The following is a 115343-nucleotide window of genomic DNA, read 5'->3' as shown; positions in this document are numbered from 1 at the left end:
CCTCTTACACCATAGAGGATGGCGCGCTTGCCAACGGTGCAGAACTGGAGATTTTTTATGTCCTGAATGAGAAGAATGAGGCCGTTGCGGTACAGATTAACGATACAGACGAGGTTCCGGCCGGCAGTGATGGGCTTCCTGATTTTGATATGGAGGAATCGGTGAGCTACGACGGCGTTGTTCTTTCTGTTTCTTTTGATCCTTCGAACCCCAAAGAAGGTTCGATTGAGATGACGGATTTTGATGGCCAGATGCCCTATGTCTTTCACTTTAATGAGGAGACTACGGTGGAGGGAATCGACCTGAAGGAAATCCAGCCGCAGACCAAGCTGCATATCGAGCACAGCCAGATTTCTACCCGCAGCCTGCCGCCGCAGAGCAATGCGTTTTCGATCTCTCCTTATCAGTCAGACGCACAATAAACCACAGAAATAATAGCCACAGGGGCGGCAGCATTTCGAGCTGTCGCCCCTGTTAATGATCCTGTTTTATTCTAATGATTGCATCGTGCTCCGGTATCGCTGCATTTCCTCTTCTGATACCGTATTGATGATGTTCTGTAATTCCCGGATGATAAAACTGCGTTCTTTTGGCAAATATGCGGCAGTGGGGTAAAAATTAGATTTGGAGTTTGCAAACAGATGGGTTCGTATCTGCAAATTTTGAATCAGTATCTGCAACTCTTGAATACGCTCTTTTTCTTCAGCAGGCGTGAAAAGACCTCGCTGCACCATATCAAAAAATTTTGTTTTTGGGAAGATGGTAAGTGAAGTCACAGAAATAAAGCGTGGATTCAGCTGATTGAACAGCCTTGCGCTGTTTTCCGCACTCCGAAAGCAGGAACCGTTTCCAGCTAATCCGGCCATATATACAAAATAGTATTCAATTTCTGCTTCCTCCAATTTCCTGCATTGCTCTAAAATATCCTGTGCAGTATACCCCTTATTCGCCAGCAGAAGGGTTTCATCGTCTCCACTTTCTACGCCAATACTCAGCCCGTTTACCCCCATGGCCCGCAGTTTCCTCAACTGCCAAGGTTCTTTATTTTTAATATCACGTATGCTGGCAAACATGGCAATCGTCTGGCACTTAATCAAATAGTCGCGGACTGTCAGCAGGTATGGTTTGAGCTGTTCGTACCCCAATGCAAATGGATTGGCACCTGTCAAAAAAATTCTTCGTGCATGGGGCTGATATTTTTTGATTTCCTCGAGATCCGCTTCAAACTCCGACAAAGGGGATAGCCGAAATAGCTCCTGCGCATATAGATTGCAGAAGTGACATTTCTGGTAGGTGCAGCCGGAAGTTAGTTGGATGATGCAGGAACTGGCTTCATAATGCGGTCGCCATGTCCTTTCAGTGAAATGCATCGGCCCACCTCTACAAATGGCGGAGATTTTTGCGGTAATTTCGCAATTCCTCTTCACTCACACGTTCAATAATCTCGTTCAATATGGACAGGATTTCCTGCTTATCCTCTGGCAGCCTGCCTTGAACGGGTATCGGGTTGGAAGCGCCCAACGCGCCGAACCAAACGGGAATGTCCAGATGCTCCACCAATGTTTTTAATTCTTTGTATTTTTCGATTTCGGTTTCTTCCTGCCAGTTCCCTTTTTGCATTTCCGCGTAAAGTTCTGAATCGGGATAAATCGTCAGCATACTTGCCCCAATGATTTGGGGATGCAGTTGGTTGCAGATCCGCGCGGTCGCTTCCGCACCGGCTTCCCCTTGGCCTGAGCCGGAAATCCCCGTGAGATAAAAGAAATGGTAGTGGATCCCCGCGTGGTCCAGCCGCTTACACTCGGTTAGAATATTTTTTGACAGGTAACCCTTGTTCATAAATTCCAATGCGTTGTCATCGCCTGTTTCGACCCCGATTGTCAGATAGTCATATCCGGCATCATGCAGCTCTAAAAGCTCCTTATCGCTTTTTAAGGCAACATCCGTTATCCTCGAGAAACAGCCGATGCTCCTGTTGCCCGGGAAATGGTTCTGGATGCGCTCTGCGATCTCGATGAGCCGTGAGGTTTTCAGCACAAACGGGTTTGCCCCAGTCAAAAAAGTCCGGGTTATCTGCCTGTCTTTCCATAACTGCAACCGTGATTCGGCTTCTTTCAGATCATCCTCTATGACCTCCAGCGGCGACATCCTGAATGAAAACGGCAGATCATCATAGAGTGTGCAAAATTTACACTTGTGATGGGTGCATCCTGCGGTAACTTCCAGAAGCAGGGAGGATGCTTCATATGGCGGACGCCATATCGTTCCAGTATAGTGCATAAAGATCGCTCCTTTTGTTGGTTTTGTGGTTCAGAATCGTCCGGATCAACTCCTGTATCTCAAACATATCTCAACATCCCGCGTATTTCAAGTACGGTCTTTTTTTAGCGATAGTATGATTTTGGATACCGAAGCAGCCGAAACAGCCTGAACAGCCGAAGCCCATAGCTTGATTTGACGTCGGCTTTGGGGTATACTTTTGATGGAAAAAGAGGGGGTTTTTATGGCAGAAAACAAATTCAGCGACGAAAAGACGATCGCGCGCTGTGCTCCTATGAGCAGGCTGCAATCGGTCATAGGCGGCAAATGGAAAATTTTGATCCTGTGGTATGTGGCTTTTTATAGAGTGCAGCGGTTTGGGGAGCTGATGCGGCGCCTGGATGGGATTACACAGTCCACCCTGACGAAGCAGCTGCGGGAATTGGAACAGGATGGATTTCTGCACAGGGAGGTTTACAAGGAGATCCCTCCGAAAGTGGAATACTCCCTGACCGCGTTTGGGGAAAGTTTTATCCCAGTTCTCCAAACGATGATGGAGTGGAGCGAGACCTGGTTATGCCCGGAATATCAAAATCCATATCAGAAAAATCCATAAAAAAGAGCGAAACAACGATTGCCGGTTGTTTCGCTCTTTTTTATCAGATTTCCGGTGGAGGGCACTGCAAATAGGTCTGCGCATCCTGCCGAGCCAGTTCGATAAAATCGTTTAGCGCCCGGTTCAGGCGATAGTTTTTGGGGTAGGCCACCCCGAACTGGAACCTCGGGTAGCCGGGCAGATAAAACCATGCAATGTCCCGGTGATTTGTGACGCGCGACTGTGGCACAATAGAAACGCAGACGCCCAGTGCAGCCAGCTGTTGCAGGAAAGAGTTAAAGCTGGATTCCATCATAATCCGTGGGTGGAACTGTTCCCGTTCAAAAATCGGGTCGATCAGCTCGGTGCGCATCGTGGAGCTTTTCAGAGCAGTGGCGAAGGCTTCATCCTTCAGGAGGGAAAGGTCAATGATATTGCAGGGCTGCTGGTCTGCCGGGCCTGCGAGCTGGGCAACCGGATGGCTGCGCTGCACCCCGAGCAGCAGGTTTTCCGCACTCAGCGGGATATACTCTGCTTCATAGATTTCCGGTCTTCCCCCCAGGACAAAGGCGATGTCCAGCTGACCCGTCAGCAGCATATCCAGCATTTCCGGCACCAGAAGCTGGTGGCATTGGATCGAGATACCGGGGTATTTTTGATGGAACGGCGGGTAGATGCGTGCGAACATATCCGAGCTGTGCTCGAAGGTCAGCCCTACATGGTAGGAGCCGGTATGGCAGTTGGCGAGGTCTTGCAGCTGGGCATAGGTAGCCTGCCGCAGTGCGAGCATCTGCTTTGCGGCATCCAGGTAGACCCGCCCGGCTTCCGTCGGCTCCATATGGCGGCGGCGACGGTTGAAGAGCGGGATGCCCAGGTCTTTTTCCAGCTTGAGCAGCTGCTGGTTCAGCGCCGATGGGGTGATGAACAACCCCACCGCAGCATCGCTCATGGTTCCATATTTTTCAATCGCAACGATATATTCCAACTGCTTTAAATCCATTGCCAATCGCTTCCTTCCAGTTTTGCTATAAAAAAACATTGGTGAAAAGATAGAAAAAATAGAGAAAAGTTTATACTATTTCACAAGCAATCATTCCTGTTTTATCAATTTGACAAATAGGTGACAGACTGATTTATGCAAATTGTGTATGGATTCCAGGTGAAGAATATAACTATTAGAAAAACTTAATGAAAAACTAAATTTAATTAACTTTACTTATTTATATGGGAATTTTATAATAAAACCATGACGCAAGAGGAGAGAAACTGTTCAAAAAGCTTGCAAAGCAAAACGAAAACGGAGGAGGAATTTTTTCATGTCATTTTTGAAATGGCTTGACAAGAACTTCGAATATGTTTGCCTGGCATTCTTCCTGGTAATCATGACGGTTCTGTCGTTTGCGAATGTTATCCTGCGGTATTGTTTTAAAAGTCCGCTGGGCTGGTCGGACGAAATCTGCTGCTATTGCCTTGCACTGAGCGCATTTTTCTGCCTGTCCTGTTCCATCCGGCACCGCAGTGCGATCCGGGTGGACACTTTGACGGTGATGCTGCCCAAAGCAGTGCAAAATGTCCTGAATTATGTCTGCAATGCCATTATGATCGTATTTATGGGCTTTTGCATCAAAGGTGGACTGGAGGTCGCAGCGAACGCGGCAAGCGTCAACCAGAAAAGCCCGGCGCTGCAAATCCCGGTTGCGGGGCTTTATCATGTCATGACCTTCTGTTTTGCCCTCAGTATCTTCCGATTGGTTCAGATCATCATTCTCGATTTTAAGGGTGTAAAGGAGGAAGCATAATGGCAATCGGTTTGTTTCTGCTCCTGCTGGCGGTATTTCTGGTCATTTCTCTGCCGGTAGGCGGTGTGTTTGGACTGCTGGCGATGCTGCCGAACCTGCTTGGCGGCCTCAACTATGGTCCTTCCGACGTTGTGCGCGGCATGTTCTCGGGCATGAACAGCTTCACGCTGCTGGCGGTCCCGCTGTTTATGGTATCCGGCATGATTATGGCGGAAGGTGGCCTTTCCAAGCGTCTGTTCGACTTCTTCGCCTACTTCATCGGCAACAAACGTGCAGGTTTCCCCTGTGCGGTGGTCGTAACCTGCATGTTCTATGCAGCGATTTCAGGTTCCTCCCCTGCGACTGTTTCTGCGGTTGGTGCTATGACCATCCCTTTCCTGGTCGAAATGGGCTATGACCTGGTATTTGCAACTTCGATCGTGACAGTGGCCGGTGGGCTGGGCGTCATTATCCCGCCTTCCATCTCGTATATCGTCTATGCGGCGGCAGCGAATACCTCCCCGTCATCGCTGTTCATCGCGGGCATCATTCCTGGCGTGCTGATCGGCGTTGCTTTGATGGTCTACTGCTACATCTACTGCATCCGCAAGGGTGAGGACCGCGAGAAGCTGATGGCAAACTACCAGTCCATCCGCGCAAAAGGCTTTCTGCCGCTGTTCAAGGAGAGCTTCTGGGCATTGCTGACCCCGGTTGTGATTCTGGGCTGTATCTACTCCGGCATCTGCTCCCCGACCGAAGCGGCGGTGATCTCGGTCATTTATGGTCTGTTGGTCTGTATTTTCGCCTATAAGACATTGCGTGTCAAGGACTTGGGACGGGTATTCGTCTCCGGTGCAAAGACCTATGTAAATATCCTGTTTGTCATCGCGGCGGCAAATGCGTTTGCGCGGGTCATGACCCTGCTGCGCTACCCGCAGACGATCTCCAAAGCTGTGCTCAGTGTGACCGACAACAAAATCGTGATCCTGCTGCTGATGAACATTATCATGCTGGTGTGCGGTATGATTATCGACAACATCCCGAACATCATGATTCTGACTCCGATCCTGCTGCCGATCGCAACCGCTGTCGGTGTGGACCCGGTTCACTTCGGTATCATCATGACGGCAAATCTGGCCATCGGCATGGTCACACCGCCGATGGGGATCAACCTGTTTGTCGCCTCGGGTATGACCAAAATTCCCATGATTAAGCTGGCAAAGGCAACTGTTCCATTCCTGATCGCGTTTATCCTCTGCCTGCTGCTGATTACCTTCTGTCCGCCATTAAGCATGATGCTGGTTTAAGCGCCAGAAAATGCAGGACTCCCTGCGAGATTCAAGCGGGCAATCTTATTCCAAAGGGTGTAAAAGGTCTTTGCCTTTTCTATTATACCAAACAAAAGGAGAAAAAACTATGAAAAAAGTAATTGCTTTGACACTTGCTCTTTCTGCCGCTCTGAGTCTGGCGGCCTGCGGATCGTCCGGCTCCTCCAGCAGTGCGGCGGCTCCGGCAGCTCCGGCTGCATCTTCCTCAGCATCCGCTTCCGATGCTGCTCCTGCGGCCACCGGTGAGGACTACGGAACCTACAACTGGACCGCGGCAATGACGGTTGCGGAAACCACCACCAACTACAAGATGGTTGAAAAATTCAAACAGTTGATCGAGGAAAAATCCGGCGGCAGCATCACTGTGGACATTTATCCCGGCGGGCAGCTTGGCAATACGACCGAGTTCACCGAAGCGGTTGTCGCAGGCTCGATTGACATTGGTACCGGTATGACCACCGACCTGGTGGACTTTGTGCCGGAGATGGGGCTGTTTGACATGCCCAACCTGTTCAGCGATGTACAGCAGATGCGTTCGGTGCTTTCGAGTGACTATGCCGCCAACACGCTGAACAGCTATTGCGAAAATGCGGGTGTGCATATGCTGGGCTACTCGGACGCGGGCTTCCGTCAGCTGAGCACCAATAAGAAGGTAAATTCGCTGGCTGACCTGCGTGGACAGAAAATCCGCACCATGACCAACAACTACCACATTGCTTATTGGAATGCGCTGGGTGCAGCAGCTACTCCGATGCAGTTTACCGAGGTGTTCATGGGCCTGCAGCAGGGCAGCATCGACGGCGAGGAGAACCCTTATATGAACATCGTCGGAAACAACTTCCAGGAAGTCCAGAAGTACATTGTTGAGACCAACCATCTTGGCCACATCATCACCTTCTTCATGAGCAACAGCCTGTACCAGAGCCTGCCTGAGAACACCCGCGCACTGGTAGACGAATGTGCAAATGAAGCGGTTCAGTTTGCCGCAGGCACCGCTGATGAGGAGATCGCGGCCGATAAGCAGGTCTGCATCGATGCCGGCTGCGAGATCCTCACCTTCAGCGACGAGGATATGGCAGCCCTGAAAGAGCAAGCCCAGGTCGTTTATGACATGGTTCGTGAAAATCTGGGGGACGAAAAGGTAGACGGACTGCTGGAAGCGATTGCGGCAGCCTGAAATGGAGCAAAAGGGGCGCGCTGAATCAGCCGCCCCTTTTTACAGTGCAGGATCTCTTTATACAGTCAACATACTTGAAACGGATTCTGGTTTCAAGCAGCGGGCAAATCCCGCAGGCATACTTGTTGACGATGCAATGTAAAACAGAGCGGCCAAAGGGGCTCCCTGCGCGGCTTTTTGGCCACAGGCTTCAAAAGAATATTTTGAAGGGTTTCGTTAGAGCTGGTTTGAAAATAGAGAAATGGACGGGTATTTCGTAAAAAAGTGAGCGGCTGCAAGGGAAAGTGCAGAAATGCCCGCTGTATTTCATGTGCTTTTGACGCGGAAGATACCAATTTTGCAGCAAAAGAGGCTGACTCGATTTTTCAAATGGCCCCCTAGAATGGCTGGACTGGAAAGGAGCATTTCTTTGGACTTTTTAATCAAGAATGGATTGGTCTACGATCCCGCCCAAGCGTGCCTGGAGTGTCGGGATGTGGCGCTGGAAGATGGGAAGATCGCCCGGCCCGATCCGCAGAGAAGCTATCGGCAGGTGGTTGATGCCGCCAACTGCATTGTGACCACCGGGCTGATCGACTACCATGTTCATTATTTCTACCGTGGCACCGAAAATGGGGTGAATCCGGACGCGAGTTCTTTTTGCTGCGGCGTCACAACTGCGGTGGATGGCGGGAGCTGCGGCGCAGGGTCCTACGAACTCTACCGGCGTACGGTGATGGCATCCAGCGATGTGCGAATCCTGAACTGCCTTCTCGTGGCGTCCGGCGGGCAGGCGACCGATCGGTATCCGGAAAACCTCGATCCGGCTTTCTTTGATGAGGCAAAGATATGCCGCCTGTTCCAGCAGTACCCGGACAATCTGGTGGGGCTGAAAATCCGAATGTCCAACGGAATCGTCGCCAGAGGGCAGGCAGAAACTTCCCTGCGGCGGGCTGTCGAGATCGCCGAAAAAGTGGGAACGCGGCTGGTGGTGCATGTGACCAGCCCTGTGATTCCACTGGATCAGCTGGCGGCAATGCTCCGCCCTGGTGACGTGATCTGCCATATCTATCAGAACCGCGGGGAACATACCTGTCTGGATGCGCAGGGCAGAGTGTTGCCCGGCCTGTTGGAAGCACAGAAACGCGGGGTGCTGTTTGATGCATCCAACGGGCGCAGCAACTATGATCTGGAGACCTGCCGGAAAGCGGTGGAACAGGGATTTGTGCCGGATATTATCAGCAGCGATGTCAACGCATCCAGTTGCTTTTTGCAGCCGCTGCACAGCCTGCCGCGCATCCTGTCCAAGTTTTTGGATTTTGGCATGGGCCTGCCCCAGGTGCTTGATGCGGCGACCGCCGCACCCGCTAGGCTGATCGGCCGGCTTTCTCTGGCGAGCATGGCGGAAGGGACTGAGGCGGATGTGTGTATTCTGCGGCTGAAAGAAAAAAAGGTGCCATATGAGGATATCAATGGGAACCGCTTCGAAGGCAGCCGGGTTTTGGTGCCGATGATGACCTTCAAAGGCGGAGAATGCAAATTCTGTCAGGCCGATTTTTGTTGAAAACAGATTCCTGTTCAAGTGGCGCCGATGAAACCTTCTGATAAGCCTGTAGAAAAAACACAAGAATACATAGAAACAGAAAAAGGCGGTATGGCCCTTGCATCAGCAGGGCTATACCGCTTCATCTGAAAATACGCTTTTTCTTGACCATAAGCACTTGTTTGCGAAATCTTTTGCCCTGAAGTACATACCATTGCAGGAGAATGCAAAAAATCCTGCATTTTTCATCCGCTTTTACCGATTTCCTCTTGCGTTTTGCAGGAAATTATGCTATTATGAACCTATATGTTTTGAAAAAATGGCCAAGATGATCCTGAAAATCTGTTTCACATCTCAGGGGAAGGAAAACAGGATTGGAAAGAACAGGAAGGGGCTTCTATGAACAGAGATTTATTAACCATTATCAGCCAGATGTCCCCTCAGTTTTCCAAGGGACAGCGGCTGATTGCCAACTATATCGTCAATCATTTTGATAAAGCTGCATTCATGACCGCTTTTAAGCTGGGGACGACCGTGGGCGTGAGTGAATCCACGGTGGTTAGGTTTGCCTCCGAGGTGGGGTTTTCGGGGTATCCGGAGCTGCAAAAGGCGCTTCAGGAGCTGATCCGCAACAAGCTGACCACTGTACAGCGGATGGATGTGACCAGCGATCAGCTGGAGAATGGGAATGTGCTCGCGCGGGTGCTCGGGAAGGATATTGAGAAGATCCGCCGCACCCTTGAGGAAACCAGTGAGCGGGATTTTGCGGGCGCAGTTGACGCGATCTGCTCTGCCAAAACAATTTATATCATTGGCGTGCGTTCCTCCTCGGCGCTGGCAACCTTCCTGAGCTTCTATTTCAACCACATTTTTTCGGATGTGCGGCTGATCAACACCAACAGCCGCAGCGAAATGTTCGAACATATCATGCGGATCGGGGAGGGGGATGTGTTCATCGGTTTCAGCTTCCCGCGCTATTCCAAACGGACGGTGCAGGCGGCGCATTATGCCCGCGCAAATGGCGCAAAGGTTATCGCGCTGACCGACACCGGGAAAGCCCCGATTGCCGATGCCGCCCATTTCCTTTTGATGGCGCGCAGTGATATGATCTCGTTTGTCGATTCGCTTGTTGCGCCGCTCTCAATGGTCAATGCACTGATCGTGGCGGTCGGGCTGAAAAAGCGGGAGGAAGTTTCCCGTACCTACGAGCTGTTGGAACGGATATGGGGAGAATACGAGGTCTTTGAGACCCGCGGGGAGGATCAGGGTGGTCAGTAAAACGGTTATCATAGGGGCAGGAGCGGCCGGGATGGCCTGCGCAGGATTTGCACTGCGGCGGGGCGCAGAGGTCACGCTGCTCGATAAAAACGCTCGTCCGGGGCGTAAACTTCAGATCACCGGAAAGGGCCGGTGCAATGTCACCAACAACTGCTCCCCCGAAGAGCTGATCCGGCATGTGCACACCAATCCGCGGTTTCTCTACAGCGCTTTCCATGCGTTTTCAGCACAGGATACCATGGAGTTGTTCGAATCGCTGGGAGTGCCGCTCAAAACCGAGCGGGGGAACCGGGTATTTCCGGTTTCGGACCAGGCGGTGGATATTGTCAAAGCGCTCAAACGGTTCTGCGGCGACGCACAGTTTTTGCAGAAGGTCCGCGCGATAGAGGTTTTGCAGCAGGATGGCGCGGTCTGCGGGGTGCGGCTGGAGGGCGGAGAATGTCTTCCGGCAGATGCAGTGGTGATCGCTACCGGCGGGATGAGCTATCCGCTGACCGGCTCGGACGGGGATGGCTACCGGCTTGCTGGGCAGCTTGGGCATACGGTGGTGCCTGTACGCGCATCACTGGTGCCGGTCATTACCCGGGAAAACTGGTGCGCGGAACTGATGGGTTTGTCCCTGCGCAATGTGACGCTTACCCTGAAAAATGCAAAGGGGAAAACGGTGTTCAGCGAGCTGGGCGAGATGCTGTTCACCCATTTTGGTGTTTCCGGGCCACTGGTGCTCTCGGCGTCGGCATATATGGACGGGAACCCGTCCGATTACCGCATGGAGATCGATCTCAAGCCAGGACTGGAAGAACAGCAGCTGGACACGCGCCTGCTCCGGGATTTTGAGGAGGCCCGCAACAGGGACTTTTCCAATGCGCTCGATCATCTGCTGCCCCGTAAGCTGATCCCGGTCGCGGTGCGGCTTTCGGGAATCCCGGCAGATACCAAGGTGCATTCGGTGACAAAGGAACAGCGGCGCTCGTTTGTCCGGCTGCTCAAGGCGCTGCCGGTCACTCCGGCGGGATTCCGGCCGGTCGATGAGGCGATTATCACCGCGGGTGGGATTTCGGTCCGGGAGATCAACCCCAAAACGATGGAATCCAAACGGGTGCGCGGGCTGTTTTTCGCTGGAGAGGTCATCGACGTCGATGGCTTTACCGGCGGATTTAATCTGCAAATTGCTTACGCCACTGCATATCTGGCGGCACAAAGCCTATAATGGAAGCACTTGAAAAGAATTGCGTTGATTCTTTTCAAGCCTGCGGCAAGATTTCTGTAAGAGGCTGATTCCGGCAGCCTTGCTTCAGATTACATAGCCATCAAGCACACGAAACATGCCGGCGGACTGTTGTCTGCCGCTTCAAAACGAGCAGCCTGTTTTTTAATGTGCTGGCTATAGCAATAAAATGACAGTCAGATGGGGGAATGGATATGATCGCAATCGCGATTGATGGGCCGGCGGGAGCCGGAAAAAGCACAGTTGCACGCAAGCTGGCGCACGAATTGGGTTATCTTTATGTCGACACAGGGGCGCTCTACCGGGCAATCGCACTTTATATGACTGCGCACGAAGTGGACATTGATTCGGAAGCATCGGTGGAGCCAATGTTGGGCGGGGTCAAGCTGGAGCTGCGTTATCTCCAGGGGGAGCAGAGGGTATTCCTGAACGGGTACGATGTCTCGGAAGACATTCGGCGTCCGGAAATCTCTTCGGCAGCCAGCCATGTGAGCGCACTTCCGGCAGTCCGCACCTTTCTGTTTGCGCTCCAGCAAAATATGGCGGTGGAGCATGACGTGGTAATGGATGGACGCGACATCGGGACAGTGGTGCTTCCCAAGGCACAGGTCAAGATTTTCCTGACCGCCTCCGCCGAAGAACGGGCACGCCGCCGCTGTGCCGAGCTGACTGCCAGGGGGATGGCCTCGGACTATGCACAGGTGCTCCGCGAGATTCAGGAACGGGATGACAGCGACCGCAACCGTCCGATTGCACCGCTGAGGCAGGCGGCGGATGCAGTTCTGCTCGATACCACCGAACTGACGCTCGAACAGGTGGTCGCGCGTGCGCAGGATGAGGTGCGCGCGGCACTTGAAAAGGAGGCGTGCGCGAAGAATGCTTTATAAGATCGGCTGGGCCGTCTGTGAAATTTTAATCCGGATACTCTTCCATGTGGAGATATATGGGCGGGAAAATATTCCAAAGGCAGGCGGCTATATGCTGGTGGCCAACCATCGGACCAACTTTGACCCCCTGTTTGTTGTAGCCGGAGTCAAACGCAATCAGGTCTGTTTTATGGCCAAGGCGGAGCTGTTCAGCAACGGGTTCCAGCGTTGGCTGTTCAAACACCTAGGCGCTTTTCCGGTTGAACGCGGCAAGGGGGATTCCGGTGCGCTCGACTGGGCCCAAACGGTCGTGCGGGAGGGAAAGATACTTGGAATGTTCCCCGAGGGCACCCGTTCGAAGGACGGTAAACCGCTCCGTCCAAAGTCGGGCGCTGCGATGATCGCGATGCAGACGGGGACCGATGTGCTGCCCTGTGCGGTTTGCTTCGGGCCAGAGCTGAAATTCCGCACAAGGGTGGTCATCCGGTATGGCAAGCTGCTCCAAAACAGTGAGCTGGGGTTCACGCCGGGGGCAAATTCTCCGCGTGAGATCAAGGATGTAAGCCGCCGGATCATGGATCAGGTTGTGCAGCTTCTGGAGGAGGGCTAATTTGAGGATCACAGTTGCAAAAACCGCCGGCTTCTGCCCTGGGGTGGAGCGGGCGGTTGAGAAGGTCAAAAAACAGGCGGAGCTGGGGGAACCGACCTATACGCTGGGGGAACTCATTAACAACCGGCAGATGGTCGACTATTTTGCCGGACTGGGGATTCCGCCGATCCAGTCCCCTGCGGAAAACCGGGACGGGAGGTGTGTGGTGATCCGCTCCCATGGGGTGCCGCGGCGGGTCTATGAGGAGCTGGAGGCATGCGGGTGCAAGGTGGTCGACGCCACCTGCCCGTTTGTGAAAAAAATCCATCACATTGTGGAAGAGCATTCCCGGGATCGTGTAGTCCTGATCGCGGGGGACAGCAGCCATCCCGAGGTGCAGGGGATTATTGGGTTTTGCGATGGCCCTTATATTGCCTTTTCGGATGAAAAAGATCTGGAAACAAAGCTCCCAGAGATTGAAAAAGGTCGCCAAAATGCCTACATATTGGTTGCTCAGACCACCTTTTCCACCGTATCGTGGGAAAAATCTGTAGAAAAACTAAAAAAGGTGTGTACAAAGCTCGAAATATTTGATACAATATGTATTGCTACTGAAAAACGTCAAGCAGAGGCAAAGGAACTTGCTGCCGTCAGTGATGCGATGGTGGTTGTAGGGGGCAGGCACAGCTCGAACACCCGCAAACTCGCGCAGATCTGTGAATCGTATTGCGATACGTTTCTGGTCGAGGACGCCGGCGAGTTGCGAGGGAAGAATCTGGGCGGTTACTCCCGTGTTGGCGTTACAGCCGGGGCTTCTACACCGGCTGGTATAATTAAGGAGGTACATAAAACAATGAGTGAGATTCTAAAAGACCAGGATGAACTTTCTTTTGAGGAGATGCTGGAGCAGTCCTTCAAAACGATATATAACAGGGAGAAGGTAACCGCCGTTGTTACGGGTCTCGCGCCCAACGAGATCTCGGTGGACATCGGTACCAAGCACGCAGGATACGTGCCGCTTGCGGAGCTGACCGACGACCCGAACGCCAAAGTTGAAGACCTGGTTAAGGTTGGGGACGAGCTGGAACTTCTGGTTGTCCGTGTCAACGATGTGGAAGGAACTGTGATGCTCTCCAAAAAGCGGCTCGATGCGATTGCTGGCTTTGAGAAGGTTATGAATGCGGTCGATACCGGCGAGATTCTGGAAGGCACTGTCGTGGAAGTCATCAAGGGCGGCGTCCTCGCGCTGACCAATGGGGTAAAGGTCTTTATTCCGGCTTCGCAGGCCACCATGTCCAGAAACGACAGCCTTGAGGATCTGCTGAAAAAGAAGGTCGAGTTCAAAATCCTCGAAGTCAACCGCCAGCGCAAACGTGCGGTCGGTTCGATTCGTGCGGTTCTGCGCGAGCAGCGTAAGGAGCTGGAGGAGAAGTTCTGGCAGTCGGTCGAAGTCGGACAGAAATTCACCGGTATGGTTAAATCGCTTACCAGCTATGGTGCATTTGTCAACCTGGGCGGCGTGGACGGTATGGTCCATATCTCCGAACTGAGCTGGAACCGGATCAAACATCCGTCTGAGGTAGTCAATGTCGGTGATACGGTTGATGTTTATATCAAGGACATCGACTCTGAAAACAAGAAGATTTCGCTCGGTTATAAGAAGAGCGAGGACAACCCGTGGGAGATCATGAAGAAGGATTACGATGTCGGTACGGTCTGCAACGTCAAGGTCGTTTCGATGACTCCGTTTGGCGCATTCGCGCAGATCATCCCGGGTGTTGATGGCCTGATCCATATCAGCCAGATTTCCAACGAGCGGATCAACAAGCCTTCCGATGTGCTTGAGATCGGTCAGGAAGTCCAGGTCAAGATCACCGAGCTGGACACCGAGAAGAAACGCGTCAGCCTTTCGATTCGTGCACTGCTTGAAGCCTCGGATGAGGAGTCCGCTCCCGCTGAACAGGCAGATTCGGATGTGGTCTATGAGGCAGGCCCTTCTGAAGAATAAAAAATACTTTTGTTGCTAATAAAACGCGCTGCAAGATGTTTTGATACATCTTGCAGCGCGTTTGAGGTAAATACGGTTTTGTATGGATTTGACATTATTGGCATAGCATGATTTTTGCACATTTATAGACATCCCCGCATCCGAGGGTGATCACCAGGTCCCCCTCCTGTGCATGTTCCATGACATACGCCGCGATCTCCGGGAAGGCGGGGAACCAGACCGAGCCGGGGATTTTTTCAGCAAGCTGACCGGTATGGACGCCATAGGTATTTTTCTCCCGCGCCCCCATAATCTCGCTCATCACAACCTGGTCAGCAATTGAAAGTGCAGCCGCGAAATCGTCCATCAGAAGCTGGGTGCGGGAGTAGGTGAACGGCTGGAACACTGCCCAGACCCTACGGAAATCCAGCTCTTTGGCTGCCTTGAGCGTGGCTGCGATTTCAGCGGGATGGTGCGCATAGTCATCCGCAATGGTGACCCCACGCACTTTGCCGAGCACCTCGAACCGCCGGCCTGCGCCGTGGAAATGCCCGAGGAATTCCGCCAGTGCAGTCACTGGGACGCCCGCATGGATCGCCGCAGCACAGGCAGCAACCGCATTAAGGATGTTGTGTCTGCCGGGGATATTGAGGGTCAGGCGGGTGAGGGTACGCCCATGACAGCGAAGGTCGAATGAGCTGACCACCCCGCCTTCATGCCGCAGGTTGGCAGGCGCGTAGTCGCAGGCTTCTTCCCATCCAAAGGTGATGACCTCTTTGCCGGGAATCCCCTCAATGGCCTGCATCGTGTTTGGGTCGCTGCCGTTGACAATCAGCGTCCGGGATGTCATCTCTGCAAACCGGTGGAACGAATGGATGATGTTTTCCAGAGAGCCGAAATACTCCAGATGGTCGGCATCCACATTTAGGATCACCGCCACATCGGGGGAGAGCTGGAGAAAATGGTCGGCAAACTCGCACGCCTCGCAGACCATCAGATCGCTTTTTCCGGAACGTCCGTTTCCGCCAATCAGCGGGAGTTTTCCGCCGATCACCGCAGTGGGGTCCAGTCCGGACTCAAGGAGCATCTGGGTGAGCATCGCAGTAACAGTGGTTTTCCCGTGGGTGCCGCAGACACAGATGCAGTTCGCATACTGCGCGGTCAGATAGCCGAGCACCTCCGCCCGCTCCACAGTCGGGATGCCGCTTTGGCGGGCAGCAAGCAGCTCGGGGTTATCGTCCATAATGGCTGCGGTGTAGACAATTAAGTCAGCGCCGGCGATGTTTTCGGCGCGTTGTCCCAGCGGAAGAACGTGGACTCCCATGGCCCGCTCGAGCGCGAGGGTGTCGCTCTCGTTATTGTCCGAACCGGAAATCTGAAAGCCCTGTGCCAGGAGGATTTCCACGATCGGGAACATGCCCGATCCCCCAACGCCGATAAAGTGGATATGTTTTGCATCTTTCAGTAAGGCTCCATCAAACATACGGATTCAACTCCAAAATTTCTCTATAATCTCTTGGTCTACTGGTATGTAGTATAAGACGATTTTGTGAAAAAAGCAAGCCTGCACCGGCGGATATGTATAAGATTTGCAGAAATGCCGAATACTATACCATAACGAATCCACAAAAAGTAAGACCATTTCATCATGAGGAGGAACAACATGAATATCACCGATATTAAAATCCGCCGTACCTATCAGGATACCCGACTGAGGGCACTTGTTTCGCTGACGATTGATGGTGAACTGGCAGTTCACGACATCAAAGTGATCGAAGGCCCGGAGCGGCTTTTTGTTGCGATGCCCAGCCGCAGGGATGATAACGGTGTTTTCCGGGACATCACCCATCCGATCACAACTGCGGCGCGCCGCTTGATCGAAGACAGCATTCTTGAAGCCTATCATGAGCACATCTCCCGCCAGCAGGAGCAGCCTGAATCCTCGCCGGATGCCTAGAGGGCTGTTTGAAAATCGGAGCCAGGAGGGGCGGCGCCATCGTGTGCACAGGAACTGCCCTGACAGGTGGGCTGTTCTCCAAGCTGGTTTTCTGATCTTTGGCGTGATGCTTTCTGCGGGAGCAAAAATTTCAGGGGAATTTTAACGTTTTTTTTACAACCATTTTTTTACGATCTGGTATAATATATCATACCAGAGTTGTGGTCAGAACGATGTGCAGGCAGAGCCTGCCCCCCGCCCTGGTGGTCCATTCAGCCGCATCGTTTTGCGATTGTGGCTGAATCGTTAAAAAATGGTTGTTATCATGTTAGAGCGCACCGAGGTTATAGCGAGGGAGGAGGCTTGTGTGGAGAAAGCAGCAGTTTCTTTTTTGACAGCACTCATACTGCTTGTTTCCCTTTCTATGCAGCCGGTTTTGGCCAGTACGATTCAGGTGTTTGGGGAGGAGGAACCCGGCTCCGGAATTGATCGGACAGCTTCCCAGGGGAACGATCATTCCTCTAATTCTGCGCAGAAGGCCGGTGCACCGGCATCCAGAGGGCAGCGTCTTCAGCCGCCGGAGCTTTATGCAGAAGCGGCGATCCTGATGGACATGGACACCGGACAGGTGATCTATGGAAAAAATCCCCATCAGAGGATGTACCCGGCCAGTTTGACCAAGGTGATTACCTGTCTGCTGGCGATCGAGGAGGGCAATTTTTCAGATAAGGTGACCATCACAGCGGAGATGATTGACACGGTCCCTCGCAGCTCCACCCACATTGCGCTGACTTATGGGGAGGAGCTTACGTTGGGACAGCTTGTCAACGCGATGATGGTGGAATCGGCCAACGATGCGGCCAATGCGGTGGCGGTGCATCTGGGTGGATCGCTGCCCGGCTTTGTAGAGATGATGAACCGCAAGGCGGATGAACTCGGCGCGGACGGTACGCATTTCTCCAATCCAAACGGACTGCCGGAGGACGACCACTATACAACCGCATACGACCTCGCGCTCTTTACCCGGGAGGCACTGGCCCATGAGGAGTTCCGGACACTGGCAGGAACGCAGCATTACGAGATTCCGCCGACCAACCTACAGCCGCAGACCCGGCGGATGAACAACAGGCAGTATATGTTTTGTCTGAACGATACCTATCCGGGTGCATTTGCCGGGAAAACAGGCTGGACTGAGGAAGCGGGAAACACCCTGATTACGATTGCCGAGCGGGATAACGTAACGCTGACCAGTGTGGTGCTCAAGTCTAACGGTGTGGCGGACGCCGAATTTATCGACTCAACCAACCTGCTCGACTACGGATATGACAATTTCCATCGGGTATTCGTCCCCAAAGATGGGGTGGAGGACCGGAAAGTTGATGGCGGTACGCTGGTCGCACAGGAGATGCCGGTTCTGCTCCCCGACCTGCTTTCTGTCGATCAGCTCAATTTGCAGGTGAATACCGAATCTCCCGGACAGGAAGCGGTTACCGTTCTGGCACCCAAATCGGTGTCCGCATTTATGGAACCGCAGGTGGGCTATTTTCCGTTCCTTCTGGTACCGGATGATCTCCCGGTATCGGCCGAAGGTTCAGACCCGGAATCGCAGAGGGCGGCAGTATGGAGCCATATCAAGTGGGAGCGTCTTGTGCGGAGCCCCGTCGCATGGATTGCTGGTGGGGTACTGTTCTTCCTGCTGGCAGTGGCCCTGCTGGTACGCGGCATCTCGCGGATGCGTTACCGCAGGCGTCAGCGCAGAATGCGGGATCAGCGGATACGCGGCCCCATACAGGAACCTCCCACCGGGACAGTCCGGGTCTACCGGCCAAAGGAGCGGATGGGCGGTCCTAAAAAAAGAAGATAAACGCGGCTGAGGGCGGTTGATCGGATGTCCGATCAATCACCCCAAACGCACAACCCTCATAGGATGGAGCATACTGATTTTGTATCAATCCTATGGGGGTTATTTTATGATACCATATAAAACCTATGCCGTTGTAGGCGGGGACCTGCGTCAGGCTCACATTGCGAATCTGCTCGCTGCCCAGGGCAAGACGGTCTGCGCTCTGCTGCTCGAACAGAATACGACGGTCGATCCTGCCCTGTTTCGGACCGGGCCTGTGGAAGCCATCCTCCACGACTGTGATGTGGTGATCTTTCCGCTGCCGCTTTCGACCGATGAAAAAACGGTTCATGCACCATTCTCCAATCAGAAGCTCTTGCTGGAAGACTGTTTTTCTGCCCTCAGGCCAGATGCACAGGTATTTGCGGGAAAGATCAGCAGTGCGGCGTCAGAGCTGGCGGACCGACACGGAATAACACTCTGCGATTACCTAGAACGGGAAGAACTGGCGGTCAAAAATGCGGTCATTACCGCGGAGGGTGCGCTTGCGATCGCGCTGGAAGAGCTGCCGGTTTCGATATCGGGGCTGAACTGCCTGATTACAGGGCATGGGCGGATTGCGCGGGCGCTGATCCGGATTCTTCGGGGGATGGGCGCACAGGTAACGGCTGCGGCGCGAAAGCAGGGGGACATTGCGGAAATCGAGGCGGAAGGGTGTCGGGCGGTACATATCAACGCGCTTCCCCGTGAGATCGGAAAGTCTGGACTGATTTTGAACACTGTCCCGGCGCATATTCTCGGGCGGGAGGCGCTTGCCAATATGAAGCCGGATGCCCTGTTGATCGACCTTGCTTCAAAGCCGGGCGGGGCTGGCTTCGGATAGGGGCGGATTCCGTCGGATTTTATGGATTGTGCAGGAAGGAAATTTATGCTATCATGAAGCTTGTAGCGAGGAGATGCAGCCGGCTACAACCAGCAGACCTGCATGGTTATGAATCAGGTAAAGCGTGCTTGTATGCTTTTGTCCGCCGTTCAAAAACAACTGTTTGATGTATACAGGAGGTGGTTCAATGGATCAGGCATATCTGGATTTGAAAGCATGGTTGGAGCAGACCAGGGACGAGCCTCTGGAAGGGATGGACACATTTTTTGACCTGCGTATCGACGAATACGAGGCGCATATGTCTCCGTGGCAGGCACACTACCAGTGGATGGCGGAACTGCTGCCGGACGGGATCGGAACACTGCTCGATATTGGCTGTGGAAGCGGCTTGGAATTGGACACGGTCTTTCAGCGGTTCCCGTCTCTACAAGTGACGGGCATTGACCTTTCGGAAAAGATGCTCGACAGACTTGTCCAGAAGCATGGCGGGCGGGCACTGACCGTCATTCAGGAGGATTATTTTCTCCATCCGTTTGAAAGCGCGTATTTTGATGCAGCAGTTTCTTTCCAGACGCTGCATCATTTCTCCGCAGAGAAAAAGACCCGGCTTTTTTCCAAACTGTATGGCAGTTTGAAGCCCGGCGGGGTCTATCTGGAGTGTGATTACGTCGCAAAAACGCAGGAGATCGAGACGCTGTGCGCTTCGGAGTGCGAAAGGCGGCGGCTGCGCGACGGGATTACATCCGACAGGTTTATACATTTTGACACACCCCTCACGCTCGAACATGAGATACAGTCGATGAAAGCCGCCGGTTTTGGACAGGTTGAGGTAGTGGGGTACCTGCCCGGGGATGACCATACACCAATGATCCGGGCGTTAAAATAAGAAGGGTTAAAATGGTTCTGCTCGTGGTTGACACACAGGAAATGCTTGCAACAGAAAAGATGTACCGGTGCAAAACATTTTTGGAACGTGTCAAAAAACTGATTTCCACTGCGCGGGAACAGGGGAGCGAGGTCATTTATGTCCGGCATGATGATGGGATAGAGCTGACAAGAGGTGTCCCTGGTTTTGAAATCTCGAAAGAGGCCGCACCCATGCAGGGGGAGAAAATTTTTGACAAACGGGTCAACAGCGCCTTTAAAGACAGTGGGTTGTTGGAATATCTGAGGGAGAAACAGGAAAACAGCGTTATGATCGTGGGGCAACAGACCGATTACTGTATTGACGCGACGGTCAAATGTGGCTTTGAGCATGGGTTTGAGATGATCGTCCCGGCAGGCTGCAATACGACCGAGGATAATGCGTTTCTGGCCGCAGAAAAGACCTATCGATATTATAATGAAATGATGTGGAACCGGCGCTATGCACGTTGCGTGGAGCTTGGTGAGGCGGTGAAGCTTTTAGAATCCGGACGGCAGGAGCACTGAACTCCTTCTGGAATACCCCCTCCCCCTCCAAAAACCGGCGGTATCCACGGGAATCTGTAAATGCGGCAGTAAGCATGTCTGCGAATGGAAGGAAGATTCCATAGATCAGGCGGATTGTCCTGCATATATTTTGAAAATATAAAAAATAGATAGTTTTTATAAACTGAGTTGAATTTTTATATAAAAATAATACAATAAAAATGACAATCTGGTAACAAAAACCTCTTGAAAAATCGCTTTGCCTCGGATATACTGAGACACGTTCCAAGCGGCCCCGACGATGGGCGCTGCGGATCGAAACTTTTCTTTCAGGAGGCACCTAAACCATGAAAAAAGCGATTGCGATGCTGCTTGCAGTTTCTTCTATGATGTCGATGAGCGTGGCTGCTTTTGCCGAGGATCTGTCCGATGAGTCCAGCAGCTCTTCGATTGTAAGCTCTTCCGAGACTTCTTCGGATGAGAGTTCGTCGGACGTTTCGTCTGACAGTTCGTCCGAGGACACCTCTTCGGATGATTCCTCCAGTTCCGAGGATGAGACCCCTGCGGTAGAGCCTTCCGCATTTGTATTCAAGGCGGATGACGAAGGCAACCTGCTCAGTGAGACGATCCTTGAGCCGGGTAAAGAGTACCGGTTCCCGGCCTATGTCGAGGTAGGCGGAAAACAGGTGGCGATCAGCGACGAGCTGCTCAAAGACTATAAGTTTACCTACACCCGGGTAAGTGCGTCGGGCGTTAAAACCTTCAAGATCGAGGAATACAAAGGCAATTACTACCTCTTTGTTGAGGTGAAGGACACCACTCCGGCAAAACCGGTCGACGTAAAATACAACGTCAAGCTGGTGCGCAAATCCAACAATCTTTCGGTGTTCAGCCAGGAGGTTAAGTTCTCCTACGGCTACGACGAGAGCAATGACGACTATATCAACGACCTGGACAAGGGCGACATTGTGGAGATCGACAACGACCGCCCGGTCATCACCAAGGAGCAGTTCAACAAAATTGCGAAACTCAACGACTATAAGAACGTCACCCTGGCGGGCGCCGGCTGGCAGTTCACTGTCAATGTGACCGACGAGCCGACCAAAAATATGGTGTTCTCGAACGCGGGCATCAAGGAAATCCTCTCCAAGCTGCCGGACCAGGACTTCAAGTTCTTCCGGTTTGCGGGCAAGCCGTCCTTCCAAGCAACCGGCAAGGTATCCCTGGATGTTTCAGACGTTGCGGATGATTTCGCCAAGCTGTACACCTACCGCTATGCAGATGGAAAGATGTACCGGATCAACGCGACCTTCAACGCGGAGGACAACACCCTCAATTTCCGCACCAACAAGCTGGACACCTTTGTCGTGACCGATCAGCCGATCAAAGATGGGTTCGCTGTTTCAGATGCACAGGAGAACACCTCAAGTGATTCCACCAATGCTGACAAGGAGAACCCGGGCACAGGTGCAGGCGATATGATTCATGCGGCTGTTATGGCGGGGATCGCATCCCTCGCGGCTGCGGGCGCATTGGCCGCCAAAAAGAACAGAAAATAACAGCTTGTCCGATTTTAGCGGACTGGCAGATCGGGGAGGCCCGGGACAGTTTCGTCCCGGACCTTCTGCTTTTTTCAGCAAGGACATCCTTCCCTGCCGCATATAGTGGTGTAAAGCCGCAATGCGCCGATTTCTGCGGAATGTTTTCCGCAGGAGAGAAACATCTTGGATGACAGGGGAGGAAAAGCAGCGTGGATCAAAGAGGAACAGCGCTCTATCTAAGGCTTTCGCGGGAGGATGGCGAACGGCAGATGGAATCGCAGAGTATCGCCAACCAGAGGGCATATCTGCTTCGCTATGCACAGGAGCATGGTTTCATGGTTACGGGAATTTTTGTGGACGATGGATGGAGCGGCACCAGTTTTGAGCGGCCTGCATTTCAGCAGATGGTGCAGGAAATCGAAGCAGGGCGGGTTGGTACAGTGATTACCAAGGACCTCTCCCGCCTGGGAAGGGACTATATCCAGACCGGGCATTTTCTCGAGCGATACTTTCCAGAACATGGGGTACGGTATATTGCGGTCAATGACCGGATCGACACCGGAGAACAGGAGGGGAACGACCTTGCACCGTTCCTTTCGGTTGTCAACGATATGTATGCGAGAGACATTTCCAAAAAGGTACGGGCAGCGCTCTCAGTTCGAAAAGAGACGGGACAGTTCATTGGTTCTGTGCCGCCGTTTGGCTACCAGAAAGACCCGGAGCAGCGCGGGAGGCTCCGGATTGATCCGCAGGCAGCACCGGTGGTGCGGATGATCTATCGAGCTTATCTGCGGACAGGGCAGATCAGCCAGGTGGTACGAGCGCTCAACGCCAGGCAGATTCCTCCGCCATCCGGAAGAAAAAAGGACTCATCCGTAGGATGGAACGATGTGACGGTGAGGCGTATTTTAAGCAATCCAACCTATGCTGGTCATCTCACCCAGAACCGCACGCGGAAGATCAGCCACAAGGTGGGAAAAAAGGTCTGCCTGCCACCAGAGGAATGGGTGACAGTTCCAAACACACATGCGCCGATCGTACCGCAGGAGCTGTTTGACCAGGTGCAGGCCATATTGAAAATGCATGGGAGGTCTCGTAAGGAAAGAAGTCAACAGTTGCCACAGGGTCAGCCAGTAGAGGTCCAATTTCATTCTTGTACACCACTCCCGCCAACAATATTCGAAGCCACGGGGGGTGGATCTCGAAGCTGCGGCGGAACTTCAGAGAAAGACCATCTGGGCGCTTTCTCTACCAGGAAAAACAGCGCCGATTTCCGCAGGGGAGATCATCCTGTCGACGATTGACAACTGCCTGAACGAAAGGAGCGGTGTATGATGGGGAAAAAACGGCTCGGGTTTGCAATGACGGGTTCCTTTTGTACATGGTCATCGGTGATTCCGCAGATGGAGAAGTTGACTGAATTTTATGAGATTTATCCGATTTTTTCTCCGATCTCCTATTGCTCGGACAACCGCTTCGGTAAGGCTGCTGATTGGATCGAACGGGTAGAGGAAATCTGTGGAAGAAAAATATGGCACACTATTGAGGAAGTAGAACCAATAGGGCCTAAAAATCTGCTTGATTTGCTGTTAATTGCGCCCTGTACAGGCAACACATTGGGGAAGCTTGCCAATGGAATCAACGATACACCAGTAACGATGGCTGCGAAATCGAGTTTACGCAATGGGAATCCGCTTATCTTGGCAGTTTCAACCAATGATGCGCTTGGAGGTTCAGCACAGAACATCGGACGGCTGATGAATGTCAAGCAGGTTTATTTTGTTCCGATGGCACAGGACGACCCGAAGAACAAGCCCACTTCGGCTGTGGCTTTTTTTGACCTGATTGCCCCCACACTTTTATCAGCTGCATCTGGCGAACAGATACAGCCGGTGTGGAGACAGCGCTTGTAGTCGTCATAGATAACATAACATAGCCTTGAAAGCAAAACTGTTTTCAAGGCTTTTTCTTATTCTTCCAAAGAGTTGTAAAGGATTGAGAATTAGAAAGATCCATGGTATAATAACCTATTATACCAGGTTATGGTCAGGACGATATGTGAATGACAGGGAAGGCCGCGCCCGTCCCGATGGCCGGTATATAAAACAGACATGCTATGGGCCACTGCGTGGGAGCCATTTGAGCATGGAAAAGGCAGGTGGCGGATTTTGAAAAAAACAGTAATTGTGGATGCGCCAGGAAAGATCAACCTTTCGCTGGATATTACAGGTGTGCGCGAGGATGGCTATCACGAGATTGACACCATTATGCAGGCGGTTGACCTGCGGGATACAGTGACAATCACCCGTATGTCCGGGAAGGGAATCTTCATCTCCTGTGACCGGCCGCGCGTCCCGAGCGATGATACCAATTATGCTCATATTGCCGCGCGTCTTTTCTTTGACCGGTTCGGACTGGATGCATCTGCAATCTCGATTGATATTCAGAAGCGTCTGCCGATGCAGGCGGGCATGGGCGGAGGAAGTGCAGATGCGGCGGGCGTTCTGGTGGGAATGAATGCGCTGTTCGAGGTCGGTGCGGACATGGAGACGCTTTGCCGGCTGGGCAGGGAGATTGGTGCGGATGTGCCGTTCTGCATTATGGGCGGGATTCAGCGGGCCCGCGGGATTGGGGAACAGTTGACCCGGCTGCCAGACCTGCCAAAGTGTCATATTGTTATCGCCAAACCGACGGCGGGCGTTTCGACTAAGGAGAGCTACCGCCGATATGACCAGCAGGGTGCGGTACGGCGTCCCGATACCGAACTGCTGCTCAGAAAGCTGAAAGAGGGAGATTTGCATGGCCTGGCTAAAGGGATGTATAATGTATTAGAGGAAGTTGCGGGTCTTGATGAGGTGTGCAAGCTGCATGAAAGGCTGCTTTCGGGCGGTGCCGCTGGTGCGATGATGAGCGGAAGCGGATCGGCGGTATTTGGGCTGTTTGAGAAGCGGTCGCACGCGCGGCATTGTATGCGCAGGCTCTACGATCAGGCCGGCATGGTTTTTCTGACCCATCCGGTTGGCTGCGGAGCCGTCGTTGTGGATCTGTTTTAAACAAAATGCGTCTTTGTTCCAGTTCTGTGTGGAGGAGATCAGGACTTTTGGACCATTCTATTGTGTTTTATTGAAAAAAGTGTTAAAATAGTCCCAATTCGACGATGAACTTCTGAAAGTTCGATTTGTTCCAGGGGATACATAAGGAATCTGGATTACAGGGCAAATGTAAATTGAGAGCTACGGAGGAATCGGTGTGCCCATCAAACATTGGAGTTTCAAAAAGTCAGATGAATCCACTGCCACTCGCCTTGCGGAAGGGCTGAAACTGCCGCTTCTGGTGGCGCGGGTGCTGGCGGCAAGAGGCTATGACACAATAGAAAAAGCAGGCGCGTTTCTTTCAGGGAGCAGTCTCACCGACCCAATGTCGCTGAAGGATATGGACAAAGCGGTCGCGCGCATCCGGCAGGCTGCGAAAGATGGCGAACGGGTGGCGGTCTACGGAGACTACGATTGCGACGGTATCATGTCGACGGTGCTCCTTTACAGCTATCTCGAGTCGATGGGTGTGGATGTCTGCTACTACATCCCCGATCGGGATCGCGAGGGCTATGGCATGAATAAAAATGCACTCAAACAGATCCACGATTACGGAGTTTCACTGGTTGTGACGGTCGATAATGGGGTGACCGCGCTCGAGGAGGTTGACTATGCGGTTTCGATCGGTCTGGATGTGGTCGTTACCGACCATCATAAGCCGCGCGATGTTCTGCCCCGGGCGGTTGCGGTCGTCGACCCGCACCGGCTGGACGATGAAAGCGGGTGCGAGTATCTGGCAGGAGTGGGCGTAGCCTTCAAGCTGGCTTGCGCACTCGAAGGCTCGGACGATGAGATGATGCTTGACCAATATGGGGACCTGGTAACAGTCGCTACGATTGCGGACATTGTGCCTCTGTCGGGAGAGAACCGGCTGATTGTCCAGCGGGGGATGGAGCTGCTGCAAAATACCGGGAACGAAGGGCTTGCCGCGCTGATTCGGGTTTGCGGGATGGCAGACAAAGCCCTCACATGCGAAAATATCGCCTATGGGATTGTGCCAAGGATCAACTCTGCCGGGCGGTTCGATCAGGCGGACCAGGCGATTGAGCTGTTTGCGGGCGGTGCAGATGAACCGGATACCCTCGCCGGCGGGATCAATGCGCTCAACGAGAAGCGGCGGGAGATCGAGGATCAGATCGTCGCGCAGATCATGGAGCGGATCAACGCAGACGAACAGCTGCTCCGCCACCGGGTCATTGTGATCTGCGGGGAAAACTGGCATCATGGAATCGTTGGGATTGTGGCATCCCGGATGGTCGAGCGGTTTGGAAAACCCTGCATTGTTCTTTCAATCGAGGGGGAGACCTCCCGCGGGTCGGGGCGGAGTATCGAGGGGTTCTCGATCATTGACGCGATCAATGCCTGTTCCGAACATCTGACCCGCTATGGCGGGCATAACCAGGCAGCGGGATTGACTGTCAGGACCGACAGGATTTCAGATTTCATCGAGGCAATCAACAGGTGGGCGGAGGCGCACCACCCGCAGATGCCCCAGCAGACCCTCCGGATCGACTGTACGATTTCCCCGCGTGTTCTCACAGTCGAGGGGGTACAGCCGCTTTCGATGCTGGAACCGTTTGGTTCGGGCAACGAGACGCCGGTATTTGTCGTGAAAAACTGCACCCTTCAGGGAATCTACCCGATTGGCGACGGAAAGCATCTGCGCCTGCGGTTTTCGGGAGACGGTGTCGTATTTTATGCGGTCTATTTCGGGATGACCCAGCAGAGCTTTCCCTACGCGGCCGGGGACGCGGTTGACCTCGCGGTGACAGCCGATGTAGGGGAATGGAATGGGGAACTGCGCGTCTCGGTCAAGATCAGGGACATCCATCTGGCGGGAATTGATTACGACCAGATTCACCATTCCGAGCAGCTCTATCAGCAGATTGCCCGTAGGGAGACGCTCGAAAAACCAGTGCGTGTGCAGGTATGTCCCAACCGGGATGAGATTGCGGTGGTCTACCGTTACCTGCGTTCCAGAGGAGAGTTGGAGGCGTCCGACGAGCTGCTCTATGCCCGGCTTTGTGAAAGCATCTCCAGCCTGTGCAAACTCAAGATTGCGCTGGATGTTCTTGACGAGATGCGGCTGATCACCTGCCGCCCCAGCAGCTGCGGGAAAAGCCTATCGGTGGTGCGCAATCCGGAAAAGGTGGACATCTCCAGTTCAAAAATTCTGCGCGCATTGCAGGCGTAATGCGGGAATTTGGAAACCCGTCGTAGGAGTGATAGCAATGAAATATTACGAGATACAGGACCTGCTCGATCTTCTGGACAGGAGCGGCAAGCCCCATGACAAAAACAGCATCATCAATGCATACGATCTGGCCAACGCTGCCCACAAAGGGCAGTGCCGGGTTTCGGGGGAACCGTATATCTCCCATCCAATCGCGGTGGCAATGATTCTGGCGGATCTGGGGATGGATGACGAATGCATTCAGGCGGCGCTTCTCCATGACGTGGTGGAGGATACCGAAATCCCGCTTGAGCAGATTTCACGGCAGTTTGGCAGCGATGTCGCCCTGTTGGTGAACGGCGTGACCAAGTTGGGGCAGATCAGCTATCAGACCTCGCGTGAGGAGCGGCAGGCGGAGAACGTCCGAAAGATGCTGCTGGCTATGGCGCAGGATGTGCGGGTCATCATCATCAAGCTGGCCGACCGGCTGCACAATATGCGCACGATCGAGGTCATGCCCGAGCAGAAACGCCGTGACAAGGCACTTGAGACGATGGAAGTCTATGCGCCGCTTGCACACCGGCTGGGTATCCGCGCGGTCAAGGAGGAGCTGGAGGACCGCTCGCTGCGGTACCTCGACCCAGTTGCCTACCGCGAGATCGAACGGATGCTCGCGCTCAAGCAGGTGGACCGCCAGAACTTCCTTGAGAAGATCAAACAGAAAATCCGGGAGCGGCTTTCGTCCGAATACAGCGAAATCCACATCGACGGGCGGGTCAAGAGCGTCTATGGCATCTACCGGAAGATGTATATGCAGGGCAGGGCGTTTGAGGAGATCTTTGATATCTATGCGGTGCGGATCATTGTCGATTCGGTGATGGACTGCTATAATGTTCTGGGGATTATCCACGACCTGTTCCAGCCGATCCCCAACCGGTTCAAGGACTATATCTCCACCCCGAAACCCAATATGTACCAGAGCCTGCATACCACTGTTATTGATAAGGAAGCGATTCCGTTCGAGGTGCAGATCCGCACCTGGGATATGCACCATACGGCGGAATACGGCATTGCGGCGCACTGGAAGTATAAGGCGGGCATCTCGGGCAAGGATAAGCTGGAAGAACGGCTCGCATGGATTCGGCAGCTCATTGAAAACCAGAAAGAGGCGGACGACGTCGAGGATATCGTCCACTCGATCAAGAGCGACCTTGCCCCGGAAGAGGTCTATGTGTTCACCCCGAAGGGGCGGGTCATCAGCCTGCCTGTAGGCTCGACAGTGATCGACTTTGCCTATGCAATCCATACCGAGGTCGGCAACCGGATGGTGGGCGCGAAGGTGGACGGCCGGATGGTCGCGCTCGACACCAAGGTGCACACCGGGCAGATCATCGAGATCATCACGACCAACTCGAAGGACCACACCCCCAGCCGTGACTGGCTCAAGATTGCCAAGACTTCACAGGCGCGCAATAAGATCCGCAACTGGTACAAGAAGGAGCGCCGGGAGGAGAATATTGAGCAGGGACGCAACGAGCTGGAGCGGGAGTTCCGGCGGAATATGATCTCCCTGCCTGACGGGAAACTGAAGGAGTTTTTGCTGGGGATTGCCAGACGCCAGCATTTTGAAGCGGTGGAGGACTTCCTCGCGGCAGTCGGATATGGAGGCGTGCTGCTTTCCAAAATCATGCCGCGGATCAAGGATGATTTTACCCGTCAATACCGCTCCAACCTGCCTGAGGACCCCACCGAGCGGGTTCTGGCGACAAAAGTACCGCCCCGCAAGAACAGACGGGCCTCGAGCGGCGTGATCGTCGAGGGGCTGGACAGCTGCTTGGTCAAATTTGCGCGGTGCTGCAATCCGCTCCCGGGGGATGAGATCATCGGGTTTGTTACCCGGGGCTATGGAGTTTCGATCCACAAGAAGGACTGCCAGAATGTCGTCAATTCGCTCAATGACCCCAACAATGCCGAACGGTGGGTGCACTCCGAATGGGCGATGGAGTCGGCCAAAAAGGAGAGCTTCAAGAGCACAATCGAGATTCTCACCGATGGCAGGATTGGATCGCTTGCGGATATTTCGGTCGCGCTTTCCAGTATGCGGATTTCGATTTCCACGCTGGTCGCGCGGGAGGCCAAGCAGGGAGAGAACATTGTCACTGTGACCTTTACGGTCAGCGACATCGAACAGCTCCAGTTTATCATCAATAACCTGTCTAAAATCCCGGGCGTGGAAAGCGTCTCGCGGTCGGTGCAGTAGAACGGAGTTTTTATGAAAGCAGTGTTGCAAAGGGTCTCGTCCGCGAAGGTCGAGACCGGCGGAAGGATTGCCGGCGAGATCGGGCAGGGGCTTTTAATCCTGCTCGGCGTGACCGGGAAGGATGGGGTTGATGAGGCCGACTTCCTTGCGGAAAAGTCGGCCAATCTGCGGATTTTTGAGGATGAAAACGGTAAGCTCAACCGTTCTCTGCTCGATGTGGGCGGCGGGATGCTGATCGTCTCCAACTTTACCCTCTGTGCCGATGCGCGGCATGGGCGGCGCCCGTCGTTCACCAATGCAGCTGGGCTGGAAGCGGCCAATTCACTCTATGAACGGTTTGTCGCAGCGGCGAAGGACACCGGAATCGCGACAGTTCAGACCGGTGTTTTTCGGGCGGATATGCAGATTTCGCTGGTCAACGACGGTCCGGTCACCATCCTGCTGGATACGGATGAGATCATGAAAAAATAAGGGAGGCGCGGGAAGATGGAAATTTACATCAAGCCGGTTGGCCCGATCGGGACCAACTGTTATATCATTTCAGAAGAGGGCGGCGGCTGTGCGATGGTCGATCCGGGCGCACAGCCGGAAAAATTGATCGGCTTTCTCGACGCCAAAGGGCTGAAGCCGGAATATATCCTGCTGACCCACGGGCATTATGACCACATTGGCGGAGTCAAGGCGATTGCACAGAAGTATGGGGCGAAAATCGTCATCAGTGAGCAGGACGCCGAGCAGCTCACCGACCGGAGCAAAAGCCTCGCGTCCGCGCGGTTCCCGGCAGGGGAGGACCCCTATCTGATGGAGGCTGATCTGATGCTGAAGGATGGCGATACCGTCCGGACCGGAGATCTGGAGTTTACCGCTATCCTGACCCCCGGCCATACCAAAGGGGACATCACCTATCGCTGCGGGGGAGTGCTGTTCACCGGGGACACCCTCTTTGCCGGGGATTGTGGACGGTGCGACCTCTATGGCGGCAGCTACCAGACAATGCTCAAATCCCTGAAAAAGCTCGCCGCATTGCCGGGGGACTACCGGGTTCTGCCGGGACATGGGCCGGAGAGCACGCTGGAGCAGGAGCGCAGGTATAACCAGTATGTGAGGATGTCGCCGGATGACCTTCTATATTAAGGGCCACCGGTTTGGCTACGAACTGCAGCGGCTTGCACAAACCTTTTTCTTCGGAGAAAAGATCGAGGTGATCGAGGGTGCGCCTGACGATGGGGTGGAAAGGGAATACCTTTACGCCCTGCTCGACGGGCAGCGCCTGCTTTTGCGTGCGCGCCTGCGTGCCCGTGTGCAGAGCGGGCTGTTTGCTGATGCAGCGGGCTGGGAGGACAAAAAACCGGTGGTGATCCTTCTGGAGGACCGCGCTGGACCGGGGGATCCTCCCAAACAGCTCGAACACAAATTTGCAGCCCTGCTCTATGGATTGCTTTCCCAGTTGACCGGCCTGACGCCCCAATGGGGGGTATTGACCGGTATTCGCCCGGTCAGGCTGTTTCTCACCCAGATGGAAAACGGCCTGGATGAACCCGCCCTGCGCCGGCATTTCATCGGGGAGCGGCAGGTAAGCGAGGAGCGGTTCCAGCTCGCACTTGACACCGCGCGGATCGAACGACCGCTGCTTTCCCGGCTTTCCGAGCGGGATTTTTCGCTCTATGTGTCGATACCGTTCTGCCCGACCCGGTGTGCATACTGCTCGTTTGTCTCACATTCGATAGGTCGGGCGGCAAAGCTGATCCCCGCCTATCTCGACCGGCTCTGTGAGGAACTGGCCGATCTTGCGCGGATTGTTTCCGAACTGGGGCTGCGGCTGCGGACGGTCTATTTTGGCGGCGGCACCCCGACCACCCTCACAGCCGAGCAGCTCGCGCGGCTGATGGATACGATCTCTGATTCGTTTGATCTGAGCGGCCTTTGGGAATATACCGTGGAGGCGGGGCGTCCGGACACCGTTACCGCGGAAAAACTGCGGACGATCCGGTCCCACGGTGCGCACCGCATCAGCATCAATCCGCAGACGCTCGAAGAGGGGGTACTTAGGGAGATTGGGCGCAGGCACACATCGGCGCAGCTGCTGGAGGCATATCAGATGGCGCGGAGCGAAGGGTTTGACAGCATCAATATGGACCTGATCGCCGGGCTTCCGACCGATACCCGCGAAGGGTTTTCCCGGACGCTTGATGGGGTTCTGCGGCTCGCTCCGGAAAATATCACCGTACATACCCTTACGGTCAAGCGGGCGGCAGACCTGACCTTCCCGCAGGCACGCGCGGAGCTGGATCTGGTGTGCGGCATGGTGGATGAGGCGCGCCAGCGGATCACCAGTGCGGGCCTGAACCCCTACTACCTTTATCGGCAGGCGGGGAGCCTTTCAAGTTTGGAGAATGTGGGGTATGCGAAGCCCGGTACCGAGGGGCTTTACAATATCTATATCATGGACGATTCCCACACCGTTCTGGCGGTCGGCGCGGGAGGAGCGACCAAGCTCTGCCGCCGCTCAGACGGCCGGATCGAGCGGGTTTTCAATTATAAATATCCGTATGAGTACATCGAACGGTTTGATACCGTCCGGGCGCGCAAGGAGAAAATCCGGCAGTTCTACGGGCGGGGATGAAAATTGAGCCTGTTCCCAAAAACCTACTTGTAACAACTGTTTCTTTGCGCTATAATAAAAGAGGATTTTCAAAACAAAGACGAAACAGACGATGCGTCCGCAAATTTTTCTTCGCAGCGGAAACGCATGGTAAAGGATGAAACAGCCGGGGCGAAGCGGCGGAATGGAGTGTTTATGGGAAAACTGGATGAAGTCCTTGCAAAGGCGAAAGACCTGGCGAAGGTAGCGGGAAACAAAACCGAGGAGGTCGTTGAGCTGACCCGCCTCAAGATACAGGCTTCGCAGCTTCGCGGGGATATTGATGCGAACTACCTCAAGCTGGGTGAGATCATTTACGAGCTGAACAAGGCGGGGACCGAGAACGAAGAGTTGATTAGCATGTGCATCGCTGAGATTGAGTCTCAGAGGACAGAGCTTGCCGAGCTGACCAACCGGATCGACGAGATGAAAAATGTCGTGAAATGCAGCGAGTGCTTGGCGGCGAACCCCGTAGGTGCGCTTTACTGTGCGCGGTGCGGCGCCCGTCTGGAGAAAAAGCAGGAGCAAGAGGCACCAACGGAGCAGGAGACGGAATCGGCCCAGGCAGAGGAAGCGGATGCGGCCAAGGTACCCGCCCAGCTTGAGGGTGCAGAAAAAGCGGAGGATGCGCAGGCGTAGCCTTCAAAATTGTGTGCGCTTGGTCCGATATAAGGCTCGGCCCGGCAGGGGATGCCTTGTGCGAATTCACAAAAATGGGCATATGATCCTATAAGGATTGGACCAACCCGCCAATCTTTTGAATGTTTACAGTTTTCTAATTGAAATTATCGGTGTTTTCATGTAGAATCTAAAAAAGAGGATCCAAAAGGGAGGCGTCAGGATGATGTGGCAGGCAGCGGGATATGGCGGTTTGCACCGCTATAGCTGCATCTTCGGACGCATTTTCGCAGTTTGTCCGGGAATCCGGAGATAGTTGCGGGATTTTTGCAGGTTGCGGGCCAAACCGCAGCCTGTTTTCATTTTTTTGCAGAAAAGGATGTGTCAAAATGGCTGAAAAAAAAGTGGCGGTCATCATGGGCAGTGACAGCGACCTGCCTGTGGTAAAAAGCGCGATAGACATTCTAAAGGAGCTTGGGATTCCGACCGAAGTGCATGTGATGAGTGCTCACCGCACCCCGGCGATCGCCTGCCAGTTCGCAGCCAATGCGCGCGAAAAGGGATTTGCTGTGCTCATTGCGGCAGCGGGCAAGGCTGCCCATCTCGCGGGGGTTCTCGCCGCACACACCACCCTGCCGGTTATCGGGATCCCGGTCAAGTCCTCCACCTTGGACGGGTTGGACGCACTGCTTGCGACCGTTCAGATGCCTGCCGGCATCCCGGTTGCGACCGTTGCGATCGACGGTGCAAAGAATGCCGGCCTGCTCGCTGCCCAGATCATTGGGGTGTTTGACGCAGAGGTTGCCTACCGGCTCACTGTGCGCAAAGACCAGATGGAACAGGAAGTCCTTGAAAAAGATGCAAAGATACAGGAACAATTTCAGTCCTGATAGATTGATGGATAGAGAAGGAGACGATAATTATGAAAAAACTGGAACAGCTTTATGAAGGAAAAGCGAAAAAGGTGTTTAAAACCGATGATCCCAATGCCTACATCGTTGATTACAAGGACGACGCGACCGCGTTTAACGGTCTGAAAAAAGGCACGATCGCCGAAAAGGGGATGATCAACAACAAGGTTTCCAACCACCTGATGCGCCTGCTTGAGAAAAATGGCATCCCGACCCACCTGATCGAGGAGCTTTCCGACCGTGAAACCCTTGTGAAAAAGGTCACGATCGTCCCGCTGGAGGTCATTGTCCGCAACATTGCGGCCGGTTCGCTCTCCAAACGGCTCGGGCTGCCCGAGGGCAAAAAACTTGCCAAAACCGTCCTTGAGTACAGCTATAAGGACGATGAGCTGGGCGACCCGATGATTAACGACTATCATGTGTTTGCAATGGAGCTTGCCACCCCGGAGGAGCTTCAGACAATCGCCAATTATGCGTTCAAGGTGAACGAAATCCTGACCGCCTATCTGAAAGACCTTGGGATCGAGCTGATCGACTTCAAGCTCGAGTTCGGCAGAACCAGCGACGGGACGATCATCCTCGCGGACGAGATTTCGCCTGACACCTGCCGGTTCTGGGACAGCAAGACCGGTGAAAAACTGGACAAGGACCGGTTCCGCCGGGATCTTGGCGGCGTGGAGGATGCCTACCACGAGGTTATGAAACGGCTGATGGGGGAATAATCCTGGTGGAAACATCCGCCCGGGAACCTGATTTTATAGGAGTGAAAGCATGTTCGATACAATCCATGAGGAATGCGGCGTATTCGGTATCTACGAGAAAGAGCAGTCGGATGTCGCGAGCAGCGCTTATTATGCGCTCTATGCGCTTCAGCACCGCGGGCAGGAAAGCTGCGGGATCGCGGTCAACGATGATGGGCTGATCGTCTGCCATAAGGACGTGGGGCTGGTACCTGACGTATTCAGCCGCGACAATCTGGAAAAACTCGGATGGGGGACCATGGCAGTCGGGCACTGCCGCTATTCAACTACCGGCAACAGCAGTGCGGTCAACGCCCAGCCGCTGGTGGTGCGTCACTGCAAGGGTGCAATGGCGCTGGCTCATAACGGCAATCTGGTCAATGCGCCCGAGCTGCGCCGTCAGCTGGAGCTGAACGGCGCGATCTTCCACACCACTAATGATTCGGAGGTCATCAGCTATATCATCACCCGTGAGCGGCTGCTCTCCCCCAGCATTGAGGACGCGATTGCAAAGGCGATGTACTCGATTAAGGGTGCCTATTCGCTGATCGTTATGTCCCCGAAAAAGTTGATCGCGGTGCGCGACCCCAACGGGTTCCGCCCGCTCTGCATTGGCGAGACAGCGAGCGGCGGCGTGGTGTTTGCGTCCGAAACCTGCGCGCTCGACAGCATCGGCGCGAAGTTTGTGCGGGACGTTGAGCCGGGCGAGATCGTGATCGCCGATGAGAACGGCCTGCATAGCCTGCACTCCCATTGCGGCGGCGAATCGAGTTTCTGTGTCTTTGAGTATGTCTATTTCGCGCGCCCCGACTCGGTGATACAGGGAGTCAGCGTCCATGAGGCGCGGCAGCGTGCCGGACGCATCCTCTATCGGGAAAATCCGGTGGAGGCGGATGTGGTGGTCGGCGTGCCGGATTCGGGTCTGGATGCTGCGCTTGGCTATTCCCAGGAGAGCGGTATCCCGTATGGGGTCGGGTTCATCAAAAACCGCTATATCGGCCGTACCTTCATCCAGCCCACCCAGGGCCAGCGGGAGGATTCGGTGCGGATCAAGCTGAACGTGATTGCTGAAACCGTCCGGGACAAGCGGGTGGTATTGATCGACGATTCGATCGTCCGCGGAACCACCTGTGCGCGGATCGTCCGTCTGCTGCGTGATGCAGGTGCGCGCGAGGTGCATTTTGCGGTTACAGCGCCGCCGTTTAAAAATCCCTGTTATTTCGGCACCGACATCGACAGCCGGGACAAGCTGATCGCCTGCCGGATGACCGTCCCCGAGATCGCCAAACAGATCGGGGTGGATTCGCTGACCTATCTCAGCATTGATGGGGTCAAGGAGATTGCCCAGGGCGCCAACTGCGGGTTCTGCGTGGGCTGTTTCTCAGGGGAATACCCGATTGCGGTGCCTGATAAGATGCAGAAAAACAAGTTTGAAAAAAAGATCAGCGCAGCGAAGCAGGAGGAAGAGACAGATGCAGAATAGTTATTCCGACGCCTATAAAGCGGCAGGCGTCGATGTGACCGCCGGATACAAGGCTGTGGAGCTGATGAAAGCGCATGTTGCACGAACGATGACCAGCGGGGTACTCGGCGGGATCGGTGGATTCGGCGGCCTGTTTGAGATGGATCTCACAGGGATGCCGCATCCGGTTCTCTGTGCGGGCACCGACGGAGTCGGCACCAAGCTCAAGCTGGCATTCCTGATGGATAAACACGATACTGTTGGGATCGACTGTGTTGCGATGTGCGTCAATGACATCGTCTGCTGCGGCGCGAAGCCGCTCCTCTTCCTGGACTATATCGCCTGCGGGAAGAATGTCCCGGAAAAGATCGCGACCATCGTTTCGGGCGTGGCCGAAGGCTGTGTGCAGGCAGGCTGCGCGCTGACCGGCGGCGAAACTGCCGAGATGCCTGGGTTTTACCCGGAGGAGGAATACGACCTTGCGGGGTTCTCGGTCGGGGCGGTCGACCGCTCCAAAATTCTCGACCCTGGCCGGGTCGAAGCGGGGGACGCGCTGGTTGCGATCGCCTCCAGCGGGGTGCATTCCAACGGATTCTCCCTCGTGCGCAAGGTATTTGATGTCGAGAAGGGCGGGCTGTCCCAACATCACGACGAACTGGGCATGACCCTTGGCGAAGCGCTGCTCACCCCGACTAAAATCTATGTCAAACCGGTGTTGGCGGTGATGGAGGAGCTGACAGTCAAATCGGTCTCCCACATCACGGGAGGCGGCTTCTATGAGAACATTCCGCGCGCTCTGCCCAATGGGAAGCGCGCCAAAATAGAACGTGCGGCAGTCGAGGTTCTGCCAATCTTCGACCTGATTCAGAAGACAGGCGGTATTCCGGAACATGATATGTTCAACACCTTCAATATGGGGGTCGGGATGATCCTGGCAGTTGGCGGGGAGGACGCGGACCGCGCGGTCGCGATCTTGAACGCGCATGGCGAGCGGGCGAAGGTTATCGGACAGATTGAGAACGGCGAAAAGGGGATCGAATTATGTTAAAACGGATTGTGGTACTGGTTTCGGGCGGCGGCACCAACCTTCAGGCGCTGATCGACGCGCAGGCCCGTGACGAGCTGGGTGCGGGTGAGATCGTTCAGGTGATCAGCTCGAATCCGGATGCTTACGCCATCAAACGGGCGGAAAAAGCGGGGATTCCCTGTGAGGTCATCCCCCGCAGCTTTTATAAGGCGCGTGAGGACTACGATGCGGCAATCCTTGCGGCGCTCCAGCGCGCTGATGCGGATCTGGTTGTGCTGGCCGGATTCCTGCACATCCTTGGGAGCGAGATCGTGAGCAACTACACACGCAGGATCATCAATGTGCATCCTTCTCTGGTCCCTGCGTTCTGTGGGGACGGGTATTATGGTATCCGGGTACATCGGGCGGCGCTGACCTATGGGGTCAAGGTGACCGGCGCAACGGTACATTTTGTCAACGAGGTGACCGACGGTGGGCAGATTATCCTGCAAAAGGCGGTGGAGGTGCTGCCGAGCGACACCCCTGAGACATTGCAGCGGCGGGTGATGGAGCAAGCCGAATGGGAACTGCTGCCCCGCGCGGTCGCGCTGGTCTGCAACGCGAAATCCAACTGAGACGGAGGATGGAGATGTCAAACAGACAAAATCTGGAACAGCTTCTGCAAAACAACAGCTATCCCGGGCGCGGTATCGTGATTGGAAAACATGCCGACGGCCAACATGCGGTAATCGCCTATTTCATCATGGGGCGCAGCGAGAACAGCCGCAACCGCGTCTTTGTGGAGGACGGGGAGGGAATCCGTACCCAGGCGTTCGATCCCGCCAAACTGACCGACCCCAGCCTGATTATCTATCATCCGGTGCGGGTGTTCCGGTCGTTGGAATCGGGAACCGGGGACGGGCCAATCGCTTTTATCCGCGCGGGGGAGCAGCCCCCCGTTGTGCAGGGCGCAGGGTCAGCCCCGATGCGGGGATACTCTGACGGCGTTGTGACCGTCGTGACCAACGGCGACCAGACGGATACCGTCTATGAAGCGTTCCAGCAGGGCAGGACCTTCGAAGAGGCGCTCCGTACCCGCACTTTTGAGCCGGACCCGCCTAACTTCACGCCGCGCATCTCGGGTGCGCTTGAGGGATTCCGGTATCAGCTCTCGATTCTCAAGAGTGCGAACGGCAACCCGGACAGTGTCCAGCGGTTTTTCTATGAATATATGGAACCGGTTGCAGGAGAGGGGCATTTTATCCACACCTACCGGTGCGACGGCAACCCGATCCCGTCGTTTGAGGGGGAACCGGCCTGCGTCGGGATCGACGGTGGGATCGACGCATTTACCGACGCGGTCTGGAATGCGCTCAACCCGGATAACAAGGTTTCGCTTTTTGTGCGGTATATCGACGTGGAAGCGGGCACCTGCGAAACACGAATTGTGAATCAAAACCAGTGAGGAGGAACAGCATGGCAAACCAGCTCGAACTCAAATACGGCTGCAACCCCAACCAGAAACCAGCCAGAATCTTTATGCAGGCGGGGGAACTTCCGGTTGAGGTACTGAACGGCAAACCCGGCTATATCAACTTTCTCGACGCGTTCAACAGTTGGCAGCTTGTCCGGGAACTCAAAGCGGCAACTGGCCTGCCGAGTGCAGCTTCATTTAAACATGTCAGTCCGGCAGGGGCGGCGGTTGGATTGCCGTTGACCGAGACCGAAAAGAAGATTTATTTCGTGGATGACCTCGCGCTTTCACCAGTCGCCTGTGCCTATGCGCGCGCGCGCGGCGCCGACCGGATGAGCAGCTACGGCGACTGGGCCGCGCTTTCGGATATCTGCGACGCGGAAACCGCTACCCTGCTCGCGCGGGAGGTCTCGGACGGGATCATTGCGCCCGGTTATACCGAGGAAGCGCTCGCGATCCTGAAAACCAAGCGTAAGGGCGGATACAACGTCGTGAAGATCGACCCGGACTATTGTCCCGCGCCGGTTGAGCATAAGGACGTGTTTGGGATCACCTTTGAGCAGGGCAGAAATGAGCTGGAGATCAGCGGGGCGCTGCTGGAAAATCTGGTCACCGACGAAAAAGAGATGACCGAGGACGCAAAACGTGACCTTATCATCGCGCTGATTACCCTGAAATACACTCAGTCCAATTCGGTCTGTTATGCCAAAGGCGGGCAGGCGATCGGCGTGGGGGCAGGCCAGCAGAGCCGGATCCACTGTACCCGTCTGGCGGGCAATAAGGCGGACATCTGGTATCTGCGCCAGCATGAAAAGGTGCTGAACCTGCCGTTTAAAGCGGGCATCCGCCGCCCCGACCGGGATAACACGATCGACGTTTATATCTCGGACGATTACATGGATGTGCTCGCCGACGGAGCGTGGCAGCAGTTTTTCACCGAATGTCCCGCACCTCTCACCCGCGAGGAAAAACGCGCATGGCTCGACACGCTGGATGGCGTATCACTCGGTTCGGACGCATTTTTCCCGTTCGGAGACAACATAGAGCGTGCACATCGGAGCGGGGTGCGGTATATCGCGCAGCCGGGAGGCTCAATTCGTGACGATCATGTCATCGAAACCTGTAACAAATATGGCATTGCGATGGCGTTTACCGGCATCCGGCTGTTCCATCATTGAAAAATCTCTGCGGGGATGCGTTCTGCGCATCCCCGCAAGCTGTATGGAGGGAAAATGAATGAAACTATTGGTGGTGGGTTCAGGGGGCCGCGAACACGCGGTGATCCGGAAACTCAAAGAGAATCCGAAGGCAGAAAAAATCTACTGCGCGCCCGGTAACGGCGGTATCTCGGCGGATGCGGAATGTGTGCCGGTCAAGGCGACCGACATCGAAGGAATGGTGTCGTTTGCCAAGGGGCAGGGCGTCGATTTTGTGGTGGTCACGCCGGACGACCCGCTGGTGCTCGGGATGGTCGATGCGCTGCATGCGGCGGGTATCCGGACGTTCGGCCCAGATAAGGCGGCTGCACAGATCGAGGGAAGCAAGGTGTTTTCCAAAAATTTGATGAAAAAATACGGCATCCCGACTGCGGCTTACGAGGTCTTTTCCGACCCGAAAGCGGCGATTGCGTATATCGAGCAGCGGGGGGAATATCCGGTTGTCATCAAAGCAGATGGGCTTGCGCTCGGCAAAGGGGTCATTATCGCCCAGAATCAAACAGAAGCGGTGGATGCCCTGCACAGCATCATGGAGGACCGGGTGTTCGGCGCGTCGGGCAGCCAGGTGGTGGTTGAGGAGTTCCTGACCGGACCGGAAGTCAGCGTATTGGCGTTCTGCGACGGAGAGACGGTCGTACCGATGGTTTCGTCGATGGATCACAAGCGCGCGCTGGACGGCGACCAGGGGTTGAATACCGGCGGGATGGGCACCGTTGCCCCTAACATCCATTATACGCCAGAGGTAGCGCAGACCTGCATGGATCGAATTTTCCGCCCGACTCTCAATGCGATGAAGGCGGAAGGCCGGCCGTTTTCCGGCTGCCTCTATTTTGGGCTGATGCTCACCCCGAAAGGCCCGTATGTGATCGAATACAACTGCCGCTTTGGCGATCCCGAGACACAGGTGGTGCTTCCTCTGCTCGAAACCGACCTGCTCGAGATCATGCTGGCGATTTCGGAAAAACGGCTGGCGGAAACCGAGGTCCGTTTTTCGAAGGACAGCGCTGCCTGCGTGATCCTCGCAAGCGGGGGGTATCCGGTGAAATACGAAACCGGCAAGCAGATCTCCGGCTTGGATGCGGAAGGGCAAGTCCCCGGTGCGACGGTTTATCACGCAGGTACCAAGCGGGATGGAGATTCCTATCTGACCGCAGGCGGCAGAGTGCTGGGCGTGACCTGTACCGCGCCGGACGGGGAACAGGCGGTCAGGGCGGCTTATGCTGCCGCAGAGAATATCTCCTTTGAGGGGATGCATCTGCGCCGGGACATCGGCGCGAAAAACCGCTGATCTTCAAAAGCTGGTTGACGGGCCCGGTAAATTATGCTAGAATGCAAAAGGCCCGGAGGGGTCTAAAAACAAAAAATGGCTTTGTTGCGCAACCGATGAAATGGCAGGGAACCACAGGACGCGGGACGAAACCTGTATCCGGATCAGGGGAGCCGCGTACGCGCGGCACCCGGTCGGGTATGCAGGGTTTGCCTCGGCAAACTGCCAGAGTAAGAAAGGGTTGTATGCAATGGATCTGGTCAAAAAGTTTTTCAAACGTTACCTGATCGACGCGATGAGCGCTATGGCACTCGGGCTGTTCTCTTCGCTCATCATCGGTCTGGTGATCTCTCAGCTTGCCAAGCTGCCGGGATTGGGTTTCCTGTCGGTGCTCACCGAGGTGTTGTCCGCTTCCTCGCCGGTGGTCGGCGCGGCGATCGGTACCGCGGTGGCCTGGGGGCTTGGCTCCAAACCGCTGGTCACCTTCTCCTGTGTGGCCTGTGGTGCGATTGGTTACGCGGCAGGCGGGCCGGTTGGCGCGTACATAGCGGCGGTGGCTGGGAGTGAAATCGGTTCGCTGGTCGCCGGGAAAACCGGGGTGGATATCATCCTCACTCCGATTGTCACGATCGTTTCAGGTGGCCTGATCGGTGATTTTACAGGTGCGTATGTCCAGGATTTCATGAGTTTTCTCGGCGGGATCATCAATACCGCGACCGAGCTGTCTCCGATCCCTATGGGAATTATCGTTTCAGTGGTGGTCGGCATGGCGCTCACTGCGCCGATCTCCTCGGCTGCTCTCTGCATCATGCTTGATCTGAGCGGGATTGCTGCCGGTGCGGCGACTGTTGGCTGCTGCGCACAGATGGTCGGCTTTGCGGTGATGGGCTTCAAAGAAAATGGCTGGGGTGGGCTTGTGAGCGTCGGAGTCGGCACCTCGATGCTTCAGTTCTCAAACATCATGCGCCGTCCGATGCTGTGGGTCCCTCCAACGCTGGCAGGCGCAATCCTCGGCCCTATCTCGACCCGAGTGCTCGGGATGACCAACACCGCTTCAGGCGCAGGAATGGGCACTAGCGGGCTGGTTGGACAGTTTGGAACGGTCGCTGCGATGGGTGCAGACACGGCATTTCCGATCCTGTTGGCGGAAATGGCGGTCATGCAGGTGATCCTGCCTGCGGTTTTGACGATGGTGTTCTACCATTTCTTCCTCCGGATGGGCTGGATCAAAAGCGGTGATCTTAAAATGAAGGTTGGCTAAAAGGATCCTCTCTGCATAAACTGTGTGGGGAGGTGGTGCATATGGAGACAGGCTCGGCAGGCGTGGTAGGGGCGGCGGGTGCAGGAGCGCTCGACAGCACGAGCGCGACAGGAACCGCGAGTACGGTAGGAAGTCTCGGCCCGATTAAGGGGCAGAAGGGCGCAGCCGCAACGGCAAGAGGGCTTTCCAACGAGGCTCCGCAGCCGAAAAGCGGGCAGGGAGCGCAGTTTATTTATGTCGCTGCGACAGTAGCAAATATCCTCTGCGATAACCTGACCCAGACGCAGATCAACCTGCTTGCGAACTTTCTTTCGGTGGTGACCACCTGTGTCTACGCAATTCTGACAGTGGAAAATCCGACCGATATTATAGAAGCATAGGCAAACGGAACATAGTGTGTTATACTGAATGTGCCGGTGGGGACTGCCGGCACATTTTTCGTTTTTGAAAGCGCTGTTATGTGCAGCGCTCCCTTGATTATAAAAATTTTACAAATGTGCAGTAAAAGGGAGCCAGCGGGCCACTATATAAGTGAACCGCTTGGCAGGAGAATGGTGGTATAAGATGGTTGTTGACATAAATGCGGTGAGGCAGGCGCGCCTTGGGGATAAGGACAGCTTTGCAAAGGTCTACCAGCAGATTGCGGAGGACCTCTATCGCGTTGCGCTCTATTCGCTGGGCAATTCCCATGATGCACAGGATGTGGTAAGCGAAACATTCATCGAAGCATATAAGGGGATTAGAAAGCTGCGGGACGAGAACAGCTTTAAACCATGGATTATGCGAATCCTGTCGATCCGGTGCAAGCGGAAGATTGGGCAGTACATAAACGGGCGCAATCAGCTGGACATTGACGATTTCCTCGACCTTTCAGAAGAGGGGGACGGGGTGGAAGCGCAGTCTACCCAGAAGATCGCGCTCCTGCATGCGCTGGAAACCCTCAATGCACAGGAACGGCAGATTGTCGCGCTTGCGGTGGTGCAGGGATATACCGTACGGGAAACCGCCCAAATCCTCGGTGCGCCTCAGGGAACGGTTAGCTCCAAGCTGCACCGCACTTTGAAGAAGCTGCGCGCCCAGTTGGAAAGCTAGGCAGGACAGAAAGGAGTGAATGCGTGTGAATGTGGCAAAAGAAAAAGAATTGCAGGAAAATCTGGAATTTTTGCGCGGGCGGTTTGATGCCCTCAACCAGGATATCAAGCTCCCCCATTCGCTTCAGCCGGACAGGATGCGCTATCAACTGGAATATCTCGATCTGAAAGAGGAAAAACCGCGGAGATACCGGTATTGGAGAGCGCTTGTCGGGGTTGCTGCCTGTTTTGTAGTGGTTCTGGGGTCGGTCAGAGTGATGAATGGTATGGAAAAAAGTTCGGAGGCACTGATCGGGCAGGAGGAGAAGGCTAGTTTGCAGAACGCTGCGGTAGCTTTTCCTGAGGATATGCCTGAACCTTTAGACGCTGGGTTTGGAGGAGTGCCAGAGGCGCAGTCGTTTTCCATCGGGGATGATACCCTGACAGAGTTGAAAGAGGATGCGCCCGCAGGGGGGGCCAACCTGGTGATAGAACCATCGGCCGGTATACCAGCCAGCTATGAACCGGAGCCAAAGATGGGACGGTCGCTGGAAGGGAGTGCGGAGGGCGACATAGGAGAGAACACGGGTGAGGACTATGCCCCCAAGATGGCAGCTCCCGATTACCGGCCGCTGGAATCGTTGGAACAGGCGCGGGAGCAGCTGCCTTGGGGGAACTGGCTACCCAAATCCGCACCGGAGGGGACCTACTATTCGGGCGGCGGCATAGATACCTATACGCTTTCAGTCAGTTTTTTCAGTCAGGATTACACAAAAGAACTGCGGGTTTCGGTCCAGGATTATACCGAGGAACGGTCGGCCTATCTTGCAGATCCTGACAAGCCGGAGACATTCGACCTGCGGCTGTATGAAATCCCGTATGCGGACTCAATCCCAGAGGCGTATTTCTATACAACGAACAACCCAATTTTCCGGGCGGAAGAGGTTACCCAGCAGATATTAGAGGCGCGGCTGCTCCCGTCCGATGAGCCGGGGGATGAAAAGCAGTATCATGGAAACGTGGGTATCCTCTATCAGGATGGTTTTGTGGTTGAGTATGGCTCGATCAATGTTTCCCCGGAGGAGCTTTACCAGATCATTATTGAAACGATGACATCTGCTCAGACAGCATCGCCTGTTGGCGGTTGACCTGTAGAGAGCAGTCTTTTGAAATCACTTACAAAAAATACAGAGACGGACAGCCATTATCGGCTGTCCGTCTCTGTTTATGTTGGCACTTTGGCTCTCTTTCTGCCGTTCGGTTCCACAGCATTTTTTAGGTTTTTTAGCAAAATTCCTTATTGACTTTTTTCGAAAAAGGATTATAATAAACACATGAACAATCATTCATATGAAAGGATGTGAATATGATATGTCGGAAACCAGCAGTGCGGAACGATGTGAACTGATGCACGTGCACCAGGAGATTGTGGATAAGGTCAATCAGCAGATGCCCGAGGACGAGATTTTGTTTGATCTGGCCGAGCTGTTCAAAATTTTCGGGGATTCCACCCGGATCAAGATTCTCTATCTGTTGTTTGAATCGGAGATGTGCGTCTGTGATATCGCTCAACTGCTCAATATGACACAGTCAGCGATCTCTCACCAGCTTCAGGTGCTCAAAAAGAGCAAACTGGTTAAATACCGGCGGGACGGCAAGACCGTGTTCTACTCTCTGGCGGATGGGCATGTACGCACGATCATCGACCAGGGGATGGAGCATGTTGCAGAATAAGGAAAAAAATAATTCAATTATTATGGAGGGGTATTCTGATGAAAAAGCATTTTAAAATGGTGGATCTCGACTGTGCAAACTGCGCCGCCAAGATGGAGGCTGCGATCAAAAAAATCAACGGCGTAAACGATGCAGCTGTCAGCTTTATGGCACAGAAGCTCACTGTTGATGCGGACGACAGCCGCTTTGACGAGATCATGCAGGAGATTGTGCGGGTCTGCAAACGGGTAGAACCCGATTGTGCCATCAAATTGTAACCGGTATCCGGTTAGGAAGGGGATATACCGATGAGCAGGAAGCAAAAAAAGATGCTGACGCGGATTCTGGCCAGCGCGGTTCTGTTCGCGCTTTCGTTTCTGCTCCCGTTGAGCGGGGTACTCCGGCTGTTCTATTTTATTACGGTTTATGCAGTGGTTGGCTGGGATGTTCTTTGGAGAGCAGCGCGCAACATCGCACATGGACAGGTCTTTGACGAGAATTTTCTGATGGCGCTTGCTACGATCGGTGCATTTGTGCTCGGCGAGTTTCCCGAAGCGGTGGAGGTCATGCTCTTCTACCAGATCGGCGAGCTTTTCCAGAGCTATGCGGTCGGGAAATCCCGCCAGTCGATCACCGCATTGATGGACATCCGGCCCGACTACGCCAACATCGAGCGAGGCGGTGCACTCGAACAGGTCGATCCGGATGAAGTTGCGGTGGGGGACGTCATTGTCATTAAGGCGGGGGAGAAAATCCCGCTTGATGGCGTGATCATCGAAGGCAGTTCCTCACTGGATACGGCGGCGCTGACTGGAGAATCCCTTCCACGCGAGGTCGCTGCGGGGGATGATGTAATCAGCGGCTGTATCAATCAGAGCGGTTTGCTGCGGGTGCGTGTCAGCAAGGAATTCGGGGAGTCTACCGTATCAAAAATTCTCGATCTGGTAGAAAATTCGAGCAGCAAAAAAGCCCGCGCCGAGAACTTTATTACCAAGTTCGCCCGCTATTATACCCCTGTCGTCGTAATTGGTGCGGTTCTGCTCGCCCTGCTTCCTCCGCTTCTGCTCGGCGGTTCCTGGAATACCTGGATTGAACGTGCACTAATCTTCCTTGTCATCTCCTGCCCCTGTGCACTGGTGATCTCGATCCCACTCAGCTTTTTCGGCGGAATCGGAGGCGCTTCCAAAGCTGGGATTCTGGTTAAAGGCAGCAATTATCTGGAAGCGCTCTCTGAAACCGAAATTGTCGTTTTTGACAAGACCGGGACCCTTACCAAAGGGGTATTCCAAGTTACAGCTGTGCACCCTGATACGCTGCCAGAGAGCCGGCTGCTGGAGCTTGCGGCGCTTGCCGAGAGCTTTTCCGACCATCCGATCTCGCGTTCTTTGCGTCAGGCGTACGGCAAACCGATCGACAGCAGCCGGGTCTCTGATGTGGAGGAACTTTCGGGGCATGGGGTGCAAGCGCGGGTTGATGGGCTTCTGATCTGTGCCGGAAACGGGAAACTGATGGACCGAACCGGTGTGCAGTGGCATGACTGCCATCTGACCGGTACAGTGGTGCACATTGCGGTAGATGGCTGCTATGGTGGACATATCGTGATTTCCGATACGGTCAAGCCTGATGCGGCCGGAGCGATCGCTGCACTGAAACAAATGGGAATCCGTCAGACAGTCATGCTGACCGGTGATGCAAGGGCGGTCGCCGAGCAGACCGCCGGACAACTCGGACTTGATTCGTTCCATGCCGGCCTGCTTCCCGCAGATAAGGTAGCGCGGGTGGAGGAACTGCTGGAACAGAAGTCTGCCAAGGGAAAGCTGGCGTTTGTTGGTGATGGGATCAATGATGCCCCAGTCCTTTCCCGGGCAGATATCGGGATCGCGATGGGGGGATTGGGGTCTGATGCCGCAATCGAGGCTGCCGACATTGTTTTAATGGATGACCAGCCCTCCAAGATCGCCTCTGCAATGCGGATTTCTAAAAAGACCCTGCGAATTGTCAAGCAGAACATCGTCTTTTCGCTGGGCGTCAAGGGATTGATCCTCCTGCTCGGTGCAGTGGGTCTTGCCAGTATGCAGGCGGCGATCTTTGCGGATGTAGGTGTTATGATACTCGCGGTACTCAATGCCTCTCGTGCTTTAAAAACAGAGGCCGCATGATTCGAAGTTGCGCTTGCAATCAGTTCTTAGCGTAAATCACAGATAGAAAGGGCATCCGCAGAAAGCGGATGCCCTTTTAACTCTTTGAAGAGACGGAGAAATTAGTACCATGTACGACAGTGGCCGCCATGGTGCCCGCTGTAATAGGGGGCTGCGGACGTTGACGGTACCCCAAAATAAGTGCCGCAATGGGTACAGGAACCATTTTCCTGGTTGTGATGACAGTAGGAGGCACCATTATGGGTGTGGACACCCGACAGAGCGCAACCTTCCACGGCGCATAGTTGTGCACCGCAATCATTGCCGCAGTAGTCACAAATACCGCTTTGCTGGCTGTGACGGCAACAGGAGATACCATCATGTGTGTGGATGCCGGACAGGGTGCAGTCTGCAACCGCGCAGGTGGGATAGACCGTCCGCTGCTGTACTGCAACAGCGCGGCGATGCCCATGCGCCGAAGCGGGTACAGTGACGGCAGAGAGCACAAGGACACTCGCAAGACCTGTTAAAAGACATTTTTTCAGGCTCATAAAAAAACTCCTTCCTGAAAATAAGACCGCTTTGATTTCCGAACCTGCAAAAAAATCATGCAAAGCCTAAAAAACCTTACATGATTTTTATGGTGGACCCGAAGGGGATCGAACCCTCGACCTTACGGATGCGAACCGTACGCGCTCCCAGCTGCGCTACGGGCCCATATTTTGGTGATCCATCGGAGACTCGAACTCCGGACACCCTGATTAAAAGTCAGGTGCTCTGCCAGCTGAGCTAATGGATCATGCTGACGAAGTGATTCACAACGCTTGATTATTATAGCAAAGAAAGATGGAGTTGTCAACCTAAAAAGGGAAAAAATTTATGAAATTTGTAAAATAATTTGAGAAGCAGGATTTTCGTGGAAGAACACCCATACGCACTCCTTTTTCAGATGGATGCCGCAGCTCTTTGCTCCCCTTTAAAAATGCATCAGAATATCGGAATCTCCCCCTCATAGTTTTGCGCTTTCTCCAAAAGGGGACCTTTTACGCCCATTGTGAAAGCAATGTCGCTGCTTCGGATGGACAGGAGAGCGTTTCCTGGCGCCAGTTCCAGAAAATCCATCATGTTTTTGGACAGGGCGATTTTTCCATCGTTTGTAATGGTGGTCCAGCAGTAGGAACGCCCTTTGTATCTCAAGAATACGCCGGGTGCCGCAGTATAATGCAGCAGATCCGGGTTCTCGGTCAAAATGTGGCCGAGCTTGGACGGCTCCAACAGTCCTTTCCGGGTGACGCAGAATCCGCCTGTGACCTTGCTTCCCGTAAACAGATACACCCTGCCTTCCGTCGTGATTTGATATTCCTGAATGGCTTGGGCAGGGATTTGGACGGCACCATCCGGTTGTATGACTGACTTTCCAAAAATAAATTTACCGCCCTTGTTCATCTGCGGCATATCAATCACCTCGTTATTCAGTATATTCCAGATCGGAGGGGGTGTCCTTCAGGCGGAGGGTGGCCAGCAGAGGGTAATGGTCGGACGGATACAACCCGTTGATCGGATCGGTTACAATCTGGGAATCAATAATCTCGAATTCATCGGAAACAAAGATATAATCGATCGGGCAGGCGCCTTTCCGAATTTTTCCACTGAAATTGTGCAGCGTATTCGAAAGGCAGGACGGATCAAACCGGGTGTACACATCAGTAAGGTGCAAGCCGCTCCGATCAGCAGCGTAGTTGCGCAGGAACTGAACCGGTTTGCTGCTGGGCTTGCAGTTGAAATCCCCCATCAGGATGGTCGGCAGAGGGCACTGCTGCTGGTATTTCTCCATATAGTCGAGGATGACCTGCACCCCAAGCAGCCGCGCGATCCCGCAGATATGGTCGAGATGGGTATTAAACACCCGGATCGACCGATCGAGTCGTTTAATGTAAACTTCCGCGACCGTACAGATCCGCGGGAATACTGCATAGTAAGCGCGGCTGAGTTTTTCAGGGCTTTTGGAAAGCCAGAAGGTTTTAATCAGGCTGACTTTGGCTTCCTGATTTTTAATGATAATATCGCTGTGCTCGTCGTCTTTGGGCTTGAGGCCGCGGAACCGCCCAAACCCGAGGATGCTGTAATCGACATCCAGCAGGCGGCCGACATCCTCGCGCATATTGGGCAGAAGCTCCTGCACGCCGACGATTGTTGCGCCGCTTTCCCGGATAAACTGCGCCGCGAGTGCGCGGCGTTCCCTCCATTTGTGGGTGTGGTTGAGCGGGATGCCGAAATCCCGCTTGAGGTTGAAGGAGATCACCCGGATCAGATCGCGGTCACTCATGCAGATCACCCGTACTTCTTTGATAGTCCTGCTTGATCAGGCCGATTGTTCTGCCGCCAATCCCGATGTTCTGGTCAGGAAGTTCCTCAATTACAGCCATGAAAAATTCAGGCGGAACCTCCATTATTTCGGAAGCCACCTGCGTGAGACGTTTGATGAGCAGTTCCTTCTGCTCTGCGGTTAAACTGCCACTGGTCACTTTGATATACGGCATGACGCCTCCTCCTTTTTTCAAACAATCTCTAGTATACGAAACAGATTCTTAAAGAAAGGACCTTTGCTTATCCCGATTCTTTTCAAGTGTTTCAATTATAGCACTGGTTGGATGAATTTTCAACGATTCAGCGGGTAAAAAGACGGATTGGAAGACAGGATTGCAAACCGGCGCAGAAGATGGTACAATAAATTACCAGCATATCATGATTCATCAGGGTTCAGACAAAACCAGCAAAGATAGAGGATGGGGGTTACAGATGAGAATTTTTGACAGTCATGTGCATTCCAGCAATTCACCCGATGCGGAAAGCTCGGTGATGCTCCTGTGTGAACAGGCCGTAGCGGCAGGGCTTTCCGGATTCTGCGTCACCGATCACTGCGAGCTGGAGGAGTACGAATCCGGGCAGTTCGCAGAGCGGATTTCACAGTCAATCTTCGATGTGGGCAAGGCGGCCAAGGTATTTCAGGGCCGTCTGACATTGCATACCGGGGTCGAGATTTCGGGGGTGCATCACCGTCCCGAGCTTGCGCGTCAGGTGGCAGGCCGCCCGTTCGATATGATCCTGCTTTCGGTCCACAATGATGAGGGCGGGACGGACATCTTTTACCATCCGTTCGACCGATGGACACCGCAGGAGATCGACCGCTATCTGACCTATTATTTCACATCACTGCTCCGGTCGATGCAGCTGGGAGAATTTGACGTAGTGGCGCATTTGACCTATCCAATCCGATACATCACCGGCAGGCATAAGATCCCGGTCGATCTCGGGCGGTACAGTGACCTGACGGATGCAATCCTTCGGCTTGCCGCACAGGAGGGCAAAGGGCTGGAGATCAATACTTCCGGTCTCTCCGGGCCGCTTGCGGATACAATGCCGCCAGCGCCGTATATCCGGCGGTTTCGGGAACTGGGCGGGGAGTTTGTGACGATTGGCTCGGACTCCCACCAGATACATACGCTGGGCGCCGGGTTTGACCAGGCCAGACAGATTCTGGCGGATGCGGGCTTTGGGAGTTATACCTTCTACCGGGAGCGCCATCCGCTGTTGATCCAGATTGAGGAAAAAGGAGTTGTGAACGTATGAAAGAGATTGATATCATCAAATTGTTAAAGCTAGTTGCGGATGATGCGCAGCTTTCCCATGAGCAGCTTGCAGTGATGCTTGGCGTCACTGTGCGGGAAATTTCCGACACGATCGCCGGACTGGAGCAGAAGGGGATCATCCGGGGCTACAAAGCGCTGATCGACTGGGATAAGACCGGACATAATCTCGTTTCTGCGCGGATCGAGATCAAGGTGACTCCGAAGGCAACGATGGGGTTTGAGGAGATCGCCTACACCATCTCGCAGTTTCCCGAGGTCGAGACCTGCTACCTGATGAGCGGCGGCTATGACCTTGCGCTGACGATCAGCGGCAAAACGTTCAAGGACATTGCCCTGTTTGTGGCGCACCGGCTGGCTCCGTTGGATGCAGTACAGTCGACCAGTACCCATTTTATCCTGAAAAAATACAAGGAGCGCGGCCTGCTGATGGCAGACGCCCCTCGGGATGAACGGGAGGTAACTTCCCAGTGATGGATTATGATAAGCTGTTGAGCAGATCGGCCGCCGCCCTCAAACCATCTGGTATCCGCAGATTTTTCGACATCGCGGCGGAGATGGATGATGTGATCTCCCTTGGCGTTGGGGAGCCGGATTTTAAAACCCCGTGGGAGATCCGCCGTGCAGGGATCGAGAGCCTGGAGAAGGGGCACACCTTTTACACCGCAAACGCGGGCTTGATCACGCTGCGTACAGAGATCTGCAACTATCTCAAACGCCGTTTTACCCTTTCCTATGACCCCAAAACCGATGTCTTTGCCACCGTCGGCGGGAGCGAGGCGATCGACCTGTGCATCCGGGCTACGATCAATCCCGGCGAAGGGGAAGAGGTGCTGATTCCCGAACCATGCTTTGTCTGTTATGACCCGCTTACCCGGATGGCAGGCGGGGTCCCGGTGCCGATCGCGACCCGTGTTGAGGATGATTTCCGTCTGACCGCTGCACAGCTTCGGGAGCATTTAACCCCCAAAACCAAACTGCTGATCCTGCCGTTCCCCAACAATCCGACCGGCGCGGTCATGCGGCGGAACCATCTGGAGGAGATCGCGGAGGTACTGCGCGGAACCGATGTCCTCGTGCTTTCGGATGAGATTTATGCCGAGCTGACCTATGGATCGGAACGGCACGTCTCGATTGCCGAGCTGGACGGGATGCGGGAACGTACCATTCTGGTCAACGGTTTTTCCAAAGCTTACGCCATGACCGGTTGGCGTCTTGGCTATGCAGCCGGCCCTGCGCCGATCATCCGGCAGATGATCAAGCTGCATCAGTTTGCGATCATGTGCTCCCCGACAACCAGCCAGTATGCAGCGGTCGAGGCATTGAAGAACTGCGATGAAGCGATCGAGGCGATGCGCAGCGAGTATGATATGCGCCGGCGTCTGGTGGTTGACGGGTTCAACCGGATCGGGTTGAGCTGTTTTGAGCCGGAGGGTGCATTCTACGTCTTTCCAAGCATCCGGTCGACCGGCATGACCAGCAACGAATTCTGCATGAAGCTGCTCGAAAAGGAACGGGTAGCGGTCGTTCCAGGGGATGCGCTCGGCGCAAGCGGTGAAGGTCATGTCCGTGTGTCCTATTCCTATTCGATCAAGCACCTGCTCGAGGCCCTGAAACGGATCGAGCGATTTGTCAAAAACCTGCCGTCCGCGTAAATCTGCCTTTTTCCGCGGCTCTCTTATGCTATCCTTATTTAAGGCTTGTTTTTTGAAAAAATCACAGGCCCTCTATGGACATACCTTACAGGCCAAGGCGTCATTTCCCGGCAAGGCAAACGGTCCGGCCCGTTCGTTTCAACCGATCTGCCGGGGAATGAAAACTTGTTTTGTATTTCATCAAAAGTTTCGTCCACCATTTCAAAGGTGGCGGGGTTGAGGGGCAGACCCCCTTCCGTTTGCCGCACCGAGAGCTACAGCGGACCTCCTTGGCACTCTACAGGGCGGCAGGAGGAGACTTTTTGCAGGGGAAAAGCCCTTTTTTATCCAAAAGACAGAATGGGGGGATGTTATGCTGATTGTAACAGCGGAGCAGATGAAAACCATTGAAGCCAACTCGACAGAATATGCCCTGAGCATGGAACGCCTGATGGAAAACGCAGGCAGTGCGGCGGCAATCGCGATCCGGCAGATAACCGACGTGGAGGGAAGGTTTGTTACCATCTTCTGCGGACGGGGAAACAACGGTGGGGATGGCTTTGTAGTGGCCCGCCGGCTGCATGAGGCGGGCGCGAATGTGGCGGTTGTGCTCACCGACGGACAGCCCCGCACCGAACAGGCGCAGGCGATGTTTTCAATCCTCAGCGGGATGGAGATCGCTGTGGTGGAATTCGAAGCGGACCCGGTGTACCTGGCGGAGCGGCTGGCCGAAACCGATCTGTTGGTTGATGCCATCTATGGGACAGGCTTCTATGGGGAGCTGGACGAAAAACATCGGGACATCTGCCGGCTGATGAACGGGGTGGGGGTGCAGACGGTTTCGCTGGATATCCCGACCGGCGTAGCGGCGGATACCGGTGCCGCGGACGATTTCGCGGTCTGTGCGGATGTGACCATCGTGTTTGACAGCGACAAGCCCGCGACCGTCCTCCCCGGAGCAGCGGCCTGGTGCGGCGAGGTGGTTGTGGTGGACATCGGGATCCCGCCCAAGGCGCGGGAGGGAATCGAGCCGCTTTATACTGTGGTGGATGAGGAATTTGTATTCGGCATCCTGCTGCCTCGCCGCCGCGAGACCCATAAAGGGAGCTACGGAAGGCTGCTGAATATCGCGGGCTGTCAACGGTATATGGGAGCCGCGATGCTTTCGTCGCTTGCGGCGCTGCGCACCGGTGCGGGATATGTCACCCTGGCCTCTACCAAGGAGGTCTGCCGGACTGCGCTGCCCAACCTGACTGAAGCGGTGATGATGCCGCTGCGCCAGAATGCGGACGGCTCGATTTCGTACGATTCGATCGACACAATCCTACAGGAAGCGGAGCGGTCGTCCGCGATCCTGCTGGGGAACGGCCTCGGGACCGGGAGTGATGCCTGTCACATCGTCTACGACCTGATTCAGACGGTAAAATGCCCGCTGATTATCGACGCAGATGGCATAAATGCGGTCGCTAAGAATATAGATATAATCAGACAGGCGCAGGCACCGGTGGTGTTCACACCGCATCTGATGGAGCTTTCCCGCCTGACTACCCTGCCGCCTGAACAGATCCGGAGGGATCTTCTTTCGATTGGGAAACGGTTCGCGGAGGGGTATGGGGTGACGGTTGTGCTCAAAGACGCCTACACCAACACGATCGCAGCAGATGGGCAGGTCTACATCAACACCACCGGCAACGCTGGGCTGGCCAAGGCGGGCAGCGGCGACGTGCTGGCAGGGGTGATCGGGGCACTTGCCGCGCAGGGGCATGAACCTGCGGTTGCGGCGGCGTGCGGTGTCTGGCTGCATGGGATGGCGGGTGATTACGCGGCGAATGAGTTTTCCCAGTATGGGATGCTGCCGCGGGATGTCATCAGAATGCTGCCGCGGGTGTTTGCCGACCACGGACGTTGAAGAAAGGAAACCAGCCGCCGTTTTTCGGAGGAAGGCGTTTCCGAATCTGGCCGAACGGGGTGGGGCTATGTGGAAAAAGACGATTCTGGCGGTTCTAGCCGCTCTGATGGTATTCTGTGGCTGTCATGCGGCGGAGCGGCAGGACCCAGCAAAGATGGCGGAGCAGGCGCGCGAAACGCTGGCAAAGCCGTTCCAGACAACTGCAAAGGTGCGGTATCAGGGGATGGAAACGACCATGACCATCTATAAAAAGCCGATGAACTGCGCGGTTGTGACATTTGATGCCCCAGACACCCTCAAAGAGATGAAGATGACTTTTTATACCGATCGGGTGACCCTCAGTTACGGGGAGATGAAGTTCGATTTTGAGCCGGACAGTGTTCCGGGGCAGGCGGCATCCAAACTGATCCTCTCCGCGCTCAATGCCGCGCTGAACGACCAGGGAATGAACATCCGGCAGGAGGGGGAGGGGGTCCGGTTTGAGGGCAGTATGGAGCAGGGAACCTTCTCCCTCCTGCTCGACCGGGAGAGCGGAAACCTGCTGCAACTTTCGCTTCCGGAACATGATCTGGAGATGGAAGTCCTCAATTTCTCGATTCTTCAGGACTGACCCTGTTTTTTGGATTCGCCCGCGCCGCATGGTGCGGGCTTTTTGATTGTCAAAAACCGGGCCTGCCCCATATCATGAAAAGGGTGCGGAAACTTTTTTCACTCCGGATGTTTAAATGACGTGCCCCACGCCCAAACTAGAATCGAACTGCTTCAGGGATGCAGGGACGTCAGATGCAAAATGAATATCCACGGAGAGTGATAGGAATGACTGTGAAAAGAGGAGAAATCTATTATGCGGATTTGAGCCCGGTGGTCGGTTCGGAGCAGGGAGGGGTGCGGCCGGTGCTGATCGTGCAGAATGATGTCGGGAACCGGTATAGCCCGACTGTGATTGCCGCAGCGATCACCAGCCAGAAGGAAAAATCCAAGCTGCCTACCCACATCGAGATCAATTCACAGGTCTGCGGGCTTTCCCGGGACTCTGTGGTATTGCTTGAGCAGATCCGCACACTCGACAAAAAACGCCTCAAGGAGAAGATGGGGCGGCTGGACGACGGCTCGATGGGCCAGATCAACCAGGCGCTTTCGATCAGTTTCGGATTGGGCGAGAATACTGGACGGAACCCGTCTACATAACCATGCAGACGGGTTTTGAAGGGGTAGTTGAACAGGCTCCCGCGGGATTTACCGCGGGAGCCTGCTGCATATCTGAGGGGTGGCCTTCTTCCGTAATTGACAGATGGAAAACAGGGGTATATAATTCCGATATACCCGCTTGAACAATAGCTTTCTGTCCGCAGAAGATTGCGCATCTGTATTGTTATTTTTTATGTTTGGAGGACCGGTCATGAGCAAGATTTATACTTCTGTCGATCAGCTGATTGGAAAAACCCCGCTGTTGGAACTGACCCGCATAGAACAGCTGGAAAATCTGGAAGCCCGGATTCTGGCAAAGCTGGAGTATCTGAACCCCGCGGGATCGGCCAAGGACCGCATTGCAAAGGCGATGATTGACGATGCAGAGCAAAAAGGGCTGTTGAAGCCCGGTTCGGTCATCATTGAGCCGACCTCTGGCAATACCGGCATCGGACTTGCCAGTGTAGCCGCTGCCCGCGGTTATCGAATTATTATCGTCATGCCGGAAACCATGAGCGTTGAACGCCGCAAGCTGATGAAAGCCTATGGTGCGGAGCTGGTGCTTACCGAAGGCACAAAAGGCATGGCGGGCGCTATTGACAGGGCGGAGGAACTTGCCCGGGAGATTCCCGGCAGTTTCATTCCCGGACAGTTTGTGAACCCGGCAAACCCCTTTGCGCATCAGACTACCACTGGCCCGGAGATCTGGGAAGATACGGACGGTAAGGTGGACCTGTTTGTGGCTGGTGTAGGGACTGGAGGCACCATCACCGGTGTGGGCTCCTACCTGAAAATGCAGAATCCTGCGGTCAGGGTTGTTGCGGTGGAACCGGCCTCTTCGCCGGTGTTGAGTAAGGGTACCGCAGGCCCCCACGGAATTCAGGGGATCGGTGCGGGATTTGTCCCCGAAGCGCTGGACTGTTCCATTTACGATGAGATTATCCCGGTAGCGGATGAGGACGCTTTTTCTGTTGGCCGGCAGGTCGGCCAGGCAGAAGGGATTCTGGTGGGCATCTCTTCGGGTGCTGCCTTGTGGGCCGCCATTCAGTTGGCAAAACGTCCCGAGAACAAGGGCAGAAATATCGTCGTATTGCTGCCGGACACCGGTGACCGCTATCTTTCCACAGCGCTGTTTCAGGACTGACATCTGAATATAGCCCGTTTCTGTGCCGCTGCCGGATCGGTCACCAGCCGGTCCGGCTCTATTCATCTGACGAAGCAGCATTCCACCAGCCGGCTCTGTGCCGATAGCCCTGACCAGCATTGTGATGCCCGCAGCCCTTGCCGCTGTCCGCCTGTGCCACCCGTTCGTCAGCAGGTGATAACGCATTGATCCGGCTGCGGATCTCTCTCATGCTCATGTCTTGAATTTCTTCGGGCGTCATATCGGGGGCGAGTGACTGCAACTCTAAAAATGCGGAGTATTTTCCATAGGAAAGCCCCATTTCATGGGCGGCAGCAACCTCATCTGAATGGGTCAGATAGCAGCAATAGGTATTTTCCTGACCAGCAGTGCAGGACTTAATATTGGAAAGCATCTTCGCACACCGCGCTTCGTCTGACCCAACGACGGCGATCGTCACCATTTCATCATTGGACAACAGAGTGATAATTTTTTGGCTTTCCAGCGTCCGATGGATTGCCTCGGTGTAATTTGTAAACCGCAGGTGCAATGAACTCGCCAGTTCCTTCCCATCGTCGTTGCGGCCGCGTGCGGAAATCACCTGATCGAACCGGTTAATGCCCAGTTCGATAGAGGGATTGATATCTATACTGATTTCTGCTGTCGGGACAAAATAGAGCCAGTAACTACCTGCCAGCAGACATAGGAAACAGGCTGCGGTAGCGGCTAGACGCTGGACATTTGGCACACGGTATTCTGTATAGTTGTTTGTTTTCTTGGCAAGAAAAGCTCTGGTACGGGCCTTCAGTTCGTCCTCTGCGTTAATTTTATCGAACGCTTCCTTTATTCCGGGAATCATACGCATCACCTCCCAACTTCTCTCGGAGCATCTGTTTGGAACGGGTCAGGAGCGTATAAATGGTATTGACGTTTTTGCCAATAATCCGGCTGATCTGAGGAGCGGTGTAGCCTTCATAGTAATGAAGGTATACAACATCCTTGTACTTTTTTGGAAGAGAAAGCACCGCCTCAAGAACCTCCCTGTTGTCCGGCGGCAGCAGGGCAGGCTGTTCCATGACTTCATCCAGAGATACTGTGTGGCTGCGAAAAAAGCTCCTGATCAGGTCTTTACAGGCATTGATCGTGACGCGAATCAGCCAGGCTTTCTCGTGCTCTTCGCTTTCAAAAGAAACGGAACTAAGGACATACTTCAAAAACACGGTTTGAAATATGTCCTCGGTATCAGCCTCATTTTTCAGATGTATCATGCAAAGCCGTCGAACGGTATTTGAATACCGTTCGATAGCTCTGTTTACTTCTTGTTCGCTCCGCATGGCCCTTTCATCCGTTATCTGAAACGTCCTCTATGGCAGCCATTTCCCCATCCTGCGCCGCCCTGCGGTCGGACTCCATTGCTATTTCCATCAGCATTTCTGTAAGGGCAGGCGGTTCCGGCGTAATCACAAACGCCGTCCCCATCGGCATCCACAAAATTTTTGCTGCATCCGGTTCCTGCATAGTCGCAGACCCCGTCCCCGTCAGCATCCACAAAGTGCCCGCCGCATCCAGTTCCGGCATAATCACAAATGCCGTCTCCATTAGCGTCTACGAAATAGGGGCCTTGTCCAAGCCCAGCCGCAAAGGCGCTGGTGGTTCCGATGGACAACAGAAGTGCGGCGGCCAGAACGCTGGGTAATACTTTTTTAAGCATAGCTATTTCCTCCATTGCTGTTAATCAGGAATTCCCATTTCAATTATAATACGATTCAAAGAGAACAATCCGTTCAAATTTTTTAGAAAATTTGAACGGATTGTTTTTCATATCTGTTTCCTATATGGAAAACAGAGTGTTATGCATTCTTGTGTGTCCGATGATATCTAAAACTAGGTAGTCGAGGATAAAACAGAGCTCATCAAGGGTTTACAAGGGAATGTTCTGCCCGCGTTTTAATAGAAAAAACATCCCCGTATCCGTCGGCAATATCGGCGGATATTTTTGCCATCCCCAGAAAACCCTTGCTTTTTACAAGATGAACAAGTATAATAAGGATATAAAAGTGGTGAGAAGTGGTTAAAAGTGGAGTACATGGTATGAAAATTGCAGGGGGGAGGGGCGATGGTATGCTGACAGGTCAGTACAGCCACAACCTCGACCCCAAGGGCAGGATCAGCTTTCCGGCGCGTCTGCGTGAGGAGCTGGGAGAGCGTTTTATGGTTACCAGAGGGCTGGATAACTGCCTGTTTGTCTACTCGATGGAGGAATGGGAGCTGCTCGCCGCAAAGCTGCGGGAACTTCCAATCTCCAAGTCCGCTCCGCTCAACCGCTTTTTCTTTTCAGGTGCGGCGGAGGTTGAGCCGGATAAGCAGGGCCGGGTGCTTTTGCCCGCGCATCTGCGGGAATATGCCGGTCTTGAGAAGGATGTCACGATTGCCGGAGTATTCAACCGGGCTGAAATCTGGGACACCGCCCGCTGGGAACAGAACAATGCGCTGCTTACGTCCGAATCGATTGCAGCAGCGATGGATGAGTTGGGATTTTAGGATGGAAACACAGAATTTCAGGCATATATCGGTCCTGCTGAACGAATGCATGGAAGGGCTGGCGATCAGGCCGGACGGAATCTATGTGGATGGGACAGCGGGCGGAGCAGGCCACTCGAGCGAGATCGCAAAACGGCTGACAACCGGTCGGCTGATCGCATTGGACAAGGACCCGGATGCGGTTGCAGTTGCGTCTGAACGGCTGGCGCAGTATCCCTGCGCACAGGTGGTGCAGACCGACTTTTCCAGGATGTGCGAGACACTCGACCGGCTGGGAATCGACTCGGTTGACGGCATCCTGCTCGATCTGGGGGTATCCTCGTTTCAGCTCGATACACCCGAACGCGGTTTTTCCTATATGCATGATGCCCCATTGGACATGCGGATGAGCAGGACAGGTCTTTCCGCATATGATGTGGTCAACACCTATGATTTTCAGGCCCTCTGCCGGGTTATGCGGGAGTACGGGGAAGAGAGATATACCCCGGCTGTTGCAAAAGGCATCCTGCGCAGACGGGAACAGCACCCCATTGAGACGACCGGTGAACTGGTCGAAGTGATCCGCAGTTCCCTCCCGGCCAAAGCGCGCCGGGAGGGCGGCGGACATCCTGCGAAACGGGTTTTTCAGGCGATCCGGATTGAGGTGAACGGAGAGCTGGACAGCCTGTCGCAGTTTTTGTCAGAAGCGTTCGAACGCCTCAAACCGGGCGGACGGATGGCGATTATTACATTTCACTCGCTTGAGGACCGGATGGTCAAGCAGCGGTTTGCGGAGCTTTGCAGGGGCTGCACCTGCCCGCCGGACTTTCCGGTCTGTGTCTGTGGGAAACAACCGCTTGGTCGGCTGGTCAACCGCAAACCGATCGAAGCGGCGCAGGAGGAACAGCAGGCGAACTCCCGGAGTAAAAGTGCGAGATTGAGGGTGATTGAGAAGCGGCAATCTTGATAGAACCTGTATGGATAAACAGGAAGTCTGGTAAACGGGTGATTTTTTCGCCTGTAAGGCGAAAAAGGGCCCGATCAGAAGGAGCCAGATGGCTGTGAATACGGGGTCTTAGGAAGGGGAGGACGAAAGGCTTTGCAGAGGCAGTATTCCAACGGCAGTGCCGCTTATGATCTGGACAATTTCCGCACAAGGACGCCGCGGGCGAGGTCAAAAAAGCCTACCCTCACAGTGACGAGGCCAAACCGGTCCGTACGGGCCAGGCGGCGTCTCGCAACCGCAATGAAGGTCGCGGCAGTTATCGCGATTGGGGTGGCGGTTGTGGTAATGATGCTCTACTATCGCGCGGTGTTGACCGAATTAACCCTTCAGATCAGCAGCGAGCGGACAAAACTGAACGAGGAGATCAGCGAGGGGACGCGCCTGGCAGCAGAGCTGGAATCCAAGGTTTCGCTGCGAAACGTGGAGGAATATGCCACGCAAAAACTGGGGATGGCTCCATTGGATAAAAGCCAGATCACCTATATCAACCTGAACGAGGGGGACAGGGTAGAACTGACGAGCGAGTCCCCGCGGCAGACGATTGCTGATCGAATTCAGCTTGCAATCAGCAACGTTCAGGAATACCTGAAAGATAAATGAAATACATATGGAAAGCGGACAGAAATTTGCAGACATAGGCGGGAAGAAAAGCAAGAGGGATGAAAGGGACAGCAATGCCCGTAGGTCTTTCTTGCTTTCCTCTCTTTTCAGGGAGAACACGACAAGATTTTACATTTTTCACAAAGGAAAAGGGAAACGCTATGGCAAAAACACCAACCTATCAGATGAAAGGCCGGATGATGGTCGTGCTGGCGGGCATGATTATCCTAGGGTTCGGCATCGTACTGCACCAGTTGTTCAGCATCCAGATCCTTCAGGGGGAGGAATATCAGCAGATCGCACTGGATCAGCAGATGCGCAGTACCCGGATCGGCGCCAAGCGCGGCACCATCTACGACACAAACGGGAAAGCTCTGGCAACCAGCGCGGATGTTTCTTCGGTCTGTGTGGCGCCGGGCATGATCGACGACGACGAGGAACGCAAAAATGTAACCGCGATGCTGGTCAAGATGCTGGGCGTGGACGAAGCGCTGGTTGCTAAAAAGCTCGACAAAAAAAACAGCCTGTACGAGGTGGTCAAGACCAAGGTGGAAAAGCCGGTGACCGATGAGCTGATGCAGCAGGTGCTTGAAAACGGCTTGCAGGGGCGGATCTTCCTCGAGGGAGATACCCGGCGGTACTACCCATACGGCAACTTTGCAGCAACGGTGCTTGGGTTCACCAATGCGGACAACGACGGCGCCTATGGGCTGGAATCCTACTATAACAAGACGCTTGCAGGCACGCCGGGCCGGACCCTTGCGATCCGGGATTCAAAGGGCCAGCCGATGAGCCTCCAATATGAGGAAACCCAGCCCGCACAGGACGGAAATTCGCTTGTGCTCACGATCGACGAGACGATCCAGCATTATCTGGAAAAAAATCTGGAAACAGCGGTGGATGAGCATAAAGTCGGGGATCGGACGGTGGGAATTGTGATGGACGTCGAAACAGGCGCGATTCTGGCGATGTCCACCAAGCCCGATTTCGACCCGAACAATCCCACAGAAATCATCGACAAAAACCTGCTTCAGGCGCTGGAGGAAGCCAAACCGGTCATCACAGCGATCGCGGCAGGGCAGCTCTGGTACGACTATAACGCGGCCACCGACCGTAAATTTTTGAGCGGTCCGGCGTATGATACGCTGATTAAGAATGCAAAATACCTCAACAAGGTGATGGGCCTGAACACGATCTACGCGCTGATCGACCAGAAGAACGAGGAAGGCGGCCTGACGCAGGAGGCGCAGGAGGCGGCCTATCGGAAGGCACTGCAAAATGCCCAGTATGCCCAGTGGCGCAACAAGGCGGTTTCCGACCCGTATGAACCGGGATCGGTCTTTAAGATCATCACCGCGGCGGGTGCGCTCGAAAGCCATGCGGTCACCGAGAACAGCACCTTCAACTGCATTGGTTATATCGAGGTAGCGGATAAGACCCAGCACTGCCATATCTGGAGCAGCCAGCATCAGGGGCATGGGGTGCAGACACTGGAAGATGCGGTCCGCAACTCCTGTAACCCGGCGTTCATTCAGATTGGACAGCTGATGGGGTCACGCCTGTTCTCAGAATACTTCTCCAATTTTGGTCTGACCGAGCTGACTGGGATCGACATGCCTGGTGAGGCGAGCGGTCTTTACCACAAGGTGGAAAACATGGGGATTGCTGAGCTGTCGTCCTCCTCGTTCGGGCAGACGTTCACGATCACCCCGTTACAGATGATTACGGCAGCCAATGCGGCGGTCAACGGCGGCAAGCTGATGCAGCCGTACATCGTCAAGCAGGTGGTCGACAAGGACGGAAATGTGGTTTCCGCCACCCAGCCGGTGGTCAAGCGGCAGGTGATCTCAAAGGACATCTCCGACAAGATGCAGCTGATGCTCGAACAGGTTGTCGCAAACGGTTCCGGGCGTCAGGCGCAGATCCCGGGCTACCGGGTCGGCGGCAAGACCGGAACCTCTGAAAAGATCGGTACCAGAAACCTCGACGGAAGCGAGAACACCAAAAATATCCTCTCGTTCTATGGATTTGCGCCGATCGACAACCCGAAGGTGGCATGTCTGGTCGTGCTCGATGAGCCGGATCTGATCAACGCCTATGGATCGACCGTTGCCGCGCCGGTGGTCGGCTCGATCCTCGCGGACGTTCTGCCGTATATGGGGATCGAGCCTCAGTATACACAGGAGCAGCTGGAGGAGACTACCACATCCACCCCGAACGTGACCGACAAGGACATCCACGACGCGCAGTCGATCCTGCGGATCGCGGGACTGAAATACCGCCAGGTGGGCAGCGGGACCACGGTGCTGCGGCAGGTGCCGGGCTACCAGGAGCCGATCCCCAAGGATGCGACCGTTGTGCTCTATACCGAGGAGAATGTAGTGGATGGAAAGGTGCTTGTCCCGAATGTGGTCGGTATGACCGCCGGGCAGGCGAACAAGGAGATCACCAACGCGGGCCTCAACTATGCGATGATGGGTTCGGGAATCGAGGGGACCAGCTCACCGGTCATCGCCCAGAATCCGCTTGCAGGAATTGAGGTGGAAAAGGGCACCATTGTGACAGTAGAATTTGCGGAAAGCGCGCCGGCGGAGTGATACCGTCGGCAGACAGGGGGCAGATTGCATGCGGTTATACCAACTGATAGAGGGACTTGGACTGACAGGACAGGTGGCGGACTGCGAGATCACCGGGGTTACCAACGATTCCCGGCAGGTTGAGCCGGGGATGGTGTTTGTCTGCATCAAAGGAGGGCGGTTCGACGGTCATGACCGCGCCAGACAGGCGCTGGAGGACGGTGCCGCGGCGGTTGTCTGTCAGCATGACCTCGGGCTGGAGCGTCAGCTTCTGCACCCGGATACCCGCTATGTTTATGGACTGCTCTGCGGAAGCTGGCATGGCAATCCGTCGCGCAGGCTCAAAATGGTGGGGGTCACCGGCACCAACGGCAAGACGACGATCACCTACATGATGAAGCACATTCTGGAATCGGCAGGGAAAAAGGTGGGGCTGATCGGAACCATCCACAACGAGATCGACGATATCCTGCTCCCCGCCAAGCACACCACCCCCGACCCGATGGTCCTACACAGTATGCTTGCGCGAATGGAGAAGGCCGGGTGCGAATATGTGGTGATGGAGTGTTCCTCCCATGCACTCGATCAGCACCGGGTAGCGGGGGTGACCTTCCAGACAGCGATCTTTACCAATCTGACACAGGACCATCTTGACTATCACCAGACGATGGAAAACTATTTTCAGGCAAAAAAGCGGCTGTTTTCGATGTGCGGGACAGCGGTGCTCAATTTGGATGACGCGTATGGACGCCGGTTACAGGAGGAGGTCTCCTGCAAGGCGCTGACCTTCTCGACAGACAATGACCTCGCCGATTACACCGCCAAAAACATCCAGTCCGCGCCCGATTCGAGCAGGTTCCTCTTTGTGGGAAAAAATCAGATCGCGCGGGTCAGGCTGCCGATCCCCGGGGATTTTTCGGTCTCAAACGCGATGGCTGCGGGGGTCGCCTGTCTTACCCTTGGATTCCCGGTCGAGCAGGTTGCCGAAGGGCTTTCGACCTGCGAAGGAGTGGTCGGACGCATCGAGGTGCTGCCGACCGGCACCGATTTTGTTGTGATCCGGGACTATGCCCACAGCCCCGACGGCCTGGAAAAGATCCTCACAACCATGCAGAAGTTCGCCAAAGGGAAGGTTTACCTCCTGTTCGGGCCGGCAGGGGACCGCGACCGGTCCAAGCGGAAATTGATGGGGGAGATCGTCTCCCGGCTGGCGGATTTCGTGATCCTCACCTCGGATAATCCCCGGGAAGAGGATGAGATGCAGATTATCAACGATACCCTTCCAGGCATCGAGATGCATCCCGAGACCCCCTGCAAGGTGATCCCCGACCGGTACGAAGCAATTGAATGGGCGCTCACCACCTGTCAGAAGGACGATGTGCTGATCCTAGCGGGCAAGGGGCATGAGGATTATCAGGTATTGCGGGGCGGGACGATCTGTTTTGACGAACGTCGGATCGTGTCGGATATTTTGACCCGTCTGCGCGGGGGCCCCGCCGGACAGTATTGAGGGGATACAGCTATGGAACGTATGACAATACAGGAGATTGCGGAAGCGATTGGGAGTACAGAACGGTTTGAGGGAGCGGTGGAGCAGGTCTCCACCGACTCCCGCGCACTCCCGGAAGGCTGCCTCTTTCTGGCGCTGGCGGGGGAACGGTTCAACGGGCACGACTACCTCGCCGCTGCCCTGCAAAACGGCGCGGCTTTTGCGGTTGCGCAGGAACGCAGGGCGGATTATGCCGCGCAAAATGGGCGCATACTCTATGTGCAGGATACCGGGCGCGCGCTGCTGGAACTTGGACGCGCCTACCGCGAAAAATTTTCGATCCATTGCGTGGGGGTAACCGGCAGCGTCGGCAAAACCACCACCAAAGAGATGATTGCGCAGGTGGTTTCGGCGGGTTATAAGACGCTCAAAACCGAGGGAAACCTGAACAATGAGATTGGCCTTCCCAAAACCCTGTTCGGGCTTGACCGCAGCCATCAGGCGGCGGTGATCGAGATGGGGATGGAGGGTCTTGGCGAGATCGCTACGCTTGCAGCGGTCGCGCAGCCGCAGATCGGGGTCATCACCAACGTGGGGGTAAGCCATATCGAGCGGCTTGGCTCGCGTGAAAACATCCTGAAGGCCAAGATGGAGCTTGCGGATGCCCTGCCGGATGGAGCACCGCTTCTGCTCTGCGGGGATAATGACCTGTTGTCCGGGGTACAGATGCCACGCCTGCGGGTAACCTTTTTCGGGATCGAGAACCCCGGCTGCGCAGTTCTGGCCGAAGAAATCTTCGAACAGGCAGGGGAGACCCGGTTCACCCTCCGGCATCCGGATGGGCGGATTCCAGTGCACCTGCCATGCATGGGACGCCATAATGTTTTGAATGCGCTGGCGGCATTTGCGGTCGGTCGGGAACTTGGCATCTCACCAGAGGATTGCGCACAGGCGCTGGCAGGCTACCGCCCTTCCGGGATGCGTCAGAAGGTAGTTGACTGGAACGGCGTAACCGTTGTGGAGGATTGCTATAACGCCTCCCCCGATTCGATGCGGGCCGCACTTTCGACTCTCGGCAGATGGGAGGGTGCATCCAGACGGATTGCAGTTCTCGCGGATATGCTCGAACTGGGGGAGATCAGCCGGATGTCTCACATCGAGGCAGGACAGTGCGCGGCGGAGCAGGGGATTGACCTGCTGCTCGCCTATGGGGAACAGGGGCGGTATTATGTAGAGGGTGCTTTCGGGGTCGACGCCCGTTGGTTCGAAACCAAGGATGCGCTTTGTAAGGCACTGGAGCAGGAGTCGATTCCGGGCAGCGTGATCTGGGTTAAGGCCAGCCGGGGTATGAAGCTGGAAGAGGTGCTCGAGCAGTTCTATAGCCGGACATCGAACCCATGATGGTGCCAGCCATCCCAAATTGGGATGAGAAATTTTCCAGGCTTTGATGGGCCGCGGGATCGCTGCCTGTAGGCTCTGCCCCGGCAGACATGAAACAGACCTAAGGGAGAGACAAAAGAGATGAACACAACAACAATGATCCTGACTGTACTGGTTGCATTTGCGGTTTCCGCCTTGCTGGGGTTCCCGCTGATCCCTTACCTGCGCAGGCTGAAATTTGGCCAGACGATTCTCGATATTGGCCCCACATGGCATAAGAAAAAACAGGGCACCCCGACGATGGGTGGCATTATGTTTGTAGCCGGTATCACCTTGGCGGTGGCGGTGGGGTATCTCACAGCGCTGACCATGGATCCGACACTTGCTTCTGATTCGACCGGCAGGCTCAGGCTGTTCGGCGGGATGGTGATGGCGCTGGCATTTGGTGCAGTGGGCTTTCTGGACGATGACATCAAAGTAATAAAAAAACAGAACCTCGGTCTGACCGCCCGCCAGAAGTACCTGATGCAGCTGATTATCGCGGTATTTTATCTGGTTACCCTATACCTTGCGGGCGACCGTCCGACCGTGGTGGTGCTCCCGTTCCTGGGACAGTTCGAGCTGGGGTTCCTCTACTACCCGCTTGCAGTTATCATCATCACCGGTTTTGTCAATGCAGTCAACCTTACCGACGGCATCGATGGGCTGGCTTCCTCGGTCACCTTTGTCTATGCGCTGGTCATGCTGGTGATTTCCGGTATCCTGCGTTTTGAACAGGCCGGCCTGGTTTCCTGTGCGCTCGCGGGCGGTACTCTCGGATTCCTGGTCTGGAATTTCTACCCGGCCAAGGTCTTTATGGGTGACACCGGTTCGCTCTTCCTCGGGGGGCTGGTGGTCGCGCTCGCGTTTGAGGTTGGGCTGCCGCTGCTGCTTGTATTCACCGGCGTTATCTACTGGTGCGAAGCGTTTTCGGTCATTTTGCAGGTCAGCTATTTCAAGGCGACCGGTGGCAAACGGATTTTCAAGATGAGCCCGATCCACCATCATTTTGAGATGTCGGGATGGAGCGAGGTTAAAATTGTGACGGTATTTTCATTGGTCACCGCGGTTGGTGGCCTGTTGGCAATCTGGTCAGTATTCCGTCTGTGAGCAGTTCCAAAGGAGGTATGCGGATGCAGTATGCACAAAGCGCAAGATCGGCTGGTGCGCCCCGACGCAAAAAACGGGTGAAGTCCAAACCGGCAGAGCGAGGGAGCATGGACCTGATCTTTCTGATTCTGGTCCTGACCCTTTTGGGAATCGGCTTGATTATGCTTTTTTCGGCGAGCTACGCTTACGCCTACTACTACGATGGAAACAGCTTCCATTATATCACCCGCCAGCTTGCGTTCGCAGTGGTCGGGGTAGTGGCACTGTTGGTTGTTTCGCAGATCGACTATCATATCCTGCGCAGATTCGCGTTGCTCCTGCTCGGCGGGACACTGTTTCTGTTGGTGCTGGTGCTCTTTTACCACACACAGGCAACGGCCAAACGATGGATACCGATTGTTGGCACATTCACCTTCCAGCCCTCCGAGCTGGCAAAGTTTACGATTGTTGTGGTGTTCGCACACTTGATTTCATTGAACTACGACCGGATGTCCGACCCTCGGTATGGGCTGTGGCCGTTCCTCTCGATCATGGGTATCATTGCACTTCTGATGGTTTTGCAGCCCCACCTTTCAGGCACTATTCTGATCCTGAGCATCGGTGTTGTTATGATGTTCATTGGAGGGACCAACCTGAAATGGTTTGCACTGGGCGGTCTGTTCCTGGTCGGTGCGGTTGTCGTTATCATCTTTATCCCTGATGCGGTTCCCTACGCGATGAGCCGGCTGGAACACTGGATCAACCCTGCATCTGATCCGACTGGAGCCGGTTACCAGACACTGCAGTCCCTCTACGCGATCGGGTCAGGCGGGCTGCTCGGTGTCGGAATCGGAAACTCCCGGCAGAAGCACCTGTATCTGCCGGAACCGCAAAATGACTTTGTGTTTTCGGTCGTCTGTGAGGAACTGGGATTTGTCGGTGCAACGATTATCCTGCTGCTGTTTGTCCTGCTGGTCTGGCGCGGATTCGCCATCGCGATGCGCTGCCGCGACCGGTTTGGCTCGATGCTTGCGGTCGGATTGACAACACAGGTGGGTGTTCAGACCATTCTCAATATCGCGGTGGTCAGCAACACGATCCCCAACACCGGAATCAGTCTGCCATTTTTCTCGTACGGAGGAACAGCGCTCTGTATGCTTCTGGCGCAGATGGGGGTTGTCCTGTCAGTATCCAGATACAGCACAGTTGAAAAGGAGTAACAGGAAGTAGGGGACGGAAGGTATGAGAATCTTATTTGCCTGCGGCGGTACCGCAGGGCATATCAATCCCGCGATTGCGGCGGCGGGATATCTAAAGGCGAGGCATCCGGAGGCGGAAATTTTGTTTGCGGGCAATCCCAAGGGAATGGAGGCGCGGCTGGTTCCAAACGCGGGGTTCGCGTTTGCGCCGATCGAGATCATGGGATTCCAGCGTCAGCTCAACTGGTTCAATATCCGCTATAACATCCGGTCAATCGGTTGTCTTGCGCTCTCGTGGGGACGCTCACGCAGGCTGATCCGATCGTTTGCGCCGGATGTGATCGTCGGCACAGGAGGGTATGTCAGCGGGCCGATCCTGCGGGAAGGGGCGAAGCTGGGAATCCGGACTCTGACCCACGAATCCAACGCCTTTCCTGGCGTGACAACCAAGCTGCTCGCACGTACCGCCGACAAAGTGCTGATTTCTGTCGAGGAAGCCAAGCGGTTTCTGCCGCAGGGCAGGGAATATATTGTTACCGGCAACCCGGTGCGGGAACAGATTCTGTTTGCCAGCCGGGAAAAGGCCCGCGCGAAACTGGGGATTGGGCCAGAGAAAATCTGTGTGGTGTCGTTTGGGGGAAGCCTCGGCGCCCGACGGATCAACGAAGCGATCGCTGGATTGATGGCGTGGGAACAGAAGCGCGGCGATATCTACCACATTCATGCAACCGGCTCCTATGAGAAGGATCGGTTTCCTGGTCTGCTGGAGGCCGAAGGCGTGAAACCCTCCGATGATCTGGATGTGAGGGAGTACATCAACGATATGCCAGACTGCCTCGCGGCGGCTGACCTGGTGATTTCCCGTTCGGGGGCTATGACCCTTTCGGAGTTGGAGGCAAGCGGAACCGCCTCGATCCTGATTCCATCCCCAAATGTGGCGGAGAACCATCAGTACCATAATGCGATGGTGCTCGCGGAGCATGATGCAGCGGTTGTGATCGAGGAAAAGGACCTGACCCCCGCCCTTCTGCGGGAGACAGCGCAAAAGCTCTGTGCAGATTCAGAAACGCTCAAACGCCTGGGGCGAAATGCGCAGGCGATGGCGATTATCGACGCAAATGAACGGATTTATCAGGAAATTTTGAGCCTGACCCGTTGAGAATCTGCTTGATGTATTAAAAATGGGAAAAATCACGGACTGAAAAATCCCTCCTGGTGCCGGATGATCGACACCAGGAGGGATTTCTAATCTGATCTTGTTATTGTGCAGTGACTGGCAGTTTCTGATTTCCCGAAAAAACCTCAATTGCAGTATAGGAACCAGGTGCTTTGCAACGGAGAACCGTCGGTCCTTTGCCTTGGAAAGAGGTGCTGTCGAGCAGGTTAAACCGGATCGAGTTACCCTGCGCTTCGATTGTCCAACCGAGCCGTTTCTCGCTGTTGCAACAAATCCAGAAATCGGCGCTCCCGTCCTCCAGAACAGTCCGTTTTACAAAGACCGCACCAGAATCAGGCTTTCCAGAGAGCCAGTCGGTCAGTTCCTGCGGGCGCTGCTCCGCCGGATCGAGCAGGTCGGTGGAGGTAATTCCACCGGCAATGGTTGTAGTTGCATCAAAGGTGATATACTTTACGTCGTCTCCATTCGCGGGTACAAAAGAGGGAGCCTTTTCTGTATCAGACGCATATTGCAGGTCATCATTGGTATACACATCATAGAGATCCGCTTTTAATGCATCAGGCATCGGTGCGATCCCCACAACCTTTCCGCCTTCCCCCTTGACTGTCACCAAAAAGAGCGCGTTGTCATCCAAGCTTTTGTCAAAATAGCCAATATTAAACGCATTTGGTTCGCCATTGCTATGGAAATCTACAAATGCCTTGACCGGCTGTCCATTGTAGAGAACTTGATCAAGCTGAGAATCGTAGATAACCCCATAGACACGGAATTGTTCAAACTGTTCAGACAGGCTGCGCTGACGTGAAGCAGGGTGTGGACTGGAAGCGGCTATCCCCGGAATTGATGGACCTCTTACAGCTGCAACCCCATCTGAAACAGGTACGGCATACACAGACACCCCGACAGCAAAAGACAGAGAGACCGAAACAAGCAGAGGAACCATCCGTCCGATTTTTTTCATTGTTGAAATCATCCTTTCCAAATATTTGATGGGATCACCTGATCCGAATTATCCAAGGTAGCAGATGGTATTATAGATACAGATGCCGATGATGACAACCATCAGCCCGATAAACAGACGATCGACCGCTTTGGCATCAATCCTGCGGTTGATCCTGCCGCCACAGATGCCGCCTGCAAAGCCGCCCGCGACCATCAAAAGCAGGAGGAACAGGCTGAATTGTGGGAGCTGGCCGGTCAGAAGCGTACTGGCGAGACTTGTGAGTTGAGAAAAGAGGATCACATAAAGCGAGTTTTGCGCAGCAGTTTTGGTATCCATTGAGAAAAAGTAGGAGAGAACCACCAAATTGATCGGACCGCCGCCAATCCCCAGAAACGAGGACATGACTCCCAGAACAAGGCCGATCGCCGTACAGATGATGGTTCCATCCATTTGATGGGTGGAGATGTTGTTTTTATACAGGGTATAAATCAAGGTGCCGACAGTGATCACCAACAGACAGATCGACTGCACCGCCCCAACTTTGTTGGGGTCAGGGAATAGCCCGGCAACCTGCTGAAACAGCTCTTTGCCGAGGATTCCACCGATTGCCGCACCGATTGCGAGCGGAGTACCTGTCCGAAGATCAATCAGCGATTTCTGCCCACCATGCTTAGAGCGGAAAACCGAGATCGCTGACATCGAAAGAACAGTGCATCCGGACAAGAAGCTGATTGCCGCTACATCGAGAAGCTGGAATGCGTCGAGTGCGGGCTTGATAATCACCCCGCCGCCAATCCCGCATATAGCGCCTATAATCGAGGCTCCAAAGCTAATCAGAAAAAATAAAAACTGCAATTTCCGCTGTCCTCCAAGTTCCTACGATTGTAGACGGTCGTTCACTTATAAAAATGCGGAAAACAGAACAGCCGTTACCGGGCTGTTCTGCCCCGGTTCAAAACTGTGCCTGGAACAGTTCCTCTACTTTTGAAGTGTCATCAGCCATCACGAGGATGACATAGCTGCCGTTGGTGTAGACTGCCGCATTGTTGATCTTGGCCATCTCGGCAGGGACGTAATTTTCATACGCGATCTTTTGATCTTCGATCCGCTCGTTGATGGCATCCTGTACCATACCGACGTCAGCAGCATCCTTGACTTTAAAGACGCTGACCTCCTCGGCGGTAGCTCGGGTTGCACTTGTCCGCACAGTTTTTTCCGCGAGCTTTTCCTCATCGAGGTTATAAATATTTGCAACCATCTTGTCCTCAAGGGTCATCAATTCATCCTTGAAGGTGAGCTGGGAAGCTACCGCCTCCACCACATCGGCGGTAGCAGGCTGTTTTCCGCTCTGATCGGAGGATTTTCCGCCGCAGGCGGCCAGCGAAAGGCAGGTGATAATAGCAAGGGCAATAACGAACAGTTTTTTCATCTTTTTTCTGACTCCTTAATTCTGTGATTCTGCGCCGCTGTTCTCCGGTTCGGATGCGGAAACGTTCGTAGTGGAAGCGGCTGCTGGCCCACCTGGAACGGAAACAGTGTGCTGCTTGAGATAATCGAACCATTTATTATAGTATTCCGGACCAAAATGCATCCCGTCGGCAGGAGAAGCCGCATCCGGGAGCATCCCATTTTCGTCCTTCATACATTCCGCTACATTCAAATAGTAGACCTGTTTTTCCCCGCAGAGGGTGAGCAGTGCCTGATTAAATTCGTCGATCCGGTTGTTATCCATATTATAATTATTGTTCCGGGTCACCGGCAGAATCGACTGCACATAGATCAGCGCATCCGGCTGAAGCTCCCTCACATCATCGAGAAAACTGGAATACCGCTCGATAAAACGGGACTTCTCAACATCGCGCACCTCGTTTCCGCCAAGCAGGATGTAAACCTTGCGGAATTGTGCCTGTTTGAGCCCATCCATAATCGCAATGCGGGAACCATCCTCCTGCTTGACATACGGCTCGGTATAGATGCTGCTGAGGTTGGCCCCTGTACCGGCGAGTACGGTAGTTCCATCCATTACACCGTAAAGCTCGATTCCAGTGCTGATCGAATCCCCAACAAAAACTGCATCATTAAAGTAGTTGCTGGATACCCAGTCGGACGCAGGGACAGCCCCCTCAAAAACCGGGATTTCCGGCTCGGGTTCCGGTTTCGGCGCTGAGGCGGGTTCCGGTTCGTCGTCACTGGATTCCTCTTTCTCCTCCGGTTCCGACGAGGAGGAGCGCAGACGCTGACGGGATGCGTCGGAAGATGCGTTCTCGCCTTGCGCACCGGCCGAGATCTGCCAGACACCGGCGATCAGAAGGGAAAGGAGCAACGCAAAGACAAGCATAATCAGAACCGGAATCAGGTTGCTTTTTTTCCTCCGGCTCACTTTCATCGGTTTATTCATAGCCATAATCTTCATCTTCTCCTGAGGCAAGCAAATGCCTAAAAGCGTTTACATAGAATCGCTTTTGTATGTGTTAATTTCACCATACAAAAATTTCAGCAAAAATATTATACAATTTTCCTGTAGAAATGTAAAGTAAAAGATCAAGCAACGGGAAAAAAAGACATATACAAACAGTTATAAACACTTTCCACTGAGTTTTCCACAATAGAATCCCCGCAAAAGACGGGAATTCCACCAGTTTCCCAGTATCCTTTTCACCGTTTATCCACATAAAAAATGGATGTTTATGGATTAAAATTTACAATGATTTCTATTTCCTGGAGTTGTTTTAAGAATTTATACGCTGGGTGATTGTTTTAGGCAAGCAGACAGATAAAAAAGCGATATTCCCTGCCAAAGGGAATATCGCTGTCTATTTATAGCGTAAGTGGTTCACAGAGGGCATACCACTGACATCCGCTGCAAACTTCCGGAAACTGGCCAGCCTGTATGATCCGCTCTTCGACCAGCTGGGAAAACGTTTTCCAAGTAAGCGAGCTCCCGTCTGCAAGACCGCAGAAAGAGAGTACAGCTGCATCGTAGGCTGCGACCTTCTCTTCTGAGACACAGCCAGCTCCCCGGCGGTGCGGGCAGGCGGCGCAAAGAAAGTCCGCACGAGAATGGAGGATCACCGGCTGTTCCGGAGATTCCTGAAGTTCACTGACCAAGCCGGTCATCCGCCGGGTGAACGCTTCGCTGTATCCATGCCCGCTGAAATGCCGCAGGCAAAGCCCGTGATGCGGCCGCAGCGGGATTCGATCAGTTCTCAAGGTTCCACCCCGAAGCGGCAAGCGGTTTGCGCAGCCCCTGCACCAACCATGCAGCGCCGAGAATCTTCAGCGCGTCGCCGGGCAGAAACGGCAGCACGCACATCCCGAGCGCAGCAACCAGCCCTTTTCCGGTCAGCATCATGAACCATACGGTTCCAAACGCATAGCAGGCGGCCACGCCGATCACCATAGCGATACACAGCTTACGGAAACTGCGTCCCCAGCGCTCGCAGATCAGCCCAACCAGAAATGCTGCGACCAGATAGCCAACGATGTAACCACCGGTTGGCCCGGTGATGATGCCCATGCCACCGCTGAATCCCTGAAAGACCGGCAGGCCGAATGCGCCGAGCAGGACAAAGGCAAGCTGGCTGAACAGCCCGAACTTTGCGCCAAGCAGTGCTCCCGAGAGATGGACTGCAAAGAGCGCAAGATTGATCGGAATGGGAGGAATTGGAATGGCGATCTGGGAACAGATTGCGGTGAGTGCGGCTAACATGGCACAAACCGCAATTTTTTTTGTGCTGATGGCAGTTGACATGGTGGACACCTCCTGAATTGTAAACCAATACTTCAAAATTTGGTTTACATTCAGGATAACCAGTTTTTCGCCAAATGTCAAGTAAAATTTTAGGAACATATGTTTGCAAATCTGCTTGCTTTTTTAGATGTGATCCTGTATAATGGGTTCTGTAAAATCAACCATACGGCAGATTTGTGGGACTGCTGTTTTTTCAACAGATGAAAAACAAACTATCCGGGTAATGGAGGAGAGACACAATGGCAGAAAAAAAGGCAGCACCGGTTACAGAACGCAGGAGCAATGTTTCGGCGGAGGAGAAGGCGAAAGCTCTGGAGACCGCCCTCAGCCAGATCGAAAAGCAGTTCGGCAAGGGCGCGGTAATGAAGCTCGGGCAGGACAGCACTCTGAACGTGGAGGCGATCTCGACCGGTTCATTGTCGCTCGACATCGCGCTCGGAATCGGAGGCGTGCCCAAAGGCCGCATCATTGAAATCTACGGTCCGGAAAGCTCGGGCAAAACGACAGTGGCGCTCCATGTTGCGGCACAGGCGCAGAAGGCGGGCGGCGCGGCGGTCTTTATTGACGTGGAGCACGCGCTTGATCCGGTCTATGCGCAGGCGCTCGGCGTGGATATCGACTCTCTGCTTGTCTCCCAGCCGGACACCGGTGAGCAGGCGCTCGAGATCGCCGAGGCGCTCGTTCGATCCGGCGCGGTCGATGTCGTGGTGGTCGACTCGGTCGCCGCGATGGTCACCAAGGCTGAGATCGAAGGGGAGATGGGGGACAGCCATGTCGGTGTGCAGGCCCGCCTGATGTCGCAGGCGCTGCGTAAGCTCACCGGCGCGATCGGCAAATCCAACTGCATCGTGATCTTCATCAACCAGCTCCGTGAAAAGATCGGCGTGATGTACGGTAACCCCGAGACGACCCCCGGCGGTCGGGCGCTCAAATTTTATGCGTCGGTGCGCCTGGACGTGCGCCGGACCGAAACCCTCAAATCCGGTACCGAGATGATCGGCAGCCGTACCCGGGTGAAGGTGGTTAAAAACAAGGTGTCGCCACCGTTCAAGGAGGCAGAATTCGACATCATGTATGGCACCGGCATCTCGAAAGAGGGGGAGATCCTCGATCTGGGCGCCAAGCTCGAGATCGTTGACAAGAGCGGTTCCTGGTTCAACTATGGGGACGTCCGGCTCGGTCAGGGGCGCGACAATGCAAAAGAGTTCCTCAAAGCCAATCCGGAGGTCGCTGCGGAGATCGAAGCACAGGTGCGCGCCAATGCGGACAAACTGCTCAAATCCAACCGGACAGCGGGCAAAAAGCCGGTGAAGGTCGGCGCAAAGGTGGCGACCGAGGAACCGGTGGAGGCTGATGCCTCGGCGGAGCCGGCAAAATCGTCTGCCAAGAAAGTCAACATTGATGTGGAGACCGATTAAGCGATGCGGATTACAGATGTGAGGACGACCAAACGCGGGCGGGTTGCCCTTTATGTTGAAGGGGAGTTCCTGTTGAGTATGCACCCGGATGTGTTTGCAGTGTCGGGACTGTCGGTCGGTTCAGAGGTGGATACAGAATCCCTAGAGACGCTCTCCGCCGAAGCCGAACTGAAAAAAGCGAAGGAGAAGGCGCTCAATCTGCTGTCCTACAAAGAATATACCACGAAACAGCTCACCGACCGCCTTAAACGCCACACTGACGAAGAATCAGCAGAACAGGCGGTCGCGCGGATGGAGGAGCTGGGACTGCTGGACGATGACGATTATGCCGAGCGGTTTGCCCGCGACCTTTCGGAACGGAAAAAGTTCGGGATTCTGCGGATTCGGCAGGAGATGCGGCAGCGTGGCCTGACCAGCGAGCAGATCGAATATGCCACCTCGCTGCTTCGGTCCGACCCGGAGGAGAAGATGCGGGAGATCATCGCGCGTAAATATCCGCTTGCCTATGAGGACGAAAAGGTTCGGCGGAGGGCGTTCTCCGCGTTGATGCGGATGGGGTATCCAGCGGCAGAGGTGCGCCGTGTGCTCACCGTAAGTGAGTATGATTGATTCCAGGAAAAGGAGGTTCTCTCTGAATGAAGCGGTGGATGGCAGTGGTATGCTGCCTGTTGATACTGGCCTGCGCCGGCTGCGGCAAAACGCAGCAGACGCAGAAGATGTACCTGCAAACAGCGGAGCTGACCGAGCAGGAAACAGCAATTTTACAGCTTGCAGGCGCGGACCTCAACGAGAAGATTTACGATTTCCGGGCGGATGCGTCCCTGCAGTCGGTCAGGCTGTGCCTCTATCGCTTGCAGGACAGGAGATGGGAACAGGTCAGTGACGGGGTAAGGGCGTTTCAGCAGGATGGCGGACGGATTGCAATATCGTTCGATGATCTTGGAGCGGGGCATCGGTTCGCACTTCAGGGGAAGGATGCCTTTTCCGCAACCGCCCATCGGTCGAATGCGCCGCCCGACCGTACGGGGACACAGATGGTTACGTCATGGCTGAGCGGATGTCAGGAGCTGCGCTATGAAGAGGAAATTCCGCTGGTCCTCCAGGTCTGCACAGCAAAGGATGAGGTGCGTTCTTACGATACTTCCTGCTTTTTTCAGCCAGAAGTATTTGAGGACTATGAGTTTGTCTATGCAGTGACAGCGATGTTCAGCCGGCAGACGGTCGAGGAGAACGGCCAGGAACGAGAAGGTCTTGCCGGTTGATCGAATCAAGAGAAAGTGAAGGTGCCTATGGCAGTCAAGATTGGAATGGTGTCGCTCGGATGCTCGAAAAATCAGGTGGATGCGGAACTTCTGCTCGCCCTGATCGTCGAGGGTGGTTACGAGATCAGCGCAGATGCGTCCGAATGCGATGTGGTGATTATCAACACCTGTGGGTTTATCGAGGAGGCAAAACGGGAAAGTATCGAAACGATTCTGGAGTTCTGCCAGATGAAGGAAGAAGGGCAGGTTAAGGCGGTTGTGGTGACCGGCTGTCTCGCTGAACGGTATCGTGAGGAGGTCTCGGTCGAGATCCCCGAGGCGGATGTGGTGCTCGGGATCGGCAAAAACAAAGAGATTTTGCAGGCGATCCGCGATGCGCTCGACGGCAAAAAGACGGTCGCGTTTGGGGATAAGTATGCCTTGCCGCTTGAGGGGCCGCGTATCCTTGCGAACGCCCCGTATTTTGCCTATCTCAAGGTTGCGGACGGGTGCGACAACCGCTGCTCTTATTGTGCAATCCCTCTGATCCGCGGCGGATTCCGCTCGCGTCCGGTTGAGAAAGTGGTCGAAGAGGCGAAACGTCTCGCGGATGCCGGAGTCACCGAACTGAACGTTGTCGCGCAGGATACCACCCGTTATGGCGAGGACCTCTATGGCAGGCCCGCTCTGCCGGAACTGCTTGAGCAGCTTTGCAGGGTCGACGGAATCCGCTGGGTCCGCATCCTCTACTGCTATCCCGATCGGATCACCGACCAGCTGCTCGAGGTGATGGCGCGGGAGGAAAAAATCGTCAAATATATGGACATACCGATCCAGCATGTCAGCGGGCGGCTGCTCAAGCTGATGAACCGCCGCGGGGATGCGGGTTCGCTCACCGCGCTGATGCGGAAAATCCGGGAACGGGTGCCTGGGGTAGTCCTGCGCACCACCCTGATTACTGGATTCCCGACCGAAAGCGAGGTAGATTTTTCCGAGCTTTGCACCTTCATCCGCGAGGTAAAGTTCGAGCGGCTCGGCTGTTTCCCCTATTCGGCGGAGGAGGATACTCCCGCAGCCGAGATGGACGGGCAGATCGACGAGGAGAAAAAGCGCCACCGCGCAGAGGTTGTGATGGAGGAGCAATATCGGGTGCTTGAGGCGTTTAACGCTTCACAGATCGGCAGGCGGTTGACTGTACTGGTCGAGGGGCGTGCCCGGGACGGGCTGTGGTACGGCCGCAGCTATATGGATGCGCCCGACATCGACACAAAGGTATTTTTCACCGGCCCGGCAGACTGCCCGTCCGGCAGTTACGTTGCTGTGGAGATCACCGGGACCGAGGAATATGACCTGCTGGGCAGGATGCTGGAGGTGGAAGCATGAATCTGCCGAACAGGCTCACAGTGATGCGCATGGCGCTGATCCCTTTTTTCCTGATTTTTATGCTTTGTGATGGGATTCCCCACCGATATCTGATCGCTGCCGCAATTTTTGGGGCGGCGTCGTTTACCGACTATCTGGACGGCCATATTGCCCGGCGGGACGGGCTGGTTACCAACTTTGGCAAGCTGATGGACCCGCTTGCCGACAAGCTGCTGGTCTTTTCCGCATTGATCTGTTTTCTGGAAACCGGGCGCGCCTCGACGCTCGGGACGTTCATCATCCTTGCGCGGGAGTTTCTGGTCACTTCGGTACGGCTGATCGCTGCCGAACAGGGCAGGGTGATCGCTGCCGATCGGTACGGCAAGCTCAAAACAGTCATGCAGATTGTCTGGGTGCTCTACGCGCTCCTTTCGATGTGGGTGGTTTTTGATCTGCTGCCGCCCTCGCCCGCTTCCTATTCACCGGCATTCTTTTTTGGGGATGTTGTTTTACAGCTGATCGTGGTCATTCTGACGGTATTTTCAGGATGGAATTATGTCTGGAAGAACCGGGACCTGCTTTCCGATCTGAAATAAATGCTTGCATCCGGGGCACAAATATGGTATCCTGTGCATAGACTTAGATGGAACAAATGCATAGAACGGGAGAAGTACCCGCAGGATTTCCGCAGCAGAGAGGACGCGTCACCGGCTGAAAGCGTGTCCGGCGGGATTGCGGCGAAATGCACCCGCGAGCAGGCCGTCCCAACGGGATTCCCCAAGTATGGCGGCACGTTTCCCGCGTTAAGGGTAAAGGGCTGAATCTGCGTCTGAAAAGGCCGGAAGCAGGCCCTGAGTAATAAATCGGAGTGGAACCGCGGAAACCTAACCGCCTTCGTCTGGATCAATGCCGGACGAAGGCTTTTTTGTGCCGTGTTCCACAGACGAAAACAGGAGGTCTGTTTGATGTTTCAATCGCTTAAAAAGGATATTGCCGCAGTCAAGGAGCGCGATCCAGCCGCCCGCAGCAGCCTGGAAACACTGCTGATTTCGAGCGGCCTGCATGCGATCATGCTGCATCGACCGGCGCACTGGCTTTATCAGCATGAATGCTATCTCTCCGCGCGGATGATTAGCCAGTTCGCCCGATTTCTGACTGGCATTGAGATCCATCCCGGCGCAAAGATAGGCAGAGGTGTGCTGATTGACCACGGTTCGGGCGTGGTGATCGGAGAGACTGCCGAGGTCGGTGATGGCTGTACAATCTATCAGGGGGTTACGCTCGGCGGAACCGGCAAGGAGAAGGGAAAACGGCATCCGACATTGGGAAAAAATGTTACCGTCGGCAGCGGTGCCAAAATCCTCGGACCGTTCAAGGTAGGTGACGGCGCAAAGGTCGCGTCCAACGCAGTGGTACTTGAGTCTCTCCCGCCACAGGCTACAGCGGTCGGCGTGCCTGCGCGGGTGGTGCGGATCGGTGGCCGCAGGCCGACCGGGCAGCTTGATCATGTGCATATCCCGGACCCGGTTGCGCAGGAAATCTGTAAGCTGAATATCCAGATCAGTCGGATGGAAAAGCGTCTGCGCGAGCTGGAAAAGACGCAGGAACCATCCGGATCGGGGCCTTTTTCCCAGTCTGCCCGCGAGCCGGCTTAGAGGCTGTTTGCTATTGAACTTACCGCATCCGAGGCTATTCTAAATCGGAGAATTTTTGCAGTCTTCTACAACCAATCCCGCACAAGCTGTAACCTATTTTACAAAATAAAGGAGCAATCTGCATGAAAATTTACAACACCCTCACCAGACAGAAAGAGGAGTTCGTCCCTATCGAGCCGGGCAAGGTCAAAATGTACGCCTGCGGCCCGACCGTCTATAACTTTATCCATATTGGCAACGCCCGCCCGATTTGCGTGTTTGATACCCTGCGCCGGTACCTTGAATATCGCGGCTATGACGTGACTTTTGTCCAGAACTTCACCGACATCGACGACAAGCTCATCAACAAAGCCAACGAAGAAGGGATCACCGTTAAGGAGGTTGCGGAGCGGTATATTGGGGAATATCTGACCGACACGGAAGGGCTGGGGATCCGCCCCGCGAATATCCATCCCCGCGCGACCGAAAACATCGACACCATCATCGAGATGGTGCGCATCCTTGAGGAGAAGGGTTATGCCTATGCGCACGAGGGAAGCGTTTATTTCCGTTCCCGCCGGTTCTCCGGATATGGGAAGCTGTCCCACCAGCCGCTGGAAGAACTGGAATCGGGCGCGCGGATCGATGTCAGCGAAGCCAAGGAGGACCCGCTCGATTTTGTCCTTTGGAAAGCCGCAAAGCCGGGCGAGCCGAGCTGGGCCTCCCCGTGGGGGGAGGGTCGTCCGGGCTGGCATATCGAGTGCAGCGCCATGATCCGAAAACATCTCGGGGAGACCATCGACATCCACTGCGGCGGTCAGGACCTGATCTTCCCACATCATGAAAACGAGATTGCTCAAAGCGAGTGCTGCACCGGGGTTGAGTATGTCCATTACTGGATGCACAACGGCTATATCAATGTTGACAACCGGAAGATGAGCAAATCCCTCGGAAACTTTTTCACCACCCGGGAGGTTGCGAACAAATTCGGTTATGAGCCGATCAAATTCATGATGCTTCAGGCGCATTATCGCAGCCCGATCAACTACAGTCTGGAAGTGATCGAACAGTGTAAATCCGCGCTTGAGCGGCTGCACAACTGCCGGAACAATCTGGACTTTGCGCTGAAAAATGCGTTGGATGGGCCCACAGAAGGGGAGGGCGCCTTTCAGGAGCAGCTCGAACGCCGGATTGCCCAGTTTATTGAGGCGATGGACGACGACCTCAATACCGCCGACGGGATCGCTGCACTGTTCGAGATGGCGCGGGACATCAATTCGTTCCTGACAGAACCGCGCTCCAAACAGGCGGTCTCCTGCGCGATTTCCAAATTTGACGAGCTGTGCGGGGTGCTTGGGCTGCTCTATCAACGCGGGTCGGACGATCTGGACAGTGAAGTAGAAGCCCTGATCGAGCAACGGCAGGCGGCACGCAAGGCAAAGAATTTTGCAGAGGCCGACCGCATCCGTGACCAGCTTAACGAGATGGGGATTCTTTTGAAAGATACTCCGCAGGGGGTACAGTGGTCACGCAGATAAGAAAAAGGAGCCTTGAAACGAACAGGAGCCGCAGGGGAGTTATCCTCTGCGGCTGTTGGCTAGTCTGGCCCGGTTACGATATTCGGTCGGCGCAGAGCCTTTCAGCTCACGGAAGGTTCGGGCAAAATAGCTCATATCCTGAAATCCGCATTGTGTGGCGATCTCCGCGATTTTCCAGTCGGTCGTTGCGAGCAGCTCGGCCGCTTTCTGGATGCGGAACTGTTTGAGATATTGGATTGGTGGGACACCAATGGTGTTACGGAAGCAACGCAGGCACTCACTCACGCTTACCCGGGCGCTGGCTGCGATTTGTGCTGTGTCCAGCTCTTCGGGATAATGTTCCTGTATAAACTGAAGCATAGTCTTGATTCGTTCGGCCTCCCGCAGAGACCGCTCGGAAGGAGGGACGGACACTGTCGGGCGGTTGCTGGAGAGCAGAAAAACCAGTTCAGACAGTGCGGTACGGACTGAGAACTCGTATCCGGACGGTTCCTCCATACAAAACTTCCATGCGTTTTCAATAGAGATGACCCCGTTTCGATGCCACTGCGCAGAGCCGTCAAGCAGGACACTCTTGCAGGATAGATTTTCCAGCAAAGGCTGAAGATAGTCCTGCCAGAAGACGCTGTCGATGCTGCCGCCGACCAGCCGGGGATGAAACACCACCGAATGCAGCAGACAACTGGCGTGCCCGGCATTCCACGCCGCGTGCAGCACCCCGGTATTGCAGAAAAAGCCTTCCCCCTGCCGGACTGTAAAACTCTCTGTACCTGCTGTCACAGCCGCCGTTCCCTCAACAACAATGAGCGCCTCCAGTTCATCGTGCCAATGCCATGGGACCGATTCGGTTGTCAGGTCGTCATAATAGCAGGCTACCGGAAACAGAGCAGTCCCATGCAGTTTTAACTCTCTGCCCTGTGGGCTGGTTCTGATATTACATGCTGTCAATGCCATGTGATCCTCCTGTTTGGCGGTTTTCTCCTATAAAACCGGCTGTTTTGTTCTATCTGTCCGCAAATTTTGCTGATATAATGATAGCAAACAGCGAGGAGGAATGCAAGTATGATACATCTGCTTTTAGTGGTGATCTATCTGTCTTTTATCAGTCTTGGCCTGCCGGATGCCCTGCTGGGTTCGGCATGGCCGTCGATGTATGCCGGCTTTGACGTGCCAATCTCTTATGCGGGTGTGATCTCAATGATTATTGCGCTTGGCACCGTTGTGTCCAGCCTGCAAAGCGACCGCCTTTCCCGCAGTCTTGGTACTGGAAAGGTCACAGCGTTCAGTGTGGCGCTCACTGCGGCTGCACTCTTCGGATTTTCGGTCAGCCGATCGTTCTGGATGCTCTGCTTTTGGGCAATACCCTATGGGGTCGGAGCGGGAAGTGTGGACGCTTCCCTCAACAACTATGTTGCCCTGCACTATGCGAGCCGCCATATGAGCTGGCTGCACTGTATGTGGGGGATCGGGGCATCGATCGGGCCGTATATCATGGGATACGCCCTGACTGGCGGGCAGGGCTGGCCTGCTGGATATCGAAGCATAGCAGTACTTCAGGTCGTTCTGACTGCGATTCTGCTGGTCAGCCTGCCGCTTTGGAAAGGGCAGAGGACCGATGCAGGCGCAGGGGAAGCCCCCGACAAGCCGCTCACCCTGCGGGAGATTTTCAGAATCCCTGGCGCGAAAGAGGTGATGATTGCTTTTTTCTGCTACAGCGCGGTAGAACAGACCACTTCACTCTGGGCGAGCAGTTATCTGGCATTGCATGCGGGATTTTCCACAGAACAGGCAGCGGGTTTTGCCAGCCTGTTCTTTATAGGGATTACTGTTGGCCGGGCGTTCAGCGGCTTCCTGACAATCAGGATGGATGATCCGCAGATAATTCGTCTGGGACAGGGAGTGATCGCTGTCGGAATCATCGCTCTGTTGCTCCCGCTGGGGGAATTTTTCACCTTGGTAGGCCTGATTTTGATTGGCCTGGGCTGTGCACCGGTTTTTCCCTGTATCATCCATTCTACACCAGCTCATTTCGGAGCCGATCGTTCACAGGCGGTGATCGGCGTGCAAATGGCGAGCGCATATATTGGAACCTGCGTAATGCCGCCGCTTTTTGGACTGATTGCCAACCACATCAATGTGGCATGGTTTCCGGTTTATCTGATTCTTTCTCTGGCGGTGATGGTGTGGATGCATGAAATGCTGCTGAAAAAGAGCGGACAGAGGCTATCCTGACTGGAATATTCACAATTTGCCGCTTGATTGCCGGAAGGGAATGGAATATACTAGACAGCAGTCAACTGCGAAAAGAGGGGAATTATGGAGCAATATCAAACAGATGGACAGCGGGTCGGGCTGAACGCATGGCAGCTGAAACTGATCGCGATTGTGGCAATGGTGATCGACCATCTTGCTTTCTCGTTTGTTCCGGATGGGACGTTTCTGGCGGTTGCGATGCATTTCATCGGGCGGATCACCGGGCCAACCATGTTTTATTTTGCCGTTGAGGGATACCACCATACCCGTGATCTGAAACGATACATCCTGCGTCTAGTGATTTTCGCAGGAATCAGCTATTTTCCCTTTCTGCTTTTCCATGCAGGCGGCGATGTCGGGAGCCTCAACCCCTTGCGGCTCAATGTTATTTATACCATCCTGTTGGGCGTCCTTGCGGTCACTGTACGCCATCATGTGAAGAATTCTGTGTTGAAATTACTGCTGATTCTGCTGCTGTTCACACTGGGGATGCTGGGGGATTGGGCGATCTATGGTATTATCATCATCCTTGTGTTCGATTTCTATCGAGGCGATTTCCGCAATCAGGCAGTTGGCTACGCGCTGATAACCCTCCTGGGCGTGGGTGTGCTCCGTATTTGGACAAGCCCATTCCAGTCGCTGATCTATTTGGGGGAGTTCAGCCTGAATTTGGAAACCTTCCTGTACTACCTTTCGGATAGCGGTATGTTCCTTGCGCTGTTTCTGCTCAGTCGCTATAACGGCGAGCGCGGCCCGTCGGGCGGATGGCGCAGATGGCTCTTTTATTGGTTCTATCCGGCGCATCTGCTGCTGATTGGCGGAATCCAGTTTCTGATGCTGCGGACGGGATGAGGGATTGTAAAAAGATCTGTAAACTTATCAGGACAGCCAGCAGAAAGAAGAATATTTTCGCTGTGATCCTGTGACGCGGGGGCTGTAAACCGATATTTTTTGCACACAACCAGAGCAGACACAATTAAAAACAAACCGGCGAGCATTTTCCGCCGGTTTGTTTTTAATATGGCAGTATGATGGTCTTAAATGAAAGGAGGTGAAAAATTGTGCGAATCGAGCGAAAAGAGCTTGGGGAAAGTGCAGTAGTCGTAATGGGGTCTGACAAGATTCTACTGTCAGATGCACAATCGGCGGTTGACCTGATTATGTCGGTCCGGTATGAGACTGGATGCAGCCGGATCGCAGTTCCGAAACCGGCGGTCGAGGAGGATTTTTTCCGGTTAAGCAGTGGGATTGCAGGGGAAATCCTGCAAAAATTTATCAACTACCATGCGAAACTGGCGATCATCGGGGATTTTTCCGGGTACACCAGCAAGCCGCTCAAGGATTTCATCTATGAAAGCAACAACGGCAAAGATGTATTTTTTGTCGGGAGCGAGCAGGAGGCGGTAGAACGTCTCACACAGGCAGGATAACAGAGCCTCTCTGCGGAATTTTTCGCAGAGGGGTCTTTTTTAAGGTTCGGGGAAAAGGACCGGCTGATTTATAACTTTCAGAACCAGGCGGAGCAGGATAAGTGCCATTCCTAACATGCAGAAGAGATGCTTCTTTATGGAAAGTGTCCCTTCTGTATTTTTGATAGCAGGATTTTCGGTTCTAAAAAGCTGGACGTGCCAATAGACTGAGAACAGAGAAAAAAAGGACGTGATCGAAATGAAACAGGACGAGCGTTTTGGACATGCGGCAGGGATGCTTGGAGAGCGGGTACGTCAGGTATTGGAACGGATTCCATCGGGGATCGGCGGGACGGTGAGTGAAATTCGCCTGCGGGTCGGCCAACCGCTGGGATTGACTGCATCAGCACACCCTCTGTTTGTGGACGAGCGGGGAGGGGTGTTTTCACAGCCTCCGGCGGATGGCTTTCGAATACGCAGGCAGGATCTTCAGGACTGCTTGGTTAGCCTGTGCGGCTGGGCGGTACATAGCCATCAGCGGGAGATGGCGTCCGGATACATCTCGGTGAAGGGCGGGCATCGTGCGGGCGTTGCGGCAACTGCGGTGGTCGAGGAAGGAAAACTGACAGCGGTCCGGGATGTCACCTCTATCAACCTGAGGGTAGCGCGGGAAATCTTTGGTGCGGCCGATCCAATTATAAAAAAGGGACTTGCCGATCCATTTGGCGGGATTTTGCTGGTCGGGGCACCGGCCAGCGGTAAAACAACCTTACTGCGGGACCTCGCCCGGCAGCTTTCCGAAGGGGAAACTGGCAGATATGTCAAAGTCTGCGTGGTGGACGAAAGCGGTGAGATTGGCGGCGCATCGGGTGGGGAGGTTGGCAACCGGCTTGGACCCTGCTGTGACCTGCTTTCAGGCTATCCAAAGGCGGAAGGGATGCGGACAGCGATCCGGTATCTCTCTCCGCAAGTGATTATCTGCGATGAAGTATCTGCCGCAGATGAAGTGCTTGCGGTTGCGGAGGCGGTGAACAGCGGCGTATCAGTGGTGACTTCGATCCACGCGGGAAGTTTTGAGGAACTGTTTCGTAAGCCGAACTATCGGCGGCTTGCACACACAGGTGCGTTCCGGCAGGCGGTTCTGCTGGAAGGGGCGGACAAACCTTGTCATATTCGGGAAGTCAGGAGGATGGAAAGATGATGCAGACTCTGTTGAAAGCAGGCGGGATGGTTTTGATCCTGTTCTGCACCACATCGATCGGGATGGCGCTGGCGCGTGAACTTTCGCGCCGGGTGGAACAGCTGGAAACAGCGGTGACCATGCTGGATGCATTTGAAGGGGAGCTTTCCTATAGCCTCTCTCCGCCGGACGAGATTGCCGGACGGCTGGAACAGCGGGATTCCCTGTCAGATGCGGCATATCTGCCGCTCTGTTCCTCTCTTTGCAGGCAGGGCGTCCCATTTCCGGAAGCTTGGAAACAGGCGGTGACACACCAACCGGGAAGTCTTTCCGGAGAGGACGCAGGCATCCTGGCGGAGCTTTCGGACACCCTTGGACAGTTTGATCTCGAAACCCAGCTCTCCCAGATTCGGAATATCCGGTCACGGCTCCAGCTCCAGCTGGACGGGGCACGCGTCCGCTGCCAGGGATATGCAAGGCTCTACCGAACGATGGGCCTGCTTTCCGGGGCATTCCTCGTGATCATTCTGATTTAGGGAGGCGGACAGGATGGATGTAGATCTGATCTTTAAAATCGCAGCGATCGGGATTATTGTAGCGGTGCTCAACCAGGTGCTGATCCGGTCGGGACGGGAGGAGCAGGCGATGATGACCACGTTGGCGGGGCTGATCGTTGTACTGATGATGGTGATTGTGCAGATCAATACCCTGTTCGAGACGGTCAAAAACGTATTCGGGCTGTACTGATGGATATGCTGAAAATCACCGGCTTGGCGGTTGTGGCGGTCTCACTGTCGGTGCTGCTGCGTCAAAAGAATCCGGAATATTCCCTGATGCTCTCACTTGCGTCGGGAATCCTCATCATCTCCATGCTGATCAGCTCCGCGTCTCCGCTCTTTGAACGGATCGGGGGCCTGTTGGAAGCGAGCGGGGCGCAGGCAGAGTATGTGCAGATTCTGTTCAAGTCACTGGGGCTTTGCTTTGTGACCCAGATCGCCTGTGACGGATGCCGCGACCTGGGGGAAACGGCGATTGCATCGAAGGTGGAGACAGCAGGAAAGATATCGGTACTGCTGGTCAGCCTGCCGCTGTTCGAACAGGTGCTCTCGATCGTCAATAGTCTGATCGGATAGGGAGGGGTAGAATGAAACGCACGTTTTTTTGTCTGCTGCTCTCGATGGTTCTGGTCTGCTTTTGTGGGATTACACTTTCCGCACAGCAAGCCCCCGAACAGGAGGATGAGGTTTACCGGCAGCAGATGGAAGCATCGGGTGCGGATGAGCTGCTGGACCATGCACCGGAACAGGCGAAGAGCCTGCTGGAAAGGGTAGGGATCGAGGCAGTGGATTATAGAAAGCTGCTTACGCTCTCGCCATCCGATTTTTTCAAGGAGATATGGGGGGCTGTGCGGGAGCGGGTACGGATGCCGCTGACCGTCTTTGGCTCGGTGCTGGGAATCATCCTGCTCTGCTCTCTGCTCGACTGCCTCAGAATTTCCCTGTGGGATGGAACGCTGAACACGGTGTTTACGGCAGTTTCGGTGGTCTGCATTGCGGCGGCGATTGCATCCCCGATCATCGACTGCATCACAACGACCGCTCGTGCGATCGAGGACTGTTCGACCTTCCTTCTATCGTTTATCCCAGTGTTTTCCTCGGTCGTGACGGTGAGCGGACAGCCGGTGACTGCGACCACCTATACGGCATTCCTTTTTATGGCCTGCCAGATTGTTTCACAGATCGTTTCCGGAACGTTGGTTCCGCTCATGGGAATCTATTTGGCGTTTTGCATCACCGGGAGCCTTGCGCCGGGGTTGGACGTTGCTGCGGTTTCCCGCGTCATCAAATCAACCGTGAGCTGGGCGTTGGGGCTTCTGCTGACCCTGTTTGTTGGGCTGCTTTCACTCCAGACAATGGTTGCATCCGGGAGCGATACGGTGGTTTCCAAGACGGCCAAGTTCCTGATCGGAAGTTTCGTTCCAGTGATTGGAGGCGCACTTTCGGATGCGTTCGCAATGACACAGGGGTATATGCGTCTGCTGCGGACGACGGTAGGGGCCTTTGGAATCCTGATCGCCCTGCTGACTTTCCTGCCGGTTTTTCTACAGACAACGGCCTGGTATCTGGCGGTCAACCTGACATCCGCGGTCAGTGAGATGCTGGGGATTAAGCCGATTGCGGAAATTCTGAAAAGCTCTTCCGCAACACTGGGCGTACTGGTTGCGGTGATCCTCTGTTTTACGCTTCTGGTGATTATCTCAACCTCGCTGGTTCTAATGACGTCGATGGGGGTATAAACTGATATGGAGGAGATTCGGCAATGGGCCTTTGGCATCTGCGCTGCTGCGGTCGCCTGCGGGCTGACACAGATGATCCTGCCAAAATCGAGTATGCAGCGGGTGTTTGGGATTACATCGAGTGTCTTTTTTCTGGTATGCCTGCTTTCACCGGTTGCGCTCGTGCCGCTGACCCTCGACATTACCACACAGGAGGAATTTCAGCAGGAGGCGGACCGGCGTGCGGACCGTCTGCGGCTGATGGTAGAGGAACAGCAGAAGGATGCCATATCCGAAAGCGTGCGGCTGGCAGCAGCGGATCTTCTGGAAGATATGGGGGTCGAATATCGGAAAATTTACATAAATGTACATGAGGACGGGGAAGGCGGCATATCTATTAGTGAGTGCGAAGTGGAACTGGATGAAAGCTGGTTTCCGCGCCATCAGGAGATTCGGGAGGCCCTGCTCGACCGTTTGGGGGTAAACGTGCTCATAGGATATAAAAAGGAGTGACCGCATGGATGGGAACAGCAAGTCTGCAGTCTTGCAGAAAAAAGTTACCGCATTTTTCAGAGGAAGAAAACATCAGGCCGTTCTTTTCCTCGGGATAGCGGGGATGCTGATGATCCTGCTTTCTTCCGTACTCCCTAAAAAGCAGTCTGAGCCGATGCAGTCAGGCGGAGAGCTGGACACACAGGTTTACATAGGGCAGTTGGAGGATCGGTTGACCAGGCTGATCGGAAAGATCGAGGGGGTGGGAAGATGCGAGGTGATGATTACCGCTGCCAATGGTGTGGAATATATCTATGCGATCGAAGAGTCACAGAATTCCAACGAAACCAACAGCTACGAGGGGGATGAGATGAAAAAACAGACACAGCAGCAGAACACCGAACAAAAGTATATCGTAATGGATGCGGGCAGCGGAAAAAAAGAAGCGCTGCTGAAAACATGGAAGCAGCCAGCGATTCAGGGGGTGGTGGTGGTCTGCGAGGGCGCGAAGAGCGTTGTTGTGCAGGAGCGGGTGACACAGGCGGTTACTACTGCGCTCGGCATCCCTTACAATAAAGTATGCGTGACAAAAATCAGTTAATAAAGTGAGGAGGAACCCCGTATGAATATGATTATTGGCAAAAAACAGATTATCTTGGCATCGCTCGTGGTAGGGCTTGGACTGGCGGTCTATGTCAACTACCAGTTTGCGCAGGCAGACGGCATGCTCACAGCGACTTCTGCTGTTGAGGAAAGCGATAAAAACTATGGGGACGCACAGCTGGTAGATTCTAAGGACCCATCGGTTGATAGCGACGGGGAAGCCTATTTTGCAGAGGCGAAGGTCACCCGCCAGCGCTCGAGGGACGAATCGGTCGAGACGCTCAAAAATATGATGCAGGATGCCCAGATTGACGCGGATCTGAAGGCGGAGATGGCCCTAAAAGCGACCGAGGTGGCAAAGTCGATCGAAACCGAAGGGAAGATCGAAAATCTGATTAAAGCGAAAGGGTTCGATGACTGCATGGTCTATTATGACACCGAGGGTGTGGATGTTGTGGTCAAGACCGACGGTTTGGAAGCAGCGCAGGTTGCACAGATGAAGGACATCATCCTCAAGGAAACGAGTATTCCCGTGGAGAATATCTCGATCGTCGAGATCAATTAGGGATGTCCCAGAATCAGTTCACAAAAAAGCCCGCTTGAAAAGCGGGCTTTTTCTCTGTGTTTCAGAGCGGAAGCATTGGAAAATCAAATACACAGACGACAGATACACTCTGGATACAGACGGGAGGTTGCACACGGCTTATTCTTTTTCAGAGTGCTGACCGGAAAGCGGCTCAACTTCCAGATAGGCTTTCAGATAGTCGATGCGTTCACCACCCTCTTTCGCAGTGAGCAGGTAACGGGCCAGCAGACAGCCGGTTTGATAGCGGGTCTGGAGCTTGGTCAGCGTCTGGATTACGTCACTTTCATAGTCCCGGTCCACTTTTTCCCGGATCAGGAAGGTGATAAAATGGGTTCCAGGACATTTTTTCCAAATCAGATTTTGTCCACTGTATGACGAGGAAACGATGATGCTGCGGACTTCGGTAGACATATCCTTTGTATTGAAATACCGCACATAGCAGGACGGGTCCTGAACGTACTGAATGAGCTTATCCTGTTCGAAATAGTCGAAAGTAGCCACCGCATCGAAGGGGACTTCTTCCTCAGAGGTACCGAGCAGCATCAGCTGCTGAACCGCTTCCAGATGCTGGAGCTGGTTTTGGGTGCGGCGGTACATCTGCCCATAACTTCGGATTTTCTGTTTCAGATGGAGCTGGACCTCCTCTATCTGCCGGGTGTACTGCTCAAGCGTACACTCCTCCATCTCATGTACATTGGAAACCGGAATGCCCAGATTTCTGAAAAAGATCACGTTGGCAATCCGCATCAGGTCCCGAACGGTATATTGGCGGTATCGGTTGGCCCCTTTCTTCACCGAAAAGAGCCCCTTTTCTTCCCAAAATCGAAGGGTGGGAGCTGGGACATTGAGAAGTTGTGCAATTTCACGAATGGAAAACAATTTATTCATGCGATTCACCGAAAAGTTTTTCTCCATTATACCAGTTTCTGCATTGACATTCAAGCTACTTGAATGTGTATAATTTGTTAAGAAGCGCGCTGTAACCATAAAAAATCTTTAGAGAAATGAGGAGAAGGTATGGAAACTGCCAAGAAAAAACGCTTTCAATTTAAGATGCCCCATAACTATGTCATTCTGATTTCAATCATGTTCCTGATGCTCATTTTGACCCATCTTATCCCTGCGGGCGAGTACCAGCGGGTGGAGGACCCGGTGTCGGGCAAAATGATTGTTGTACCTGGTTCCTACACGACGATTGAGGCAGATGCCCCGGGGCTTTTTGACCTGTTCCTGGCTCTTGAGCAGGGATATGTGGAAGCTGCCGATATCATGTTCCTTATCATCTTCGCATATGGCTTTGTCTATGTGCTGACCAAAAATGGCACGATGGACGCCGCGCTGGGTACAATGGTAAAGAAGGTGGGAAATCAGGTGCAGATTCTGATTCCCATTACGATGCTCATTCTGGGCATTCTAGCTTCCACAATGGGTATCTATGAAGAGGTGTATGGCCTGTTCCCGGTGTTTGTAGGTATCTTTTTAGCATTGGGCTACGACTCGCTGGTGGGTGGAGCCACCATCTTCCTGGGCGTGTCGATTGGTTATGCCGCCGGTACTACCAACCCATACAACGTGGCTGTAGCACAGGATGTAGCCGGCGTGGACCTGTACTCTGGCATGTGGATGCGCTGGCTGGTATTTTTCGTGTTCGAGGCGGTTACCATTGTCTATCTGATGCGCTATGCCCGTAAGGTCAAGGCCGACCCCACCAAGTCGGTTCTGTACGGCTTGGATATGGATCAGGTGGAGCGTAAGAATCTGGAAGACCTGAACGAAGTCAAGATGACTGGACGTCAGAAACTGTGCCTGCTGCTTTTCTTCGGCACCATCGCATTTCTGCTGTATGCGGTACTGGAGCTGGGCTGGTATGTGGATGAGATTTCTGCGCTGTTCCTTATGTCCATGGTAGCAGCCGGTATCATCAGCGGCTATTCCGCCACTGAAATCTGTAAAACATTTATTGAATCTACCAAATCGATGGTATCCTCCATGCTGGTGGTCGGTTTTACCAGAGGTATTACCATTCTAATGAAACAGGGCTGCATCACCGATACCATCGTCTACGGTCTGGTCAGCCTGCTGGAAGGCGGCAGCAAGTACATAGCTGCTTATGGTATGCTGATTGTGCAGAATCTGATTAAATTCTTCATCAACGGTTCTACCAGCCAGGCAACCATCACCATGCCGATCATGGCGCCTACTGCGGAACTGGTTGGCCTCAGCAAGCAGATCGCGGTTATGGCTTATCAGTTCGGCAACGGCTTCGCAGATTTCTTCTGGCCCACTGGCTGCGCACTTTGCTGCGGATTGATGGGAGTGCCCCTCAACAAGTGGTACAAGTTTGCAACCCCGCTTTTCCTGATCTTTGTTGTGCTGGAGTTTGCATTCCTGACTTTTGCGGTAGCGATCGGCTATTGTTGATCCCGAAAGCTGTTTCGCCCTTCCCGAAAGGACTGCCAGAGCGGCGGTTTCGGATGCGGGGCAGTTTTTCACGCGCATATCAAAAATAGAGGGCAAAAAGGATATGGGATACCCGTATCCTTTTTGCAGCGTCTCACGGAAGAAAGGAGAATCTGAAATGCTGATTCAAAAAGGAAATGTTCTTCTCTTTGAGGAGAATGGATTTGCAGTACGGGACATTCGGATGGAAGAAGGAAAGATTGTGGAGATTGCCCCTTCGATTTCCCCTCGGGAGGGAGAAACCTGCTATGATGCGTCCGGAAAATACGTAACTCCCGGACTGATTGACGCCCACAGCCACATCTGTATCAGTGAGGAAGGAATGGGCGATGTGGGGGACGACTGCTGCGATTACTCCGGATCGTTGACCCCTGAGCTGGAAGTGCTGGATGGCCTGTATCCTTTTGACCGGGCAGTTGCGGAGTCGGTGCGTTCCGGCGTCACCTGTGCCTGCGTGTGCCCGGGCAGCGATGGCGTAGTGGGCGGCGTATCTTCAGTGATCCGGCTGGCTGGTTCGGTGGCGGACAGGATGCTGGTGCGCCGGTATGCAGCTATGAAGTGCAGCCTGGGGGAGAACCCCAAGTGTGCCAAACACGGCTTTGCTTCCCGTATGGGCGTGGCATGGCAATTCCGCAAATGCCTGGAGGATGCGCTGGACTATCGTCACAGCAAAGAGGAAGCCCAGGCATCGGGCAGCTATTTTAAAACAGACAGAGGCATGGAGCATATGCTTTTGATGCTGGATAAAAAAATGCCGATCCATGTCCATGCCCATCGTTCGGACGATATCTGCACTGCAGTCCGTCTGGCGCAAGAGTATGATCTGGACATGGTGCTGGTCCATGGGACCGATGCGATTCCTGTGGCAGATTATCTGGCAGAATTCTCCTATCCGGTGATTGTGGGTCCCGGCATGACTCCCCGTTCCAAACATGAGACCTGGGACAAAACCTATGAAACCGCCGGCATACTGCATAAGGCAGGCATTAAGGTGTGCATTACGGCCGATCATGATGTGACGCCCTTGTATTTCCTGTCTGTTTATGCGGGACTGGCTGTACGTCATGGCCTGGATGAGATAGAGGGGCTGAAGGCAGTTACGCTCAATCCTGCTCAGGTTCTGGGGATTGATGACCGGAAAGGCCAGCTGAAAGCTGGGCTGGATGCCGATATTGTAATCTGGTCGGAGCATCCTTTCGCCTGCAAGGCAAAGCCGGAGCAGGTATTTTTGGAGGGTACCGCGGTTTGATCGTCCAAAAATCGGCTGCGTTGTAGGTTCTCTGAAAGAATGCGGAACTGAGGACTGCATGGTTTCCCCGCATAAGGCTGTTGCCAGTGGCCTTATGCGGGTTCCATACAGAAGGAAGTGTGCTCTTTGCACATTTAAAGACCTGTCACTGCAAAGTAACCTGTTATTTTGCAGTGCTTTGACTATAGTAGCTGTGAAACCTTTCCATCCCTTTGTTTGCAAACAAGTCCAAAGTTTTACCCGTTTTTTCACTGCCGCTGTAGCGGTGTACAAAGGCCAACCGGCGCAGGAACGGCGCTTTTTAGGCCAGAGTAAAAAACGCGGGGCCGGGGACAGCACCCCGCCGCCGTACGCACTGCAAGCCGCAGCGTTTTGAGCGCTATTGTCGAAGGCGGCTATCAGTGCTAGGTGTGGAGGAACGCGTTTCCTGAGAACCGCTTTTTTGGGGGTGAATTACCGCCCTCTGGGCGGTAAAAAGAGGGGGCTTAAAGCCCCCTCTGCTAAAGAAAAGGAATAGGTTCTGACAGGATCCCCGGTTATGACGAAGGAGTGTATCCGCTTGGATAATCTGAAAAATAAGCTGTTACGCATCAAAATGCCGCATACCTATGTCCTGCTGACGATGATATTGCTGTCAGTTGTTGTATTGACCTATCTGATCCCTGCCGGCGAATACGACCGGGTACTGGACGAGATGAGCGGGAAGATGGTGGTACTGCCAGAGTCGTTCCACTATGTGGAAGGGATTCGGCCCGGTTTTTTTGATATTTTTTTGGCGCTTCAGCATGGTTATGTCAGTGCGGCAAATATCCTGTTCCTGATCGTGTTTGCCTATTCCTATGTCTATCTTCTTACTGAAAACGGAACGCTGAATCGAGCAATTCAGGTGTTGGTGCGGTGTCTGGGCAGTCGCACCTACCTTCTGATCCCAGTGTGTATGCTTCTGTTTGGCCTGCTGGGGGCGACTTTGGGTATCTTTGAGGAGACCTATGGTTTGGTCCCGGTGTTTATCGGCATTATGACTGCATTGGGCTATGATCCTCTGGTGGGGGGAGCGATGGTTTATGTCGGAGTCGCGACCGGTTTTGCCGCAGCGCTGACCAATCCCTTCTCGGTAGGGATTGCGCAGAGCATCGCGGAAGTGCCAATCAATTCCGGTCTTTGGTATCGAGGAGTCATCTTTGTGGTGTTCCAGATGGTGGCCATTTGGTATGTGATGCGGTATGCACGTCGGGTCAAGGCTGATCCAACCAGATCTGTCCTGTATGGTGAGCCTTATGAGGTGCAGATTCCCGCTCCAAAGGATGGGGAAGAGGATGTATTTACCCTGCGGCAGAAACTATGTCTGGCATTGTTCTTTTTGACCATTGGCATTTTATTGTATGGTACCACCCAGCTGGGTTGGTACATTGATGAGATTGCCGCCATGTTTCTGATGATGATGGTGATTACTGGTGTGGTAGGAGGATACTCTGCGACGCAGATCTGCCAGAGCTTTATAGCATCTACCAAAAGTGTAGTGCCTTCCATTCTGGTGATCGGCTTTACGCGGGGCATTTTGCTCACGATGCAGAATGCCATGATTTCCGATACGATCGTCTATGGCCTTGCGCGCATGTTGAGCTATTCCAATCGGGTCTTTTCCGCAGTAGGAATGCTGGTTTTGCAGAATGTCATCAACTTTTTCATTACAGGCTCTTCCAGTCAGGCTACCATCACCATGCCCATTATGGCGCCCGTGGCGGATATTGTGGGGATCAGCCGGCAGACGGCGGTGCTCTGTTACTGCTTTGGAGACGGGTTTTCTGATATGTTCTGGCCAACTGCCTGTTCTCTGGAATGTGGTTTGATGGGGGTGTCCCTGAATAAATGGTATAAATTTATGGCGCCTTTGTTCGCTATTATGGTGGTATTGCAGGTGGTCTTTATCGGTATCTCGGTTTATGTGTATTGATCGTTAACCGTTAACCGTGTGGATGGGGAGGATGAGGTCAGACGTTTCTGAATGGGCCGGAAAGGCTTTGTGAAAGGTTTATTTACGATTGCAGAAGTTCGCCGAGGGCCGGAAAGCTTTCGGCGATTTTTTTCTCCTCAAAACCTGAAGTGGAGAAGTTCGCGCTCAGTCTGATGGAAATAGATGTTTCACTTCTCTTTATTTCTTGTTTCTCAGAATATCCTGTTTTTTCGCGCATAACGATACAGCTTAAGGTGTTGTTATCTCAACAGATTTGTGGTATAATAGCTGCAAAACAGCTATTATACCCGAGTTATGGCCAGGACGATGCGCAGGCAGAGCCTGCTCCCGTCCCGATGGCCAATTATACCATATCGCTCCGCGATTATGGTAATAGCTGCAAAACAGTTATTATGCCATAGTTATGGCCAGTATAGCTAGGATAGCTAGGATGATGCGCAGGCAGAATCTGCTCCCGCCCCTACGCCAGTTATATCAGAACGATTGCAAAGCTAGGCTGTAATCATCGCAGCTTCTATTTTAAGCAGAGAAATAAAAGGAGGATGGATATGCACAACCATCATGAGAGCAATCAGACAGCAGGAAATCTGAAGATTTCCCGTGAAGTTATCGCAACTATTGCGCGTTATGCGGCGCTTGAAATCGAGGGGATCGATTCGTTAGCTTCGTTTACCTCCAACATCAAAGGATGGCTGCTGAAAAAACAGTCGGCCCGCCCTATCTTAATCGAGTTGAATGACGATCTTGCAATTATTGACATTCATGTCAATGTAAAAGCAGGCGTCAATATTCCGGAAGTCTCGGAAAAAGTGCAGGCAACGGTAAAGGAAGCGGTACAGAATATGACCGGGATCGCGGTTTCACGGGTCAACATCAACATTGCCGGCATCATCTTCGATGAACCGCCTCTGCTTTTTTCCTCAGCAGAGCAGGAATAAAACGATTAGATGCCCTCCACAAGGGAGGGCGTTGTATTGTGTATTGCTATAGGTTGGAAACAGATGCACTGGCTTGTATCGTGGGAAGAACCTCCTTTGGCAATGAAATCCGAAAAGAGTCCGCATTTGAAACTGCCTGGCTGGGAAGCAGGAGTTAGGAGAAACGATATGAAACGCAGCGAATCCCGTGAGATTGCCTTTACCCTGATCTTTGAACGTTCGTTTAAGGATGAGACGATCGACGAGATCATTGAACAGGCGGTGGTTGGGCGCAACATTGAGGTGGATGATTATGCATATCATCTTGCGAAGGATGTTTCCGATCACATGCCGTGGCTGGATGCCTCGATCGCAAAATATTCAAAAAAATGGAAGCTCAACCGGATGTCACGGGTTGCGCTTTCGATTCTTCGGATGAGTCTTTGGGAGATTGACCACGAGGACACAGTGCCAGTAGGCGCTTCCATCAACGAAGCGGTGGAACTGGCAAAAAGATACGGAAACGATGATGACTTTTCCTTTGTCAATGGGGTGCTTGGTGCTTATGTGCGCGAGGAAGGGAAAGAGTCTCCTGAGCTGACTCCAGGGCAACAGGACGCCGGACAGGTACTTTCTGATGCGGCGGAGGCCGTCGTTTCCGGAGTCGAAGAGTAAAGCGATGGCATACTATCTTGGGCTGGATACCAGCAACTATACCAGTTCCGTGGCCCTTTATAACAGTCAGACACGTCAGGTCATACAGCAGAAAAAGCTGCTCCCAGTAAAACAGGGCACGCTTGGACTTCGCCAAAGTGATGCGGTTTTTGCACATGTGAAACAGCTTGGCGCGCTGGTCAGAGAATTGATGGCACAGGAATCTGTCCGGCTGGACGGTGTGGGGGTATCAGTGCGTCCGCGGGATCAGGAAGGCTCCTATATGCCTTGTTTTCTGGTGGGAGAGCTGGTAGCCGAGTCGATCGCTTCGGTCTGCGGAATACAGATTTCCAGGTTTTCTCACCAGGCAGGGCACATTGCTGCTGCGCTTTTTTCCGCGGGACAGCTTGGTCTCCTGGGTCAAAGATTCGCGGCATTCCACCTATCGGGTGGGACGACTGAATGCCTGCTGGTACAACCTGATCCGCAGTGGATTTTTTCGGTGGAGCTGGCTGCGCAATCACTCGATCTGAAAGCGGGACAGGCGGTCGATCGGGTCGGCAGGATGCTCGGCTTGCCATTCCCGGCAGGCCGGCAGTTGGAAGCGTTGGCACTGCAATCGGAGCGGAGATTCCGGATCCGTCCAGCAATGAAGGGCCGCGATTGTTCGCTTTCCGGTATCCAGAACCAGTGTGAAAGGATGCAAAAGGCTGGAGAACCCGCATGCGATATCGCCCTCTTCTGTATCGAAAGCATCCTTGCGGTGGTAGATCGCATGACCGAACAGATACGGGAATCGGAGGGAAACTTGCCGGTGATCTATTCGGGCGGGGTGATGTCCAATCGGATCATTCGCGAGCGGATCACGGGGAAATATGGCGGTTTTTTTGCGGAGCCGCAGTTCTCCTCTGACAATGCAGCGGGAATCTCAATTTTGGCGATGCTCGCACAGACGGGCGGTGCACCAAAATGAACCAGCCGATGGTGGTGAGCGTCTCCCAACTTAACCAATATGTCAAGTCGATCCTGCAATCAGACCATCTGCTTAATGGCCTGATGGTGCGGGGGGAGATTTCTAATTTTACCCGGCATTATAAGTCAGGGCATCTGTATTTTACGCTGAAAGATGACAACGCTGCCATCAAAGGGGTGATGTTCCGCAGTTATGCGGCGCAGCTTCCGTTTTCCCCCGAAAATGGAATGGCAGTTGTGGTCAGCGGATCGGTCTCGCTCTATGAGCGGGATGGAAGTTACCAGTTTTATGTGACAGACATGCAGCCGGACGGGATCGGCGCGCTCCATCTCGCATTCGAGCAGCTCAAGGAGAAGCTGTCTCAGGAGGGCCTGTTCGATCAGATGCGCAAACGCCCGTTGCCGCCTTATCCCGAGCGGATCGGAATTGTGACCAGCGAAGGGGCCGCTGCACTTCAGGACATGCTGAATATCCTTTCCCGTCGGTATCCGGTGGCAAGGGTGGTGCTTGTGCCGGTACAGGTGCAGGGAAACGGTGCAGCTCAGACGATTATTGAGGGAATCCGTCTGCTCAATCGGAAGAATGCGTGCGATGTTATGATCGTCGGGCGGGGTGGTGGCTCGATAGAAGACCTGTGGCCGTTTAACGATGAGCAGCTCGCGCGTACGATTGCTGCAAGTGCGATACCGGTAGTTTCGGCGGTCGGGCACGAAACCGATTTCACGATTGCCGACTTTGCAGCGGACCTGCGCGCGCCGACTCCTTCCGCAGCTGCCGAATTGGTCGCGCCCAATCTGCCCGATCTGCAATATTATCTGCTGGAGCTGGGTCGGAAATGTGAGGAGCTGATGGTCGGTAGGATCGCGTTTTTTCAACACCGCTTAGATACAGCCAAAAGCCGGCTTTTGGCCCCGGATCATCTCCTGAACCAATATGTACAAAAGTTGTCTTTTTTACAGGATGCGATTTGGAAATCCACCTGTCGGAAGCTGTCCGATGCGGAAACTGGCCTGCGGCATCTGGCAGAGCTGCTCGAAGCGCGCAGCCCGGTGAAGCTGCTGGAACGAGGGTACAGTCTCACAGCGGTTGAGGGCAAGACTGTATTATCGGTTGCGCAGGTGCAGGTGGGAAATCAGATGGTCACCCGTCTGACGGACGGTGAGGTCTATTCGACAGTGAGTGGGATAAAGGAGAAAAAACAATGAGCAAATCCATAACACTGGAAGGAGCCGTTGGACGGCTGGAAGAGATTCTGGCGCGGATGAACGGTGAAATTTCGATAGATGAGTCGATCAAGCTCTACGGAGAAGCGGTAAAGCTGATTGATTTTGCGAACGGGAAGCTGGAGACGGCCAGATTAAAGGTGGAAAAACTGACAGCACCAAAGGAGGCAGGGGATGAACCGGTTTGAACAACAGCTGAGAGACGACGCGCAGAGGACGAATCAGGCGTTGTATGCCTGCCTGAAAACCAGCGGAAGAGACCCGCAGGAGGCAGTCTTTCAGGCGATGCGATACAGCCTGCTCGATGCTGGAAAACGCCTGCGCGCTGCTTTGGTTCTCGAATTTGGGCGGATGTCGGATGCAGATCCAGAAGGTGCAATGTCTCTTGCCTGTGCGGTGGAGATGGTACACGCTTATTCATTGATTCATGACGACCTTCCCTGTATGGATAACGACGATTTCCGGCGCGGAAAGCCCTCCTGCCACAAGGCATTCGGGGAGGCCAATGCTCTGCTCGCTGGGGATGGACTGCTGACGTTGGCATTTGAAACGGCAGCATCTGCAAAGCTGCCGGAATCTGCGCGGCTGGAAGCGGTGCGGATTCTCTCGCAGGCAGCAGGCGTCGCTGGGATGATCGGCGGGCAGGTGATCGACCTGGAAAGCGAAGGCAGGCAGATCAGCACAGAACTGCTGGACACCCTGTATGCACTGAAAACAGGTGCATTGCTGCGCGCGGCGGCAGCGCTCGGCTGTATCGCCGGAAATGCGCCGCAGGCTATCCACAGCGCCGCAGAAGCTTATGCCACTGCTTACGGACTTGCATTCCAGATCACAGACGACATCCTGGATGTAGTGGGCGATGCTGAAAAGCTGGGAAAGCCGGTCGGGAGCGACGGAGAAAACAGAAAGACCACTTATGTAACCCTGTTTGGGATAGATGGAGCGCGTCAGCGAGCTGCGGAGCAGATTCAGAGAGCGATGCGGAGTGTGGAACAGCTCCCGGATAATGGATTTCTGCTCTGGCTGGCAGAGTTGGTCCTGACGCGGGACCACTGATGGTACGGACAATCTAGGAGGCGTTTGGATGGATTTTCTGAGAAGTTTAACGGGAAATTATATCATCAATATTGGGTTCCTCTCTTGGTTTGCCGCCCAGTTTATCAAGACTTTGCTGGCCTACCTTCCGTCCAGGAAGGTCAGCTGGGAGCGGATGGTCGGCTCCGGCGGGATGCCAAGTTCCCACTCGTCCCTTGTATGCTCGGTAGCGGTCGGGATGGCGCGCAAAACGGGTTTTACTTCCCCGGAGTTTGCACTTGCTGTCGTGCTGGCGGGGATCGTGATGTATGATGCGATGGGTGTGCGTCGTGCGGCGGGCGAGCAGGCCAAGGTGTTGAACAGGATGGCGGTGGACTTTCGAGAGGTGTTCCAGATGCTTCGGGAGGAACTGGATGCGCTGACACGGGGAGAGTCCGACCGTCCGGCCGAGCAACCCAAAACTCTGAAGGAGTTTATTGGACATACACCGCTGGAGGTGCTCTGTGGGGCGGTTTTGGGAATTGTGATTGCACTGGTCGTGCCGGTCTTTTGAGCCGAAAGAGGTGTTTGATTTGGCAAATTTTAACCTGTTGCATACCTTAAAGTTTCCGCAGGACCTGCGGAAACTAAACGAAGAACAGCAGAAAAACCTCTGTTGGGAGATTCGCCAGCGGCTGATCCGTACGCTTTCGAGTACAGGAGGGCATCTCGCCTCAAATTTGGGGGCGGTGGAGCTTACAGTCGCTCTGCATACTGTTTTTGACCTGCCGCAGGATCAGATTGTCTGGGATGTTGGCCATCAGAGCTATACCCATAAGCTCCTGACCGGTCGGCTGAAGAATTTCTCGAAAATCCGCCAGGAAGGCGGCATTTCGGGATTCCCGCGTCCGAGCGAAAGCGAGTATGACGCATTCATCGGGGGACATGCAAGTACATCGGTTTCTGCGGCGTATGGACTTGCGAAGGCAAAAACCCTGACAGGGGACAGGCACCATGTGATTGCGGTCGTGGGAGATGGTGCGTTCACCGGCGGGATGGTCTATGAAGCGCTTAACAACGCGGGCCGAAGCGGGGACCGCCTGATTGTGGTGCTCAATGACAATCATATGTCGATTTCCGAGAGTGTGGGCAGTTTGGCGCGGTATCTTGCGGAAAAACGCACCACTCAAGGGTACGCCCAGCTCAAGGATACGGTGGAACAGGCGCTGCTCAAAATCCCGCTGGTCGGAAATACGGCCCGCGATATGATCTATAATTCGAAGGCCCTGCTGCGCCAGACCATCTATCACAGCAACATGTTCGAGGACTTTGGCTTTGACTATCTCGGTCCGGTGGACGGGCATGACATCCCACTCCTGGTCCAGACCTTCCGTCGTGCAAAAGCGCTGGAAAAGCCGGTTCTGGTCCATATCAATACGATCAAGGGGAAAGGCTACCCCTATGCGGAAAAAAATCCATCGACCTTCCATGGCGTCGGGAAATTTGATTACGAGAGCGGAGAATTGAAGCCCTCTTCGGAAAATTTTTCTTCGGTATTTGGGCAGGAACTGGTGCGGCTGGCACAGGAGGATGACCGGATTTGCGCAATCACCGCAGCGATGCAGGGAGGAACCGGTCTGGATGGCTTTGCGAAGCAGTTTGAGCCGAAAAACCGGTTTTTTGATGTGGGGATTGCGGAGGAGCATGCGGTCACTTTTGCCTGTGGTCTGGCGGCAGGGGGGATGCTACCGGTATTTGCGGTTTACTCGACCTTTTTGCAGCGGGGATTCGACCAGTTAATCCACGATGCTGCGATTGAGCAGCAGCATGTTCTGCTTGCGGTAGACCGCGCGGGGCTGGTCGGCGATGACGGGGAAACCCATCAGGGAATGTTTGATGCGGCATTCCTGAGTCAAATCCCTGGAACGACAGTTTATTCCCCGGCGACCTTTGCCGATCTCCGCTATGCGATGCAAAAGGCACTGTACGAAACCGATGGGCTTGTGGCAGTGCGGTATCCACGTGGCGGCGAACCGACGTTTTCACCCAAACTGCCGGAAGAACCCGCGGAATGGCTACATCTGAAATACGGGGGGGAGACGCTGGTAATTTCCTACGGACGGGAGTTCGGGGAGGTCTATCGTGCGGCGCAGAGTCTCGCAGAGCGGGGGAAACCGGTCGATCTGCTCAAGCTCCACCGGATCGCACCACTTCCGGAAGCGTGTATCGCATTGGCGAAAAGATACCGGACCATCCTTTTTGTGGAGGAGGGAATCCGCAGCGGCGGCATCGGGGAACATTTTCTGTCCCGGCTCTCGGATGCGGGCTATATCGGCCGTATGACCATCCAAGCGGTGGAGAATCCGTTTCTGCCCCAGATGTCGGTCGCATCTGCGCTGCACCGGTGTGGCCTGGATTCAGACACACTCGAAGAGCAGATTGCAGCGCTCTATTTCTGAAAAATGGGGGCCGATTCTGAATGAAAAAAAGGCTGGATGTTCTTTTGGTGGAGCGCGGACTGTTTCCGAGCAGAGAAAAGGCAAAAGCGGTTATCATGGCGGGACAGGTCTATGTGAACAACCAGAAGGCTGATAAACCTGGAGCCGACTTACCGGAGGATGCTGCGATTGAGGTGCGCGGAGAAACATTGGCTTATGTCAGTCGGGGTGGTCTCAAGCTGGAAAAGGCGATGCAGGTATTTCCGATCGGCCTGAACGGAAAGTGCTGCATGGACATCGGCGCTTCAACCGGTGGGTTTACTGACTGTATGCTGCAAAATGGTGCCGCGAAAGTCTATGCGGTGGATGTGGGGTATGGTCAGCTTGCGTGGAAACTGCGAACCGATGAACGGGTGGTCAACCTCGAGCGTACCAATATCCGATATGTGACCGAAGAGCAGGTTCCGGAACCGATAGATTTTCTGAGTATTGATGTTTCGTTTATCTCACTCAAACTGGTGCTCCCGGTTGCGGGGCGCCTTCTCTCCGAAACAGGGCAGGCGGTCTGCCTTGTCAAGCCGCAGTTCGAAGCAGGGCGAGAAAAGGTGGGGAAAAATGGGGTAGTGCGTGAGAGCAAAACCCATATGGAAGTAGCGGAAAACGCTTGTGGATATGCACGAGAAAATGGATTTGCGGTCTGCGGACTGGATTTCTCCCCGGTGAAAGGCCCAGAGGGAAATATTGAATATCTGATGTATCTGAAAAAAGGTGGGGAGGATCAGGTCAACGCGGAGGAGATCGAACGGGTTGTGCGTCAGTCGCACGAAAAGCTCGACCATCCGCAGAGTGGGGACAGATGATGCAGAAAAAGGTTTTATTGCTGCCGAATCTTACAAAACACAATACAGCGGAACTTGTCCCCAAGATTATCCGTCAGCTCATCCTTTGTGGCTGTCAGCCGCTGGCGTTGACGGAATATGAGGGACGGTTCGGTGGCCTGCAAACCGGGGGCCTGGAGTCGCTTCTTGCGGAATGCGATCTTGTTCTGACAGTCGGCGGGGATGGGACAATTCTGCATGGGGCGAAGCACGCGATGCGGTATGATAAACCTCTGCTCGGCATCAACACAGGGCGGCTTGGATACCTCGCACAGATCGAGCCGAATGAACTCGATTTTCTGGGCAGGCTTGCGGAGGAGGATTATACGATTCAGCAGCGGATGTTGCTCGAAGTGCAGGTCGATGGGAAAGGCCCGACCCTGTATGCGCTGAACGATGCGGTGATTACCAGAGGAGATACGGCGCGTCTGCTCGACCTTGTGATTTCGAGTAAGGGAGGGGTGATCGCCACCTGCCGCGCGGATGGGTTGATCTTTGCGACACCGACTGGCTCAACCGCTTATTCGCTCTCTGCTGGCGGGCCGGTGGTCGCTCCCGGGATTGCGACTATCCTAATGACACCAATCTGTCCGCACTCTCTGAATGACCGTTCGATCCTGTTTCCGCCCGATGTAGAACTGCGGATCTGCTGCCGGTTCAGCAGCGGCAGTGACCGGGCGGCACTGAACATTGATGGGGAACGGGCGGCATCTTTGGATGGGAAGGCAGAGGTGTGGATCAGGCGAGCGAAAAGGGTGGCACGATTTATCCAGTTTCCGGAAAAAAATTTCACAGATATATTGAGCCAAAAATTGAAATCGAGGGGATAGGCATGAAAGCAAGACGTCACGCAAAGATATTGGAACTTATCAGCTCTCGTCCGATTGATACGCAGGACGAACTGCTCAATCTTCTGAGTGAGAGCGGATTTCCTGTAACACAGGCAACCATCTCGCGGGACATCAAGGAACTCCGATTGATCAAAACGCTCACTGCGGACGGAAAATACCATTATACCGCGCACACCAGCTCCCCAAAAAGCGAAATTTCTGACAAATTTCTACTGATCTTTTCGGAGGCGGCGCGGGAAATTGATTCGGCAGGAAACATGCTTGTGATTAAATGTTATACCGGTATGGCGAATGCAGCGTGTGCTGCGCTCGACACGCTGCACTGGAGCGGTGTGGTCGGGACGCTTGCAGGGGATGACACCATCTTTATGGTGATGCGGGACGAACAGAACGCGCGGGAACTGGTGACCCAGCTCCGCAAAATGATGGCCCAGGCCGGGGCCTGATTCTCAGGGCGAATGAGGTGAAACAAAGGGATGCTTTCTCAATTATACATCAAGAATGTCGCAGTCATCAGCGAAGCGTCGATCGGTCTGCAGCCGGGCCTGAACGTGTTTACCGGTGAGACCGGTGCGGGAAAGACCATTCTGATCGGCGCAATCAATGCGGTGCTGGGGGAGCGGGTTTCCAAGGAGATGATCCGGACCGGGGAGACGCGCGCGACAATTTCCGCGTTGTTTACAGGGCTTTCTCCGGCAGCGGAACAGGCGCTCGCCGAGGCGGGGTATCCGGTCGAAGAGAACGCGGTGCTGATTCACAGGGAGATCTCCGCAGATGGAAAATCCTCCTGTAAGATTGATGGCAGGCCCGCGACAGCTGCGATTTTGCGTTCGGTTTCTGCGCTGCTCATCAATGTCCATGGGCAGCACGACAACCAGCAGCTTCTTTCCCCCCAAAAGCATCTCGGTTTTATCGACAGCTATGGGGAGCTGGATGGCCTGGTGCGGGAGTATCAGGCGGCATATCGGGACTATATGCTGGTGCGCCGGGAGCTTGCATCGGTCAACACCGACGAGGCGCAGAAAGCACATCGGATTGACCTGCTTTCCTATCAGGTCAACGAGATCGAAGCGGCGGAACTCCAACCGGGCGAGGAGGAAGAACTGAGGGCACAGCGCAAGCTGATTCAGAATTCCCTGCATGTCACACAGGCGCTGGGCGGTAGCCTTGCGATTCTGGAAGGTGGGGAGGAAGTCCCGAGCCTGACCAGCCTGCTTTCCGAGCTGGCGGAAAATATGACACAGGCGGCAAACTATATGGAAGCAGCCCAGCCGATTGCAGAACGGCTGACAGACATCTCCTACGAACTTGAGGGATTTCCAGGGGAAATTCAGGATCTGATCGACCATTTCGACTGCGACCCCTCCCAGCTTGACGCGATCGAGCGGCGCCTGGACACGATCTACAACCTGAAAAAAAAGTATGGGTCAAGCATCGAGGAGATATTGGAGTTTGGTGCACGCGCAGCAGCCGAGCTGGAGGAGATTGAAACTTCGGATATACGGATTGAAAAGCTGTCCGCCCAGCTTTCCAGCCTCGAGGAAAAGGCCAGAAGTCAGGCAGAAAGGCTCACACAGGCGCGCACCAAAGCGGCGAAGCTGTTTGTGAAGGCGGTACAGGGAGAATTGATCTTTCTGGACATGCCATCGGTGCAGCTTTCGGTGTGTCAGGAGCACAAGGAGATGTCTTTGGACGGTGCGGACGAGCTGGAATTGTTTATCGCCACCAATGTTGGTGAGCAGGCCAAATCGCTGGCAAAGATCGCGTCCGGAGGTGAGCTTTCCCGGATCATGCTTTCGATCAAAAACGTACTCGCTGACCGGGACAACATCCAGACACTGATTTTTGACGAGGTGGACACTGGTGTTTCCGGGAGCGCTGCGCAGAAGATCGGCAAAAAGCTCGCGCAGGTTGCGGAGAACCGGCAGGTGATCGTGGTTACCCATCTCGCGCAGGTGGCATCGTTTGCGCGCAACCATCTTTTTATCTCCAAGGCCGCGCGGGAGGACCGCACGTTTACTACCATCCGGCCGCTGTCCAGAGAGGAACGCGTACGGGAACTGGCGCGGATCAGCGGCGGGGAAAAGATCAGTGAAATCGCTTTGCGGCATGCGGAAGAAATGCTGCGGGATGCAGGAAACTAGAGGCTGCCCGGGTGATTTTAAACCCTCTGAGGGGCTTGTATTTGTGAAATGGGCGTGCTATACTGATACAATCAAACGGCTTTTTCATACAAGAATGCAAATTGAAAAACAAGGGGAAAGATTGATGACAGTATTTGAAGAATTAACCCGACGCGGTCTTGTCGCGCAGATGACCCATCCGGAAGAAATCGAGAAGCTGCTTAATCAGGAGCGGGTCACTTTCTACATCGGGTTTGACGCAACAGCGGACAGCCTGCATGTCGGCCATTTTCTTCAGTTGGTGGTGATGGGGCATCTACAGCGGGCAGGACATCTTCCGATTGCGCTGCTGGGCACCGGAACAACGATGGTCGGCGATCCCACCGGCAAGACCGATATGCGTAAGATGCTCACCGTTGAGGAGATCAACCACAATGCCGAGTGTTTCAAACGGCAGATGGAGCGGTTCCTTGATTTCTCGGATGGCTGCGCGTTGATGCTTCGCAATGGGGACTGGCTGCTTAAACTCAACTACATTGAGCTGCTGCGGGATGTGGGCGTCCATTTTTCGGTCAACCAGATGCTCACTTATGAGTGTTTCAAAACCCGGCTGGAGCGCGGCCTTTCGTTTATTGAGTTTAACTATATGATTATGCAGAGCTATGATTTTCTGCATCTCTACCGGAACCATGGCTGTAGGATGCAGCTGGGCGGGAACGACCAGTGGGCAAATATTCTGGGCGGGATTGACCTGACCCGCCGGGTGACCGGTGAGGAGGTCTATGGCATGACCTTCACTCTTCTGACCACCAAAGAAGGGAAAAAGATGGGGAAGACCGAGAATGGGGCGGTCTGGCTTGATCCGGAGAAAACCTCCCCCTATGCGTTCTTCCAGTACTGGCGCAATGTTGCGGACGATGATGTGATACGCTGCCTGAAGCTACTGACCTATCTGCCGATCGAAGAGATCGAAGCAATGGAACAGTGGGAGGGCAGCCAGCTCAATAAGGCCAAAGAAATCCTTGCCTACGAGGTCACCAAGATGGTGCATGGGCAACAGGAAGCGGATAAAGCGCTGGATGCTGCGAAAGCGATCTTCTCGTCAGGCACCCACAGCGCAGATATGCCGTCGACCACCCTTTCTTCCGGCGACCTGACCGACGGAAAGATCGCAGTGCTTGATCTGCTGGTGAAATGTGGACTTGCTCCCTCCAAGGGGGAGGCGCGCCGTCTGGTGCAGCAGGGAGGTGTCTCGGTAGATGACGTTAAGGTGACCGATGTGATGCAGACGGTTTCTGCCGAGGCATTTGAGAAGGGACATGTCATCCTGCGCAAAGGCAAAAAGGTTTACCATAAAGCGCTGCTCGGTTGAGCGGTATGCTGATGGACTTTAAAGTGTTACGCGGCTTTCTGGCATCGTACGTACGCGGCGGGGAGTGTCAGTGAGGATACGAAACAGGTTCTTACAGGGAAAACCTCCGTCTCCATCGCGGGCCGGAGGTTTTTCAAGGTTTTGTAGGAAAGAGGAAATCAATATGAGAAAGGTCCTGATTTTGGATACCACGCTTCGGGATGGGGAGCAGGCTCCCGGATACAGTATGAACCAGAGCGAGAAGGTGCAGATGGCCAAGCAGCTCGACCGGCTGGGAGTCGATATTATTGAGGCGGGCCTGCCGGTTTCCTCAAATGAAGATTACCGGGCGACAAAGGCGATTGCAGCCGCAGTACAGAATGCAGCGGTTACAGCGATCTCGAGATGTGTAAAAGCGGATATTCAGCGCACCTGGGAGGCAATCCGCAAGGCTAGGCATCCCCGTCTGCACCTGTTTATTGCGACTAGTGAAATCCATATGGAACATAAGCTGAATATGACCGAGGAACAGGTGTTTGAAACAGCAGCCGAATGTGTCGCCTATGCCAAGAGCCTCTGCGACGATGTGGAATTTTCGGCAGAGGATGCCACCCGCAGTGACCGGGCGTTCCTGCTCCGGCTGTTTAACAGGGCGATTCAAGAGGGGGCAACCACCGTCAATATTGCGGATACAGTCGGCTATGCTACCCCAACCGAAATACATGAGTTGGTCAGCTATCTGAAATCCAATCTATGTGACCCCAGCGTGAAATTTTCGGTGCATGTGCACAATGACCTCGGTATGGGAGTGGCAAACACCCTCGCCAGCATCCGCGCGGGTGCAGATCAGGTCGAATGTACTGTTAACGGGATCGGGGAGCGCGCTGGAAATGTCGCGCTCGAGGAGATTGTGATGGCGCTCCATACCCGACGGGACTACTACCAGTGTGAGACCAATATAGACACCAAGCAGATTTACCGCACCTGCAAGCTGTTAACAACGATGAACGGTGTGGGTCTGGCACCGAACAAGCCGATCGTCGGCGTGAATGCGTTTGCGCACGAGAGCGGGATTCACCAGCATGGGGTGCTGATGTCGCCGCAGACTTACGAGATTATGAAGCCGGAGGATATCGGCATCTACCGCAACCAGCGGGTGGTGCTTGGTAAGCACTCAGGAAAACATGCATTTGCCGACCGGATCGCGGAACTGGGGTACAGCATGTCGGAAGAGGCGATCGTGGCCGCATTCGAGCGATTCAAACGACTTGCGGAGCGCAAAAAGGAGATTACCGACAAGGACATGGAAGCCCTGATCGGTGCAGGTGCGTTGGCGATCCGCGAGACCTATTCTCTCAAGAGTTTTGTGATAAACAGCGGCCCGATGATTTCGGCTACAGCGGTCGTGCGTCTTGTGCGTGATGGACAGGAGTATGAGCATGTCGCACGCGGAGAAGGACCGATCGACGCTTCGTTTAAGGCGATCGACCGGATTGTCAAGATGCAGGCCAAGCTGGAAAACTGGACCATGCAGGCGGTCACTGAAGGGGAGGACGCGCTCGGCGAGGCGGTGTGTAAGATCACCTGTAATGGACATCAGGTGGTCGGACGCGGGCTTTCTTCCGATATTGTTGAGGCGAGTATTCGTTCCTATATCAACGCGATCAATAAGGCAGTTGCACTGGAGGAACAGGATCAACTGTTACAGGAGCAGGAAAATTGAAGGGCAGGCGGGGTGTAATTTTGCAGTATCGGGCGGTTTTATTAGACTTTGATGGCACGTTGGTGGATACCTCGGAGGGGATTTTTCATTCTATCGCGGTTGCATTCCGAAAAATGGGGATGCCGCTTCCGCCGAAGGAAATTCTGCGGCATTTTATGGGTCCTCCTATCTATTATTCATTCCAAACATTTGCAGGGATGGATGCCCAACAGGCGGAGCTGGCAACCCAGTTTTTCCGCGTAGATTATGAGGAGGACGGTGTTTATCGTTCCAAACCGTATGATGGACTGCCTGAACTGCTTCGCCGCCTGCGGGAAGAGAACATCAAAATTGGCGTCGCGACCCTCAAACCGGAAAAAATGGCAAAGCTGCTGCTCTCCCGATTTGGGATTTCGGATTTGGTGGATGTCTGCGTGGGAAGCAGGAGCGATGAGATGGATTCGGCGACCAAAGCGCAGATCATCGACCGGGTACTTGAACAGCTCGGTGAAATTTCAAAACAGGATGCGGTATTGATTGGAGACACAAAATATGATCGGGAGGGGGCGCAACAGGCGGGTGTGGATTTTATCGCGGCGGCATATGGATATGGGGTCGGTCCCGAAGAAGAGGCTGCCAGCGTTTTTGTTGCGCGGGATACCGAGGCACTCTTGACGTTTTTCTTTCCAATTGAATTATAAGAGTTGCCATTAAGTAAACGTAGAAATGAGGGAGGTTTCCTATGCGGCAACCCTTTCGTTTTGAATGCTATAGGCAACTCGAGTAAATTTCAAAAAGGAAACATCTCATTCAAGGCATAAAAGGAAGTTTGAATATTGCCAGAGAACGTACCAGTCGCCTCAAAATGGCAACTGGTACGTTCTTTATGCTATGTGTTTTAATAGGGTTTGCCATAATCGACAAATAGCCAACAGGGGAGACCTTCCTCGCCCAGACGCTCGGGGTAATCTGTCTGATAGTTGGCCGGAACACGAATCCAGCATTCCCGATCAATTTTCAGCTGACCATCCACCTTTTTGACCCGCAGGTCGCAAGCATATGGTCTTCGCATCTGGTCGAGATGGGGTAATATTCTCGTTGCCCACTGGAAACTACAGCGATGGGCCGGAAGGCCGCGCTCCATTTTCACCCGCTATACTAAACTGGATGTTATCTTTTTGTCCTTTATCTATTTCACTCTTATTCTCGATGCCCTTATGTGAGCACTATCTAACTGAGCATAGGCTTAATGTGTGGTTTGGGATATACAAGTTCGGCATTTCGGTAACCTGACCAGTCTAGCCTTTGGCTGCAACGTTCGCAGAAACGAATAAATTCCCGCTCCAAAGTGTTTTTGCATTTTGGGTATACAGAATATCCGGTCTCACTATAATTGGGCGACAGATATATCATGATCTCGGTGACTTGCATTGGCTTGCGATAGCCAAAGGCATCTATGAGAGCATTAGCCAATATGCCTATAGTTTGTCTCATTTGATTGACTCATCCTCCTCTCGAAAGATCAGAAAGTATTCCATAGGTTTTTGGAATTCCTGACTGATTTTATAGAGAAGAGGAGCGGAAACGGAAGTACCTCCACTTTTCAGATTTCGTACATGACGTGTGGAGATATTCAGATGTTCCGCAAGCTGCTCCTGCTTTAGATTCGATTTCCTGATTGCATTACTAAATTTTTCGTGATCAAATAATGCTACTTTTGACATGGTGTAAACCTCCTGTTTGTATTATAGATTTGTAACAGATAGAATATTATTTATCTGCTTTCTATAATTAAAAATAAAGGAGATTAAATATAATATACAGAAAATCGACTTCTGATTGTAGAATTTTGTCGTTTTTTATAAAGGTATATGATTATCTGTTCATTATTTATCCATAATATACATGAGTATAAGTTCATATTTTTGTGGATATTATACTTTTCAATTGGGGATAAAAGATACTTCTGGAAGAATCTTGAGATGATTTGAAGACTGTTAGGATGCAACCAGGAGATGTCATAGAGGGTGTATCTGGGGATAAATTAGGGGAGCAGTTGGATGTCCTATCGTTTATATGTTGCTGCTATATCTATTTTAAGATTTCGATTGGTGTTGAAAATTGAACAAATTCATTGTAAAATGAAATAAAGGAGGGGATGTCTATGAATGAACACTTGCAGATCGTTCTGGAGAAACGGGTCAATCGAACGATCGGAAATCTCCAAAATAACAAGATGGATGCGTATTATGTCAGGACTGTAGCGGAGGTAGTTCCGCTGATTGAGACACTTTGCGCAGAGGGGGAGACGGTGACTGTTGGGGGGTCGGAAACCCTGAAAGAATGCGGCGTGATTGAGCATCTGAAATCCGGGCGGTACAACTACCTCGACCGGTATGCCCCGAACGCGGACTTGTATAAGGTATTCCGGGAAGCATTTTTCTGCGATACCTATCTGACCGGAACCAATGCTGTGACCGAAGAGGGCGAGCTTTACAATGTGGATGGAAATGGCAATCGGGTTTCCGCAATGATTTTTGGTCCTAAGAGCGTAATTGTCGTGGCGGGGTACAATAAGATCGTCCCGAATCTGGAGGCAGCGCGTAAACGGGTGCGTGAGGTCAGCGCTCCAGCGAATGCGGTGCGTCTGGATACCAAAACGCCCTGCAAGATTATCGGCATCTGCCGCGACTGCCACAGCGACGAGAGGATGTGCTGTAGCTATGTGACTTTAGGGCAGCAGCGGATCAAGGGACGGATCAAAGTAATTATTGTCGGGGAATCGCTGGGATTCTAAAAATTGATTCTTTTATGTCTCCAAGAGGGCTTTTCATCCATCAAAAGCCCCCTGTTGCCGCAGATAGCAGATAATTTACCTTTTAAAAAATTTGCTATAAAGAAAAAGCGCCTGTGTTTACACAGGCGCTTTTTAACGAACTTTACGACTAGGCGCGAAAGAGCGGCGCAAAGAACTTGGACCAATAGCCCTGTACAAAGATAAACAGGACGATCAATGGGAGCACATAGGAGACATATCCACGAATCCAGCGCGGAAATTTGATGCCGTTACCGCTGTCGGCTTCCTTGATGAAGTTGTCCCAACCCCAGCCGCAGCGCCGGGTGCAGAAGAGCAGATAAACCAGGGAACCGAGTGGCAACAGGTTGTTGCTGATGATAAAGTCCTCGAGGTCCTGAATGTTGGAGGAGCCGCCTAGCGGATGAAACCCGCTCAGAAGGTTAAAACCCAACACACAGGGGAGGGAGAGCAGAATAATCAGGAACAGATTGAACAGGACCACTTTTTTGCGCGGCCAACCCCAAAGATCCATCCCGAATGAAACAATGTTCTCGAAAACCGCGATGACAGTGGAAAGAGCCGCGAAGGTCATAAATACAAAGAAAAGAGAACCCCACAGGCGACCACCCACCATGGTATTAAAGATATTTGGCAGGGTGATGAAGATCAGGCTAGGACCCTCACCCGGGCTGACATCAAATGCGGAGCAGGCTGGGAAGATAATCAGACCAGCCATCAATGCGACCGCAGTGTCAAGCAGCGTGATACTGATAGATTCCCCGGTCAGCGAGCGATCTTTGTCGATATAACTGCCGAAAATTGCCATAGCACCGATTCCGAGGCTCAAGGTGAAGAATGCCTGTCCCATTGCGGCGAATACGACGGTACCAAGCCCCTGCTCGACGATCTTCCTGAAATCAGGCATCAAATAGAATTGCAAACCTTCGGCAGCGCCCGGCAGGGTGACCGACCGGAAAACCAGAACGACCATAACCGCAAGCAGGCAGAGCATCATCAATTTGGTGATCCGCTCCACACCATTTTGCAGGCCCATCGAACAGATACCGAATCCGAGCGCGACCACAACGATCATCCAGAAGGACATTAGACCTGGGCGGGAGAGCATCTCGCCAAACAGTTCACCAATTTCAGCAGAGCTTTTACCGGAAAATTCCCCGGAAGCCATCTTGATGAAATAGATCACCATCCAGCCACAGACCGTGGTGTAAAACATCATCAGCATATAGTTGCCGATCATTGCACCATATCCGTATAGATGCCATTTGGTGCCCTTTGGTTCTAGTATGTGGAAGGAAAGAGCGGCACTTTTCTGGCTGGCGCGCCCGACGGAAAATTCCATAACCATGATCGGCAGACCAAGGATGAGCAGAAAAAATAGATAAATCAGCACAAATGCCGCACCGCCATATTGTCCGGTGATATATGGGAACCGCCACACGTTGCCCAGACCGATGGCACATCCCGCCGAAATCAGCAGAAAGCCGAGCCGGGAGGAGAATTTTTCTCTTTGCAATCTCAACACCTCATCGCATTGTTTGTCCCGGAAGCTGCTTGAAAATATCAGAAAAGACGATATATAGACATTTCAGACAGCCCCTGTTCCCTCCCGGGATTCCACACCTGTTGCAGAAGCGGAAAGGGATTTACAGGTTCCTATTCTAAAGGATTTTTTTGCAAAAGTCAATCTTGGGAAAGGCTCCGCCGGGGAACTTTTCCGGATTTTCAGAAAACAGAGATATTGCAAGATGGGGCAGAATAGAATAGGAAAGGAACAGAATAGAACGATAGGGGAGGGAACACCTTGTTTTGTCGGGTCAGTGATCTGAAGCGAAAATATGTGATCAATGTGCGAAACGGAGGCAGGTTGGGAACAGTTGCAGATGTGGAACTGGATACCGCGACTGCAAAAGCAACCGCACTGCTGATTAAAGGACGGCTGCGGCTGTTTGGGCTGCTGGGACGGGAAGAGGATGTCGTGATCCGGTGGACAGACATTGAGGTGATCGGGGAAGATACCATCCTTGTCAACCACGAGCTTCCGCCTTACGAGGCAGGAGGAAAATCCAAAGGCCTTTTTCATATTCTGACCGAGGAGGATTGAACTCCTCCCCGGAAAATCACGCAGGGCAACAGCATTTGAAATTTTGCCAAAAAGAGATATAATCAGGAATATGGAATTAAAAAGATTAAAAT

118 protein-coding genes and 2 tRNA genes (1 of these 120 running past the window's edge) are annotated in these 115343 nt (G+C 53.9%); 95 read left to right on the top strand and 25 right to left on the bottom strand.

The window, feature by feature from the left end; all coding sequences use genetic code 11:
• Positions 1-422, top strand: partial view of a hypothetical protein gene (locus tag D5269_RS02315; protein ID WP_120481991.1) — the 3' portion only. The gene continues 331 nt to the left of window position 1, outside the view; the window shows 422 of its 753 coding nt (coding positions 332-753); its start codon lies off the left edge, out of view; it ends in the stop codon at positions 420-422.
• Between the two features lie 66 nt (positions 423-488).
• Here the strand turns inward: D5269_RS02315 and D5269_RS02310 are convergent, their stop codons facing one another.
• Both D5269_RS02310 and D5269_RS02305 read right to left on the bottom strand, forming a co-directional pair.
• Positions 489-1370: a radical SAM protein gene (locus D5269_RS02310; protein ID WP_120481990.1), complete on the bottom strand. Its 882-nt coding sequence runs from the start codon at positions 1368-1370 to the stop codon at positions 489-491.
• A 10-nt stretch (positions 1371-1380) separates the two neighbouring features.
• The gene (locus D5269_RS02305; RefSeq protein ID WP_016316078.1) at positions 1381-2280 is read right to left on the bottom strand and encodes a radical SAM protein; all 900 of its coding nucleotides are present in this window, start codon (positions 2278-2280) and stop codon (positions 1381-1383) included.
• Between the two features lie 223 nt (positions 2281-2503).
• Here D5269_RS02305 and D5269_RS02300 point away from each other — a divergent pair, with 223 nt between their 5' ends.
• Positions 2504-2875 carry a winged helix-turn-helix transcriptional regulator gene (locus D5269_RS02300; RefSeq protein WP_120482016.1) on the top strand — a complete coding sequence of 124 codons (372 nt, stop codon included), beginning with the start codon at positions 2504-2506 and terminating at the stop codon, positions 2873-2875.
• A gap of 43 nt (positions 2876-2918) precedes the next feature.
• On the opposite strand, the gene D5269_RS02295 is transcribed toward D5269_RS02300, so the two are convergent.
• Entirely contained in the window at positions 2919-3854 is a 936-nt protein-coding gene (locus D5269_RS02295; RefSeq protein WP_016316080.1) for a LysR family transcriptional regulator, read from the bottom strand.
• Between the two features lie 316 nt (positions 3855-4170).
• On the opposite strand from D5269_RS02295, the gene D5269_RS02290 reads away from it, so the two are divergent.
• The 4 genes from D5269_RS02290 (at position 4171) to D5269_RS02275 (ending at position 8680) form a co-directional block, all read left to right on the top strand.
• Positions 4171-4653 carry a TRAP transporter small permease gene (locus tag D5269_RS02290; protein WP_016316081.1) on the top strand — a complete coding sequence of 161 codons (483 nt, stop codon included), beginning with the start codon at positions 4171-4173 and terminating at the stop codon, positions 4651-4653.
• A complete protein-coding gene (locus tag D5269_RS02285) occupies positions 4653-5939 on the top strand; it encodes a TRAP transporter large permease (RefSeq protein WP_016316082.1) in 1287 nt (428 codons plus the stop codon). Before D5269_RS02290 ends, D5269_RS02285 begins: the two co-directional genes overlap by 1 nt.
• A gap of 109 nt (positions 5940-6048) precedes the next feature.
• Positions 6049-7137, top strand: coding sequence for a TRAP transporter substrate-binding protein (locus D5269_RS02280; protein WP_120481988.1), 1089 nt, complete (start codon positions 6049-6051; stop codon positions 7135-7137).
• A gap of 409 nt (positions 7138-7546) precedes the next feature.
• Entirely contained in the window at positions 7547-8680 is a 1134-nt protein-coding gene (locus D5269_RS02275) for a metallo-dependent hydrolase (RefSeq protein ID WP_243126544.1), read from the top strand.
• A 14-nt stretch (positions 8681-8694) separates the two neighbouring features.
• On the opposite strand, the gene D5269_RS02270 is transcribed toward D5269_RS02275, so the two are convergent.
• The gene (locus tag D5269_RS02270) at positions 8695-8901 is read right to left on the bottom strand and encodes a hypothetical protein (protein ID WP_147407892.1); all 207 of its coding nucleotides are present in this window, start codon (positions 8899-8901) and stop codon (positions 8695-8697) included.
• Between the two features lie 157 nt (positions 8902-9058).
• Here D5269_RS02270 and D5269_RS02265 point away from each other — a divergent pair, with 157 nt between their 5' ends.
• The 5 genes from D5269_RS02265 to D5269_RS02245 all read left to right on the top strand — a co-directional run bounded on the left by D5269_RS02265 (position 9059) and on the right by D5269_RS02245 (position 14628).
• Positions 9059-9937, top strand: a complete 879-nt coding sequence (locus tag D5269_RS02265) for a MurR/RpiR family transcriptional regulator (RefSeq protein ID WP_016316086.1) — start codon at positions 9059-9061, stop codon at positions 9935-9937.
• The gene (locus D5269_RS02260; RefSeq protein ID WP_120481981.1) at positions 9927-11147 is read left to right on the top strand and encodes an NAD(P)/FAD-dependent oxidoreductase; all 1221 of its coding nucleotides are present in this window, start codon (positions 9927-9929) and stop codon (positions 11145-11147) included. Before D5269_RS02265 ends, D5269_RS02260 begins: the two co-directional genes overlap by 11 nt.
• Positions 11148-11359: 212 nt before the next feature.
• Positions 11360-12052, top strand: a complete 693-nt coding sequence (gene cmk / locus D5269_RS02255; protein WP_120481979.1) for a (d)CMP kinase — start codon at positions 11360-11362, stop codon at positions 12050-12052.
• A complete protein-coding gene (locus tag D5269_RS02250; RefSeq protein ID WP_016316089.1) occupies positions 12042-12641 on the top strand; it encodes a lysophospholipid acyltransferase family protein in 600 nt (199 codons plus the stop codon). The genes cmk and D5269_RS02250 overlap by 11 nt, the downstream gene beginning before the upstream one ends.
• Before the next feature lies 1 nt (position 12642).
• Complete coding sequence (locus D5269_RS02245; protein ID WP_120481975.1) at positions 12643-14628, top strand: bifunctional 4-hydroxy-3-methylbut-2-enyl diphosphate reductase/30S ribosomal protein S1; 1986 nt, start codon at positions 12643-12645, stop codon at positions 14626-14628.
• A gap of 94 nt (positions 14629-14722) precedes the next feature.
• Here the strand turns inward: D5269_RS02245 and murC are convergent, their stop codons facing one another.
• Positions 14723-16090: a UDP-N-acetylmuramate--L-alanine ligase gene (gene murC, locus D5269_RS02240; RefSeq protein ID WP_120481973.1), complete on the bottom strand. Its 1368-nt coding sequence runs from the start codon at positions 16088-16090 to the stop codon at positions 14723-14725.
• Between the two features lie 180 nt (positions 16091-16270).
• Between murC and spoVG the strand changes: the two genes are divergently transcribed.
• The 30 genes from spoVG (at position 16271) to D5269_RS02090 (ending at position 47284) form a co-directional block, all read left to right on the top strand.
• Complete coding sequence (spoVG, locus tag D5269_RS02235) at positions 16271-16564, top strand: septation regulator SpoVG (RefSeq protein WP_120481971.1); 294 nt, start codon at positions 16271-16273, stop codon at positions 16562-16564.
• 346 nt (positions 16565-16910) lie between these two features.
• Positions 16911-18407, top strand: coding sequence for a D-alanyl-D-alanine carboxypeptidase family protein (locus D5269_RS02230; RefSeq protein WP_158604809.1), 1497 nt, complete (start codon positions 16911-16913; stop codon positions 18405-18407).
• Positions 18408-18513: 106 nt separating this feature from the next.
• Positions 18514-19269, top strand: a complete 756-nt coding sequence (locus tag D5269_RS02225; RefSeq protein WP_022788432.1) for a dipicolinate synthase subunit DpsA — start codon at positions 18514-18516, stop codon at positions 19267-19269.
• A 187-nt stretch (positions 19270-19456) separates the two neighbouring features.
• Positions 19457-20155: a class I SAM-dependent methyltransferase gene (locus tag D5269_RS02220; protein WP_120481967.1), complete on the top strand. Its 699-nt coding sequence runs from the start codon at positions 19457-19459 to the stop codon at positions 20153-20155.
• Between the two features lie 11 nt (positions 20156-20166).
• Complete coding sequence (locus D5269_RS02215; protein WP_120481966.1) at positions 20167-20700, top strand: cysteine hydrolase family protein; 534 nt, start codon at positions 20167-20169, stop codon at positions 20698-20700.
• 326 nt (positions 20701-21026) lie between these two features.
• Complete coding sequence (locus D5269_RS02210) at positions 21027-22238, top strand: hypothetical protein (RefSeq protein WP_120481964.1); 1212 nt, start codon at positions 21027-21029, stop codon at positions 22236-22238.
• 191 nt (positions 22239-22429) lie between these two features.
• On the top strand, positions 22430-23524 hold the full coding sequence (locus tag D5269_RS02205; RefSeq protein WP_120481962.1) for a recombinase family protein: 1095 nt from the start codon (positions 22430-22432) through the stop codon (positions 23522-23524).
• A 30-nt stretch (positions 23525-23554) separates the two neighbouring features.
• On the top strand, positions 23555-24133 hold the full coding sequence (locus D5269_RS02200) for a dipicolinate synthase subunit B (protein ID WP_016316110.1): 579 nt from the start codon (positions 23555-23557) through the stop codon (positions 24131-24133).
• Between the two features lie 255 nt (positions 24134-24388).
• Positions 24389-25273, top strand: coding sequence for a 4-(cytidine 5'-diphospho)-2-C-methyl-D-erythritol kinase (gene ispE / locus D5269_RS02195; RefSeq protein WP_158604808.1), 885 nt, complete (start codon positions 24389-24391; stop codon positions 25271-25273).
• A gap of 196 nt (positions 25274-25469) precedes the next feature.
• Complete coding sequence (gene recJ / locus D5269_RS02190) at positions 25470-27506, top strand: single-stranded-DNA-specific exonuclease RecJ (RefSeq protein WP_016316112.1); 2037 nt, start codon at positions 25470-25472, stop codon at positions 27504-27506.
• A 37-nt stretch (positions 27507-27543) separates the two neighbouring features.
• Entirely contained in the window at positions 27544-29745 is a 2202-nt protein-coding gene (locus D5269_RS02185; protein WP_016316113.1) for a bifunctional (p)ppGpp synthetase/guanosine-3',5'-bis(diphosphate) 3'-pyrophosphohydrolase, read from the top strand.
• 12 nt (positions 29746-29757) lie between these two features.
• Positions 29758-30216: a D-aminoacyl-tRNA deacylase gene (dtd, locus tag D5269_RS02180; protein ID WP_120481958.1), complete on the top strand. Its 459-nt coding sequence runs from the start codon at positions 29758-29760 to the stop codon at positions 30214-30216.
• 15 nt (positions 30217-30231) lie between these two features.
• Positions 30232-30879: an MBL fold metallo-hydrolase gene (locus tag D5269_RS02175; RefSeq protein ID WP_016316115.1), complete on the top strand. Its 648-nt coding sequence runs from the start codon at positions 30232-30234 to the stop codon at positions 30877-30879.
• Positions 30863-32368, top strand: a complete 1506-nt coding sequence (gene hemZ / locus D5269_RS02170; RefSeq protein WP_120481956.1) for a coproporphyrinogen dehydrogenase HemZ — start codon at positions 30863-30865, stop codon at positions 32366-32368. The genes D5269_RS02175 and hemZ overlap by 17 nt, the downstream gene beginning before the upstream one ends.
• A gap of 174 nt (positions 32369-32542) precedes the next feature.
• Positions 32543-33025, top strand: coding sequence for a zinc ribbon domain-containing protein (locus D5269_RS02165; RefSeq protein WP_166545120.1), 483 nt, complete (start codon positions 32543-32545; stop codon positions 33023-33025).
• Between the two features lie 368 nt (positions 33026-33393).
• Complete coding sequence (gene purE / locus D5269_RS02160; RefSeq protein WP_016316118.1) at positions 33394-33894, top strand: 5-(carboxyamino)imidazole ribonucleotide mutase; 501 nt, start codon at positions 33394-33396, stop codon at positions 33892-33894.
• Positions 33895-33926: 32 nt separating this feature from the next.
• On the top strand, positions 33927-34637 hold the full coding sequence (purC, locus tag D5269_RS02155; RefSeq protein WP_120481952.1) for a phosphoribosylaminoimidazolesuccinocarboxamide synthase: 711 nt from the start codon (positions 33927-33929) through the stop codon (positions 34635-34637).
• 49 nt (positions 34638-34686) lie between these two features.
• Entirely contained in the window at positions 34687-36138 is a 1452-nt protein-coding gene (gene purF, locus D5269_RS02150; RefSeq protein ID WP_120481949.1) for an amidophosphoribosyltransferase, read from the top strand.
• A complete protein-coding gene (gene purM / locus D5269_RS02145; RefSeq protein ID WP_120481947.1) occupies positions 36128-37165 on the top strand; it encodes a phosphoribosylformylglycinamidine cyclo-ligase in 1038 nt (345 codons plus the stop codon). The genes purF and purM overlap by 11 nt, the downstream gene beginning before the upstream one ends.
• Positions 37159-37758: a phosphoribosylglycinamide formyltransferase gene (purN, locus tag D5269_RS02140; RefSeq protein ID WP_016316122.1), complete on the top strand. Its 600-nt coding sequence runs from the start codon at positions 37159-37161 to the stop codon at positions 37756-37758. Before purM ends, purN begins: the two co-directional genes overlap by 7 nt.
• Before the next feature lie 8 nt (positions 37759-37766).
• Entirely contained in the window at positions 37767-38588 is an 822-nt protein-coding gene (locus tag D5269_RS02135) for an IMP cyclohydrolase (RefSeq protein ID WP_051142459.1), read from the top strand.
• An 11-nt stretch (positions 38589-38599) separates the two neighbouring features.
• Positions 38600-39775 carry a phosphoribosylaminoimidazolecarboxamide formyltransferase gene (locus D5269_RS02130; protein WP_120481945.1) on the top strand — a complete coding sequence of 392 codons (1176 nt, stop codon included), beginning with the start codon at positions 38600-38602 and terminating at the stop codon, positions 39773-39775.
• 58 nt (positions 39776-39833) lie between these two features.
• Positions 39834-41102, top strand: a complete 1269-nt coding sequence (gene purD / locus D5269_RS02125) for a phosphoribosylamine--glycine ligase (RefSeq protein WP_120481943.1) — start codon at positions 39834-39836, stop codon at positions 41100-41102.
• Between the two features lie 229 nt (positions 41103-41331).
• Positions 41332-42342: a PTS sugar transporter subunit IIC gene (locus tag D5269_RS02120; RefSeq protein WP_031219732.1), complete on the top strand. Its 1011-nt coding sequence runs from the start codon at positions 41332-41334 to the stop codon at positions 42340-42342.
• A gap of 41 nt (positions 42343-42383) precedes the next feature.
• Positions 42384-42722 carry a hypothetical protein gene (locus tag D5269_RS02115; protein WP_016316127.1) on the top strand — a complete coding sequence of 113 codons (339 nt, stop codon included), beginning with the start codon at positions 42384-42386 and terminating at the stop codon, positions 42720-42722.
• Between the two features lie 184 nt (positions 42723-42906).
• Positions 42907-43434: a sigma-70 family RNA polymerase sigma factor gene (locus D5269_RS02110; RefSeq protein WP_016316128.1), complete on the top strand. Its 528-nt coding sequence runs from the start codon at positions 42907-42909 to the stop codon at positions 43432-43434.
• A gap of 25 nt (positions 43435-43459) precedes the next feature.
• Complete coding sequence (locus tag D5269_RS02105; protein ID WP_016316129.1) at positions 43460-44560, top strand: hypothetical protein; 1101 nt, start codon at positions 43460-43462, stop codon at positions 44558-44560.
• 223 nt (positions 44561-44783) lie between these two features.
• Positions 44784-45146: a metalloregulator ArsR/SmtB family transcription factor gene (locus D5269_RS02100; RefSeq protein WP_016316130.1), complete on the top strand. Its 363-nt coding sequence runs from the start codon at positions 44784-44786 to the stop codon at positions 45144-45146.
• A gap of 38 nt (positions 45147-45184) precedes the next feature.
• On the top strand, positions 45185-45403 hold the full coding sequence (locus tag D5269_RS02095; protein ID WP_016316131.1) for a cation transporter: 219 nt from the start codon (positions 45185-45187) through the stop codon (positions 45401-45403).
• A 30-nt stretch (positions 45404-45433) separates the two neighbouring features.
• A complete protein-coding gene (locus D5269_RS02090; protein WP_120481941.1) occupies positions 45434-47284 on the top strand; it encodes a heavy metal translocating P-type ATPase in 1851 nt (616 codons plus the stop codon).
• Between the two features lie 101 nt (positions 47285-47385).
• Here the strand turns inward: D5269_RS02090 and D5269_RS02085 are convergent, their stop codons facing one another.
• The 6 genes from D5269_RS02085 to dmpI all read right to left on the bottom strand — a co-directional run bounded on the left by D5269_RS02085 (position 47386) and on the right by dmpI (position 49803).
• Entirely contained in the window at positions 47386-47814 is a 429-nt protein-coding gene (locus tag D5269_RS02085; RefSeq protein WP_147407890.1) for a hypothetical protein, read from the bottom strand.
• A gap of 90 nt (positions 47815-47904) precedes the next feature.
• Positions 47905-47980 (bottom strand) — tRNA-Ala (locus D5269_RS02080).
• Between the two features lie 6 nt (positions 47981-47986).
• Positions 47987-48062: transfer RNA gene (locus D5269_RS02075), tRNA-Lys, on the bottom strand.
• A 188-nt stretch (positions 48063-48250) separates the two neighbouring features.
• The gene (locus tag D5269_RS02070; RefSeq protein WP_120481939.1) at positions 48251-48718 is read right to left on the bottom strand and encodes a hypothetical protein; all 468 of its coding nucleotides are present in this window, start codon (positions 48716-48718) and stop codon (positions 48251-48253) included.
• 13 nt (positions 48719-48731) lie between these two features.
• Positions 48732-49589: an endonuclease/exonuclease/phosphatase family protein gene (locus D5269_RS02065; protein WP_120481937.1), complete on the bottom strand. Its 858-nt coding sequence runs from the start codon at positions 49587-49589 to the stop codon at positions 48732-48734.
• Positions 49582-49803: a 4-oxalocrotonate tautomerase DmpI gene (dmpI, locus tag D5269_RS02060; protein WP_120481935.1), complete on the bottom strand. Its 222-nt coding sequence runs from the start codon at positions 49801-49803 to the stop codon at positions 49582-49584. The genes D5269_RS02065 and dmpI overlap by 8 nt, the downstream gene beginning before the upstream one ends.
• Before the next feature lie 259 nt (positions 49804-50062).
• On the opposite strand from dmpI, the gene D5269_RS02055 reads away from it, so the two are divergent.
• From D5269_RS02055 to cysK, 7 genes are all read left to right on the top strand, one after another.
• A complete protein-coding gene (locus tag D5269_RS02055) occupies positions 50063-50893 on the top strand; it encodes a histidinol-phosphatase HisJ family protein (protein ID WP_158604807.1) in 831 nt (276 codons plus the stop codon).
• Positions 50890-51384, top strand: a complete 495-nt coding sequence (locus D5269_RS02050) for an Lrp/AsnC family transcriptional regulator (RefSeq protein ID WP_016316138.1) — start codon at positions 50890-50892, stop codon at positions 51382-51384. The genes D5269_RS02055 and D5269_RS02050 overlap by 4 nt, the downstream gene beginning before the upstream one ends.
• The gene (locus D5269_RS02045; RefSeq protein WP_022788439.1) at positions 51384-52565 is read left to right on the top strand and encodes an aminotransferase class I/II-fold pyridoxal phosphate-dependent enzyme; all 1182 of its coding nucleotides are present in this window, start codon (positions 51384-51386) and stop codon (positions 52563-52565) included. The genes D5269_RS02050 and D5269_RS02045 overlap by 1 nt, the downstream gene beginning before the upstream one ends.
• Before the next feature lie 352 nt (positions 52566-52917).
• The gene (locus D5269_RS02040) at positions 52918-54453 is read left to right on the top strand and encodes a bifunctional ADP-dependent NAD(P)H-hydrate dehydratase/NAD(P)H-hydrate epimerase (protein ID WP_016316140.1); all 1536 of its coding nucleotides are present in this window, start codon (positions 52918-52920) and stop codon (positions 54451-54453) included.
• A gap of 67 nt (positions 54454-54520) precedes the next feature.
• Positions 54521-55063 (top strand): hypothetical protein, encoded by a 543-nt coding sequence (locus D5269_RS02035; RefSeq protein ID WP_120481931.1) that lies wholly within the window; start codon positions 54521-54523, stop codon positions 55061-55063.
• 206 nt (positions 55064-55269) lie between these two features.
• A complete protein-coding gene (locus D5269_RS02030) occupies positions 55270-55641 on the top strand; it encodes a type II toxin-antitoxin system PemK/MazF family toxin (RefSeq protein WP_016316142.1) in 372 nt (123 codons plus the stop codon).
• A 211-nt stretch (positions 55642-55852) separates the two neighbouring features.
• Complete coding sequence (gene cysK / locus D5269_RS02025) at positions 55853-56785, top strand: cysteine synthase A (protein ID WP_120481929.1); 933 nt, start codon at positions 55853-55855, stop codon at positions 56783-56785.
• A gap of 58 nt (positions 56786-56843) precedes the next feature.
• Here cysK and D5269_RS02020 read toward each other — a convergent pair whose 3' ends face one another.
• From D5269_RS02020 to D5269_RS02010, 3 genes are read right to left on the bottom strand one after another with little or no spacing between them, the layout of a single operon-like run.
• A complete protein-coding gene (locus tag D5269_RS02020; protein ID WP_120481927.1) occupies positions 56844-57623 on the bottom strand; it encodes a hypothetical protein in 780 nt (259 codons plus the stop codon).
• A complete protein-coding gene (locus tag D5269_RS02015) occupies positions 57592-58098 on the bottom strand; it encodes a sigma-70 family RNA polymerase sigma factor (RefSeq protein WP_016316145.1) in 507 nt (168 codons plus the stop codon). Before D5269_RS02015 ends, D5269_RS02020 begins: the two co-directional genes overlap by 32 nt.
• Before the next feature lie 7 nt (positions 58099-58105).
• Positions 58106-58348 carry a hypothetical protein gene (locus tag D5269_RS02010; protein WP_166545119.1) on the bottom strand — a complete coding sequence of 81 codons (243 nt, stop codon included), beginning with the start codon at positions 58346-58348 and terminating at the stop codon, positions 58106-58108.
• Between the two features lie 537 nt (positions 58349-58885).
• Here D5269_RS02010 and mraZ point away from each other — a divergent pair.
• From mraZ to murG, 9 genes are all read left to right on the top strand, one after another.
• Positions 58886-59305, top strand: a complete 420-nt coding sequence (gene mraZ, locus D5269_RS02005) for a division/cell wall cluster transcriptional repressor MraZ (protein WP_016316147.1) — start codon at positions 58886-58888, stop codon at positions 59303-59305.
• A 1-nt stretch (position 59306) separates the two neighbouring features.
• Complete coding sequence (gene rsmH / locus D5269_RS02000) at positions 59307-60251, top strand: 16S rRNA (cytosine(1402)-N(4))-methyltransferase RsmH (RefSeq protein WP_016316148.1); 945 nt, start codon at positions 59307-59309, stop codon at positions 60249-60251.
• 132 nt (positions 60252-60383) lie between these two features.
• On the top strand, positions 60384-60890 hold the full coding sequence (locus D5269_RS01995) for a cell division protein FtsL (protein ID WP_120481925.1): 507 nt from the start codon (positions 60384-60386) through the stop codon (positions 60888-60890).
• Positions 60891-61051: 161 nt separating this feature from the next.
• Positions 61052-63487, top strand: a complete 2436-nt coding sequence (locus D5269_RS01990) for a penicillin-binding transpeptidase domain-containing protein (protein ID WP_016316150.1) — start codon at positions 61052-61054, stop codon at positions 63485-63487.
• A 28-nt stretch (positions 63488-63515) separates the two neighbouring features.
• Complete coding sequence (locus D5269_RS01985) at positions 63516-64976, top strand: UDP-N-acetylmuramoyl-L-alanyl-D-glutamate--2,6-diaminopimelate ligase (protein WP_016316151.1); 1461 nt, start codon at positions 63516-63518, stop codon at positions 64974-64976.
• Between the two features lie 12 nt (positions 64977-64988).
• Entirely contained in the window at positions 64989-66356 is a 1368-nt protein-coding gene (murF, locus tag D5269_RS01980; protein ID WP_166545118.1) for a UDP-N-acetylmuramoyl-tripeptide--D-alanyl-D-alanine ligase, read from the top strand.
• A gap of 120 nt (positions 66357-66476) precedes the next feature.
• Positions 66477-67484, top strand: coding sequence for a phospho-N-acetylmuramoyl-pentapeptide-transferase (gene mraY, locus D5269_RS01975; RefSeq protein ID WP_016316153.1), 1008 nt, complete (start codon positions 66477-66479; stop codon positions 67482-67484).
• A 23-nt stretch (positions 67485-67507) separates the two neighbouring features.
• Positions 67508-68683, top strand: a complete 1176-nt coding sequence (gene ftsW, locus D5269_RS01970) for a putative lipid II flippase FtsW (RefSeq protein ID WP_016316154.1) — start codon at positions 67508-67510, stop codon at positions 68681-68683.
• Between the two features lie 22 nt (positions 68684-68705).
• Positions 68706-69821, top strand: a complete 1116-nt coding sequence (gene murG, locus D5269_RS01965) for an undecaprenyldiphospho-muramoylpentapeptide beta-N-acetylglucosaminyltransferase (protein WP_016316155.1) — start codon at positions 68706-68708, stop codon at positions 69819-69821.
• Between the two features lie 100 nt (positions 69822-69921).
• Here murG and D5269_RS01960 read toward each other — a convergent pair whose 3' ends face one another.
• The 6 genes from D5269_RS01960 to D5269_RS01935 form a co-directional block, all read right to left on the bottom strand.
• Positions 69922-70800: a hypothetical protein gene (locus D5269_RS01960; protein WP_120481919.1), complete on the bottom strand. Its 879-nt coding sequence runs from the start codon at positions 70798-70800 to the stop codon at positions 69922-69924.
• 48 nt (positions 70801-70848) lie between these two features.
• Complete coding sequence (locus D5269_RS01955; protein WP_016316157.1) at positions 70849-71637, bottom strand: sulfite exporter TauE/SafE family protein; 789 nt, start codon at positions 71635-71637, stop codon at positions 70849-70851.
• A 97-nt stretch (positions 71638-71734) separates the two neighbouring features.
• Positions 71735-72211, bottom strand: a complete 477-nt coding sequence (locus D5269_RS01950) for a DUF4358 domain-containing protein (protein ID WP_120481917.1) — start codon at positions 72209-72211, stop codon at positions 71735-71737.
• 15 nt (positions 72212-72226) lie between these two features.
• The gene (locus D5269_RS01945) at positions 72227-73186 is read right to left on the bottom strand and encodes a GDSL-type esterase/lipase family protein (RefSeq protein ID WP_120481916.1); all 960 of its coding nucleotides are present in this window, start codon (positions 73184-73186) and stop codon (positions 72227-72229) included.
• 413 nt (positions 73187-73599) lie between these two features.
• Positions 73600-73992: a DUF1284 domain-containing protein gene (locus tag D5269_RS01940; protein ID WP_120481914.1), complete on the bottom strand. Its 393-nt coding sequence runs from the start codon at positions 73990-73992 to the stop codon at positions 73600-73602.
• On the bottom strand, positions 73982-74533 hold the full coding sequence (locus D5269_RS01935) for a biotin transporter BioY (RefSeq protein ID WP_120482014.1): 552 nt from the start codon (positions 74531-74533) through the stop codon (positions 73982-73984). The genes D5269_RS01940 and D5269_RS01935 overlap by 11 nt, the downstream gene beginning before the upstream one ends.
• Positions 74534-74772: 239 nt before the next feature.
• Here D5269_RS01935 and recA point away from each other — a divergent pair, with 239 nt between their 5' ends.
• From recA to cysS, 7 genes are all read left to right on the top strand, one after another.
• Positions 74773-75951: a recombinase RecA gene (gene recA / locus D5269_RS01930; protein ID WP_120481912.1), complete on the top strand. Its 1179-nt coding sequence runs from the start codon at positions 74773-74775 to the stop codon at positions 75949-75951.
• Positions 75952-75954: 3 nt separating this feature from the next.
• Positions 75955-76560, top strand: coding sequence for a regulatory protein RecX (locus tag D5269_RS01925; RefSeq protein WP_120481911.1), 606 nt, complete (start codon positions 75955-75957; stop codon positions 76558-76560).
• Positions 76561-76586: 26 nt separating this feature from the next.
• Positions 76587-77213, top strand: coding sequence for a hypothetical protein (locus D5269_RS01920; RefSeq protein ID WP_120481909.1), 627 nt, complete (start codon positions 76587-76589; stop codon positions 77211-77213).
• A 27-nt stretch (positions 77214-77240) separates the two neighbouring features.
• Positions 77241-78575 carry a 30S ribosomal protein S12 methylthiotransferase RimO gene (rimO, locus tag D5269_RS01915; protein WP_120481907.1) on the top strand — a complete coding sequence of 445 codons (1335 nt, stop codon included), beginning with the start codon at positions 77241-77243 and terminating at the stop codon, positions 78573-78575.
• Positions 78572-79150: a CDP-diacylglycerol--glycerol-3-phosphate 3-phosphatidyltransferase gene (gene pgsA, locus D5269_RS01910; RefSeq protein WP_120481905.1), complete on the top strand. Its 579-nt coding sequence runs from the start codon at positions 78572-78574 to the stop codon at positions 79148-79150. The genes rimO and pgsA overlap by 4 nt, the downstream gene beginning before the upstream one ends.
• 369 nt (positions 79151-79519) lie before the next feature.
• A complete protein-coding gene (gene cysE, locus D5269_RS01905; protein ID WP_016316166.1) occupies positions 79520-80209 on the top strand; it encodes a serine O-acetyltransferase in 690 nt (229 codons plus the stop codon).
• A 122-nt stretch (positions 80210-80331) separates the two neighbouring features.
• On the top strand, positions 80332-81726 hold the full coding sequence (gene cysS, locus D5269_RS01900) for a cysteine--tRNA ligase (RefSeq protein WP_016316167.1): 1395 nt from the start codon (positions 80332-80334) through the stop codon (positions 81724-81726).
• A gap of 39 nt (positions 81727-81765) precedes the next feature.
• Here the strand turns inward: cysS and D5269_RS01895 are convergent, their stop codons facing one another.
• Entirely contained in the window at positions 81766-82680 is a 915-nt protein-coding gene (locus D5269_RS01895) for an AraC family transcriptional regulator (protein ID WP_120481903.1), read from the bottom strand.
• Between the two features lie 108 nt (positions 82681-82788).
• Between D5269_RS01895 and D5269_RS01890 the strand changes: the two genes are divergently transcribed.
• From D5269_RS01890 to D5269_RS01840, 11 genes are all read left to right on the top strand, one after another.
• Positions 82789-83958 (top strand): MFS transporter, encoded by a 1170-nt coding sequence (locus D5269_RS01890; RefSeq protein WP_120481901.1) that lies wholly within the window; start codon positions 82789-82791, stop codon positions 83956-83958.
• A gap of 84 nt (positions 83959-84042) precedes the next feature.
• Positions 84043-84831, top strand: a complete 789-nt coding sequence (locus D5269_RS01885; protein WP_016316170.1) for a TraX family protein — start codon at positions 84043-84045, stop codon at positions 84829-84831.
• A 209-nt stretch (positions 84832-85040) separates the two neighbouring features.
• Positions 85041-85409, top strand: a complete 369-nt coding sequence (locus tag D5269_RS01880; RefSeq protein WP_256374341.1) for a DUF4180 domain-containing protein — start codon at positions 85041-85043, stop codon at positions 85407-85409.
• 238 nt (positions 85410-85647) lie between these two features.
• The gene (locus tag D5269_RS01875) at positions 85648-86589 is read left to right on the top strand and encodes an ATPase, T2SS/T4P/T4SS family (RefSeq protein WP_016316172.1); all 942 of its coding nucleotides are present in this window, start codon (positions 85648-85650) and stop codon (positions 86587-86589) included.
• Complete coding sequence (locus D5269_RS01870; protein ID WP_016316173.1) at positions 86586-87104, top strand: stage III sporulation protein AB; 519 nt, start codon at positions 86586-86588, stop codon at positions 87102-87104. The genes D5269_RS01875 and D5269_RS01870 overlap by 4 nt, the downstream gene beginning before the upstream one ends.
• 13 nt (positions 87105-87117) lie before the next feature.
• On the top strand, positions 87118-87315 hold the full coding sequence (gene spoIIIAC / locus D5269_RS01865; RefSeq protein WP_016316174.1) for a stage III sporulation protein AC: 198 nt from the start codon (positions 87118-87120) through the stop codon (positions 87313-87315).
• Positions 87315-87701 carry a stage III sporulation AC/AD family protein gene (locus D5269_RS01860; protein ID WP_016316175.1) on the top strand — a complete coding sequence of 129 codons (387 nt, stop codon included), beginning with the start codon at positions 87315-87317 and terminating at the stop codon, positions 87699-87701. Before spoIIIAC ends, D5269_RS01860 begins: the two co-directional genes overlap by 1 nt.
• Positions 87702-87712: 11 nt before the next feature.
• Positions 87713-88864 carry a hypothetical protein gene (locus tag D5269_RS01855; RefSeq protein WP_120481899.1) on the top strand — a complete coding sequence of 384 codons (1152 nt, stop codon included), beginning with the start codon at positions 87713-87715 and terminating at the stop codon, positions 88862-88864.
• Between the two features lie 6 nt (positions 88865-88870).
• Entirely contained in the window at positions 88871-89356 is a 486-nt protein-coding gene (locus tag D5269_RS01850) for a stage III sporulation protein AF (protein ID WP_016316177.1), read from the top strand.
• A 4-nt stretch (positions 89357-89360) separates the two neighbouring features.
• Positions 89361-89936 (top strand): stage III sporulation protein AG, encoded by a 576-nt coding sequence (locus D5269_RS01845; RefSeq protein WP_016316178.1) that lies wholly within the window; start codon positions 89361-89363, stop codon positions 89934-89936.
• A gap of 21 nt (positions 89937-89957) precedes the next feature.
• The gene (locus D5269_RS01840; RefSeq protein ID WP_120481897.1) at positions 89958-90503 is read left to right on the top strand and encodes a SpoIIIAH-like family protein; all 546 of its coding nucleotides are present in this window, start codon (positions 89958-89960) and stop codon (positions 90501-90503) included.
• 138 nt (positions 90504-90641) lie between these two features.
• Here D5269_RS01840 and D5269_RS01835 read toward each other — a convergent pair whose 3' ends face one another.
• Complete coding sequence (locus D5269_RS01835) at positions 90642-91412, bottom strand: MerR family transcriptional regulator (RefSeq protein ID WP_158604806.1); 771 nt, start codon at positions 91410-91412, stop codon at positions 90642-90644.
• 129 nt (positions 91413-91541) lie between these two features.
• Here D5269_RS01835 and D5269_RS01830 point away from each other — a divergent pair, with 129 nt between their 5' ends.
• The 18 genes from D5269_RS01830 (at position 91542) to D5269_RS01745 (ending at position 111033) form a co-directional block, all read left to right on the top strand.
• Positions 91542-92945 carry an AbgT family transporter gene (locus D5269_RS01830; protein WP_016316181.1) on the top strand — a complete coding sequence of 468 codons (1404 nt, stop codon included), beginning with the start codon at positions 91542-91544 and terminating at the stop codon, positions 92943-92945.
• Between the two features lie 157 nt (positions 92946-93102).
• The gene (locus D5269_RS01825) at positions 93103-94233 is read left to right on the top strand and encodes an amidohydrolase family protein (protein WP_120481892.1); all 1131 of its coding nucleotides are present in this window, start codon (positions 93103-93105) and stop codon (positions 94231-94233) included.
• Positions 94234-94792: 559 nt separating this feature from the next.
• Complete coding sequence (locus D5269_RS01820) at positions 94793-96187, top strand: AbgT family transporter (RefSeq protein WP_120481890.1); 1395 nt, start codon at positions 94793-94795, stop codon at positions 96185-96187.
• Between the two features lie 569 nt (positions 96188-96756).
• On the top strand, positions 96757-97146 hold the full coding sequence (locus D5269_RS01815) for an Asp23/Gls24 family envelope stress response protein (protein ID WP_016316184.1): 390 nt from the start codon (positions 96757-96759) through the stop codon (positions 97144-97146).
• 168 nt (positions 97147-97314) lie between these two features.
• Positions 97315-97800 carry a transcription antitermination factor NusB gene (gene nusB, locus D5269_RS01810; protein WP_158604805.1) on the top strand — a complete coding sequence of 162 codons (486 nt, stop codon included), beginning with the start codon at positions 97315-97317 and terminating at the stop codon, positions 97798-97800.
• A gap of 4 nt (positions 97801-97804) precedes the next feature.
• Positions 97805-98752 carry a peptidase M22 gene (locus tag D5269_RS01805; protein WP_120481886.1) on the top strand — a complete coding sequence of 316 codons (948 nt, stop codon included), beginning with the start codon at positions 97805-97807 and terminating at the stop codon, positions 98750-98752.
• Positions 98749-99957: an exodeoxyribonuclease VII large subunit gene (gene xseA, locus D5269_RS01800; protein ID WP_120481884.1), complete on the top strand. Its 1209-nt coding sequence runs from the start codon at positions 98749-98751 to the stop codon at positions 99955-99957. The genes D5269_RS01805 and xseA overlap by 4 nt, the downstream gene beginning before the upstream one ends.
• Positions 99954-100163 (top strand): exodeoxyribonuclease VII small subunit, encoded by a 210-nt coding sequence (gene xseB, locus D5269_RS01795; RefSeq protein WP_016316188.1) that lies wholly within the window; start codon positions 99954-99956, stop codon positions 100161-100163. The genes xseA and xseB overlap by 4 nt, the downstream gene beginning before the upstream one ends.
• Entirely contained in the window at positions 100150-101031 is an 882-nt protein-coding gene (locus D5269_RS01790) for a polyprenyl synthetase family protein (protein ID WP_120481882.1), read from the top strand. Before xseB ends, D5269_RS01790 begins: the two co-directional genes overlap by 14 nt.
• 28 nt (positions 101032-101059) lie before the next feature.
• On the top strand, positions 101060-101563 hold the full coding sequence (locus D5269_RS01785) for a divergent PAP2 family protein (protein WP_016316190.1): 504 nt from the start codon (positions 101060-101062) through the stop codon (positions 101561-101563).
• Between the two features lie 19 nt (positions 101564-101582).
• Positions 101583-103448 (top strand): 1-deoxy-D-xylulose-5-phosphate synthase, encoded by a 1866-nt coding sequence (gene dxs / locus D5269_RS01780; protein WP_120481879.1) that lies wholly within the window; start codon positions 101583-101585, stop codon positions 103446-103448.
• A 20-nt stretch (positions 103449-103468) separates the two neighbouring features.
• A complete protein-coding gene (locus D5269_RS01775; RefSeq protein WP_120481877.1) occupies positions 103469-104287 on the top strand; it encodes a TlyA family RNA methyltransferase in 819 nt (272 codons plus the stop codon).
• The gene (locus D5269_RS01770; protein ID WP_016316193.1) at positions 104284-105135 is read left to right on the top strand and encodes an NAD(+)/NADH kinase; all 852 of its coding nucleotides are present in this window, start codon (positions 104284-104286) and stop codon (positions 105133-105135) included. The genes D5269_RS01775 and D5269_RS01770 overlap by 4 nt, the downstream gene beginning before the upstream one ends.
• A 2-nt stretch (positions 105136-105137) precedes the next feature.
• Positions 105138-105602, top strand: coding sequence for an arginine repressor (locus D5269_RS01765; protein WP_016316194.1), 465 nt, complete (start codon positions 105138-105140; stop codon positions 105600-105602).
• A 30-nt stretch (positions 105603-105632) separates the two neighbouring features.
• A complete protein-coding gene (gene recN / locus D5269_RS01760; protein WP_120481875.1) occupies positions 105633-107300 on the top strand; it encodes a DNA repair protein RecN in 1668 nt (555 codons plus the stop codon).
• A 121-nt stretch (positions 107301-107421) separates the two neighbouring features.
• Positions 107422-108651, top strand: coding sequence for a tyrosine--tRNA ligase (gene tyrS, locus D5269_RS01755; protein WP_199735670.1), 1230 nt, complete (start codon positions 107422-107424; stop codon positions 108649-108651).
• Positions 108652-108814: 163 nt separating this feature from the next.
• Positions 108815-110353 carry a 2-isopropylmalate synthase gene (locus D5269_RS01750; protein WP_120481873.1) on the top strand — a complete coding sequence of 513 codons (1539 nt, stop codon included), beginning with the start codon at positions 108815-108817 and terminating at the stop codon, positions 110351-110353.
• Positions 110350-111033: an HAD hydrolase-like protein gene (locus D5269_RS01745; RefSeq protein ID WP_081644996.1), complete on the top strand. Its 684-nt coding sequence runs from the start codon at positions 110350-110352 to the stop codon at positions 111031-111033. The genes D5269_RS01750 and D5269_RS01745 overlap by 4 nt, the downstream gene beginning before the upstream one ends.
• A 197-nt stretch (positions 111034-111230) precedes the next feature.
• Here D5269_RS01745 and D5269_RS18840 read toward each other — a convergent pair whose 3' ends face one another.
• Together D5269_RS18840 and D5269_RS01740 are read right to left on the bottom strand one after the other, a co-directional pair.
• The gene (locus tag D5269_RS18840; RefSeq protein WP_279286758.1) at positions 111231-111365 is read right to left on the bottom strand and encodes a hypothetical protein; all 135 of its coding nucleotides are present in this window, start codon (positions 111363-111365) and stop codon (positions 111231-111233) included.
• A 457-nt stretch (positions 111366-111822) separates the two neighbouring features.
• Positions 111823-112056 carry a helix-turn-helix transcriptional regulator gene (locus tag D5269_RS01740; protein ID WP_120481871.1) on the bottom strand — a complete coding sequence of 78 codons (234 nt, stop codon included), beginning with the start codon at positions 112054-112056 and terminating at the stop codon, positions 111823-111825.
• 440 nt (positions 112057-112496) lie between these two features.
• Here D5269_RS01740 and D5269_RS01735 point away from each other — a divergent pair, with 440 nt between their 5' ends.
• Positions 112497-113129, top strand: a complete 633-nt coding sequence (locus D5269_RS01735; protein ID WP_120481869.1) for a lactate utilization protein — start codon at positions 112497-112499, stop codon at positions 113127-113129.
• A gap of 148 nt (positions 113130-113277) precedes the next feature.
• On the opposite strand, the gene D5269_RS01730 is transcribed toward D5269_RS01735, so the two are convergent.
• Positions 113278-114663, bottom strand: a complete 1386-nt coding sequence (locus D5269_RS01730) for a sodium-dependent transporter (protein ID WP_120481867.1) — start codon at positions 114661-114663, stop codon at positions 113278-113280.
• A 288-nt stretch (positions 114664-114951) separates the two neighbouring features.
• On the opposite strand from D5269_RS01730, the gene D5269_RS01725 reads away from it, so the two are divergent.
• Positions 114952-115251, top strand: a complete 300-nt coding sequence (locus D5269_RS01725) for a YlmC/YmxH family sporulation protein (protein WP_016316203.1) — start codon at positions 114952-114954, stop codon at positions 115249-115251.
• Positions 115252-115343 lie beyond the last annotated feature (92 nt).

Source organism: Anaerotruncus sp. 1XD42-93, assembly GCF_009917605.1.
GTDB lineage: Bacteria > Bacillota > Clostridia > Oscillospirales > Ruminococcaceae > Anaerotruncus.
Note: the sequence above shows the minus strand (reverse complement) of the source record. Positions and strands in the feature narration are given on the sequence as shown.

Bases quoted from the DNA above. Each gene is read 5' to 3' on its own strand.
- ftsW (WP_016316154.1), top strand. From the start codon at position 67,508: ATGCAGTATGCACAAAGCGCAAGATCGGCTGGTGCGCCCCGACGCAAA.
- D5269_RS02085 (WP_147407890.1), bottom strand. From the start codon at position 47,814: ATGAGCCTGAAAAAATGTCTTTTAACAGGTCTTGCGAGTGTCCTTGTG.
- D5269_RS01815 (WP_016316184.1), top strand. From the start codon at position 96,757: ATGCACAACCATCATGAGAGCAATCAGACAGCAGGAAATCTGAAGATT.
- D5269_RS01960 (WP_120481919.1), bottom strand. From the start codon at position 70,800: ATGAAAAAAATCGGACGGATGGTTCCTCTGCTTGTTTCGGTCTCTCTG.
- D5269_RS01935 (WP_120482014.1), bottom strand. From the start codon at position 74,533: ATGTCAACTGCCATCAGCACAAAAAAAATTGCGGTTTGTGCCATGTTA.
- D5269_RS01750 (WP_120481873.1), top strand. From the start codon at position 108,815: ATGAGAAAGGTCCTGATTTTGGATACCACGCTTCGGGATGGGGAGCAG.
- D5269_RS02070 (WP_120481939.1), bottom strand. From the start codon at position 48,718: ATGCCGCAGATGAACAAGGGCGGTAAATTTATTTTTGGAAAGTCAGTC.
- D5269_RS02090 (WP_120481941.1), top strand. From the start codon at position 45,434: ATGAGCAGGAAGCAAAAAAAGATGCTGACGCGGATTCTGGCCAGCGCG.
- cysK (WP_120481929.1), top strand. From the start codon at position 55,853: ATGAGCAAGATTTATACTTCTGTCGATCAGCTGATTGGAAAAACCCCG.
- D5269_RS02280 (WP_120481988.1), top strand. From the start codon at position 6,049: ATGAAAAAAGTAATTGCTTTGACACTTGCTCTTTCTGCCGCTCTGAGT.
- D5269_RS02135 (WP_051142459.1), top strand. From the start codon at position 37,767: ATGGAGATGTCAAACAGACAAAATCTGGAACAGCTTCTGCAAAACAAC.
- purN (WP_016316122.1), top strand. From the start codon at position 37,159: ATGTTAAAACGGATTGTGGTACTGGTTTCGGGCGGCGGCACCAACCTT.
- xseB (WP_016316188.1), top strand. From the start codon at position 99,954: ATGAGCAAATCCATAACACTGGAAGGAGCCGTTGGACGGCTGGAAGAG.
- D5269_RS02050 (WP_016316138.1), top strand. From the start codon at position 50,890: ATGAAAGAGATTGATATCATCAAATTGTTAAAGCTAGTTGCGGATGAT.
- D5269_RS02100 (WP_016316130.1), top strand. From the start codon at position 44,784: ATGTCGGAAACCAGCAGTGCGGAACGATGTGAACTGATGCACGTGCAC.
- murF (WP_166545118.1), top strand. From the start codon at position 64,989: ATGGAACGTATGACAATACAGGAGATTGCGGAAGCGATTGGGAGTACA.
- hemZ (WP_120481956.1), top strand. From the start codon at position 30,863: ATGACCTTCTATATTAAGGGCCACCGGTTTGGCTACGAACTGCAGCGG.
- D5269_RS01985 (WP_016316151.1), top strand. From the start codon at position 63,516: ATGCGGTTATACCAACTGATAGAGGGACTTGGACTGACAGGACAGGTG.
- purD (WP_120481943.1), top strand. From the start codon at position 39,834: ATGAAACTATTGGTGGTGGGTTCAGGGGGCCGCGAACACGCGGTGATC.
- D5269_RS01870 (WP_016316173.1), top strand. From the start codon at position 86,586: ATGATGCAGACTCTGTTGAAAGCAGGCGGGATGGTTTTGATCCTGTTC.
- D5269_RS01805 (WP_120481886.1), top strand. From the start codon at position 97,805: ATGGCATACTATCTTGGGCTGGATACCAGCAACTATACCAGTTCCGTG.
- D5269_RS02055 (WP_158604807.1), top strand. From the start codon at position 50,063: ATGAGAATTTTTGACAGTCATGTGCATTCCAGCAATTCACCCGATGCG.
- D5269_RS02020 (WP_120481927.1), bottom strand. From the start codon at position 57,623: ATGATTCCCGGAATAAAGGAAGCGTTCGATAAAATTAACGCAGAGGAC.
- D5269_RS01920 (WP_120481909.1), top strand. From the start codon at position 76,587: ATGAAGCGGTGGATGGCAGTGGTATGCTGCCTGTTGATACTGGCCTGC.
- purE (WP_016316118.1), top strand. From the start codon at position 33,394: ATGGCTGAAAAAAAAGTGGCGGTCATCATGGGCAGTGACAGCGACCTG.
- recN (WP_120481875.1), top strand. From the start codon at position 105,633: ATGCTTTCTCAATTATACATCAAGAATGTCGCAGTCATCAGCGAAGCG.
- D5269_RS02110 (WP_016316128.1), top strand. From the start codon at position 42,907: ATGGTTGTTGACATAAATGCGGTGAGGCAGGCGCGCCTTGGGGATAAG.
- D5269_RS02065 (WP_120481937.1), bottom strand. From the start codon at position 49,589: ATGAGTGACCGCGATCTGATCCGGGTGATCTCCTTCAACCTCAAGCGG.
- D5269_RS02175 (WP_016316115.1), top strand. From the start codon at position 30,232: ATGGAAATTTACATCAAGCCGGTTGGCCCGATCGGGACCAACTGTTAT.
- purF (WP_120481949.1), top strand. From the start codon at position 34,687: ATGTTCGATACAATCCATGAGGAATGCGGCGTATTCGGTATCTACGAG.
- mraZ (WP_016316147.1), top strand. From the start codon at position 58,886: ATGCTGACAGGTCAGTACAGCCACAACCTCGACCCCAAGGGCAGGATC.
- D5269_RS01945 (WP_120481916.1), bottom strand. From the start codon at position 73,186: ATGGCTATGAATAAACCGATGAAAGTGAGCCGGAGGAAAAAAAGCAAC.
- spoVG (WP_120481971.1), top strand. From the start codon at position 16,271: ATGAATATCACCGATATTAAAATCCGCCGTACCTATCAGGATACCCGA.
- D5269_RS02290 (WP_016316081.1), top strand. From the start codon at position 4,171: ATGTCATTTTTGAAATGGCTTGACAAGAACTTCGAATATGTTTGCCTG.
- rsmH (WP_016316148.1), top strand. From the start codon at position 59,307: ATGGAAACACAGAATTTCAGGCATATATCGGTCCTGCTGAACGAATGC.
- D5269_RS01840 (WP_120481897.1), top strand. From the start codon at position 89,958: ATGAATATGATTATTGGCAAAAAACAGATTATCTTGGCATCGCTCGTG.
- D5269_RS02310 (WP_120481990.1), bottom strand. From the start codon at position 1,370: ATGCATTTCACTGAAAGGACATGGCGACCGCATTATGAAGCCAGTTCC.
- D5269_RS01770 (WP_016316193.1), top strand. From the start codon at position 104,284: ATGATGCAGAAAAAGGTTTTATTGCTGCCGAATCTTACAAAACACAAT.
- D5269_RS01895 (WP_120481903.1), bottom strand. From the start codon at position 82,680: ATGGCATTGACAGCATGTAATATCAGAACCAGCCCACAGGGCAGAGAG.
- D5269_RS01845 (WP_016316178.1), top strand. From the start codon at position 89,361: ATGGATGGGAACAGCAAGTCTGCAGTCTTGCAGAAAAAAGTTACCGCA.
- D5269_RS01850 (WP_016316177.1), top strand. From the start codon at position 88,871: ATGGAGGAGATTCGGCAATGGGCCTTTGGCATCTGCGCTGCTGCGGTC.
- D5269_RS02165 (WP_166545120.1), top strand. From the start codon at position 32,543: ATGGGAAAACTGGATGAAGTCCTTGCAAAGGCGAAAGACCTGGCGAAG.
- D5269_RS01740 (WP_120481871.1), bottom strand. From the start codon at position 112,056: ATGTCAAAAGTAGCATTATTTGATCACGAAAAATTTAGTAATGCAATC.
- spoIIIAC (WP_016316174.1), top strand. From the start codon at position 87,118: ATGGATGTAGATCTGATCTTTAAAATCGCAGCGATCGGGATTATTGTA.
- D5269_RS02095 (WP_016316131.1), top strand. From the start codon at position 45,185: ATGAAAAAGCATTTTAAAATGGTGGATCTCGACTGTGCAAACTGCGCC.
- D5269_RS01885 (WP_016316170.1), top strand. From the start codon at position 84,043: ATGGAGCAATATCAAACAGATGGACAGCGGGTCGGGCTGAACGCATGG.
- D5269_RS02250 (WP_016316089.1), top strand. From the start codon at position 12,042: ATGCTTTATAAGATCGGCTGGGCCGTCTGTGAAATTTTAATCCGGATA.
- D5269_RS02220 (WP_120481967.1), top strand. From the start codon at position 19,457: ATGGATCAGGCATATCTGGATTTGAAAGCATGGTTGGAGCAGACCAGG.
- D5269_RS01830 (WP_016316181.1), top strand. From the start codon at position 91,542: ATGGAAACTGCCAAGAAAAAACGCTTTCAATTTAAGATGCCCCATAAC.
- D5269_RS01875 (WP_016316172.1), top strand. From the start codon at position 85,648: ATGAAACAGGACGAGCGTTTTGGACATGCGGCAGGGATGCTTGGAGAG.
- D5269_RS02270 (WP_147407892.1), bottom strand. From the start codon at position 8,901: ATGCAGGATTTTTTGCATTCTCCTGCAATGGTATGTACTTCAGGGCAA.
- D5269_RS02115 (WP_016316127.1), top strand. From the start codon at position 42,384: ATGGAGACAGGCTCGGCAGGCGTGGTAGGGGCGGCGGGTGCAGGAGCG.
- D5269_RS01735 (WP_120481869.1), top strand. From the start codon at position 112,497: ATGAATGAACACTTGCAGATCGTTCTGGAGAAACGGGTCAATCGAACG.
- recA (WP_120481912.1), top strand. From the start codon at position 74,773: ATGGCAGAAAAAAAGGCAGCACCGGTTACAGAACGCAGGAGCAATGTT.
- D5269_RS01950 (WP_120481917.1), bottom strand. From the start codon at position 72,211: ATGAAAAAACTGTTCGTTATTGCCCTTGCTATTATCACCTGCCTTTCG.
- D5269_RS01765 (WP_016316194.1), top strand. From the start codon at position 105,138: ATGAAAGCAAGACGTCACGCAAAGATATTGGAACTTATCAGCTCTCGT.
- purC (WP_120481952.1), top strand. From the start codon at position 33,927: ATGAAAAAACTGGAACAGCTTTATGAAGGAAAAGCGAAAAAGGTGTTT.
- D5269_RS02035 (WP_120481931.1), top strand. From the start codon at position 54,521: ATGTGGAAAAAGACGATTCTGGCGGTTCTAGCCGCTCTGATGGTATTC.
- D5269_RS02185 (WP_016316113.1), top strand. From the start codon at position 27,544: ATGAAATATTACGAGATACAGGACCTGCTCGATCTTCTGGACAGGAGC.
- D5269_RS01860 (WP_016316175.1), top strand. From the start codon at position 87,315: ATGGATATGCTGAAAATCACCGGCTTGGCGGTTGTGGCGGTCTCACTG.
- D5269_RS01790 (WP_120481882.1), top strand. From the start codon at position 100,150: ATGAACCGGTTTGAACAACAGCTGAGAGACGACGCGCAGAGGACGAAT.
- D5269_RS01890 (WP_120481901.1), top strand. From the start codon at position 82,789: ATGATACATCTGCTTTTAGTGGTGATCTATCTGTCTTTTATCAGTCTT.
- nusB (WP_158604805.1), top strand. From the start codon at position 97,315: ATGAAACGCAGCGAATCCCGTGAGATTGCCTTTACCCTGATCTTTGAA.
- mraY (WP_016316153.1), top strand. From the start codon at position 66,477: ATGAACACAACAACAATGATCCTGACTGTACTGGTTGCATTTGCGGTT.
- D5269_RS02305 (WP_016316078.1), bottom strand. From the start codon at position 2,280: ATGCACTATACTGGAACGATATGGCGTCCGCCATATGAAGCATCCTCC.
- D5269_RS02285 (WP_016316082.1), top strand. From the start codon at position 4,653: ATGGCAATCGGTTTGTTTCTGCTCCTGCTGGCGGTATTTCTGGTCATT.
- rimO (WP_120481907.1), top strand. From the start codon at position 77,241: ATGGCAGTCAAGATTGGAATGGTGTCGCTCGGATGCTCGAAAAATCAG.
- D5269_RS02200 (WP_016316110.1), top strand. From the start codon at position 23,555: ATGGGGAAAAAACGGCTCGGGTTTGCAATGACGGGTTCCTTTTGTACA.
- cmk (WP_120481979.1), top strand. From the start codon at position 11,360: ATGATCGCAATCGCGATTGATGGGCCGGCGGGAGCCGGAAAAAGCACA.
- D5269_RS02215 (WP_120481966.1), top strand. From the start codon at position 20,167: ATGGTTCTGCTCGTGGTTGACACACAGGAAATGCTTGCAACAGAAAAG.
- cysS (WP_016316167.1), top strand. From the start codon at position 80,332: ATGAAAATTTACAACACCCTCACCAGACAGAAAGAGGAGTTCGTCCCT.
- pgsA (WP_120481905.1), top strand. From the start codon at position 78,572: ATGAATCTGCCGAACAGGCTCACAGTGATGCGCATGGCGCTGATCCCT.
- D5269_RS02120 (WP_031219732.1), top strand. From the start codon at position 41,332: ATGGATCTGGTCAAAAAGTTTTTCAAACGTTACCTGATCGACGCGATG.
- D5269_RS02030 (WP_016316142.1), top strand. From the start codon at position 55,270: ATGACTGTGAAAAGAGGAGAAATCTATTATGCGGATTTGAGCCCGGTG.
- D5269_RS02015 (WP_016316145.1), bottom strand. From the start codon at position 58,098: ATGCGGAGCGAACAAGAAGTAAACAGAGCTATCGAACGGTATTCAAAT.
- murG (WP_016316155.1), top strand. From the start codon at position 68,706: ATGAGAATCTTATTTGCCTGCGGCGGTACCGCAGGGCATATCAATCCC.
- D5269_RS01855 (WP_120481899.1), top strand. From the start codon at position 87,713: ATGAAACGCACGTTTTTTTGTCTGCTGCTCTCGATGGTTCTGGTCTGC.
- murC (WP_120481973.1), bottom strand. From the start codon at position 16,090: ATGTTTGATGGAGCCTTACTGAAAGATGCAAAACATATCCACTTTATC.
- D5269_RS02295 (WP_016316080.1), bottom strand. From the start codon at position 3,854: ATGGATTTAAAGCAGTTGGAATATATCGTTGCGATTGAAAAATATGGA.
- D5269_RS02130 (WP_120481945.1), top strand. From the start codon at position 38,600: ATGGCAAACCAGCTCGAACTCAAATACGGCTGCAACCCCAACCAGAAA.
- D5269_RS01990 (WP_016316150.1), top strand. From the start codon at position 61,052: ATGGCAAAAACACCAACCTATCAGATGAAAGGCCGGATGATGGTCGTG.
- dtd (WP_120481958.1), top strand. From the start codon at position 29,758: ATGAAAGCAGTGTTGCAAAGGGTCTCGTCCGCGAAGGTCGAGACCGGC.
- dmpI (WP_120481935.1), bottom strand. From the start codon at position 49,803: ATGCCGTATATCAAAGTGACCAGTGGCAGTTTAACCGCAGAGCAGAAG.
- D5269_RS01775 (WP_120481877.1), top strand. From the start codon at position 103,469: ATGAAAAAAAGGCTGGATGTTCTTTTGGTGGAGCGCGGACTGTTTCCG.
- D5269_RS02225 (WP_022788432.1), top strand. From the start codon at position 18,514: ATGATACCATATAAAACCTATGCCGTTGTAGGCGGGGACCTGCGTCAG.
- xseA (WP_120481884.1), top strand. From the start codon at position 98,749: ATGAACCAGCCGATGGTGGTGAGCGTCTCCCAACTTAACCAATATGTC.
- D5269_RS02300 (WP_120482016.1), top strand. From the start codon at position 2,504: ATGGCAGAAAACAAATTCAGCGACGAAAAGACGATCGCGCGCTGTGCT.
- D5269_RS01835 (WP_158604806.1), bottom strand. From the start codon at position 91,412: ATGAATAAATTGTTTTCCATTCGTGAAATTGCACAACTTCTCAATGTC.
- D5269_RS02210 (WP_120481964.1), top strand. From the start codon at position 21,027: ATGAAAAAAGCGATTGCGATGCTGCTTGCAGTTTCTTCTATGATGTCG.
- D5269_RS02040 (WP_016316140.1), top strand. From the start codon at position 52,918: ATGCTGATTGTAACAGCGGAGCAGATGAAAACCATTGAAGCCAACTCG.
- D5269_RS02265 (WP_016316086.1), top strand. From the start codon at position 9,059: ATGAACAGAGATTTATTAACCATTATCAGCCAGATGTCCCCTCAGTTT.
- D5269_RS01925 (WP_120481911.1), top strand. From the start codon at position 75,955: ATGCGGATTACAGATGTGAGGACGACCAAACGCGGGCGGGTTGCCCTT.
- D5269_RS01785 (WP_016316190.1), top strand. From the start codon at position 101,060: ATGGATTTTCTGAGAAGTTTAACGGGAAATTATATCATCAATATTGGG.
- D5269_RS02045 (WP_022788439.1), top strand. From the start codon at position 51,384: ATGGATTATGATAAGCTGTTGAGCAGATCGGCCGCCGCCCTCAAACCA.
- cysE (WP_016316166.1), top strand. From the start codon at position 79,520: ATGTTTCAATCGCTTAAAAAGGATATTGCCGCAGTCAAGGAGCGCGAT.
- purM (WP_120481947.1), top strand. From the start codon at position 36,128: ATGCAGAATAGTTATTCCGACGCCTATAAAGCGGCAGGCGTCGATGTG.
- D5269_RS01825 (WP_120481892.1), top strand. From the start codon at position 93,103: ATGCTGATTCAAAAAGGAAATGTTCTTCTCTTTGAGGAGAATGGATTT.